Source organism: Veillonella sp. ICM51a (assembly GCF_000524355.1).
Classification (GTDB): Bacteria; Bacillota; Negativicutes; order Veillonellales; family Veillonellaceae; genus Veillonella; species Veillonella atypica.
Genome location: NZ_JAPX01000029.1, coordinates 1 through 115,343, shown reverse-complemented (window position 1 = coordinate 115,343; position 115,343 = coordinate 1). Strand labels below are relative to the sequence as shown.

Annotated in this window: 106 protein-coding genes and 2 tRNA genes (1 of these 108 running past the window's edge); 97 read left to right on the top strand and 11 right to left on the bottom strand. The window is 38.3% G+C overall.

The window, feature by feature from the left end:
• The 5 genes from mfd to HMPREF1504_RS04845 form a co-directional block, all read left to right on the top strand.
• Positions 1 to 1,465: the final stretch of a transcription-repair coupling factor gene (mfd, locus tag HMPREF1504_RS04865; protein WP_038123896.1), read on the top strand. The gene continues 1,826 nt to the left of window position 1, outside the view; 1,465 of the gene's 3,291 nt are visible here — the last part of the coding sequence; its start codon lies off the left edge, out of view; it ends in the stop codon at positions 1,463 to 1,465.
• The gene (locus HMPREF1504_RS04860; protein ID WP_038123891.1) at positions 1,462 to 3,066 is read left to right on the top strand and encodes a polysaccharide biosynthesis protein; all 1,605 of its coding nucleotides are present in this window, start codon (positions 1,462 to 1,464) and stop codon (positions 3,064 to 3,066) included. Before mfd ends, HMPREF1504_RS04860 begins: the two co-directional genes overlap by 4 nt.
• Entirely contained in the window at positions 3,050 to 3,829 is a 780-nt protein-coding gene (mazG, locus tag HMPREF1504_RS04855; RefSeq protein WP_005381939.1) for a nucleoside triphosphate pyrophosphohydrolase, read from the top strand. Before HMPREF1504_RS04860 ends, mazG begins: the two co-directional genes overlap by 17 nt.
• A gap of 52 nt (positions 3,830 to 3,881) precedes the next feature.
• Entirely contained in the window at positions 3,882 to 4,181 is a 300-nt protein-coding gene (locus HMPREF1504_RS04850; RefSeq protein ID WP_005381952.1) for an HU family DNA-binding protein, read from the top strand.
• Between the two features lie 97 nt (positions 4,182 to 4,278).
• Positions 4,279 to 5,433: a glycosyltransferase gene (locus HMPREF1504_RS04845; protein WP_038123890.1), complete on the top strand. Its 1,155-nt coding sequence runs from the start codon at positions 4,279 to 4,281 to the stop codon at positions 5,431 to 5,433.
• Positions 5,434 to 5,529: 96 nt separating this feature from the next.
• On the opposite strand, the gene HMPREF1504_RS04840 is transcribed toward HMPREF1504_RS04845, so the two are convergent.
• Positions 5,530 to 5,850: a hypothetical protein gene (locus HMPREF1504_RS04840; protein ID WP_038123889.1), complete on the bottom strand. Its 321-nt coding sequence runs from the start codon at positions 5,848 to 5,850 to the stop codon at positions 5,530 to 5,532.
• Between the two features lie 139 nt (positions 5,851 to 5,989).
• Here HMPREF1504_RS04840 and HMPREF1504_RS04835 point away from each other — a divergent pair, with 139 nt between their 5' ends.
• From HMPREF1504_RS04835 to HMPREF1504_RS04735, 22 genes are all read left to right on the top strand, one after another.
• The gene (locus HMPREF1504_RS04835) at positions 5,990 to 7,945 is read left to right on the top strand and encodes an ABC-F family ATP-binding cassette domain-containing protein (RefSeq protein ID WP_038123882.1); all 1,956 of its coding nucleotides are present in this window, start codon (positions 5,990 to 5,992) and stop codon (positions 7,943 to 7,945) included.
• A gap of 131 nt (positions 7,946 to 8,076) precedes the next feature.
• Positions 8,077 to 9,546 carry a [FeFe] hydrogenase, group A gene (locus HMPREF1504_RS04830; RefSeq protein ID WP_038123880.1) on the top strand — a complete coding sequence of 490 codons (1,470 nt, stop codon included), beginning with the start codon at positions 8,077 to 8,079 and terminating at the stop codon, positions 9,544 to 9,546.
• 100 nt (positions 9,547 to 9,646) lie between these two features.
• Positions 9,647 to 9,829 (top strand): hypothetical protein, encoded by a 183-nt coding sequence (locus tag HMPREF1504_RS10375; RefSeq protein ID WP_005382859.1) that lies wholly within the window; start codon positions 9,647 to 9,649, stop codon positions 9,827 to 9,829.
• 203 nt (positions 9,830 to 10,032) lie between these two features.
• A complete protein-coding gene (locus HMPREF1504_RS04825) occupies positions 10,033 to 10,488 on the top strand; it encodes a PTS sugar transporter subunit IIA (RefSeq protein ID WP_005381934.1) in 456 nt (151 codons plus the stop codon).
• Between the two features lie 15 nt (positions 10,489 to 10,503).
• The gene (locus HMPREF1504_RS04820; RefSeq protein ID WP_005381928.1) at positions 10,504 to 10,779 is read left to right on the top strand and encodes a PTS sugar transporter subunit IIB; all 276 of its coding nucleotides are present in this window, start codon (positions 10,504 to 10,506) and stop codon (positions 10,777 to 10,779) included.
• Positions 10,780 to 10,800: 21 nt separating this feature from the next.
• Positions 10,801 to 12,168 carry a PTS ascorbate transporter subunit IIC gene (locus HMPREF1504_RS04815; protein WP_005381862.1) on the top strand — a complete coding sequence of 456 codons (1,368 nt, stop codon included), beginning with the start codon at positions 10,801 to 10,803 and terminating at the stop codon, positions 12,166 to 12,168.
• Entirely contained in the window at positions 12,168 to 12,566 is a 399-nt protein-coding gene (locus HMPREF1504_RS04810) for a YbaN family protein (protein WP_009661400.1), read from the top strand. Before HMPREF1504_RS04815 ends, HMPREF1504_RS04810 begins: the two co-directional genes overlap by 1 nt.
• A gap of 206 nt (positions 12,567 to 12,772) precedes the next feature.
• The gene (locus HMPREF1504_RS04805; protein WP_038123879.1) at positions 12,773 to 13,663 is read left to right on the top strand and encodes an AraC family transcriptional regulator; all 891 of its coding nucleotides are present in this window, start codon (positions 12,773 to 12,775) and stop codon (positions 13,661 to 13,663) included.
• Positions 13,664 to 13,862: 199 nt separating this feature from the next.
• On the top strand, positions 13,863 to 18,884 hold the full coding sequence (locus HMPREF1504_RS04800) for a TonB-dependent siderophore receptor (protein ID WP_038123877.1): 5,022 nt from the start codon (positions 13,863 to 13,865) through the stop codon (positions 18,882 to 18,884).
• 207 nt (positions 18,885 to 19,091) lie between these two features.
• Positions 19,092 to 24,158: a TonB-dependent siderophore receptor gene (locus tag HMPREF1504_RS04795; protein WP_038123871.1), complete on the top strand. Its 5,067-nt coding sequence runs from the start codon at positions 19,092 to 19,094 to the stop codon at positions 24,156 to 24,158.
• A 36-nt stretch (positions 24,159 to 24,194) separates the two neighbouring features.
• Positions 24,195 to 24,812, top strand: coding sequence for a MotA/TolQ/ExbB proton channel family protein (locus HMPREF1504_RS04790; protein WP_005381898.1), 618 nt, complete (start codon positions 24,195 to 24,197; stop codon positions 24,810 to 24,812).
• 2 nt (positions 24,813 to 24,814) lie between these two features.
• Positions 24,815 to 25,222, top strand: a complete 408-nt coding sequence (locus tag HMPREF1504_RS04785; RefSeq protein ID WP_005381857.1) for a biopolymer transporter ExbD — start codon at positions 24,815 to 24,817, stop codon at positions 25,220 to 25,222.
• 2 nt (positions 25,223 to 25,224) lie between these two features.
• On the top strand, positions 25,225 to 26,022 hold the full coding sequence (locus HMPREF1504_RS04780; RefSeq protein ID WP_038123868.1) for an energy transducer TonB: 798 nt from the start codon (positions 25,225 to 25,227) through the stop codon (positions 26,020 to 26,022).
• A 25-nt stretch (positions 26,023 to 26,047) separates the two neighbouring features.
• Positions 26,048 to 26,566, top strand: a complete 519-nt coding sequence (locus tag HMPREF1504_RS04775; RefSeq protein ID WP_038123866.1) for a flavodoxin family protein — start codon at positions 26,048 to 26,050, stop codon at positions 26,564 to 26,566.
• A gap of 19 nt (positions 26,567 to 26,585) precedes the next feature.
• A complete protein-coding gene (gene hutW / locus HMPREF1504_RS04770) occupies positions 26,586 to 28,226 on the top strand; it encodes a heme anaerobic degradation radical SAM methyltransferase ChuW/HutW (protein ID WP_038123864.1) in 1,641 nt (546 codons plus the stop codon).
• A gap of 200 nt (positions 28,227 to 28,426) precedes the next feature.
• Complete coding sequence (locus HMPREF1504_RS04765) at positions 28,427 to 29,425, top strand: carbohydrate kinase family protein (RefSeq protein WP_038123860.1); 999 nt, start codon at positions 28,427 to 28,429, stop codon at positions 29,423 to 29,425.
• A 4-nt stretch (positions 29,426 to 29,429) separates the two neighbouring features.
• Positions 29,430 to 30,791, top strand: a complete 1,362-nt coding sequence (locus HMPREF1504_RS04760; RefSeq protein ID WP_038123859.1) for a TrkH family potassium uptake protein — start codon at positions 29,430 to 29,432, stop codon at positions 30,789 to 30,791.
• Between the two features lie 34 nt (positions 30,792 to 30,825).
• The gene (locus tag HMPREF1504_RS04755) at positions 30,826 to 31,476 is read left to right on the top strand and encodes a TrkA family potassium uptake protein (RefSeq protein WP_005381878.1); all 651 of its coding nucleotides are present in this window, start codon (positions 30,826 to 30,828) and stop codon (positions 31,474 to 31,476) included.
• 112 nt (positions 31,477 to 31,588) lie between these two features.
• A complete protein-coding gene (locus HMPREF1504_RS04750; protein WP_038123858.1) occupies positions 31,589 to 32,395 on the top strand; it encodes a hypothetical protein in 807 nt (268 codons plus the stop codon).
• Between the two features lie 16 nt (positions 32,396 to 32,411).
• Positions 32,412 to 33,503, top strand: a complete 1,092-nt coding sequence (locus HMPREF1504_RS04745; RefSeq protein WP_038123857.1) for an AAA family ATPase — start codon at positions 32,412 to 32,414, stop codon at positions 33,501 to 33,503.
• A gap of 30 nt (positions 33,504 to 33,533) precedes the next feature.
• Positions 33,534 to 35,171 (top strand): VWA-like domain-containing protein, encoded by a 1,638-nt coding sequence (locus HMPREF1504_RS04740; protein ID WP_038123856.1) that lies wholly within the window; start codon positions 33,534 to 33,536, stop codon positions 35,169 to 35,171.
• Positions 35,172 to 35,738: 567 nt separating this feature from the next.
• The gene (locus HMPREF1504_RS04735) at positions 35,739 to 39,113 is read left to right on the top strand and encodes an ESPR-type extended signal peptide-containing protein (RefSeq protein WP_038123854.1); all 3,375 of its coding nucleotides are present in this window, start codon (positions 35,739 to 35,741) and stop codon (positions 39,111 to 39,113) included.
• 412 nt (positions 39,114 to 39,525) lie between these two features.
• Here HMPREF1504_RS04735 and HMPREF1504_RS04730 read toward each other — a convergent pair whose 3' ends face one another.
• Positions 39,526 to 40,203 carry a metal-dependent hydrolase gene (locus HMPREF1504_RS04730; protein WP_038123853.1) on the bottom strand — a complete coding sequence of 226 codons (678 nt, stop codon included), beginning with the start codon at positions 40,201 to 40,203 and terminating at the stop codon, positions 39,526 to 39,528.
• Positions 40,204 to 40,308: 105 nt separating this feature from the next.
• Between HMPREF1504_RS04730 and moaC the strand changes: the two genes are divergently transcribed.
• The 8 genes from moaC to HMPREF1504_RS04690 all read left to right on the top strand — a co-directional run bounded on the left by moaC (position 40,309) and on the right by HMPREF1504_RS04690 (position 50,324).
• A complete protein-coding gene (moaC, locus tag HMPREF1504_RS04725) occupies positions 40,309 to 40,818 on the top strand; it encodes a cyclic pyranopterin monophosphate synthase MoaC (RefSeq protein WP_038123851.1) in 510 nt (169 codons plus the stop codon).
• Between the two features lie 112 nt (positions 40,819 to 40,930).
• A complete protein-coding gene (trmL, locus tag HMPREF1504_RS04720; RefSeq protein ID WP_005381877.1) occupies positions 40,931 to 41,416 on the top strand; it encodes a tRNA (uridine(34)/cytosine(34)/5-carboxymethylaminomethyluridine(34)-2'-O)-methyltransferase TrmL in 486 nt (161 codons plus the stop codon).
• A gap of 119 nt (positions 41,417 to 41,535) precedes the next feature.
• A complete protein-coding gene (locus tag HMPREF1504_RS04715; protein ID WP_005378601.1) occupies positions 41,536 to 41,904 on the top strand; it encodes a YlbF family regulator in 369 nt (122 codons plus the stop codon).
• Entirely contained in the window at positions 41,876 to 42,808 is a 933-nt protein-coding gene (murB, locus tag HMPREF1504_RS04710; protein ID WP_038123846.1) for a UDP-N-acetylmuramate dehydrogenase, read from the top strand. Before HMPREF1504_RS04715 ends, murB begins: the two co-directional genes overlap by 29 nt.
• Positions 42,809 to 43,026: 218 nt before the next feature.
• On the top strand, positions 43,027 to 44,838 hold the full coding sequence (gene typA / locus HMPREF1504_RS04705; protein ID WP_038123845.1) for a translational GTPase TypA: 1,812 nt from the start codon (positions 43,027 to 43,029) through the stop codon (positions 44,836 to 44,838).
• A 264-nt stretch (positions 44,839 to 45,102) separates the two neighbouring features.
• Positions 45,103 to 45,825 carry a DUF4198 domain-containing protein gene (locus tag HMPREF1504_RS04700; protein ID WP_038123843.1) on the top strand — a complete coding sequence of 241 codons (723 nt, stop codon included), beginning with the start codon at positions 45,103 to 45,105 and terminating at the stop codon, positions 45,823 to 45,825.
• 151 nt (positions 45,826 to 45,976) lie between these two features.
• Positions 45,977 to 48,223 carry an autotransporter outer membrane beta-barrel domain-containing protein gene (locus HMPREF1504_RS04695; RefSeq protein WP_038123841.1) on the top strand — a complete coding sequence of 749 codons (2,247 nt, stop codon included), beginning with the start codon at positions 45,977 to 45,979 and terminating at the stop codon, positions 48,221 to 48,223.
• Positions 48,224 to 48,548: 325 nt separating this feature from the next.
• The gene (locus tag HMPREF1504_RS04690; protein WP_038123838.1) at positions 48,549 to 50,324 is read left to right on the top strand and encodes a DUF4209 domain-containing protein; all 1,776 of its coding nucleotides are present in this window, start codon (positions 48,549 to 48,551) and stop codon (positions 50,322 to 50,324) included.
• Between the two features lie 182 nt (positions 50,325 to 50,506).
• Here HMPREF1504_RS04690 and HMPREF1504_RS04685 read toward each other — a convergent pair whose 3' ends face one another.
• Both HMPREF1504_RS04685 and HMPREF1504_RS04680 read right to left on the bottom strand, forming a co-directional pair.
• Entirely contained in the window at positions 50,507 to 50,809 is a 303-nt protein-coding gene (locus tag HMPREF1504_RS04685; protein ID WP_038123837.1) for a type II toxin-antitoxin system RelE/ParE family toxin, read from the bottom strand.
• Positions 50,796 to 51,065: a type II toxin-antitoxin system Phd/YefM family antitoxin gene (locus HMPREF1504_RS04680; RefSeq protein WP_038123836.1), complete on the bottom strand. Its 270-nt coding sequence runs from the start codon at positions 51,063 to 51,065 to the stop codon at positions 50,796 to 50,798. Before HMPREF1504_RS04680 ends, HMPREF1504_RS04685 begins: the two co-directional genes overlap by 14 nt.
• Before the next feature lie 161 nt (positions 51,066 to 51,226).
• Between HMPREF1504_RS04680 and HMPREF1504_RS04675 the strand changes: the two genes are divergently transcribed.
• From HMPREF1504_RS04675 to HMPREF1504_RS04665, 3 genes are all read left to right on the top strand, one after another.
• A complete protein-coding gene (locus HMPREF1504_RS04675) occupies positions 51,227 to 51,862 on the top strand; it encodes a flavodoxin family protein (RefSeq protein WP_005378651.1) in 636 nt (211 codons plus the stop codon).
• Positions 51,863 to 51,898: 36 nt separating this feature from the next.
• Positions 51,899 to 52,357, top strand: coding sequence for a low molecular weight protein-tyrosine-phosphatase (locus HMPREF1504_RS04670; protein WP_005378613.1), 459 nt, complete (start codon positions 51,899 to 51,901; stop codon positions 52,355 to 52,357).
• A 126-nt stretch (positions 52,358 to 52,483) separates the two neighbouring features.
• Positions 52,484 to 52,558 (top strand) — tRNA-Arg (locus HMPREF1504_RS04665).
• Between the two features lie 83 nt (positions 52,559 to 52,641).
• On the opposite strand, the gene HMPREF1504_RS04660 is transcribed toward HMPREF1504_RS04665, so the two are convergent.
• The gene (locus tag HMPREF1504_RS04660; RefSeq protein ID WP_038123835.1) at positions 52,642 to 53,058 is read right to left on the bottom strand and encodes a hypothetical protein; all 417 of its coding nucleotides are present in this window, start codon (positions 53,056 to 53,058) and stop codon (positions 52,642 to 52,644) included.
• 108 nt (positions 53,059 to 53,166) lie between these two features.
• Here HMPREF1504_RS04660 and HMPREF1504_RS04655 point away from each other — a divergent pair, with 108 nt between their 5' ends.
• From HMPREF1504_RS04655 to HMPREF1504_RS04635, 5 genes are all read left to right on the top strand, one after another.
• Positions 53,167 to 54,018 (top strand): hypothetical protein, encoded by an 852-nt coding sequence (locus tag HMPREF1504_RS04655; protein ID WP_038123828.1) that lies wholly within the window; start codon positions 53,167 to 53,169, stop codon positions 54,016 to 54,018.
• A gap of 135 nt (positions 54,019 to 54,153) precedes the next feature.
• Positions 54,154 to 54,873, top strand: a complete 720-nt coding sequence (locus HMPREF1504_RS04650; protein ID WP_038123827.1) for a LemA family protein — start codon at positions 54,154 to 54,156, stop codon at positions 54,871 to 54,873.
• 326 nt (positions 54,874 to 55,199) lie between these two features.
• The gene (locus HMPREF1504_RS04645; RefSeq protein WP_038123824.1) at positions 55,200 to 56,018 is read left to right on the top strand and encodes a class I SAM-dependent methyltransferase; all 819 of its coding nucleotides are present in this window, start codon (positions 55,200 to 55,202) and stop codon (positions 56,016 to 56,018) included.
• 8 nt (positions 56,019 to 56,026) lie between these two features.
• The gene (locus HMPREF1504_RS04640) at positions 56,027 to 56,374 is read left to right on the top strand and encodes a nitrous oxide-stimulated promoter family protein (protein ID WP_005378649.1); all 348 of its coding nucleotides are present in this window, start codon (positions 56,027 to 56,029) and stop codon (positions 56,372 to 56,374) included.
• Positions 56,364 to 56,864 carry a folate family ECF transporter S component gene (locus HMPREF1504_RS04635; RefSeq protein WP_005378600.1) on the top strand — a complete coding sequence of 167 codons (501 nt, stop codon included), beginning with the start codon at positions 56,364 to 56,366 and terminating at the stop codon, positions 56,862 to 56,864. The genes HMPREF1504_RS04640 and HMPREF1504_RS04635 overlap by 11 nt, the downstream gene beginning before the upstream one ends.
• Positions 56,865 to 56,946: 82 nt before the next feature.
• Here HMPREF1504_RS04635 and HMPREF1504_RS04630 read toward each other — a convergent pair whose 3' ends face one another.
• A complete protein-coding gene (locus HMPREF1504_RS04630) occupies positions 56,947 to 57,225 on the bottom strand; it encodes a glutaredoxin (protein ID WP_005378607.1) in 279 nt (92 codons plus the stop codon).
• Between the two features lie 172 nt (positions 57,226 to 57,397).
• Here HMPREF1504_RS04630 and ilvB point away from each other — a divergent pair, with 172 nt between their 5' ends.
• The 16 genes from ilvB (at position 57,398) to dcuC (ending at position 73,482) form a co-directional block, all read left to right on the top strand.
• Positions 57,398 to 59,125 carry a biosynthetic-type acetolactate synthase large subunit gene (gene ilvB / locus HMPREF1504_RS04625; protein WP_038123822.1) on the top strand — a complete coding sequence of 576 codons (1,728 nt, stop codon included), beginning with the start codon at positions 57,398 to 57,400 and terminating at the stop codon, positions 59,123 to 59,125.
• Between the two features lie 8 nt (positions 59,126 to 59,133).
• On the top strand, positions 59,134 to 59,646 hold the full coding sequence (gene ilvN, locus HMPREF1504_RS04620) for an acetolactate synthase small subunit (RefSeq protein WP_005382900.1): 513 nt from the start codon (positions 59,134 to 59,136) through the stop codon (positions 59,644 to 59,646).
• 301 nt (positions 59,647 to 59,947) lie between these two features.
• Positions 59,948 to 60,535, top strand: a complete 588-nt coding sequence (locus HMPREF1504_RS04615) for a carbonic anhydrase (protein WP_038123820.1) — start codon at positions 59,948 to 59,950, stop codon at positions 60,533 to 60,535.
• Positions 60,536 to 60,783: 248 nt separating this feature from the next.
• Positions 60,784 to 61,971: a M20 family metallopeptidase gene (locus HMPREF1504_RS04610; RefSeq protein WP_038123819.1), complete on the top strand. Its 1,188-nt coding sequence runs from the start codon at positions 60,784 to 60,786 to the stop codon at positions 61,969 to 61,971.
• Positions 61,972 to 62,032: 61 nt separating this feature from the next.
• Positions 62,033 to 63,043: an ornithine carbamoyltransferase gene (argF, locus tag HMPREF1504_RS04605; RefSeq protein WP_005381885.1), complete on the top strand. Its 1,011-nt coding sequence runs from the start codon at positions 62,033 to 62,035 to the stop codon at positions 63,041 to 63,043.
• 60 nt (positions 63,044 to 63,103) lie between these two features.
• Entirely contained in the window at positions 63,104 to 64,054 is a 951-nt protein-coding gene (gene argC, locus HMPREF1504_RS04600) for an N-acetyl-gamma-glutamyl-phosphate reductase (RefSeq protein ID WP_038123817.1), read from the top strand.
• Positions 64,051 to 64,908, top strand: a complete 858-nt coding sequence (argB, locus tag HMPREF1504_RS04595; protein ID WP_038123814.1) for an acetylglutamate kinase — start codon at positions 64,051 to 64,053, stop codon at positions 64,906 to 64,908. The genes argC and argB overlap by 4 nt, the downstream gene beginning before the upstream one ends.
• Before the next feature lie 89 nt (positions 64,909 to 64,997).
• On the top strand, positions 64,998 to 66,185 hold the full coding sequence (locus HMPREF1504_RS04590; protein WP_005382907.1) for an aspartate aminotransferase family protein: 1,188 nt from the start codon (positions 64,998 to 65,000) through the stop codon (positions 66,183 to 66,185).
• 131 nt (positions 66,186 to 66,316) lie between these two features.
• Complete coding sequence (locus HMPREF1504_RS04585) at positions 66,317 to 66,499, top strand: hypothetical protein (protein WP_005378597.1); 183 nt, start codon at positions 66,317 to 66,319, stop codon at positions 66,497 to 66,499.
• A 128-nt stretch (positions 66,500 to 66,627) separates the two neighbouring features.
• Positions 66,628 to 67,806: a M20 family metallopeptidase gene (locus HMPREF1504_RS04580; RefSeq protein WP_038123811.1), complete on the top strand. Its 1,179-nt coding sequence runs from the start codon at positions 66,628 to 66,630 to the stop codon at positions 67,804 to 67,806.
• A gap of 192 nt (positions 67,807 to 67,998) precedes the next feature.
• Positions 67,999 to 68,523 (top strand): hypothetical protein, encoded by a 525-nt coding sequence (locus HMPREF1504_RS04575; RefSeq protein WP_038123808.1) that lies wholly within the window; start codon positions 67,999 to 68,001, stop codon positions 68,521 to 68,523.
• Positions 68,524 to 68,535: 12 nt separating this feature from the next.
• Positions 68,536 to 69,072: a hypothetical protein gene (locus HMPREF1504_RS04570; protein WP_038123807.1), complete on the top strand. Its 537-nt coding sequence runs from the start codon at positions 68,536 to 68,538 to the stop codon at positions 69,070 to 69,072.
• 171 nt (positions 69,073 to 69,243) lie between these two features.
• Complete coding sequence (locus HMPREF1504_RS04565; protein ID WP_038123806.1) at positions 69,244 to 70,314, top strand: Dam family site-specific DNA-(adenine-N6)-methyltransferase; 1,071 nt, start codon at positions 69,244 to 69,246, stop codon at positions 70,312 to 70,314.
• A gap of 15 nt (positions 70,315 to 70,329) precedes the next feature.
• Positions 70,330 to 71,211, top strand: coding sequence for a type II restriction endonuclease (locus HMPREF1504_RS04560; protein ID WP_038123801.1), 882 nt, complete (start codon positions 70,330 to 70,332; stop codon positions 71,209 to 71,211).
• On the top strand, positions 71,211 to 71,966 hold the full coding sequence (locus tag HMPREF1504_RS04555; protein ID WP_038123800.1) for a TRM11 family methyltransferase: 756 nt from the start codon (positions 71,211 to 71,213) through the stop codon (positions 71,964 to 71,966). The genes HMPREF1504_RS04560 and HMPREF1504_RS04555 overlap by 1 nt, the downstream gene beginning before the upstream one ends.
• 160 nt (positions 71,967 to 72,126) lie before the next feature.
• A complete protein-coding gene (gene dcuC / locus HMPREF1504_RS04550; protein ID WP_038123798.1) occupies positions 72,127 to 73,482 on the top strand; it encodes a C4-dicarboxylate transporter DcuC in 1,356 nt (451 codons plus the stop codon).
• Between the two features lie 175 nt (positions 73,483 to 73,657).
• Here dcuC and HMPREF1504_RS04545 read toward each other — a convergent pair whose 3' ends face one another.
• From HMPREF1504_RS04545 to HMPREF1504_RS04535, 3 genes are read right to left on the bottom strand one after another with little or no spacing between them, the layout of a single operon-like run.
• Positions 73,658 to 74,221 (bottom strand): DUF4125 family protein, encoded by a 564-nt coding sequence (locus HMPREF1504_RS04545; RefSeq protein WP_038123796.1) that lies wholly within the window; start codon positions 74,219 to 74,221, stop codon positions 73,658 to 73,660.
• Positions 74,222 to 74,231: 10 nt separating this feature from the next.
• Positions 74,232 to 75,938: a DUF4037 domain-containing protein gene (locus HMPREF1504_RS04540; protein WP_038123793.1), complete on the bottom strand. Its 1,707-nt coding sequence runs from the start codon at positions 75,936 to 75,938 to the stop codon at positions 74,232 to 74,234.
• 8 nt (positions 75,939 to 75,946) lie between these two features.
• Entirely contained in the window at positions 75,947 to 76,483 is a 537-nt protein-coding gene (locus HMPREF1504_RS04535; RefSeq protein WP_038123789.1) for a hypothetical protein, read from the bottom strand.
• 345 nt (positions 76,484 to 76,828) lie between these two features.
• Here HMPREF1504_RS04535 and HMPREF1504_RS04530 point away from each other — a divergent pair, with 345 nt between their 5' ends.
• The 18 genes from HMPREF1504_RS04530 (at position 76,829) to HMPREF1504_RS10075 (ending at position 92,319) form a co-directional block, all read left to right on the top strand.
• Positions 76,829 to 79,378 carry a glycyl radical protein gene (locus tag HMPREF1504_RS04530; RefSeq protein ID WP_038123788.1) on the top strand — a complete coding sequence of 850 codons (2,550 nt, stop codon included), beginning with the start codon at positions 76,829 to 76,831 and terminating at the stop codon, positions 79,376 to 79,378.
• Positions 79,379 to 79,404: 26 nt separating this feature from the next.
• The gene (locus HMPREF1504_RS04525; protein ID WP_038123787.1) at positions 79,405 to 80,325 is read left to right on the top strand and encodes a glycyl-radical enzyme activating protein; all 921 of its coding nucleotides are present in this window, start codon (positions 79,405 to 79,407) and stop codon (positions 80,323 to 80,325) included.
• Between the two features lie 8 nt (positions 80,326 to 80,333).
• Positions 80,334 to 81,104 carry a propanediol utilization microcompartment protein PduB gene (gene pduB, locus HMPREF1504_RS04520; protein ID WP_038123786.1) on the top strand — a complete coding sequence of 257 codons (771 nt, stop codon included), beginning with the start codon at positions 80,334 to 80,336 and terminating at the stop codon, positions 81,102 to 81,104.
• 30 nt (positions 81,105 to 81,134) lie between these two features.
• Positions 81,135 to 81,416, top strand: coding sequence for a propanediol utilization microcompartment protein PduA (pduA, locus tag HMPREF1504_RS04515; protein ID WP_038123785.1), 282 nt, complete (start codon positions 81,135 to 81,137; stop codon positions 81,414 to 81,416).
• A gap of 57 nt (positions 81,417 to 81,473) precedes the next feature.
• A complete protein-coding gene (locus tag HMPREF1504_RS04510; RefSeq protein WP_038123772.1) occupies positions 81,474 to 82,007 on the top strand; it encodes a hypothetical protein in 534 nt (177 codons plus the stop codon).
• Between the two features lie 22 nt (positions 82,008 to 82,029).
• A complete protein-coding gene (locus HMPREF1504_RS04505) occupies positions 82,030 to 82,293 on the top strand; it encodes a EutN/CcmL family microcompartment protein (protein ID WP_038123770.1) in 264 nt (87 codons plus the stop codon).
• Between the two features lie 13 nt (positions 82,294 to 82,306).
• Positions 82,307 to 83,629, top strand: coding sequence for an aldehyde dehydrogenase (locus tag HMPREF1504_RS04500; protein ID WP_038123767.1), 1,323 nt, complete (start codon positions 82,307 to 82,309; stop codon positions 83,627 to 83,629).
• Between the two features lie 111 nt (positions 83,630 to 83,740).
• Positions 83,741 to 85,042 carry a PocR ligand-binding domain-containing protein gene (locus HMPREF1504_RS04495; RefSeq protein WP_051411675.1) on the top strand — a complete coding sequence of 434 codons (1,302 nt, stop codon included), beginning with the start codon at positions 83,741 to 83,743 and terminating at the stop codon, positions 85,040 to 85,042.
• Between the two features lie 15 nt (positions 85,043 to 85,057).
• A complete protein-coding gene (locus tag HMPREF1504_RS10085; RefSeq protein WP_051411674.1) occupies positions 85,058 to 86,071 on the top strand; it encodes an AraC family transcriptional regulator in 1,014 nt (337 codons plus the stop codon).
• A 10-nt stretch (positions 86,072 to 86,081) separates the two neighbouring features.
• On the top strand, positions 86,082 to 86,717 hold the full coding sequence (locus HMPREF1504_RS04485) for a phosphate propanoyltransferase (protein ID WP_038123762.1): 636 nt from the start codon (positions 86,082 to 86,084) through the stop codon (positions 86,715 to 86,717).
• Between the two features lie 11 nt (positions 86,718 to 86,728).
• Positions 86,729 to 88,132: an aldehyde dehydrogenase family protein gene (locus HMPREF1504_RS04480; RefSeq protein ID WP_038123760.1), complete on the top strand. Its 1,404-nt coding sequence runs from the start codon at positions 86,729 to 86,731 to the stop codon at positions 88,130 to 88,132.
• Positions 88,133 to 88,143: 11 nt separating this feature from the next.
• A complete protein-coding gene (locus HMPREF1504_RS10080; RefSeq protein WP_051411673.1) occupies positions 88,144 to 88,701 on the top strand; it encodes a BMC domain-containing protein in 558 nt (185 codons plus the stop codon).
• Positions 88,702 to 88,709: 8 nt separating this feature from the next.
• The gene (locus tag HMPREF1504_RS04470) at positions 88,710 to 88,982 is read left to right on the top strand and encodes a BMC domain-containing protein (RefSeq protein WP_278604892.1); all 273 of its coding nucleotides are present in this window, start codon (positions 88,710 to 88,712) and stop codon (positions 88,980 to 88,982) included.
• Positions 88,983 to 89,068: 86 nt separating this feature from the next.
• A complete protein-coding gene (locus HMPREF1504_RS04465; protein WP_084644744.1) occupies positions 89,069 to 89,542 on the top strand; it encodes a heme-binding protein in 474 nt (157 codons plus the stop codon).
• A 2-nt stretch (positions 89,543 to 89,544) separates the two neighbouring features.
• Positions 89,545 to 90,693: a 1-propanol dehydrogenase PduQ gene (locus HMPREF1504_RS04460; protein WP_038123757.1), complete on the top strand. Its 1,149-nt coding sequence runs from the start codon at positions 89,545 to 89,547 to the stop codon at positions 90,691 to 90,693.
• 10 nt (positions 90,694 to 90,703) lie between these two features.
• Positions 90,704 to 91,438 carry an MIP/aquaporin family protein gene (locus HMPREF1504_RS04455; protein ID WP_038123754.1) on the top strand — a complete coding sequence of 245 codons (735 nt, stop codon included), beginning with the start codon at positions 90,704 to 90,706 and terminating at the stop codon, positions 91,436 to 91,438.
• A gap of 21 nt (positions 91,439 to 91,459) precedes the next feature.
• The gene (gene eutS, locus HMPREF1504_RS04450) at positions 91,460 to 91,804 is read left to right on the top strand and encodes an ethanolamine utilization microcompartment protein EutS (protein WP_038123752.1); all 345 of its coding nucleotides are present in this window, start codon (positions 91,460 to 91,462) and stop codon (positions 91,802 to 91,804) included.
• 2 nt (positions 91,805 to 91,806) lie between these two features.
• A complete protein-coding gene (locus HMPREF1504_RS10075; protein ID WP_051411672.1) occupies positions 91,807 to 92,319 on the top strand; it encodes a EutP/PduV family microcompartment system protein in 513 nt (170 codons plus the stop codon).
• Positions 92,320 to 92,725: 406 nt separating this feature from the next.
• Here HMPREF1504_RS10075 and HMPREF1504_RS04440 read toward each other — a convergent pair whose 3' ends face one another.
• Positions 92,726 to 95,002 carry an autotransporter outer membrane beta-barrel domain-containing protein gene (locus tag HMPREF1504_RS04440; RefSeq protein WP_038123751.1) on the bottom strand — a complete coding sequence of 759 codons (2,277 nt, stop codon included), beginning with the start codon at positions 95,000 to 95,002 and terminating at the stop codon, positions 92,726 to 92,728.
• Positions 95,003 to 95,379: 377 nt separating this feature from the next.
• Between HMPREF1504_RS04440 and HMPREF1504_RS04435 the strand changes: the two genes are divergently transcribed.
• The 3 genes from HMPREF1504_RS04435 (at position 95,380) to HMPREF1504_RS04425 (ending at position 98,176) form a co-directional block, all read left to right on the top strand.
• Positions 95,380 to 95,976, top strand: a complete 597-nt coding sequence (locus HMPREF1504_RS04435; RefSeq protein WP_038123748.1) for a DNA-3-methyladenine glycosylase I — start codon at positions 95,380 to 95,382, stop codon at positions 95,974 to 95,976.
• Positions 95,977 to 96,103: 127 nt separating this feature from the next.
• Positions 96,104 to 96,820, top strand: a complete 717-nt coding sequence (locus tag HMPREF1504_RS04430; RefSeq protein ID WP_038123746.1) for a DUF554 domain-containing protein — start codon at positions 96,104 to 96,106, stop codon at positions 96,818 to 96,820.
• Between the two features lie 171 nt (positions 96,821 to 96,991).
• A complete protein-coding gene (locus HMPREF1504_RS04425; protein WP_038123744.1) occupies positions 96,992 to 98,176 on the top strand; it encodes an MFS transporter in 1,185 nt (394 codons plus the stop codon).
• 85 nt (positions 98,177 to 98,261) lie between these two features.
• Here HMPREF1504_RS04425 and HMPREF1504_RS04420 read toward each other — a convergent pair whose 3' ends face one another.
• Positions 98,262 to 99,248 carry a GMP reductase gene (locus tag HMPREF1504_RS04420; protein ID WP_005380589.1) on the bottom strand — a complete coding sequence of 329 codons (987 nt, stop codon included), beginning with the start codon at positions 99,246 to 99,248 and terminating at the stop codon, positions 98,262 to 98,264.
• A gap of 194 nt (positions 99,249 to 99,442) precedes the next feature.
• On the opposite strand from HMPREF1504_RS04420, the gene thiT reads away from it, so the two are divergent.
• The 17 genes from thiT to tnpA form a co-directional block, all read left to right on the top strand.
• Positions 99,443 to 99,973, top strand: coding sequence for an energy-coupled thiamine transporter ThiT (gene thiT, locus HMPREF1504_RS04415; protein ID WP_005380713.1), 531 nt, complete (start codon positions 99,443 to 99,445; stop codon positions 99,971 to 99,973).
• A complete protein-coding gene (locus tag HMPREF1504_RS04410; protein ID WP_038123741.1) occupies positions 99,966 to 101,090 on the top strand; it encodes a molybdopterin-guanine dinucleotide biosynthesis protein MobB in 1,125 nt (374 codons plus the stop codon). The genes thiT and HMPREF1504_RS04410 overlap by 8 nt, the downstream gene beginning before the upstream one ends.
• The gene (locus HMPREF1504_RS04405; RefSeq protein WP_038123737.1) at positions 101,071 to 102,306 is read left to right on the top strand and encodes a molybdopterin molybdotransferase MoeA; all 1,236 of its coding nucleotides are present in this window, start codon (positions 101,071 to 101,073) and stop codon (positions 102,304 to 102,306) included. Before HMPREF1504_RS04410 ends, HMPREF1504_RS04405 begins: the two co-directional genes overlap by 20 nt.
• Positions 102,307 to 102,699: 393 nt before the next feature.
• Positions 102,700 to 103,722, top strand: a complete 1,023-nt coding sequence (locus tag HMPREF1504_RS04400) for an AraC family transcriptional regulator (protein WP_038123736.1) — start codon at positions 102,700 to 102,702, stop codon at positions 103,720 to 103,722.
• Between the two features lie 341 nt (positions 103,723 to 104,063).
• The gene (locus tag HMPREF1504_RS04395) at positions 104,064 to 104,330 is read left to right on the top strand and encodes a membrane protein (protein WP_005377360.1); all 267 of its coding nucleotides are present in this window, start codon (positions 104,064 to 104,066) and stop codon (positions 104,328 to 104,330) included.
• A 168-nt stretch (positions 104,331 to 104,498) separates the two neighbouring features.
• Complete coding sequence (locus HMPREF1504_RS04390) at positions 104,499 to 105,521, top strand: AraC family transcriptional regulator (RefSeq protein WP_038123898.1); 1,023 nt, start codon at positions 104,499 to 104,501, stop codon at positions 105,519 to 105,521.
• 385 nt (positions 105,522 to 105,906) lie between these two features.
• Positions 105,907 to 106,809 carry a L(+)-tartrate dehydratase subunit alpha gene (ttdA, locus tag HMPREF1504_RS04385; protein ID WP_005377388.1) on the top strand — a complete coding sequence of 301 codons (903 nt, stop codon included), beginning with the start codon at positions 105,907 to 105,909 and terminating at the stop codon, positions 106,807 to 106,809.
• Positions 106,809 to 107,420, top strand: a complete 612-nt coding sequence (gene ttdB, locus HMPREF1504_RS04380) for a L(+)-tartrate dehydratase subunit beta (protein WP_005377424.1) — start codon at positions 106,809 to 106,811, stop codon at positions 107,418 to 107,420. Before ttdA ends, ttdB begins: the two co-directional genes overlap by 1 nt.
• A gap of 102 nt (positions 107,421 to 107,522) precedes the next feature.
• Positions 107,523 to 108,791: an SLC13 family permease gene (locus tag HMPREF1504_RS04375; RefSeq protein ID WP_038123735.1), complete on the top strand. Its 1,269-nt coding sequence runs from the start codon at positions 107,523 to 107,525 to the stop codon at positions 108,789 to 108,791.
• Positions 108,792 to 109,027: 236 nt separating this feature from the next.
• Positions 109,028 to 110,698, top strand: coding sequence for a formate--tetrahydrofolate ligase (locus HMPREF1504_RS04370; RefSeq protein ID WP_038123734.1), 1,671 nt, complete (start codon positions 109,028 to 109,030; stop codon positions 110,696 to 110,698).
• Positions 110,699 to 110,784: 86 nt separating this feature from the next.
• Positions 110,785 to 111,402, top strand: a complete 618-nt coding sequence (locus HMPREF1504_RS04365; protein ID WP_038123732.1) for a cyclodeaminase/cyclohydrolase family protein — start codon at positions 110,785 to 110,787, stop codon at positions 111,400 to 111,402.
• A 163-nt stretch (positions 111,403 to 111,565) separates the two neighbouring features.
• A complete protein-coding gene (locus HMPREF1504_RS04360) occupies positions 111,566 to 112,888 on the top strand; it encodes a nucleobase:cation symporter-2 family protein (RefSeq protein WP_038123730.1) in 1,323 nt (440 codons plus the stop codon).
• Between the two features lie 173 nt (positions 112,889 to 113,061).
• Positions 113,062 to 113,502: an MOSC domain-containing protein gene (locus tag HMPREF1504_RS04355; RefSeq protein WP_038123725.1), complete on the top strand. Its 441-nt coding sequence runs from the start codon at positions 113,062 to 113,064 to the stop codon at positions 113,500 to 113,502.
• A 20-nt stretch (positions 113,503 to 113,522) separates the two neighbouring features.
• The gene (gene moaA / locus HMPREF1504_RS04350) at positions 113,523 to 114,488 is read left to right on the top strand and encodes a GTP 3',8-cyclase MoaA (RefSeq protein ID WP_005380654.1); all 966 of its coding nucleotides are present in this window, start codon (positions 113,523 to 113,525) and stop codon (positions 114,486 to 114,488) included.
• 1 nt (position 114,489) lies between these two features.
• Positions 114,490 to 114,792 carry a hypothetical protein gene (locus tag HMPREF1504_RS04345; RefSeq protein WP_005377339.1) on the top strand — a complete coding sequence of 101 codons (303 nt, stop codon included), beginning with the start codon at positions 114,490 to 114,492 and terminating at the stop codon, positions 114,790 to 114,792.
• 107 nt (positions 114,793 to 114,899) lie between these two features.
• Positions 114,900 to 114,975: transfer RNA gene (locus HMPREF1504_RS04340), tRNA-Lys, on the top strand.
• 189 nt (positions 114,976 to 115,164) lie between these two features.
• On the top strand, positions 115,165 to 115,343 hold a 179-nt coding region (gene tnpA, locus HMPREF1504_RS04335; protein ID WP_038123723.1), incomplete at its 3' end, for an IS200/IS605 family transposase.

The following is a 115,343-nucleotide window of genomic DNA, read 5'->3' as shown; positions in this document are numbered from 1 at the left end:
AGCTCAGCAACATTACCAAACGTTTTTAAATCGATTTAATCCATTTGGTGTAAAGGTAGATGTACTCAATCGATTCCGTTCTACAGCGGAGAAGAAAGAGGTGCTAAAGGGCGTCGAAAATGGTTCTATCGATATCTTAATCGGCACGCATTCCTTGTTAAATAAAAAGGTAAAATTCAAAGATTTAGGATTCCTTGTCGTAGATGAAGAACAACGTTTTGGCGTAGCACAAAAGGAAAAATGGAAGGAATGGGCTAGTAATATTGACGTCCTTACCTTAAGTGCGACACCTATTCCACGGACACTTCATATGTCTCTTGTAGGTGTTCGTGAAATGTCGGTCATTAGTACACCTCCAGAGGATCGACTACCAGTACAGACCTATGTAGTAGAATACGATATGAATCTCATAGCTGATGCAATTAAACGAGAACTTGCTCGAGGGGGACAGGTTTACTTCGTGTATAATCGGGTAGCATCGATTAATCATATGGGTGAACTATTAGAACAGGCGTTGCCAGATTTGCGTTATGCTATTGCACATGGACAGATGACAGGCCGTCAAATCGAAGAAATTATGACCGATTTCTATGAAGGTCATTATGATGTATTGCTCAGTACAAGCATCATTGAAACAGGCCTTGATATACCAAATGCCAATACGATTATCATATACGATGCGGATCGTTTAGGCTTATCTCAACTCTATCAAATGCGTGGCCGTGTAGGTCGGTCTAGACGACGCGCCTATGCATATTTCATGTATCGACCTGATAAGATGCTTTCAGAAGCGGCAGAAAAACGTTTAAAAGCCATCGAAGAATTCACAGAATTAGGGGCAGGATTTAAACTGGCTATGCGCGATTTGGAAATTCGTGGGGCTGGTAATCTATTAGGTTCACAACAACATGGTAATATCGCATCGGTCGGCTTTGGCATGTATGTATCTATGTTAGAGGAAGCCATTGCGAAAGCACAAAATAAAGAGGTCGTTAAAGAGATAGTACCAGATCCTGCCATTGACCTTGAAATTGATGCTTTCATAGATGATGCCTATATCAAGGATAGTGCGCGCAAGATTTCTGTATATCAACGGATGTTACAAATCAAGAATAAAGCGCAGCTTGATGATTTGACGGATGAACTTATCGACCGTTTTGGTACACCAACGGATCCGGTAGATCGTTTACTACGAGTCGCTCAAATTAAGGAACAGGCTCGTTTGTTGGGGATTAAGAGCATCGTTCATCGCGAGGGTCAGCTCATCATCCATTGGCAAGATGATTCAAAAATGGCCGATTGGGATATGGGTGCTGTTCGCGAAGATTTATGGAAGAAAATGAAGTTCATGGATACAAAACCGGCGTCATTATATATTAGTTTGAATGGATTAAAGGGATCTATTTTAACGATTACAGAAGCGGTGATGAAGGAGTTGTCAAAGAAATCTAAGGGGGGCCTATGAACCGATTTTTAAAGGGAGCCATGATTTTAACAATAGCTGGTGTTATCGTTAAAATTATTGGTGCTTTCAGTAAGGTACTCGTCGCTCGTATTCTTGGAGGCGAGGGGATAGGTCTCTATATGATGGCCTATCCGATATACCAGATTATAGTTAGTATTTCGGCTGCAGGGATTCCTGTGGCAATCTCCATTATGATTGCTGAAAAATTGGCGAATAGAGATATGCGTGGGGTACAACAAGTTTTTAATGTATCCTTACGGGTGCTTACACTAGTAGGTATTATATTTAGTGTGGGACTTTATGCTAGTGCAGAATGGCTTATAAAATGGAACATTATAACGGATTCAAGGGCTTTAATACCGATTCAATTATTATCGCCGGCTATTATTGTTGTCACTATTTTAAGCTGTTTTAGAGGCTATTTCCAAGGTTTCCAATATATGGTTCCTACCGGGACAAGTCAGGTTTTTGAACAAATATTTCGCGTAGGGTCCATGGTGGGGCTTGCGTACTATTTTATCGACTCCGGATTACATCTGGCCGCAGGTGGCGCTACCTTTGCCACATTTCCGGGCGTATTAGCGGGTTTAATCGTACTTGTGTATTTTTATAGGTCTCAACGTAGTTTGCGTCAGCAGATGCTAAGTGAGCAAAATGAAGAGGCACCTATAGAACGTACCAGTGCTGTTATTAAACGTTTATTTGCCCTAGCCATTCCCGTTTCCATGGCCAATATTATGTTGCCTATGGTATCTTTAATTGATACTTTTATCGTTCCAAAACGATTGATGGATATTGGCTACTATTTACATGAGGCGACTACACAGTTTGGATATTTGACAGGGATGGCCACGTCATTAATTGGATTACCTATTATTTTAACGACGGCTCTCGCAGCGAGCCTTGTACCGGCTGTATCCGAAGCGCATGCAACGGAGAATAAGGGTCGTATAATCGAGCGTGCTAGCACAGCGATGAAGATTGCCAATTTATTTGCTATACCAGCTTGTATAGGCTTATGCGTATTGGCAACGCCTATTTCTCAGTTAATATATGCAACGCCCAATGCAGGTCCCGTTATTGCCGTGATCAGCCTTAGTATTATCTTTTTAGGATGGCAACAGATTACGGCTGGTATATTACAAGGATTAGGGCGCACCATTATTCCTATGCTGTCTATTTTTATAGGGCTTATGGTGAAAGCTATCTTAGACTATCAATTGACCGGGTCCATTGAACTCGGTATTAATGGTGCTGCATGGGCTACGAACTTAAACTTCGCCATCGCTGCCTTAATTAATCTAGTATTCGTAAAACGGTATGTAGGTAGTATTATTCAATGTATGAACCTATTGAAAATCATCATTTCCGCTATGGCTATGGGTGGTGCTACACAAGTTAGCTTTATGTTCCTTGTCGATATGGTTGGTAATGGTGCTGCCGTAGCTATATCCATCCTTATTGCTTTCATTGTATATATACTATCTCTTTGGATTACTAAGGCTATCGTAATGGATGATATGTATCATATGCCTGTTATTGGAAAACGATTGCGTAAACGCCAAGCAGAGGAGAATCAAATCTATGAAGACCAATATTGATATACAACCTCTTGTAGAGGTGGTACAAAAATTATGCTCTCCTAATGGATGCCCTTGGGATAAGGTGCAAACTCATGAATCATTGCGCCGTTATTTTATTGAAGAAACCTACGAAGTAGTGGATGCCATTGATAATAAAGATATGGATAATCTGCGTGAAGAGCTAGGTGATGTATTATTACAAATCGTGTTTCATAGTAGTCTTGCTGAAAAATCAGGAGCTTTTACATTACAAGATGTAATAAATGACGTAACTGAGAAGATGATTCATCGTCATCCTAATGTATTTCCAGAAGAAAATCCTGACAATAAAGGAAAAACATACACTTGGGATGAATTAAAAGCGCAAGAAAAGGGAAATATACGAAAAAGTGTATTAGATGGAGTATCCAAGGGTTTACCTGCATTGGTAGCTGCTCAAAAGCTACAAGATAAGGCCGGAAAGGTAGGTTTTGACTGGGATGAGCTGGAGCCAATTTGGGCAAAAGTAAGTGAAGAAATTGGTGAATTTAAGGAGGCTGTGGCCTTAAAAGATAGAGAAAATATGGAAAAAGAGGCTGGAGATGTGCTTTTTTCCTTGATTAATCTCTTTAGATGGTATAAAATAAGCGGTGAAAATGCACTGAATCGCACAAACACTAAGTTCCGACAGCGTTTTTCACATGTAGAAGCTTGTGTTAACCAAAGCGATCGCTCATGGGAAGACTTTTCATTAGCTGAGCTGGATGCTTTTTGGGAGGAGGCTAAAGTGCAGGAAAAGTAACCTAGAGGTATGTTAGTAATCTCGGGTATTGTATTTTTAAGGAGGTTCTGTCATGAATAAAACAGAATTAATCGCAAGTGTTGCACAAAAAACTGAATTGACTAAAAAAGACGCTGAAAAAGCGGTAAAAGCTGTATTCGACACAGTTGCTGAAGAATTAGCTGCTGGTGGTAAAGTTCAAGTTATCGGCTTCGGTACTTTCGAAGTTCGTGAACGCGCTGCTCGTGAAGGCCGCAACCCACAAAACGGTAAAACTATCACTATTAAAGCTTCCAAATCTCCTGCATTCAAAGCTGGTAAAGGTTTGAAAGAACAAGTTAACGCAGCTCCTGCAAAAAAACGCAAAAAATAATCTGAATAAGATGTAAAAGAGACCCGATAGGGTCTCTTTTTTCGTCTATGTTATTTTTTCTTGTTTATGTGGTATAATCACAAGGAAAGGATAGATTATGACTACAGAACAATCACGGAAGGTCCTCATTGTATCTGCCTCTATTGGGACAGGTCATATGCAGGCCGCAAGGGCGATAGAAGAATATTGGAAATTAAAAGAACCACAGGCAGAGATTAGCCATGTGGATTTTCTTGATACGGAAACTATGTCAGTAGAACATCTTATCAAGGGTACATACATTAAGATGATTGACGTATTTCCTATGTTATACGATATGATTTATCGTGTATCAAAGGGGGAGAAAAAAGGGACTATTTTACAAACCGTTTTGTCCTATATTCTTAAAAGTCGTATGTTGAAGCTTATTCAACAAGAGAAGCCTGATGTGATTGTATTCACGCACCCATTTCCGTGTGGAGCCGCCTGTATTTTGAAACGCCAAGGCCATATTGATGTCCCGTTAGTGGCCATCCTAACGGATTTCAGTAGTCACCAATTCTGGATTTACCCTCAAGTAGATACCTATTTTGTCGCTACAGAGGACATGGTAGGAGAAATGACGGCCGTCGGTATTGAGCAGAATAAAATCCATGTATCCGGTATTCCGGTGCGTAGATCATTCTTTAAGGATGCCATCGATCACTATGAAATGAAATCCCCTGTTAAGGTTCTCGTTATGGGGGGAGGATTAGGCTTAGGTTCATTAGAGATTGCACTTCAACATTTAGATGCGGTCAATGGTATTGATGAGATTACTGTCGTAGCGGGACAGAATACATCGCTCTATGAGTCTCTAGTAAATCTTAGTGTACGGATGAAAACGAAGACCACTGTATACGGTTATACATCTAATATTTCTGAGCTAATGCACTCAGCGACTATGCTCGTTACAAAGCCTGGTGCATTGACCTGTATGGAGGCTGTTACCATTGGGCTTCCTATGGTTTTCTTTAATGCTATTCCCGGTCAAGAAGAGGCTAATGCGGAGCTATTAGAAGAGCGAGGTTGTGCGCGTTGGGCTAGAGATATACATAATTTAGAGGACGTAGTGGCTGCATTGTTAATCAATCCGCCACGGTTACAACAAATGTCTGAACAAGCACGTGCTTGGCATGTAGATGGTGCTGCTAATATCGTAAACGAACTCATTCATATTCTAGATACAAAAACAGATGCAATTTCTACTAAGTGCGAGTTAGAAATACTATAAATAAAAAGGTTATCCCCGAAACTAATTTACCCACCATATGTATGGATTAGGTAACCATTAGCTTGGGGATGACCTTTTTATTATTCGCGTACGAAATTATTGATAGTTTTCAATATTTTCTGTACGTATCATTTGTAATGCGTTTAAGAAATCTTCTGTTGAAGTATGTTCCTCCAGTAGTGCTTGTAATTGATAAGAATCATTAAGGCTTACACTCCATTGGAATGAATCGGTATCGTCATATACATTGAATACGATTGGGGTATCGAGTGTATCTGGCATATGACCATCGTCGTCGGATACAGTTGCATAAGTACCATCGTCTAGTAGTTCAACAAAAAGTGTATCATAACCATCAAAGTCGATAATTTCAAAATCTAGAGCATCATAAAAATCTAATATTGTATCTGTTGCCATGAGAACCTCCTAATAGTATGTACTTATCATGTTGGATTACTGTCTAGTTATCTATCTGTATTCTACTGATGCGGTGTATGACTGTCAATGAAAATCTGTAGTATAATAAATAACATAATGATAATAGAGGAGTACGGGTATGAATGTAATTTGTTTACAGAATATAGAGAAATCGTATGGCACACGATTGTTATTTACCGATGTGTCCATAACATTTACAAATCAAAAACGATTGGGACTTGTGGGAATCAATGGAACTGGTAAATCAACCTTTTTAAAGATTTTAACAGGCCAGATGGAGTGTGATAAGGGTACTATTGAGCGCAATGGCAAGGCTACCATTCATTATTTAGCACAAACGCCAAGTTTTGATGAAGGTAATACCTTATTGGAAGCCATTTTAGATGGTGACCATCCGCGATTACAAATGGTAAAACGATTTGATAAGGCCAGTCGCGATTACCATTATATACAAGAACAGGGCGTATCTGATGAACGTATTGAGCGTCATTATATGCAGTGCTTAGAAGAAATGGATACCCAAGATGGATGGCAAGTAGAGCAAGAGGCGCGTATCATTTTGAGTAAATTGGGCTTTCACGATGTCAATATGTCAGTTAGCTTATTATCGGGTGGTCAAAAACGTCGATTGGCGTTAGGACAAGCCTTATTATACCCTTGTGATTTACTCCTCTTAGATGAACCTACTAATCATTTGGATGAAGATAGTATCGAGTGGCTCGAAACATATTTAAGCAATCGTCAAGGTGGTCTTTTAATCAGTACTCATGACCGATATTTTTTAGACTCCGTATGTAATGGTATTTTGGAATTATCTAATCGTCACATGTATGAGTACGAAGGGAATTATGAAAAATTTATTGAATTGAAAGCAGACCGTGAGGCACGCCAAGCTGCAACCCAGGAGAAACGCTGTCAATTTTTAAAGCGGGAAATCGAATGGGTACGCCGTGGTGCTCAAGCCCGTAGTACCAAACAAAAGGCCCGTTTGCAACGGTATGAAACGCTTAAAAATATGGAGAAAACTAGACGTCCTGATCAAATGGATCCGATTGCCTTAAAGACTCGATTGGGCAAGACTATTTTTGACATTGAACATTTATCCTTTGATTTTGATGGACGCCCTATGGTTGATGATTTTACATATCACGTGGTGCGTCATGACCGCATTGGTATCGTAGGTCCCAATGGGGTTGGTAAATCGACATTTATGAAAATCATCGATGGCACCTATGAGCCAGTATCAGGAACTATTGGCAAAGGCGAGACTGTTCGCATTGCACACTTTAAACAGGAATTGCCTAAATTTGATGAAAATATGCGTGTCCTTGATTATATAAAAGAGGATCATTCCTATATGTCGCTTGGTGATGGCACAACGTTAAGTGCAGGTCAAATTTTAGAACGCTTTTTATTCACCCCTGAATTACATGGTGTGCCTATTCGTAAATTATCTGGTGGTGAGCGTCGTAGATTGTACCTTTTAAAATTGCTTATGAGTGCGCCTAATGTACTTCTCTTGGATGAACCGACTAATGACTTAGATATCCCTACACTAGAGGTATTAGAGGATTTTCTTGATTCCTTCAGTGGCGTTATCATAACCGTGTGCCATGATCGCTATTTCCTAGACCGCGTGGTAGATAAATTATTTGTATTTACAGGCAATGGTCGTATCGATATCGTTCACGGATCTTATTCTGATTATAAGGCTGACATTGGTGAAAGTAACAATTCACCATTCTATGTACCTGAACAACAGAGTGCTAGTACTCATAGAACTGAGGCAGAATCTGATTCTATGGATACAATTGGTGCATCCTCTAGTACTGAATCTAGTCATACAGAAAGTCCTGTAAAGAAAGGCCTCAATAAGGCTGAAGAGGCAGAATATGCATCGATTATGGAGGAACTGCCAAAACTAGAACATCTTGTTAAAGGGTTGGATGTCATGATTGGCCAAGCCGGTACGGACTATGAAAAAATGCAAACCCTCATGGCTGAACGAGAAGAGACACAATCTCAAATCGATACATTGACTGAACGATGGATGGAATTAGAAGAACGTCTATAAATCTTTATTTTATGCGATTTTTTAATACCTGATATGCATAGGAATTACTTTCAGAATCATTGATAAAAATCACATTTTGTAGTATAATTTCATCGATTAACGATAACAACGTTACCTAAGTAGGAGGAAACATGAGTAAGTACCAATTTTTAGATCGTCGTGTGCCTATTGAAGAAGGCAATATTGCCATTGTGCAAGATTTATCTAAATGTAAAAACTGTTCTTTGTGCCGTAAAGCATGCGCTGTTGATATGGGCGTATTCGACTATTATGATTTGACAACTAATGGAGATCATCCAATTTGTATCCATTGCGGTCAATGTGCATCTATTTGTCCATTCGATTCCATTAATGAACGTTCTGAAATTGATGAAGTTAAGGCTGCTATTGCAGATCCTAACAAAATCGTCGTTTTCCAAACTGCACCTGCTGTACGTGTTGGCTTAGGTGAAGAGTTTGGCCTTGATGCAGGTACATTCGTAGAAGGTAAAATGGTAGCTGCTCTTCGTAAATTGGGTGGCGACTATATTTTAGATACAAACTTTGGTGCTGACATGACTATCATGGAGGAAGCATCTGAGTTGTTGGAACGCGTTATCAATAGTGATTCCGTATTGCCTCAATTCACATCTTGTTGCCCTGCTTGGGTTAAGTTTGCTGAAACATTCTACCCAGAATTCTTGCCAAACTTGTCTACTGCTAAGAGTCCAATTGCAATGCAAGCGCCTACACAAAAAACATATTTTGCTGAAAAAATGGGCCTTGATGCAAAACAAATCGTTGCTGTTGCAGTAACACCTTGTACAGCTAAGAAATTCGAAATTCGTCGTGACGAAATGAATTCCTCTGCTGAATACTGGGATGTACCAGAAATGCGCGATACAGACTACTGTATTACTACACGTGAACTTGCAAAATGGTTACGTGCAGAAGAAATCAACTTTGATGAATTAGAAGATTCTGCATTTGATCCATTGATGGGTGAAGCATCTGGTGGTGGTATCATCTTCGGTAATACTGGTGGCGTTATGGAAGCGGCTATGCGTGCGGCTTACAAACTAGCAACTGGTGAAGATGCACCTCAAACATTGATTCCATTCGAAGCAATTCGTGGTATGGACGGTGCTCGTGAAGCAGATGTTGTGATTGGTGATAAAACATTACATGTGGCGGCTGTTCATGGTACGGGCAACTTGCGTAAATTCATCGAACGCATGCGTGCAGAAAATATCCATTATGACTTCATTGAAGTAATGGCTTGTCGTGGTGGCTGTATCGGTGGTGGTGGTCAACCACGCGTTAAATTACCAATGGCTGATAAGGCTCGTGAAGCTCGTATTGCGTCCTTGTATACTCGTGATGCAGAGGTACAAGTGAAAGCAGCTTGTGATAATCCAGATATCCAAAAATTATATGCTGAGTTCTTCGATGGCAAACCTATGAGCCATAAAGCTCATCACATGTTACATACAACATTTGTAAATCGCTCTGAAGATTTAGGTCCTAATGGTGCATGTACACCTGCTACATGTCCAACGTCTGTACCTAATTTGAAAAAAGCAGCAGAAGCTGCAAAAGCGGCTGCAGAAGCAAATAATTAATTGTTTATAAATTTGAATAAAAATCTTGAAAAACCGCATAAAATAGCATATACTAATTATTGTGAGAGACAATAATATAATGGTCCTTAGAGAGAGGTATATGTTAATGACATGGGGCGGACAGAGAGAAGGTTCTGGTCGTAGACCTCGTATGTACAAACGCGAATGTCGCTCGTTCCGTTTGACAGACGAGGAATATCAAATCCTGAAACCATTAGTAGAGGCTATTAGAACGCGTACAGATGCATCTAATAAGCAACACTTAGAGTACTTGAATAACTAAATATTGACATGGCATATGTATATAAAATATCTTTTTTGTACTCTTCCAATAATAGCAACTCTTATACATGCCATGTGAATAATCGAAAGTTAGACCCTTTTGGGGTCTAACTTTTTTTGTAAATAAATACATAAGGTATAGGAATTTTAACTATACCTAGTTATAATATGAGTATACAAGTTGTGAGTATAGGAGGTGTTAGCTTGTTACAAGATTTATTATCAGAGGATAATGTATCGTTTCATTATCCTGCTGAGACATGGGAAGATGTAATTCGTCACGGTGGTCAGCTCATGGTCGATGCTGGTTTTACAGAACCTACATACACAGAGGCTATGATTGATGTAGTTCGTGACATGGGGCCGTACATCGTATTGGCACCGGGTCTTGCTATGCCTCATGCGCGTCCAGAGATGGGGGCTAAGCAAGTAGGTACGGCTCTGGTAACGTTAGAAAAGCCTATCGATTTTGGTAGCCCAGAAAATGATCCTGTATCAGTAGCGGTATTTTTATGTGCACCGAATAAGGAAGAACACATTCAATTGCTTACAGATATTGCGACGCTCTTTGAAGATGAAGAATTTCTTGATGCAGCGGTAAATTTTGAAAGTATTGAAGATGTACAAGCTTTTTTATCGGAACATCTTGATGAAGCGTAATTTTGGAGGTAAACTATGATTTCCATTTTAACTGTATGTGGTAATGGCATCGGTTCTAGTTTGATGCTAAAAATGAAAATTGAAGAAATTTGTGCTGAAAATAATATCGAAGCGCAAGTAGAATCAATCGATTTTAATGCGGCTCAAGGTCGCAAGGCCGATTTAATTGTTACTGTAAAGGAATTAGCAGAACAATTTGAAGACAAGGATGTAGCTATTGTACGTAGTTATATTAATAAAAAGAAAATTAAAGAAGATATTTTGGAACGATTACAACAAATCGCTAAGTAATTCATAGAGGGAGATAATTCTATGGAAATGATATTAGAATTCTTACGAGATGTATTGAGTCAGCCAGCGTTGTTGATTGGTATTATGTCCTGCGTTGGTTTAATCGCTTTGAAACGACCATTTCATAAGATTATGACTGGTACATTAAAACCAATTCTCGGCTATTTAATGCTTGCTGCTGGTGCAGGTGTTATCGTTAGCAATCTTGATCCACTTGGAAAAATGATTGAACACGGATTCCATATTACCGGTGTTGTGCCAAATAATGAAGCTATCGTAGCGGTAGCACAAAAGGTGCTTGGTGTTGAAACGATGTCTATCCTCGTTGTAGGCTTATTGATGAACTTATTAATTGCTCGTTTCACCAAATTTAAGTATGTATTCCTTACAGGTCACCACAGTTTATTTATGGCTTGCTTAATGTCTGCCGTGCTTGGTACTGCAGGTTTATCTGGTATTGAATTGATTCTTGTTGGTGGCTTCTTAATGGGCGCTTGGTCCGCTATTTCTCCAGCTATCGGTCAAAGCTATACTTCTAAAGTTACCGATGGCGATGAAATTGCATTGGGCCACTTTGGTAGTTTAGGTTACTATCTATCTGCATGGGTGGCAAAATACGTAGGTAAGGCAGAAGAAAGTACAGAAGATATTGAGATTCCTGAAAAATGGGGTTTCTTACGTGATTCTACGTTATCTACTGCCTTGACTATGATTGTCTTTTATTTGATTGCCGCTATTGCAGCGGGTTCTGAATTCGTAGCAACCTTATCCGGTTCTATGAGCCCATACCTATTTGCAGTTATGAGCGCTATGAACTTTGCTGTAGGTGTAGCTATCGTATATTCTGGCGTTCGTATGATCTTGGGGGACTTGATTCCAGCATTCCAAGGTATTGCTACAAAAATCATTCCTAATGCAATTCCAGCGGTAGACTGTGCCGTATTCTTTACCTATGCGCCAACAGCCGTTGTATTAGGCTTTATTAGCTCCTTTATCGGCGGTATCATTGGTATGCTTATTCTAGGTGCTGTAGGTGGCGTACTCATCATTCCTGGTCTTGTACCTCACTTCTTCTGCGGTGCAACAGCAGGTATCTATGGTAATGCTACCGGTGGTCGCCGTGGTGCAGCTGTAGGTGCATTCCTTAATGGTTTGGCTATCACATTCTTGCCAGCACTAGCATTGCCAGTTCTTGGCCAATTAGGTTTCCAAAACACGACATTTGGTGATGCAGACTTTGCTGTAATAGGCCTCGTATTAGGTAATGCCTTTGAATGGATTGGCATGGCTGGTATTTATGGCGTTGTTGTTATTGCAGCCCTTGTTCTTATTATTCCGAATTTCATTAAAACAAAAGGGAAAGTTATTAATTACGTAGAAGAGGAGTAATGAAAACAACTGAGCAACATAGTAATGTAGTAATTCGATATATATTCTTGACCATTGGTGCTATCAGTTTTTGCCTTGGTACAGCAGGTATCGTATTACCAATATTGCCAACAGTTCCTTTTTATATGCTTACCTTATTTTGTTTAGCGCGTGGATCTGAACGCTTTCACAGAATGTTTTTGGAGTCCCAATTATATAAAAAGACAGTTGGTGCGTATGAACGCGATAAAGCATTGACGTTGCGGACAAAGTTGTCCATTTTAGCTTCTGTAACTACAATCATGTTAATAGGTGCTTATTTTTCTAGGAATATTCCTGTTGCCCTTATTATTATGGCAATTGTATGGATTGCTCATGTTATAGCATTGTTATTTATTGTTAAAACAAAAAATAGTTAGCTATATACTAAATCCCTCGTATTAGAGAATACTTTAATACGAGGGATTTTTTTGTACTAGCAGATTCCATTATATAGAGTAAATGAATATTTTGTATGTATTTTAATAAAGATTACATGAATTATTACAAAATTGAATTTGACAATTAATCTCAAAGTGCTTACTATTAATGTATTGTTTATAATATTTATATATATGGTGATACTATGAATCCACATGCTCATATGAAATTACAATCGGGAGTATGCATGGCTAGACATACCGTATTTGACGGTATTGATTTGCTATTCCTTGATGTAAAGCGCGAAACGATTCAATTTTTCGCCAAATCTCATACAAAGACCTTCGCAATTAATCATTGTGAAGAGGGACGTATTGAATGCAAGTTTGCATCTGGAGAATACTTGTATATGGGACCAGGAGATATGTCGTTAGGATGGCATATCCGGGCCGACTATCAACATGAAAATTACTTCCCTACAAAATCGTTTAAGGGAATTGTTCTATTAGTAGATGTAGCACGAGCACAGCATGTATTAGATACCTTAGTAGCTGATACACCAATTGATTTGACTGCCATAGCCAATCGATTTTGTGAAAATACAGACTTTGGTATGATGATGGAGGAAACAGAGTCGGTTCGCCAAATTTTTTCCAGTTTATATAATGTGCCAGATTCCATTAGAGCTCATTATTTTAAACTAAAGATTGTAGAAATATTTTTATTATTATCTGTAATCTCTACAGAATCCCATGAAAAACGAGGTAGCTACCGAAAGCAACAGGTAGATATTGTAAAAGCAGTAGGTAAATATTTGTCTAAGAATTTCGTCAAACGTATAACCATTGATGATCTATCCCGTGATTTTGATGTTCCTGCATCAACCTTAAAACGTTGCTTTAAGGGCGTATATGGTGTGACAATTCATCAATTCATCAAAGAGTGCCGTCTTAATGAAGCAAAACGTTTACTACATGAAACGGATGAATCCATCTTACAAATTGCCAATGCCGTAGGTTATGAAAACGGTAGTAAATTTACAAGTACCTTTAAGGACTTTGTCGGTATGACACCGAGTGATTATCGTAGAGTATAATTACATATTGTTTAACTGTATCTAATAAAAGTATCAAAATCGTATAATTTTGGTCTTTTCGGAGTAGATATGCATAATACACTTTGCTAACATATTAAATGTAAATGATTTTCAATGTCATTGTTGTTAGTAAAGTGTATTTTTTATTACTAATTATAATGATGCATATAGTTGAGTGAGATTATAAGAGGAGGAAACAATGAATCGGTGGAGCCGTACAAAGCGCTATTTAGTGTTATCTAGCGCCGTCGCATTGTGGTTGAATGCGCCGTTCGTTGTTTGGGCTGATAATGCGGCAGTTACTACTGATGTAGTTCATGTAAAGGGGACATGGGCGGAAGAACAAGCTAAACTAGAATCCCAACAAACGACAATTATTACTAAAAAGGATATTGCTAAGAAGCAAGCAAAATCTGTCGAGGACATTGTGTTTTCTGAAACCGGTGTGTCTAGAACGGTAGATTCTATGGGACGTGTTGGTGTTTCTATTCGCGGTGCTGATCCACGGCACACATTAATTCTTGTAGATGGTCAACCTGTTATGGGGGATCTTGCAAAATACCAAGGTGCTGGTGATGAGTTACAACGTCTTGGTACGGAAAATGTAGAACGTATTGAAATTATCCAAGGGGCGGCAAGTGCTAAATATGGTTCCGATGCTATTGGCGGGGTTATTAATGTTATCACTAATAAACCGCGGAGCACACCGTCCGTGCAATTTAATGCAGAAGGTCGTAGAACCATGGGCGATGGAGATATTGTGCCGTACTCTAATTTCTTTATGCGCGCCGATTCTGGATCGTTAGGAAAGTTTAAAATGAATATTCATGGCAGTAAACGGGATATTATGCCTATTTATGCCAGCGAGGCCCGTCGTGCTAGTTCAATGATAAGTGATGATGACCATGGATTTTTAAAGAACTCCTTACGTTATTATGGTACCAATTCTAATATTGGTTTAGCTGCTACTTATGATATTAACGATAAGCAATCAGTGGCTTTGCGTGTGGAACGCTATAATGAGAACCTAGAGCGCTATGTAAAACGCAGTACTTCATATATGGAACCACAGGTTCACTATAAACGTGATTTAGATAGAAATAACCTAAATTTAAGCTACAATGGCCGCAATGATAAAAGTTCATGGAAGGCAGAGTTAAATTATACACGTACTAAAGAAGATGATGTAACCTTAACCAGTGATTATGGCAATAGTACGTATGAAGGTAAAAATACATTAAATTATGTCGATAATGTGGACCATCGCCAGTGGAATTTAACACTTGGCGGAGATACGCAAATTAACAAAAAACACTTTTTGTCATATGGTGTAGGTTTTGTTCGAGAAACAGGTGAAGGTAGTCGTCTTAAAAATGCGCCTACAACATATAAACGTCATATTGATCCATGGGATTATGATAAGAGTTTGGCCGTTAGAAATGGTGTGCCATCTTCAACTGTTTACGATCATTCTTTTAAAAAGAATGAAGCCGGTGTAGAGCAGTGGAACAAAGAAAAAGAATGGTATAATGGCGATAAAAATGATGCAAGCACACTGCCAGAGTTTACCTATGAAGATTACATTCGTTATTTGGATACAACCGGTAGTGATTCCTCAGCGGTTATGGGCTTAGTTGATGGTCCAACGACAGAAAATTCATTAAAGAATCGTAACCCAGAGGCCTATGAGAGGTATAAACGTTTTGCACAGCGCCTATTAGCTGAGAACCAAGCATTTATTGCGGACTATCATGCCAATAAGGAAGGTAGAACAGATGCTAATGGTAAGTACTATCCAGCACTGCATGATGCGTATTTGCCAAGTTTCTACTATGGCGCTGTATCCGATTTTGATTCTACGCAGTTGAAATTAAATGGTTCTTACTTTAAAGAAGAGTATTTAAAACGTGTTAATCAACAAACGGCAGGTCGTGCTGAAATTAAGAAACAAAATTTCTATATTCAAGATACTTGGCAAGTGAATAAAAACACTACATTATCGCCGATTGTCCGACTCGACCACAGCGATTTATTTGGATCTAACCTATCTTTCAATCTAGGTATGACGCACAATGTAAAAGGAAATCCACATCGTAGATTAAAGGCTAATGTAGGGACTAGTTATACTGAACCAGGTATGGGCGAATTATATTACAACTGGGAAATGTATGGCCCTAATATCACATTTGCTACCATTGGTGGTGGTGAAGCGCGACTCGGTTGGTATTGGGTAGGTAACCCTAACCTTAAGCCGGAAAAGGCGATGAACTTTGACCTTTCTTTAGAAGGGGAAAATAAAAATACCTATGGTAAGGTGACAGTATTCCACAACAATATTCGAAATTATATGTCTGTATATAACACAGGATATTTGATGGATTTCTATCCTCAATACGACGAGTCCACAAGCTATGGTGCTGCTAAATTCTCCCATGCACCTGATATGATTTATAGTTTCCGGAATATTGGTAAGGCACAAATTACAGGCCTTCAATTTGAGGTTAAGCAAAACTTAAATAAACACTGGAAGGCACGCCTTGGCTATACATATTTACGAGCTCTCAATAAGAGTGATAAGGACATGCCACGCGAACTATTAGATAAACCTCGTCATAAGGTTGATATCGGTGTAGATTTTGAAGATCAGGCTAGCGGATGGAGTGGTAGCCTATGGGGAGATTACTATATTCACATGCTGGATAGTAATTCCTTATCTGGCGGTGGCAATTATATGGTATCCTATGTGGATCCAGATAATTCGGATCGTTCCATTATTCGATATAACATGAATACGAAACGTTCTGCGGATATGTATGAACATAAAACATATGGCATTTGGAACTTTATGATTCAGAAAAAAATAGACAAGGACTCTCGCGTTTATTTTGGTATCGACAACATCTTCAATCATCGTGATGATGACCGTGCTATGTCTGCTCGGGTATACCGTATTGGTTTGAACATGAAATTTGGTTTAGGTTCTGGTGAAAGCAAATCTAAACTCACTAAAGAACAACTTATGGCTTTACCACCAGCTATTCTTGAAGGATTCTTATCACGTCCATTTGATGAATCCAAGAAGAAAGGGGTAGAACTTGTAGGCGATTATCGGGTACGTTCCGATAGCCATTTAGGCTCTAATCGCCCTGCCACAAAGATTACCCCTACAAGCTCTATCTCTGATGCGGCTGCTAAAAACTTAGGTGATCCGAAAGAACATGGCTTGGAACAACGAATCCGCATTGGTGTTGATGCACGTTTAAATGATTCGACCAATGTACGCGTCGTAGGTAGTGCATCTGGTCAAAGTGGGGTGGATAGCAGTCATGTTACAGAAGGATCTAATGGGCTCAATAAACAACGCCTTGAAGAATTAGATGTAACTCACCATAGTGCTAAATGGGATCACAGTGTGGGCCGTATTAGCGAATCTATGGGGGTTACTGGTTATTGGTTTAATAAAGAGTACGATGGCGTTCGCAGTGTGTGGACTAATAAGAATACACAAGTACGTGTTGGTGCAGGTAGTTTTAAACATAGTACGGGCATTACAGATAGTGCGTATACTCATGGCATTTATACAAACTTTAAACGAGTGCCAACTGTTGAGGAGTTCATTGGTATTGTTGGTGCTGCTGATGGTAGTAATCAAGAACTCGTTATTCCAAACGCACCAAATACGATTAATTTCTATCAACAATTGAAATCGTTACATGATCAAGAGGTAGCATTAGGATCCGATGTAACCACACTCAAACAAAATATTAGTGATTTGGAATCGGATATTTGGTCTAAAGAATTCCTTGATGGATGGACCGCAGATCAATTGGCACCATTAAAAGCTAATTTAGCTAATATGCAAGCGTCGTTATCAGATGTAGAAGCACGTGTAGCAAAGGCACAAGAACCAATACGGACTGCACAATTCGACGTGGTACGTCGGATGCAAGATATAGTGGTACAAGCATATGGTGCCGATGCGAATAAGCAAACTGTTCTAATTCAAATGCCTGAAATTCCAGTTAAAATAGTGTACAAGGATAAATACTATGATGAAGATACTGAACAATGGGTTCCTGACGAAGGTACAATGAATGTAAACATTGCACCAGGTAAGTTGGGCTTAACTAAAAATGATCCATTGTATGAAGTGAAATTAAGCGATACATCCGTATTGGCTGATAATGGCAAAACATTCCTTGCTAACTGGTATGATAAGAACAAAGATGCTATAAATGCATCCTATCGAGCTAGAGCTGAAGAACGTGCTAAGCTGATCTTTAGTAAAGATGCGACTTACTCTATTGAATTTGATGACTCTGCTTTAGATGGTTTGTCCGATAAGATTTATAAAGTGAATGCCGTTGATGTTAAAGATTCTGGTATGACAGATGTTATCAATGTAAATGGCAGTGCCCATTATCCAATGTTGATTGCATCCTATTTTAATAATATAACTCGTATGCTAGAAAAGGCAGATGGTAACAGTCGATTGCCAAGAGAAGCACTGGGCAAATATACGGGCGCTATTATACCTACAACTGGCGTTGTTCTTCAAAGCGATACAATTCCACCAATTGACAAAGCAGCCTATGTTCAAGTTAAACATATGGTAACGCCACGTCTTGGTGTAGCTGCATGGTATTTGCGCTCATTTGGAGGTAGTGACTATAGATTCTATACAGCAAATGGCAATCATACAGAGGCTCATGAATTTAGTAATGTAGCCAATGTCTTTGGTATTGGTGCTAAATATCAGTTGAATCGAAATGCTAGTATATCCTTTGATTATGGTCAAAATAGAAGTGACTTTGGTCGTTTTATGAATGGTAATACTCATTATGAGCATGAGGTTGGTACATCTCGCTTTGATATGAAGGGACGCGATGTAGGTGGAACACCTCACTTCTGGGCTCTACGTTTTGATATAGGCAAAGCAGATATGGAAAAAGCTGGTTCTTGGGAGGTCTTTGTAGATTATAAATATTTCTCCCATGGTTCCTTCTTTGGTGGCAATGGTACCGAAGCTGTACCTGATCGTTATTTGGATGGTATTAAGAGCTTTACCTTTGGCGGTGGTTATGTACCGGCGAAGAATTTACTCTTACAAGCATACTATACATTTGATGCAAAGGGCATTAACAAACGAGATACCTTATATGGGGCCGAAAACTTTAAACTTGGGAACTATACTCGTTTCCAAATGACATATAAATTCTAAAATTTATAGTCATTTTAGTCCAAAACGTATATTTTTGGTCTATTCGGAGTAGATATACAAGATACACTTTGTTAACATAAAAATGTAAATGATTTTCAATGTCATTACTGTGTTGGCAAAGTGTATTTTTATATCCCCGGAATATAGTAAACATGCTTTGTAAAATTAAATATATAGTGAGTAAATTAGGATTGTGAGGAGGCAACAGTGAATCGATGGGAACGTACAAAACGCTATTTAGTCCTATCTAGTGCAGTTGCATTATGGCTAAATGCGCCTCTAGTTGTTATGGCGGATAATGCAGCCGTTACGACAGATGTAGTTCATGTACAAGGCACATGGGCAGAGGAAGAAGCAAAATTAAATCCACAGCAAGTGCAAATCATTACCAAAAAAGAGATTGAGAAGAAGCAGGCGAAGTCCGTCGAAGATATTATATTTACCCAAACGGGTGTATCTAGAACCGTTGATGCCATGGGACGTGTAGGTGTATCTATTCGCGGTGCAGAGGCTCGTCATACATTGATTCTTGTGGATGGTCAACCAGTATTGGGGGATTTTGATAAGTATTCTGGCGCAGCGGACGAAGTACAACGGTTAGGTGCCGAAAATGTAGAACGTATCGAGGTTATTCAAGGTGCGGCTAGTGCTAAATATGGCTCTGATGCGGTGGGTGGTGTCGTTAACATCATCACTAAGAAGGCTCTTAAGAAACCAACATTGCAAGTAAATGCCGAAGGGATGCGTCGTAAGAGTGATGGCGATTTATTCCCATTCCAAAACTTTTATATTCGAGCTGATTCGGGGCAGATGGGGAAATTAAAGGTTGGCTTATCAGGTAGTAAACGGGATTTAATGCCTGTCCTTGCATCGGTTAAACGCCGTGCATCAGGTATGGGCTTTGATTATGCAAAACATAATTTTAAGCCTAATGTGCTTCGCTATTATGGTGATGCCTCTGATATTGGCTTTGTGGCAACGTATGAGGCTAATAAAAATAATAAATTTGAAATGCGTTTAAATCGATATACAGAAGATCTTGTACGCGATATTAAGCACTCTGATTCCGATTTAGAACCACAACAACATTTTAAACGTACTGCTAATCGTAATACGATTAATCTTTCATGGAATGCTAAAGCAGGAAAAAGCGATTGGACTGTAGAAACTAACTATTCCCGCATTAAAGAAGATGACGTAGCACTTATCAATTATACGGGACGATCATCTTATGAAGGTTCTAATGAGTTACGATATATCGATAATATCGATCATCGTCAACTAGATGTTCGGCTCAATGCAAATACGCAGCTTAATAATAAACATCGTCTTAGTTATGGTGTTAGCTATGCTCGTGAAGAAGGTTCTGGTAGCCGATTAAAGAGTTCCCCAAATACGAGTACCATGTACATCGATCCTTGGGCATATGATAAGAGCTTGCTTGTTGATAAGCTAGATCGTCTTGTGCGTAAAAAAGGGGATAACAGTGTTAAGGTTTATTCCCATATTCATGATTATAAATTTATAAACTCCAGTAGCGGTATGCCACAATGGGATATGGATTATGAATATTATGGTGCTGAAACGGATGCGCAAAAACCAGGCATTACATACGATGATTATGTAAATTATGGATTGTCTGAAGGGGCTATTAGCTCTTGGTCTAGTACATCCCCTAATAATCAACCGATATCCGATGACTTTAGAAACCGTTATAATGCATTAAAATCACGGTTAGAAGCTGAAAATCCAGACATGGCTAACACCCGTTCTAATATCGTAGGCGACTACTTTAAATATGGCGAGTCCAGTGATCCAGAAATGCGTAAAAAAGCGCCAAAACTGAATGGTAAGGCATTCTTAGAAGAGTATCGTAATCGCGACCAACGATTGACGACTGGTCAAGGTACGATTCGCAAGATGAATACTTATATCTCCGATACTTGGCAAGTGAATAAGAACCTTACCTTTGTTCCTATCATTCGACTAGATAATAGTAGTTTGTTTGGTTCCAATTTATCCGCTTCCATGGGGATGACATACAATGTGAAAGGCAATCCTCATCGTCGATTTAAGGCCAATGTTGGCACTGGTTATACAGAACCTGGTATGGGCGAATTATGGTATAACTGGGAAATGTATGCGTCTAATCCGGTAGGTATTGGCGTAGCAAAACTCGGTTGGTACTGGGCTGGTAATCCAAATTTAAAACCTGAAAAATCGCTCAATATTGATATGAGCTTAGAAGGTGAAAATAAAAACACCTATGCTCGTGTTGGTGTATTCCATAACCGCATCAAGAACTATATGTCGGTTTACTTTACAGGAGAATTCCAAGATTTTGCACCATATTTGAAAGGGGATGCAAAATACCAACGTGCCCCAGATATGATTTACAGCTTTAAAAACATCGGTATGGCTGAAATCACAGGCCTTCAAGCGGAAGTACAACAAAAATTTGGTAAATATTGGTCCGGTAAATTAGGATATACCTATTTGCATGCTATTAATAAGAGCGATCCAACTATGCCTCGGCAATTATTGGATAAACCAGTGCACAAGGTAGATATTGGAGTAACCTATGACAATCCAAAAACTGGTTGGAATGGATCTATTTGGGGTGATTACTACATCAATATGCTGGATAGTAACACATTGAACAATGGTGGTAACTACTGGCCAGATATTTTATCCGGTGATGCAGGTGTGTACAAAAAGCAAGTTTACCAAAAGAAAACATTTGGCATTTGGAATTTGATGGTCCAAAAACGATTTAACAAGAATGCCATGATGTACTTTGGTATTAATAATATCTTTAATCATCGCGATGATGACCGAGCAACGCAAGAACGTGTATATCGTATTGGCGTTAATCTTAAGTTTGGTGGCGGCGATGCTAAGACTACGCCAATCGGAAAAGATGGTAATAAAGCTATTGATGCAAATGGTAGCGTAACTAATGTAGCGGTCGGTAATGAAGCAGGCGTACAAAATATATCCGAAGTTGTTAAACTAACTGACTTTATTCGTCCTGATTTTGATACGACTAAGGAACGTGGCGTCACATTTATCGGAGATTATCGTGCACGCTGGATGTCTCACGACGGCACCAATCGTCCACAATCTCCATTCCGCTCTAATTCAGCCATCGGTTCTGCGAAAGCGAATATGTACGATTCTAATCGCCATAGTTTTGAACAACGCATTCGTCTTGGTCTTGATGCTCGCATCAACCCATTCACAAATCTCTCCGTTATCGGTAGCATGACCGGTATGAGCGGCGTTGATACAAGTTGGACTAAATCGGAGTCAAAAGGTTTCAATCATCAACGTCTTGATACGGTTGATCTTACAAGACATGTCAAGAAATGGGATGTTTCTGTGGGGCGTTTAAACGAACCTATGGGGGCTAGTGGATACTGGTTTGGTCAGTCTTATGATGGGGTTCGTGGCGTATGGACTGGTAATGATACGCAAGTTCGCATTGGGGTAGGTAGCTTTAAACATAGCACGGGTATTAGTGATTCAGCGTATACTCATGTGGTACATGAAGTGATTACTAGACCTCCAACAGCAGCAGAGTTAATTGGTATTAATCGTGATGAGTATCCTTATGATATTAATAATGCTACAAAAACTGGGTCTGATGGTGAAAGCAAATCCACTGAGGATGCACCAGCACCAGATAGCCCAACAGGTATTTATGAATCTACTTATAAAGGTAAGGTAGATACAATTTACTTCTATCAACAGCTAAAAGGATTACAAGATGAATATGATGCGTATAAAGCTACGTTGAATCTAAGTTGGAGCAATCCGAATCGCGATCAAGAGCTTGAAAAGGCTAATGCAAAGCTCGCAGAAACACAACAAAAACAAGCTCAAGTGATGAGCCGCTTACAAGATATTCTTACAAAGGCATACCCTACAGATATGGCTGAGAAGAAATTCTCCCTCGATATTCCATCTGGTGGTTATACAATGTATGAAATCACTAATAAGAATACAGGGGAAAAACTCTATAAGACCGGGGACATTATGTATAATGTGAACTCTTCTTTATACCCTGAATACTTAAAAGAAAAGGCTAAAGGTCTTATCGTATCTACTGATAATAAAGAGGCTTTAGTAAATCCTAAAGCCTATGTTGAAAAACATAGTGACGAAATCAATCAATCTGTAGCAGAAATTGCTAAATATAATGCTACAGATAACTGGCGCAACTATAACAATGGTGAGCTTGATGTGGTTTGGGTTAAACAGCCAGATGGCACGTTCAAACAATCTTATGATTACTATGGGCAACCAGCTAGTGATTATGAGTTCACTGGTTACTTAGGTGCTAAGACATATAAATACGATAGTGGTAGCTATGTATTTAGTGATTATGATGCTAAAGATGCCATTTACAAAAAGAACTTTACAATGTCCTCTAATGATTATGGTGAAGGTAGTTCTGACTATGGTTGGGGCATGCCAAATGCATTGTTCAACTATATGTATAATCTTGAAAAGGTTGTACATGATGCAGAGTCTGAAAACAAATTACCACGTGAAGCAATTGGTAAAATCATTGGTAACATCATTCAAACCGAAGGCATTGTTCTTGAAAAAGATACAATTCCACCTATTGAAACGGCAGCGTTTGTTCAAGTGAAGAAACAAATTGGCGACCGTCTTGGTTTACAAGCATGGTACTTACGATCCTTTAATGGTAGTAAACGTACATTCTTAAATGCCAATGGTAATGGTAATGATGAACAAAGCTTCTCCAATATAGCGAATGTATTTGGTATTGGCGCTAAATACCAAATCGGTGAAAGCGCAGTACTTACTATAGATTATGGTCAAAATAGATCGAAATTTGGACGTTATATGAACGGTAATACTGTATATGACCATGAACGTGGAACCGCAGACTTTACTGTGAAAGGTCACCAAATGGGCGGTACACCTCATTTCTGGATGGCTCGCCTCGACATTGGTCGTGCTGATATCGATATTCCTAAATCATGGAATGCGTTCATCGATTATAAATACTTCGCTCATGGCTCATTCCTCGGCGGTAATGGTACAGGTGCTGTACCGGATCGTTACCTCGATGGTATTCGCAGCTTTACATTCGGCGCTGGGTATGTACCGCGCAAGAATTTACTCCTAGAAGCATTCTATACATTCGATGCTAAGGGCACAAATAAACGAGATACTTTATATGGTAATGAAAGCTTTAAGTTAGGCGATTATGCAAGAATTCAAGGAACCTACCGGTTCTAATGTACAGTCTGTAAACAGACAGAAAGGTTTATTAGTATGGAAAATCTAAATTATGTCATTCACTTGTTTCATAGTGGCGGATATGTAATGTATCCATTATTATTCTTGTCTCTTATGGTCATTGCAATCGCTGTAGAACGCTCTTTCTATTATCGTAAATATGCAGGAAAAACCTATATGGTGACTCATGCGGTTAATGAGTATGCAAAATTGCAAAAATGGGATGAAATAGAAAATGTAATCAAAGAAAATCCATCCATTGCAAGTCGTATTGCTGAAGCTGGTTTGAAAAACGGCGCTACTGAAGAAGGTATGAAAACGGCATTCTCTGATCAAATGGGGGTTGATGCAGTAGGCTTTAGAAAATATATGGATTACTTAAGTGCAACCGTTACAATTTCCCCATTGTTGGGCCTACTTGGTACTGTAACAGGTATGATTGGTTCCTTTAGTATCCTCGATGCTGGTGCGGGTGCATCTGCTATTACTGGTGGTGTAGGGGAAGCCCTTATCGCAACGGCGTCTGGCTTATGTGTAGCCATCATGGCTTTTATTGTATATACCTTCTTTAGCCATCGTTTGGACTCTATTATCAACCAAATTGAAAATATGTGTGTTAACATCATTACTGCAAAACGAGAAGGGTGGAAATAACTATGAATTTACAAAGTTTTCGTATGAAATCCAAGCCTGAATTCATGATTATCCCTATGATTGATATCATATTCTTCCTATTGGTGTTCTTCATGATGAATAGCTTACAAACAATAGCCCAAAAGGCTTTGTCTGTACAGTTGCCACAGGCTACAACCGCATCTGCACCAGCTCAATTACCGGTGGTGCTTACATTAGATGCAGAAGGTCATATAACGATTGATAATGTCCCAATGAGCATTGATGCAGCAGAAGCGATGGTAAAAGAACGAATTGCACAAAATCCGAATGCTAGCGTTATATTGCAAGCGGATAAACGCTCTGCTCATGGACAAGTAGTAGCAATTATGGACATGCTTAAACAAGCTGGTGTTAAACGCTTAGCTATTGCAGCAGAACAGAAAGGATAACTATGGGATTAGGCATATCATGGAAAAAAGCAGCCATAATATCCGCCGTAGTTCATCTTATCATTCTCTTTATTGCCGTTATCTTTTTCGTAGTTGTTCCGGCCATTCAAGAGCAGGAAACCTATGAAGTCGATCTCACCCAAAGTGTGCTCGACGATGGCGGTAGTGGTCACGCTGGTGGTGGCGGCGGTGATAGGTCATCTCTATTCCCAAAACCATTGTCTGCAGATGAAGTGGCGGCAAGAACAAAGGCTGTAGTAGCGAATGTAGAACCATCTACAGCGACGGATATTCCTGATGCGGTAGATGTCCCAAGTAAGGGTAGTGAAAATACATCAAATGTATCTGGTGAAAGCGGTGGTGCCGGTAATGGTCCAGGATCTGGTGGCGGCGAAGGTGGCGGCCATGGTACTGGTACAGGAACGGGCGTTGGTGATGGACAGGGTGAAGGCGAAGGCTCTGGTACGGACAAGGGCTCTGGTGATGGTCATGGTCGAGCTCATGTCGCTTTTGATAAACAAGGCTTTTATAATGCTGTAAATAATCAGAAGGTGATTCCTCAACAATACATTCGTCAACATAAAGAAGTTCATGAAACAATTTATGTATTTGTACGTATTGATACAAATGGTAATGCCGTTGAACAATATGTGGAATCTGGCGATGATCCATTGTTGAGAGAAGAGGCTATGGCTGCGGTAAATCGTGCATTACCATATCAAAACCCAACAGATGACATTCAACCGGTAACTGTTCCGGTACGATTTGACCTATCCGAAGGTACAGATGACGATGATTAATCATACATAATGTAAGGAGATAAATATGGGTACTATTATTTTATATTCTTCCCTCACTGGGAATACAAAAAGCGTAGCGGAGGCGATGGCCTCTGTTATGCCTGAAGGTACATCTTGTGTACCGGTAAAAGAGGCACCTACTAATCTAGCGGATTACGATACTGTATTTGTAGGTTTCTGGGTAGATCGTGGCACAGCTAATAAAGAAGCGGCTAAGTTGATTGAAACCCTTACAAATAAACATGTAGTATTCTTTGCTACACTAGGTATGTATGCCGATTCTAATCATGCTCGTGAAAGTATTGAAAAGGCATCTGCCTTATTGCCTAATAAAGAAGCTCTTGTAGATGGTTTTGTATGCCAAGGTAAAATCGATCCTAAGGTTATTGAGATGATGTACAAAATGTTCCCACCAGGATCTGCTCATGGACAAAGCCCTGAACGTGATGCATTGCATAAGGCGGCAGAAACGCATCCTGATGAACAAGATTTTGCAAATGCGAAAGAATTTGCTAAATCTGTGCTTGCAAAGTTGCAAGGCTAATGAGTGAAAGGGGGAACGTATGAGTTTAGCGAGTTTTTTCGAATCGATTCCAGAAAAACAACGGAATCTGCAATTAGGATTGGCCTGTGATAATCCTATGAGTGGCGCCTTTCCTCATAAGCGCGTTGTTCACGCAGGCCTTAATGGGATTTTGATTTCACCTAAGGAATCACAAAATGTATGGGATACTGTTATGAAGGGGGCTCCTAAAAAAGGTCAAATGCAATGCGCTTATATTCACATTCCGTTTTGTAAAACGAAATGTACATACTGTGGGTTCTTTCAAAATGGTACGAGCCAAAGTATTGAAGATAACTATATTGATGGCCTTATTGGGGAACTTAAGCTAGCTAGTGAAAGCCCGCGCTTAAAGGATGGTCTTATCCACGCTGTATTCATTGGCGGTGGCACACCGACATCCTTATCTCCAACAAACTCTGAGCGCTTGTTAAAAGCGATTAAAGAATACTTACCACTAGCTAATGATTATGAGCTTACACTAGAAGGTCGCATTCATGATTTGATTCCTGAAAACCTTGAAGTATGGATGAATAATGGCATTAACCGTATGTCTATTGGCATCCAATCCTTTAATACTGAAGTGCGCCAAATGGTAGGTCGTTTGGATACAAAAGAAACCGTACTAGAACGGCTAGCGGCCCTAAAGGCCTATGGGCAATGCTCCGTTGTGATCGACTTGATTTACGGATTGCCTGGTCAAACAATGGAGGTTTGGGAACAAGACTTAGCCGATTTAGTAAGTTCTGGTGTAGATGGTGCCGACTTATATCAATTGAATGTATTCGATGGTAGTGACCTAAACCGCGATATTGCAAGTGGTAAGGTACCACCAGCAGCCACAACGTCTATGCAAGGGGATATGTTTGAATTTGGTCGTAAATACTTAGATGCCCGTGCATACCGTAGATTGAGTGCTGCTCACTGGAGTGCTAATAATCGTGAACGTAGCTTATACAATATTTTAGCTAAAGCAGGTGTACCAATGTTCCCATTCGGCAGCGGTGCCGGTGGTAATGTTGATGGCTATGGCATGATGCTACATCGCGCACTAAAACCGTATGAAGATATGGTAAGCCGTGGCGAAAAACCATTTATGGCACTTATGAAGCAAAGTGATTTACAACCATTTGTAAACCAAGTAGTAAGCCAATTGGAACAAGGCTATTTGGATATTAATACATTAGTGGCTATGGATTCTCGTTTAGATGAATTGAATTGGTTGTATAAACTATGGGAGAAACGAGGCCTAGTTTCGTATAATGGCTTATTGTATAAATTGACATCCGCTGGTGAATTCTGGACTGTAAATATTACGCAAAGTACATTAGAGGCTATGGAATATATTATAACGGGCAAAAACTCTTTTGCCTTAGAATCCGTAGCGGCCCAAGATACGAAAACTACATCTAAAGAAAATCCTAATCAAGAGATACGTGGTATTGGCCAAGGTAAGGCTAATATTTCGGTACCAACCGATGAACAGACAGAAGCGCAACGCAAAGAAGCACTCATGACAAAAGCGAAAGAAGAAATCGCTAAGAGTGGTGCCTCTGGTGAAGCAGCAAATCGCATGATTCAAGCTATGGCGAATTTGAGCGCTGATGAAATTGAATACATGATGGAACGTATGATGTCCTAATTATCACTAACAACCTCTCATATAAATAACTACAAACATTGACAGGTACGTTTTATCTTAGTATTAAAACCCTAGATTACGATCTATTCTTTAAACTGGACGATTCAGTTTAACGAGAATATATCGTGGCCTAGGGTTTACTTTTTATGTTTTGGAATGTATTCTGTACATATAGTTATACAAGGTATTAGGAGGTTAGTATGAATGCATTTCCTAACGAATTGATAGATATAGTTGGTATTGGGTCTAGTACCTTAGATCGATTCATCGTGGTTGATCATTTTCCAACGGGGCGTGAGGTGCAAGAGGCCATCTCGTCTACTACAGATGGCGGCGGGCCGGTAGCGACTGCACTAGCCACGGCTGGTAAATATGGATCTCGGACGGTAATGATTGACCGTATTGGGGATGATATGGTTGGACGCTATATTCTAGAGGACTTTCATAAATATAATGTCAATACAGAGGGCATCCAAGTTGATGCGGATGCTAAGAGTGGAACTGCAACGATTCTTGTGAAACAGAAGACAGGGGAACGGGCTGTATTTTTTGAACGATCTACAGCGTCTGATCCAGAGTTCTTAGACAATTATCAGGGATTAATAGAAAATGCATCCATCGTGCATATCAATGGGCGCCATCGCCATTTGATGCGTACCGCTATTGATATAGCGCGACAAAGTGGTACTATTATCTCTCTAGATGGGGGTGCTCAACGATACGATGATGATATGAGGCCAATTACCGAATCATCTCATGTCGTTATTGTGGCTCGCGACTATGCAGAAAAATATACAGGGGCTACTAATTTAGAAGAGGCATGTTGCATTATTCATGACCGTGGTGCGTTAATAGCTGGTGTTACCGATGGGGCCAATGGCAGTTATTTTGTTTGGCCTGATGGAACGGCGTATCGCTGTCAACCATTTCCTCAAGCCAGTGTAGTAGATACGACTGGCGCTGGAGATAGTTTTCACGGTGCATTCTTATCGAAACTTGCTGTGTCGATTCGTCAAGAAAATACATTGTATGGTGAGTTTATAAAGCCTATAGACATATTACAATCCCTAGACCATAAACAGTTAGAGTCTGCCGCTATTTTTGCGTCTGCTGTGTCTGCGCTCAATACACAGGGCATCGGTGGGCGTAGTGCGTTACCATCGTTAAAATCAGCATGCAACCTAGCTGGATTGGAGTAGACCTATGTGGCAAAAACATAAACCGCATCATATGCAACGATATATGCAACAGAATCCATATCGATTGCTAGCACTTAGCTTTTTAGCGGTCATGACGGTGGGAACTCTTCTTCTTATGTTGCCTATAGCCAGTACACAAGGACAAGGTACAGCCCTTATTGATGCAACTTTCACTGCTGTATCTTGTGTATCCGTAACGGGACTCACTACTGTGGATACTTATTATCACTGGTCCTTGTTTGGTAAGATTGTTATGGTCATCCTTATCCAATTAGGTGGACTTGGCATTGTATGCTTTACAACCATTATTGCCGTACTATTGGGAAAACGGGTAGGCCTTAAGAATCGATTATTACTTTCAGAAGACGTAGGTCAAGATGGGATGGCGGGTCTTCTCCATGTAACGAAAAAATTAACTATTTATACATTAGCCATTGAATGTATAGGCGGAATTTTGTATGCTATTCAACTACATCCATATATAGGTGATGATTCACTCTATATAGGATTTATGCAAGCCATTTCTACATTTTGTAATGCAGGATTTATATTTTTTGACAATAATCTGCCCTATAAAATGGTAGGTGATGTATTATTTAATATTAATACGATAGCCTTAATTATTATCGGTGGTTTTGGTTATTTAGCAGCTTTTGATATATGGTCCCATCGCAAGGTGAGACGCTTCGTAGATTTAAAACTGCATACCAAACTTATGCTTATCGGTACGACTCTATTGATTGTCCTAGGAGTTATTATAATCCTCGGTGTAGAATGGGCTAATCCAAAGACCTTTGGCCCGCTGCCTATGTGGGATAAGGTAATGGCTGCCATCTTTCAATCTGTAACACCACGTACAGCGGGGATAGCTACTGTCGATTATGGTCAACTGCATCCTATCACACTGTTTGTCAGTATTATCCTCATGTTTATTGGGGCTGGTCCAAACTCTACGGGCGGTGGCGTTAAAATCAGTACCGTTATGGTTGCCATCTTAGCATCGTGTACATTGTTCAACAACCGCTCAGACGTAGAGGTTTTCGGCCGACGCATATCTATGGTTACCGTTCTTAAGGCGAATGGGATTATATTCCTTTCCCTATTATTGGTATTGTTAGCTACGTGCTATTTAGCATGGGATGAGCCGTTCGATTTTATCCGATTGCTCTTTGAGGTTACGTCCGCATTTGGTACAGTGGGCCTTACGACGGGAATTACGCCTGATTTATCTGAAAGCAGTAAATGGGTTCTTATTTTGGTCATGTTTACAGGCCGTGTGGGTGTCATGACCGTCATTGGAACTTGGGCGTTAAGGACAAAGCCGAATAAGCCGATTTCTTATGCAGAAGAGAATGTAATGTTATAACGATAGATGACAATACATCTAAAAGAGGTACATAATGAAACAAAAAACAATAGCTGTTATAGGTCTTGGTAGCTTCGGTACGACCGTTGCCAAGATGTTGGCATCCATGAATCATGAGGTGCTAGGCGTAGATATCAATCCAGATGTTGTACAAAAAATATCTCCCTATCTTACACATGCCATCGTAGCGGACACTACTGATGAAGAGGCGATTAAAGCATTGGCATTAAGTCAATTTGATATGGTCATTGTAGCCATTGGTGGAAATATCCAAGCTAATTTGATGACATCTATGCTTCTCAAGGAAATGCATATCCCTAAGGTTGTGTGTAAGGCAGAAAATAGCCTGCAAGGTAAAATGCTTAAAAAAATCGGCGTAGATCAGGTTATTTATCCTGAGTATGATATGGCGTTGCGACTTGTTCAATCGTTGACGAGAGAACATGTGATGGACTATTTACAACTATCTAAAAATATTAGCCTCATTGAAATCAAAATGCCGTCGTTCATGGTCGGCCGTTGTTTAAAAGATTCTAAATTGCGTGAGCAATATAATCTTAATGCCGTAGGGGTTAGAAGAAGTACAGGCCTCGATGTGCCACCGGACCCAACAGCTATACTTTCAGAAAACGACAAATTACTCGTAATTGGGAATAATTCTGATTTAGATGAGTTAACTAAGTAGTTAGTATACGAAAGAAATATAATTACATCGAAAAAACATGATATAATAGAATTGAATTCAGTATAGGTCATACGTATTTGTATGGCCTTTTTAGATAGAAATGAAGGATAGTATGACAGAAGAACAATATATAACGGCTCTCAAAAACAATCCCCATGGCGTACGCAATATCCCTAATCCTACAGAGGAAATGCAGTTAGTCTGTGTGGAACAGAATGGGATGCTATTACAGTACATTAAAAATCCTACTGATCGAGTGATTGAAACTGCGTTAGCACAGTCGCCACGGGCCATTCAATATGTGGACAATCCAAGTGACGAATTATTGATTTCATTAGTCAAACAAGATTGGGCGGTACTTGAGTATATTCAACATCCATCAGATGATGTGGTTCGCATTGCCTTAGACCAATCGGGCTGGGCCATTCGATATATTACAAATCCATCAGAGGAATTACAGTTAAGGGCTGTAGAAACACAATATGATGCATTGCAATATATTGCCAATCCATCAGAGCGGGTTCAAATGGCGGCTGTAAAATCTAATTATTTATCATTGCGCTATATCCAGAATCCGACATTGGACATTTTGAAAGCCGCCGTGTTACAAGATCCGCAGGCTATGCGTCAAATTACGAACCTAGATTTAGATACAGTGGTAGAGCTATTGAAGGTTTCTACATTGATACTTGGGTATGTACCGAAACAAATAGGATTGACTGTCGATATGGTTCGACAAATTATAACTGAAATGATTGCAAATCCTGCTGTAGAAGATCGCTATGTGCGAGAAATCGTAAGCAATCCTGCCATTGGTGGACGCCAATCAACATGGCCCATCGATGTATTGTCATTAGTTGATGCATATGGATCTATAGAGGCAAAGAAAATTGCTATTGATCAGTATTTACTATATTAATTAAGAAGGAGTCATAATGAATTTTACAGATACAATGGCTAGTGTGGAATTGGTACTAGCCGCTAATCAAGTACCATTGCTCGTCGGTGAAACGGGGATTGGTAAAACATCGCTAGCAGCGCGCGTAGCAGAGTCTCATGATTGGGAACTCGTCACTATTGATGGTAATCTTTTAAAAGAAGGCGAAATAGGCGGTTTGCCTACGGTGGAAACTGTATCTCATAAAGATAGTAATGGGGCGGTTAAAGAAATAAAGACCACCGTGTATGCTGTTCATCATACATTGGAACATGTGTCACGAGCTGTTAATGCAGGTCGTCATGTATTGCTATTTATCGATGAAATTAATCGTGCAGAGCATGCGGTGCAACAAGAATTGATGAACTTAATTTTGAATCGAGAAATCAATGGATTTGCTTTGAGTGATGATGTGCGCATCATTGCGGCTATGAACCCAGAGGATTCCTTTGATTATCAAACGATTGATATGGATCCAGCCCAACAAAATCGTTTCGTATGGCTTTATATGGAAGCGGATTATATGCAGTGGATTGACTGGGCTATTTCTGCAGGCATTGAAGATAAGGTGGTGGAATTTATCTCCTCTTATCCAGATTATTTAAATCAACGTCATGAAGATGACATCGATGCTACACCGCGTTCCTTTGAACGGATATCTCATATTTATGGTATCTATAAGGAAGGTGGTTATAGCCGTGAAGTATTCCAAAATGTGATCCGTGGTAATGTGGGTAAACTCATTGCGGAGGCCTTTGTTAATTTCGTTGAAACTGAACAAGAGCCATTGATTTCCTTTGATGATGTGTTAGAGGCTGTGCATAAACCGGGTGCTATTATGTCCTTGCAAGAACGTGTTAATGGTGAAAGTCCTACTCGCCTCTATGTTTCTGCGAAAAATATGTTGTATCGTTTGAATCGTAATAGTAATGCCGAAGAAGTTCATTATTTTATTGAGTTCATCACATTGTATCCAGGTGATTTGCGCATTGCTGTTATGAAAGATTTACGCAACGCATATGCTCATGTGTATAGCTATGCTATTGAGGATGAGCTCTTTATTGAAACGTTTTTTGAAGCCAATCGCTAATTGTGAAAGTGCATATGACAGGTAGAAATTATGAATCGAAATTTAGATAAAGACGATATTCGGGATGCGTCTGACCTGCTCACTCATATAGACGGATGGGAGAAGACTGGACGCTACGATGAAGAGGCTATCAAGGAACTCGATCGCTGGCATAGAAAGCGAAATCAGATTGCTCGTGATGCGGATGCTTTGTATGAGCAAGTATATGCGCGTTATCAAGCGTATGTAGATGAACATCCAGTGCATAAACAACAGGCAGAAGATATTGCTGTAGATATGGTAAATCACAATATGTCGGATAGTCATATTGGCACGATAGGCAAGGGATTAACGGAACTGTATGAGGGCGAAGGCACAGATCTCGATGTTTTGACACAACACGTACTAGCCGATGGCTATGAACAACGGTTATGGCATATCTTGCATGATGTAAATAGTTTATTGCTTGACGAGGATCAATTCTTTGGCTATTTTTATCTACAAATGACGCATCGTGTACGCTTAGACATGACCAGCGCTTTTGGTGTTAACCTCAAACACGGTGGCTATGTGCTATACGTGAATCCTTTCATTATGTTACGACAACCGCCGGATGTTATGAAAGATGGTATTAAGCGAGAAATATTACATGTTATATCCGCTCATTTGATGCGGGTCAAAGAACTTAGTCAACGGTTTAATAAAAAAGCTGTTCACATGGCTATGGACATGGTTGTAAACGATTATTTAGAACATGTAGACCGCGATGCTATAACCGTTGCCAATGTAAATGCAAGATATGGACTTTTACTAAAGCGATTCCGCACATTGGAGTACTACGCAAAGGCCATTGATAAAGCAATGCAGGAAAAACCAGATCTTTTTATAGCTGTCGAGGATTCCAGTCAAATCATAGCAATGGAGTTTAATGCTGATTCAAGCCATGACATTTGGGATGAGTCCGATGCTATCGATACGGAGACGATGGATAAAATTACGGAACGCTATATCAACGAAGCATCAAAAGGGGATATGGAAGGCTATGTAAAAAGCCTTATCGATACATTCCAAAAGACACGCCGTTCCTTGCCATGGTATTTTTATCTTAAAAAGTTGATGGGTAAGGTGGCTAGTGGACATAAAAAAACGACGATGCGTCGCAATCGTCGTCAACCTGAGCGTTTGGAATTATCTGGCACATTACGTCAACATAAGGCAAATGTGTGGGTAGCCCTCGATATGAGCGGTAGCATTACAGATGCGGAATTTACCAATGCTTTAGAACAAGTATTACAAATCGTACATGCCTATAATCATCGTATTACTATTGTGGAATGTGATAACGAAGTACGTCGTACCTACACAATGGAAACTGTGAAAGACGTAAAACCACGACTCGATGTGCGTGGGTCAACAGCCTTTTCACCTGTATTTTCCTTAGCTAATCAACATCACGTAGATTTACTCGTATACTTTACGGATGGGAAAGGCGAAGACCGCCTTCGCGAAGTGCCAAAAGGCTACAAAGTACTTTGGGTCCTTACGGGCTCTGAACCTAAACTATCCTTGCATAATTCGCACGGCATAGTTCGTGAAATGGGCTATGTAGCCGTTGACGAAACACAAGACATTGACGAATTCGTGAGAATGAGCAGTCGGTCGGGGTTTTCCATGGCGAATCAAGAGTAATCATTGCTTAACAATCTTAACTAGACCATATTATTTATGGCAGAGGGAGGTGTGGGTGTCTAAAATCTTCCACCGGCTATTTCTTCGCCCCTTCGGGGCTCAGGCCAAAGTCAGATTTTAGACACCCACATCTCCCTTTTGAACGTAGATGATATTTGCTCCATTAAGATTGTTAAGCAGCTGATTACTTCGGGAATAATAAAGAAAGGGCCAAAGTCGGCTGATAGAGGCTATTGATTCCTTTCTCTCGTGTTATATAGGGAGAAGAAAAAGGACGCGATTGCGTCCTTTTTATGGATTGGGGCCAAAGTCAGATTTTAGACACCCACACCTCCCTTTTGAACGTAGATGATATTTGTTCCATTAAGATTGTTAAGCAGTTGATAAGTAAATCTTATCAAAATAATAATATAAAGCAATCTTAATATTTTACTCAAAAGTGCGATGAGTTTCCTTTATTTAATAGATGTTGTTCTTGATTTTGATATTTAGAATTGATAAGATTGATGCATGTATTAACTATAAGTGTTTATAATGGATTATTTTAAGTTTATTTAGGGGAATGTTATGAACAAAATTTTTAAAGTGGTTTGGAATGAAAAAAAAGGATGCAATGTAGTTACATCTGAGAAGGGGAAAAGTACATGTCGTTTTCGAGGGTCTGCTAGATTAGCGGCAATGGCTATATTAGGTTTAACTGTAATCACTAGTGGTATGAATACCGCTAGTGCAGAAGGGGCGACTACTACAGTTGGTACAATTGAAGTTAAGACCTCAAATAATCTTACATTTGGCGGAGGTATTTTACTGCCTGGTACAAGTTTAACAGCTATGGATTCTAGTACATATTCAATTTCTGGTACAATTGCAAACCCTACAAGTATGGCATTTAATGGGAGTACGAATACGACTGCTTATATATATGCAAATGGTCAGTTAATTCCAGAGCATTCCTTTGTAGCAAATGGTACAGAGCAAGCAACATCTACTCGTAATATTACTAAAATGTGGAATGATAGTGGCACTGTTGATGGTAATGGAAACTATATTCATGCTACAAGTCCAGTTAAAAAAGCTGCTCAAATTTCTCCAGTAGAAACTAAACAAACCGTAATTTCTTCTCCTGGTAATGCTAATAAAGGTACAATCAAGACAGAGGTTCTTGGAACCAAAACTACTACGACTACGGGTAAAACTGTAACTATTAGTAAACTGTCAGACAATTTAGCATTTGCAAATATTGGAGGCCTTGCTGAAGCTGGTGCAAGTACTATGGCATCTTATGATTTAATGCTTGATGATATCACGCAAGCTGCATTAAATGAACATGCAAAAGCCATCAACACTTTAACAGAGCTTGCGGTAGATGCTCAAAATGATAAGCAAACAGCTTTTGTAGATGCTAATGGTAATAAAGTTGTAAAAACAACGGACTCTACTGGTACAACAGAGGGGTATTATTTAGAAAGTGATATTGATCCTGCTACAGGTAAGGCAAGAGTTGGTGCCAGTACAGTTGCTCACTCCGATATTCATGTAAGTCTATTAGATGCATCTGGATCTACGACTACTCCTACAAAATTGAGTAACGTTGCTAATGGCACAGTTGCTGCTAATAGTAAAGAGGCAGTCAATGGTGGTCAATTATTTGATGTGAAAACAACAGCAGACGCTGCCAATACTGCAGTTACTACCAAAGGAATCAAATTCGATGGTGATACAGGTACAACTATCACTCGCAAACTAGACGAAACATTAAATATCAAAGGGAATACAGCAACTAGTGCTGTATTAACAGATGGTAACATTGGTGTAGTTTCTGATGGTACAGATACATTGTTAGTAAAATTAGCACAAAAGATTAATCTTGGTACCGCTGGTTCTGTTACAATGGGTAATACTGCCATTAGTAATGATGGTGTAACTTCAAAAGACGCTGCAGGCAATACAACAATTGTCAATGGTTCTGGTGTATCTTTCAAAGATAGTACTGATGCTGCAACGGGTCCTAGCATTACAAAAGACGGTATCAATGCGGGTAATAAAACAATTAGCAATGTAGCCACAGCCGTTAATGGTACAGAGGCCGTTAATAAAGCGCAATTAGACGCGGCGATTGCAGGAATCCCTACAACGGGAGGAGCGACTACACTTAAGACTGCAGCAGATAACAGTACCACAGGAACCGTAGCATTAGCAACCCAATCTCTTGCTGTTAATGGTACTGCTAATTATGTAACAACGACTGCAAATGGTAATGCCATTACCGTTGATTTAGCACAATCTATCAAAGATAAAATTAATACAGCTGCTACTGTAGCTGGCAATGGTAAAGATGGTCGAGATGGTTCTAATGGTACAGCAGGAGCCTCTATCACTGGACCAACAGGTAAAGATGGATTAAATGGTAAAGATTTAACGGATAAAACGAATGCTATTCGTAATGGCGAAGCTGGCGTTATCGTGTACACAAATGATGCTGGTGAGCGTTTAGTAAAAGCCAATGATGGGAAATACTACAAAGCGGCTGAGGTAAATGCAGACGGTACAACTGTAGCAGGTGCAACGGCTGTAACTAACCCAGTAGCCAGCCTTGTAAATCCAGATGGTACAACGACTGGTGCTACAACTAAACTAACTAACGTTGCTAATGGTACAGTTGCTGCTAATAGTAAAGAGGCAGTCAATGGTGGTCAATTGTTTGATGTAAAGCAAAATATTACTAATTTGACTAATACTGTTAATAGTGGATTGACTTTTAAAGGAGATACTGGCACACAATTCAACCGTGCATTAGGTACGACTGTTAATGTAGTTGGTGGCACAACGGGTAATGGTACAACTAATAATGTTGTAGTAAGTTCAAATGGTACAGATACATTAACTGTTAAATTAGCTGAAAATATTGATCTTGGTACTAATGGTTCTGTTACAACTGGTAATACTAAAATTAGCAATAGTGGTTTGACATCTAAAGATGCTGCTGGTAATACAACTGTAGTGAATGGTTCTGGTTTATCTTTTACCGATAGTACTGGTGCGGCTACAGGTCCTAGCCTTACAAAAGACGGTATCAATGCGGGTAATAAAACAATTAGTAATGTAGCAACAGCCGTTAATGGTACTGATGCAGTTAACTTGACTCAAGTACGAAATATGATTTCTGGTATCGGTGGCGGCGCACATAGTAAAGTTACCGAAGGTAATAATATTAAAGTTAAGGAAACACTAGACGATGCAACAAATGGTAAAGTATTTAATGTAGCACTTAAAGATTCTATCTCTGTTACAAATGTAACAACTACAGATGCAGCGGGTAACACAACTATAACTAATGGTAGTGGTGTAACTATCACTGGTGCTTCTAGTCCTACAAACCCTGGTACGACAGTATCCTTGACAAGTGATGGCTTGAATAATGGAGGTAACCAAATTCATAATGTAGCGCGTGGTACATCTGCTAATGATGCAGCAACTGTAGGTCAAGTACAAGAAGCTATGAGTGGTTTAAACAGTGCATTTAATGGTTTTGATAGTAAAATAAATACAACTGGTGCTAATGCGGCAGCATTGGCTGGTTTGAAACCAATTCAATACGATCCATTGGAACCAACTCAAATTATGGCTGCGTATGGTCATTACCATGATAAATCTGCTGTAGCAGTTGGTGTGGCTCACTTCACTAATGAAAGTACTATGCTCCACGTAGGTGTAACCCTTGATGACCAAAATAATATGTTCAATGTGGGGGTAACTAAAAAAATTGGTTCCTCAGCAGCAAAAAAAGCAATTCCTGAACGTTATAAAGGTGGTCCAATTAGCTCTATATACGTAATGAATGATGAAATTACTGCATTAAAAGAAGAAAATGCAAGAATTAAACAAGAAAATGAAGATACTAAAGCTAAATTAGCAATGGTTATGGCAAAATTAGGTTTATAATCTAAGGTGTATTCTATAATACATGGTATGCGGATCAGGAAGGTAAAACGTATACAATTTTAGTTGTTGGTAGTTAATCTGTTACCTATACAGGTCAAGAATTACAAAACAGTCCCTTAAAAAAAGCTATTAGTTGATTGAACCGACCCCTTAATGTTAGACCAAAAATCTTAACGTTAAGGAGTCACTACATGATCAACTAATAGCTTATTTTTTATGTCTCTAAGAAAAATAGGGTGAAGATTATAGAGGGGGAGCTTATGGTAAAACATGTGTATATGCTAGTATTAATCCAACAAAAAAAAGAGACACATACTTTCGAAATCTGACTTTGGCCTGAGCCCCAAAGGGACGAAGAAAAAGCCGGTGGAAGATTTCGGAAGTAGGTGTCTCCTCAGTCTTAAATGCTCGATTAGCTATTTAATTCAATAGATGCTCCTGGATCAATAATAACCGCAGTTTGGTTGTATTTGCCTTCTACAAGGCTTGCGAATACGCCTGGTTCGCGGTCGATAACAGGCCATGTTTTGTAGTGGATTGGGATGGAGATGCGGGCTTTTACATAGCTTGCTGCAAGGGCTGCATCTTCGACGCCCATTGTGTAGTTATCGCCGATAGGGATAAGTGCGTAGTCGATATCGCCAAAGCGGTTTAATAGTTTCATGTCGCTAAAGAGGGCTGTATCGCCTGCAAAGTATACGATATCGCCAAAGAAGTTGACGATGCAACCTGCTGCGTGACCACCTGGTACGCCAGCGCCATGGAATGCTGGAACAATACGAACGGAACCGAATTCAAAGTCGTATTTACCGCCAAGGTGCATCGCGTGTGTACGGCAACCTGCAGCAGCTGCTTTGCCAGCAACTTCAGCTGTAGAGATTACAAGTGCATCGTTAGCTTTGGCGATGAAATCGGTATCGCCGTAGTGATCATCGTGACCGTGGCTGACGAAGATGTATTGGCATTTAATATCTTCTTTTTTTGCTATGTTCCATGTATTGCCTGTTAAGAATGGGTCAAAAATCATGGATACATCACCGTTTGTTAGCATAAAGCACGCGTGGCCGAAATAAGTTAATTTTGTTTTCATAGGAACACTTCCTTCCTCATATATACTAATTTAATTATATTGTATAATAGAAATGAGAAAAGTAAAACTATTGATGTACATTTATACATAAAATAAGGAAATATTATGGAATTAACACATTTTGATGAACAAGGCAATGCGTGGATGGTGGATGTGTCCGATAAGGATTATACGCATCGCATTGCGGTAGCAGAAGGTTTTATAGCCATCAATGATGCTATATATGACCGCATTCAAGGTGGGACGATGAAAAAGGGGGATGTTTTGTCCGTTGCTCAATTGGCTGCCATTATGGGGGCTAAGCAAACGAGTAACCTCATCCCGTTGTGTCATCCTTTGATGCTTACGAAGGTGGAGGTCCATTGCCATCTTGTTGATGGTGAAAGTCTAGCTTTCACAACAGATACGCATAGTAAAGCGGTAAAGATTACGGCGACAGTTAAGACGACGGGGCAAACCGGTGTTGAAATGGAGGCACTTACGGCCGTACAAGTGGGGCTCCTCACTGTATATGATATGTGCAAGGCCATCGATAAGGGCATGATTATGGGGCCTACGTATCTCGTTGAAAAAGACGGTGGCAAGAGCGGACACTTTATTCGAAGTAATAAATAATCTTAGTGGTGTAGGGCTGTTTGTGTCCCACCTAGGAAAAATAGAATTCACTACTTGAATACGTACTGTAGATTAGGTAGAATAATATAGATATAAGAATAGAGGGAATGGTATGGAAATTGTATTATATGAACCGGAGATTCCTGGTAATACCGGTAATATTGCACGCCTTTGTGCGGCAAACCATATGACCTTGCATCTCATCAAACCATTGGGCTTTTCCATTGACGATAAGCACGTTAAACGGGCCGGCCTTGATTATTGGCATTTGGTAGATGTACAGGTACATGAAAATATAGAAGAACTATATGCGAAATATCCTGATCGTCGTTATTTTTATGCTACTACGAAGGCAAAACATGTGCATTCTGATGTGAAGTTTGAGATCGGTGATATGCTCGTATTTGGTCCTGAAACTAGAGGCTTACCTGAAAGTTTATTAGAAGGTAATGAAGAAACGTGCATTCGTATTCCTATGGTGGAAGAGGCGCGGTCTTTAAACCTTTCAAATTCTGTGGCTATTATTGCCTATGAAGCTATGCGTCAATTGGATTATCCAGATTTGAAAGAAGTAGGCAATTGGATTAGCCATAAGTAAAAGAATGTACGATGTTTGTGAGACTTGGCTTTTACAAAGAATAGTATATGCAATAAATGTATGATGTCCGTGAAAGTTAGCTTTCACAAAGAATAGTGTATGCAATAGGGGGAATGAATATGAATTACGATAAAGCCCATGATTTAGCACACGCAATGCGTGAATCTGAAGAGTATAAAGAGTTGATGCAAGCGCAAGAGGCTGTAAAAGCTGACGCAGAAGCAACTGCATTGGTGCGCACATTTATGGCGCAACAAATGCAATGGGAATATGCTAAGTTGTCCGGCGCGCCTGAAGCAGATGATTTGCAAAAGAAACAAGAGGAATTGATGCCTCAAATTCAAGCAAATACTGCAGCGGCTAATTATTTGCAAGCGCAAATGCGTTGGAGCCAAGTATCTAATGATATTTACAAAATCATTAGCGAACCAATCACTGAGGGGATGAAAGTTTTAGATCATGGGGAAAAACAACAACCACAACATTAAGGCCCTACAAACGGCTTTATTAGAAAAATTACCAAGTACACGTGTACGAGAAGAGGAATATTTACGTCATCATACGACATTTAAAATCGGTGGTCCTGCTGATTTGTTCGTTGAACCTACAACGATGGCTGAATTGAGCTTTGCTCTTCGTACTATTCACGAGTTTGATGTGCCTGTTACCATTATCGGTTGCGGTTCCAATATTCTCGTGAAGGACGGTGGCATTCGCGGTGCTGTTGTATCCGTTCGACATATGACACAAATCATGGACTGCAATGATAATGTATTGTGTATCGGATCTGGGTATATGTTGAAAGACGCTTCTGAGTTCGCATGGGAAAATGGCTTGACTGGCTTAGAATTTGCCATCGGTATTCCTGGCACATTAGGGGGTGCCGTATTTATGAATGCCGGCGCTTATGATGGGGAAATGAGCCATGTAGTCACTGCGGTGCGAGCTGTAGATTTTCAAGGCAATATCAAAGAATACGATGCATCGCATTTAGATTTTGGGTATCGTCATAGTGTATTCCATGATAATCATGAGGTTATTGGCGAAGTGATTATGACGCTTAAACCAGGCGATAAAAATGTTATTAAGGCTAGAATGGATGAGCTTACAGAAAAACGCGAGTCCAAACAGCCTTTAGAATTTGCTAGTGCTGGATCCACCTTTAAACGCCCACCAGGGTATTTTGCAGGGACCTTGATTGAACAAACAGGCCTTAAGGGCTTATCCGTAGGAGATGCGCAAGTATCCCATAAGCATGCGGGCTTTGTTATCAATACAGGCAGTGCTAGTGCGAAGGATGTACTTGATTTAATTGCTGAAGTACAACGTCGCGTATATGACCAACATGGTGTGCATCTTGAACCAGAAGTACGTATGATTGGCGAAGATTAATACAAACTAAATACTCATACAAGATTTCTTATGAACCGTTATCCTTTTTTAGGTATGATGAATTCATAAGAAATCTTTTTTTATAGTGTTTTCTTTGACATGATTGAATTAGTTACGTTATAATTAAGTGTTGCCAATTTTGGGAATATACCTATATAGCGACTTTCACAAGCGTTATATGATATAGAATATACTGAAGGAATTAAAGGGAGGATCTTATGATTCGCGAAAATCTTCGTAATGTAGCGATTATCGCCCACGTTGACCATGGTAAAACTACTTTGGTGGACGCATTATTAAAACAAAGCCATGTGTTCCGTGAAAATGAAAAGGTAGCAGAACGCGTAATGGACTCCAATGATTTGGAACGTGAACGTGGTATTACTATCTTGTCTAAAAACACTGCAGTTATGCATGATGGCATCAAAATCAACATCGTTGATACTCCAGGCCATGCTGACTTCGGCGGCGAAGTAGAACGTGTACTTAACATGGTTGATGGCGTATTGCTTCTCGTAGATGCTTACGAAGGTCCAATGCCTCAAACTAAATACGTTTTGCGTAAAGCATTAGAACAAAAATTGAAACCAATCGTAGTTATCAACAAAATCGACCGTCCTGACCAACGTGTTAAAGAGGTTGAAGATGAAGTTCTTGAATTGTTCATGGAACTTGAAGCTGATGATGACCAACTCGATTTCCCTGTAGTATACGCATCTGCTCGTGCTGGTGTGGCTAAAACTAACTGGGATGACGAAGCAGTAAATATGGAACCATTATTTGAAACCTTGATTAAAGAAATTCCTGCACCACAAGGTGATTTGGAAGGTCCTCTTCAATTCATGGTTACTACACTTGATTACGATAACTTCATCGGTAAAATCGCAGTAGGCCGTATCGTTCGCGGTAAAATGAAACCTAATCAACAAGTGGCTATCATGACTGGTGAAAGCACTCGTAAAGCGAAAATTGGCCGCGTATATACATACAATGGCTTGAACCGTGTTGAAACTGACGAAGCACAAATGGGTGATATCATTGCATTCGCTGGTATCGACGATATCAATATCGGCGAAACTGTAGCAGATGCTGAAAATCCTGAAGCATTGCCATCCATCTCCATCGACGAACCAACATTGTCCATGGTATTCTCCGTAAACAACTCTCCGTTCGCAGGTCGCGAAGGTGAATTCGTTACATCCCGTCACTTACGTGATCGTTTATTCCGCGAAGTAGAAACTAACGTTTCTATGAAGGTAGAAGAAACTGATTCTGCCGATGCTTTCAAAGTATCTGGCCGTGGCGAATTGCACTTGGCTGTATTGATCGAAACTATGCGTCGTGAAGGCTACGAATTACAAGTAGGTAAACCACGCGTAATCTTTAGAACTATTAACGACAAATTGTGCGAACCATTAGAAGCATTGACTATCGATGTACCTCAAGAATTCATGGGTACTGTAATGGAAAACCTTGGTCAACGTAAAGCTGAATTGACTAACATGGTTGAATTGGCTGGTTACCTTCGCATGGAATTCGTAATTCCTGCTCGTGGTTTGATCGGTTTCCGTGCACAATTCTTAACAGCTACAAAAGGTAATGGTATCATGAACCATGTATTCCATGGTTATGCACCATACAAAGGCGAAATTCCTTCCCGTACACGCGGTGCCTTGGTAGCATTCGAAAATGGCGAAACTACACCATATGGTTTGAACTCCGTTCAAGACCGTGGTACATTGTTCGTTGGTCCTAACCAAGACGTGTACGCAGGCCAAGTTATCGGTGAAAACACTCGTGAACTTGATATGGACGTTAACCCATGTAAGAAAAAACACGTTACTAACATGCGTTCTAGTTCCTCTGATGAAGCAGTTCGCTTGACTCCACCTCGTATCTTCTCCTTGGAACAAGCTCTTGAGTGGATCAACGATGACGAACTTGTTGAAGTAACACCTGAAAGCATTCGTATGCGTAAAACAATCCTTGATCGTGCTGCACGTGCGAAAGCTGCAAAAAATAAAAAATAATATCTATACAAGATATATGAAAACGACACCCCTGGTGAGTGTCGTTTTTGTATTTTTATAAGGTTTAGATATTCCTATTTATTATATACATATGAAAATTAGATGATAACCTTATCAATTATGATAGATAAGCATAGTAATGCCTGTATATACAGAGTATGCATAATAACTTGATTATACGGGTATAGGTATATACGAAACCTCTATAAATTTGTATAATAATAGCAAGTTTGTTGATACAAGTTATTGATTATGGAGGTTTTTATGAATAAGAAATTATTAGCATCCTTATTTGCTGTAGGTTTGGCTGCAGGCTGTGTATGCTCTTCCGTTGACGCTCATGGCGTATTCTTCGCTAACCGTACCGATGAAAAAGTCCTTGTTCTTGGTGAAGGCCCTGTAGATAATGCCTATACTGCAGATATGGTAAAAAATATTACTGGCTATGATGTTCAAGGTAAACAAATTCCAGTACAAGTTGTTAAACATGAAAAAAATGTAGCTATTGTTCCACCAGCAGATCTTGGTGTTACAGTAACTAATTTTGACTATGGCTACTGGACTAAAACTAAAGATGGCAAAATGATTCATAAACCAATTACAGAAGTACCAGATGCTGTTAAGAGTACACATGCTATCAAATACGATATTCACTATTGGAATGCACAAGCTAAACCTTTCGTAGATAAAAATGCTTTCATTCAAATCATTCCATCTGTTAACCCATTGACACTTAGAAAAGGCGACACTTATGAAATTCAAGTATTGAAAGATGGTAAACCTTATGCAAATGCACCTCTTATCAAAGACTTGGTAAATGATTTGACTGGTGAAGCTAAAGCTGATGAAAATGGTAAAGCAACAGTAGCAGTTACTGCTGATGGCTTAAATGTAGTGGGCGTAGAAGTAGCATTCCCTACACAAAATAAAGGGGAACAAAATAAATACTTTAGTGCATTGTCCTTCCTCATTTCTCCTGAAGAATAATCTGAAGCCTATTTCTACTATTCACTGAGTGTGTGAATGAATACAAGACCTCCTAAGTTGGACTCAGGGGGTCTTTCTATGTTTTGAGAGCATTTAATCCAGTCTGTTAAGAGTGTAGAGTGTGACTGGCTAAGAAAGAAGAGAGATTTATATGAAATTACATCGTCATGTATCGGCAGTAATGGCTGCTTTGGTATTAACAGGTTTATCTTATTCTGCTGGGGCTACTGATATTAATGTATCTAGTGATAAAGCAGAAGAATTGCTAGGCTTATCGATGGGATCCCCGACACAAACGCAACCTGAAGTTAAGCATATTGAAGATACATTAACAGTTAATGTACATGGTAAAAGCTTGACCGATGAAGGTAAATCTAAAAACGTAACAGGTATTTACAATGGTTTTGGGTCCCAGTTAACGGTGGATAAAGATCTTGTAGTACGTTTAAAGAATGATGCACCAGCATCTAAAAATGAATTGGGTCACTATTATATGAGTGCTGTTTACGCTGGTTACGGCGGTAAGGTGCCACGTCTTAGCAAGGACAATCCTGATCGAGATTTTGGGGATACCAATATTCACGTCAAAGGTAATGTAGATATTGATGCTATCGGCTCTGGTTTACAAGTCAATCAACGAGGTCATATCCTTGTTGATGGAGGTGGTAAGATTATCACTCATCCAGTAGAAACATCTGATACCTATTCTGTAGTAGCAGAAGAAGGGGATGTATATGTTAATGCAGGCGCTGATGGCAAACATCCAGGTACTAAGGACCTAGTTGCTGTTGGCAATGTGGGCCTTATCAACAAGGACTATGGCCGCGATCCAAATCATAATGTTGAACCAACTAATATAGCGCTAGCTTTCACAACACCTAACTCTAGCCTTACCGGTGCTGTTTTGAATGAATATGCTGAAAGTAAGAAAAATCCTCATAATTCTGGTGCCGATATTTATTTACAAAATGGCGGTACTTGGAATAATGAATGGATTGGTAAGGACCGTCCTACACCAAGAAAAGAACGTCCATCAGGGGATAATGCGGCGTACCTATATAAGGGAAGTAAGGTACGCAATCTCGTAGGCGGTGCAAATCCAACGGCAGCGGGTATCATTCATCCTATCGATGCACGTCCAATTACCATTCAAAACTATAGCGGCTTTGTGAATGCTGATTATAAGGCTGGTGTACCGGCTAGTGAAGAAGGTAAGGGGCAAATTATTATCCAACACGCCGCTGATAATAGCCATGTAACGGTGCAAGGGGATAGTGCAAAAAATCTAACTGATGATGCAAGTTACCGCGCTGAAATGCAATCGTTGGCGAATAAATTACAATACACTGGAAATGATAAAAAATTAGCTACTGCAGTCCAAATCAATGAAGGTGTAACACGCCCTGCAGCTGTTGCAGAACTTGGTACAGATGCATTTGATTCGCAAGGTAATCTCGTTGTGGGGAATACAGCGACTGTTAAACACGCTGGAGAATCCTCCTTAGTAAGTGGTACAAAATCTGCTCTTGCATCTACGGCTATGGCATGGCGTAATAATACAAATGATTTACAACGTCGTTTAGGTGACCTTCGTTTAGCTAATACGGATCAAGGCGTGTGGGCTAAATATATTGGTGGTAAATCAAAGATTACAGATGGTGCTGATGCTCGTATGACCTATAATGGCGTTCAAGTTGGTTATGACCATAAGGCATCGAATGGCTGGATCTTTGGTGGTGCCCTAGATTACAGTACATCTAGCAATTCCTACGCCGTTGGCAGTGGGGATGGTAAAATCGGTGGCATTGCGCTATATGGCACAAAACAACATGATGATGGTCGTTATCTAGATATCATCGCTCGTGGTAACCGCTTATCCAATAATTACAAACTCTACTCCGTAGGTGGACAACGTGTGAACGGTGATTACCACACATTTGGCACATCCTTGAGTGCTGAATACGGTAAGCGCATTAAGAAACAAAATGGCTTCTATATTGACCCAAGCGTAGAATTTATCGTAGGACGTTTGAATGGCGTATCCTATGATGCCAATATTGCCGGCGGTGGATCCATGCATGTGAAAGCTGACGGTGTTAACTCTGCTGTGGGCAGATTAGGTTTTGGTATTGGTAAAGAAACAGAAAAATCCAACATCTTTGCAAAACTCGCATTGGCTCATGAATTCTCCGGTAAGATGAATACAACCTATTCCGCACCAGGCAATCCAACAGTAAAAACAGAACTTGATTTGAAAGATACTTGGCTTGATGCTGAAATCGGTGGCTCCTGGAGCGTTCGTCCTAGTACATACCTATATGGCACATTTACGAAAAACTTTGGTGCTACTATAGACAATACATGGCGTATCGATGCGGGGGTACGGCATAATTTCTAATTGAATAAAGAACAACCTCTATAGTATATGTGATATGTACCCCCTTTATTGGACACTCAGTAAAGGGGGTACATATTAATGAAACTATAGAGGTTGTTTTATTTTTGATACAAGTTTAAGACGAGTAAAATAAATAGTTTGTAATATTGTTGTGCATAATTAACACTAATCTGCGGAGTTCTCAAAAGACATAAGTAAAATTATTGTTTTGCTATGGGGCTATTCTTAGTTGATTTAAGATGGTCTTTATTTTTTTAGAATTACATTCAAAAATCTTTGTTAAAATAAATATATATTCTTGTATTATATATTTTGAGGTAAATCTATGGATATATACAGTTTTTTAGAGCAACATAATAATGCTAGGGTGGGTTTCAATTTTGAATTATTTATTAATTATAATGAATCATATTTTACACAGGATTTGGATAAAGCTATATTTAAATTATTTTCTAAGATCTCAAAGATAGGATTTCGATTTAATGAAGGGAAAATAATTTATAATCCTCTTTTGGAATATAAAGATGGATCAAGAAGTTTTTCTGTAGATGATTTAACTGATGAGGATTTTGATCTCTTAAGACATCTTAATTTTAATCGTCTATCTAATAATGTAAAAGCATTTATAGCGGATTTATTATGGATTCAAAAGAAAGATTATAAATATAGTATTATAGCTATTAATGCTTATTATGGCTTGTTTAAAGAGTTGAAAAATAACATAAACTCTAACTTTGATGTAGAGATTATAAGACGTGCTTTATTTATTGCTACACAAATTAAAAATGATAGCTTCTTAAAAACTTGTTGTAAGCTAATTTATGACATTATAACTTCTGACACAAAGCTTCTTGAGAATACTTTTAAACGAATATACTTTATAGATATTCTTATACAATATGATAAAAGTATATTAGAAAATTTAATAATGATTTTAGACGAGGAAATTGAATTATCTAGAGAGAACTTATATAAGTCTGAGCATGCATATAAAAGTAAATTGAGATGTTTAAAAAAATTAAAACTATCTCAAGATATCAAATTAACGAATATTGCTTTAGCTAATTTCTATGTGAATTATGCAGACTGTTTAACTCGATCATCATTAGATGAAATTTTAATTGCTAAAAAATGCTATATAGATGCTATAAATTTATATAGAAATAATGGAAATGCACAAGATGCTGTTTATATACATGAAAAAGTAGAAAAAATAGAGCCATTAGTCGTTGAACAATTACAGCCTATAAAAGTTGAATTAAATGTTACATCAATAATAGAAGAAATTAAGAATGATATAAAAGATTTATCCTTTGAAGAATGTATAATTTGCTTTTTAAAAGTAGTTGATCTTCCTCGCAAAGATAGTTTAAGAAAAAGATTAAAAGATGAGCTTGAAAAATCTCCATTATCATCAATGATACCAGTATCTATAGTTAATAAAACTGGGAGTGTACTTTGTTTGTTAGAGCCCATTATTAGTCTTGATCTAGATGTAGATTCTGTCGAGTTGGATAGACATTTGGCTCATAAACTATTGATTGAGACACAAATTTATTCTTTGGGGATTGAATACTTAATAAATTATATTAAACAAAAATATGATATTAATCCTGATGCGTTAGATTTTTTAGTACAAGATAATCTTATAGTACCAGAGAATAGAAGAAGTATATTTAAATACGCTTTATATCTATTTCTTAACGATAAACGCTATGAAGCCATGCATATTTTAGCTCCTCAGGTGGAAAATTTATTTAGAGAATTAGCCCAAAATTGTGGTGGTTCGGTTACCACAATTGATAAAGATGGTACAGGTCAGGTAAAATTATTAAAAAGTATATTTGAAACAACTGAATTATTAGAATGCTATAACCCCGATATTTTGTTTTTGTTCAGAGCGCTATTAATTGAGCGTGCTTGTGGAAATATAAGAAATGATATAGCTCATGGACTTCTTGATGAAAATGATATAGAGGGAAGTGTATATAGCTATTTTTTTGGAGCTTTAATAAAACTAATCTTATATACATCAAAGGGTGCATTTGCTATCATAAAGCATTCAAATAAGTTAAAACATATATTGAAGGGGAATAATTAGAATAAGATATGCAAGAAACTATCTTAATAGATATAGTAGATTAATGTTATATGAAATGGATGTGTTCTTTAAAGTATAGGAAAAAATCCCAATATTTAAATTAGAAATAATATTTATTAAAAAATATATATTACTAATCGAGATTTTTTGTATAGATTTATATGGTAGTATTAGAATATTTATTAAAAATTGCTATGGCTATATTTTACGGCGATAATGTGTACTTCTTTTTTATTGTCTTTAACTGTATAAACAATAGTATAATTTTTGTAAAAGAGTTGTCGGAATCCCTGGTTGCGATATTGACCGACTTTTCGTAAACTACCACGTGTTGGATAGGTTTCAAGACTCAAAATCATTTGAAGTAAATTATTATATATTTCCAGTGCAGTATTTGGCGATACAAGCTTATCTAGGATGTATATAAATATATTATGGAGGTCGGATTCTGCAGAGGGGAAAATTGTGACTTTATAGGTGTCCAAGATACTCCTCCTTTAATTCTGAAAAGAGGGTTCGTGCATCTTTTCCTTGCACATGATTAGCTATATCTGATTCATATTGTGTTATCGCTTTGTCGATTTCGTTAGATCGTCTTAGTGATTCGTATGCTTCCATACTCATAACAACAAGCTCACCGTATCCATTTTTTGTAACGAAAATCGGATCATTAGATTCTTTGCACATATCCATTATTTCATTTGTATTACGTAAGTCTTTCATCGGTATTATTCTTGGCATAATGTCATCTCCTAATAACTGTATTAATTATGACTATATTGTGTCATAATTAATGCTATATAACAAGTGGATTTATTGATTTAACAAATTCATTTTCCTATGCTAAGATAAAATAACTAGTGTTTATACAACTTTTTAAGTAAGAATTAGGAGACTACAATATGAAAGTTTTAATTGTAAATGGTAGTAGTCATGTGAATGGCACAACTATGCAAGCAGTTCAAGAAGTGCAAAAGGTATTCCATGATGCTAATGTAGATACTGAGGTCATTCAACTTGGAAATAAACCTATTCGTGATTGTATCCAATGTGGCTATTGTTTTGAACATGGCGAATGTGTATTCAAGGATGATGATGTAAATGCATTTGTAGAAAAAGCGAAGGATGCGGATGGATTTATTTTTGCAACTCCTGTATACTATGCGCATCCAAGTGGACGAATTTTATCCTTTTTAGATCGTGTATTTTTCAGTGCAGAAAATATAACACCAAATCCATTTGCCTTTAAACCGGGTGCATCCATTGCGGTAGCTCGCCGCGGCGGTACAACGGCATCTTTTGATGTACTTAATAAATATTTTGGTATTTCTCAAATGCCGATTGCGGGTTCTACATATTGGAATATTAGCCACGGCCTAGTGGCTGAAGATGCTAAGCAAGATGAAGAAGGTATGCAAACCATGCGTAACTTGGCTCGTAATATGATCTGGATGATGCGTAGTTTTGCGGTAGCTAAGGAGCAAGGTGTGCCATATCCAGATACAGAGAAAAATGTATCTACGAACTTTGTACGTTAATAACTCGGCGCTTGGTGTGGTGTTAAAGGAGATATAATGGTTAATGTTTTATTTATCTGTCACGGCAATATTTGTCGTTCTACCATGGCAGAGTTTTATATGAAGCATATCGTTAACAAGGCAGGTCTGGCTAATTCTATTTATATAGAATCTGCGGCCACATCTCGTGAGGAGATAGGAAATGATACCCATTATGGAACTAAACAAAAATTAGATGAAATGGGGATTCCTTATGCTCCTCGTAAGGCCCGCCAAGTGACCATGGATGATTACCATAGATTTGATTACCTCATCATCATGGATGAAAATAATGCACGGAACTTGTATCGCATTATCGGTGATGATGTAGCGCATAAGGTGCATAAGGCTATGACCTTTGTTGGTGAAAGCCGAGATGTAAAGGATCCTTGGTATACGGGAAATTTTGACGAAACCTATGACGATGTAAGTCGTAGCTGCGATGCACTCTTGCAGGTCATTAAAAATAATATGTAAAATATACGCCTCTATTATTAGTTCTTCGATTAGCTAATGATAGTGGCGTATATTATATGTCCCTGTGCTAATATACTTTATACTATCGAAGCATGCTGTAATATGGTATAATTCTTTAGTACACATGCGCCTATAGCTCAGGGGATAGAGCGCCGGTCTCCGGAACCGGGTGCGCAGGTTCGAATCCTGCTAGGTGCACCAAATAAAAGGCTTCTCGAAATGTCGAGAAGCCTTTTTGTATATATCGTTAAAGGTAAATCCATCGTTTAGAGAGACATAATTTACTATCTATATTTATTACACTGAATTCCTCTGGATCTAAATTCCTTCATGAGTAATTCTATTGATTTATCAATGATTTCTTCACTTGTTATATATACCATCTTTTTGTAATAGACAGTACCATCAAATTCTATCCAACGGCTTGTTTTACCATTTATTTTGCAAATCTTCATTCTGCCCGACCAGCTTCCCATGCTGCGGAATTTCTTGCCTTTAGAAAAACGCACTTCGCGAATATCTTTTAATTTATAGGTTCTTCTTACTAATCCAATGCCTATAGAGATTTGATCATCTGTAAAATAAAGAAGTTTATAACGTTCTTCAGGAGGCATGGATCTAATGATGGATAAGTTATATGTAGCAAAGACTACAGCAATACCGACTAATACAAAGATTAGTATTATTATATATTTTTCCATATTTTCAACTCCTTCTTTTCTCTATTATAATAAATATAAGTAATGTGTGAAATAATTTTGATAGTTAATATGAAACGGCATTGGTATTTATTAATAGGAGAGAAATGAATGGACACACATGCACGAACCGCAAAATGGAGTAAAGGCATATCTGAGATGGATGTATTGTCCTTGGCGGAGAAGGAAATTGTTTGTAATAAGGTAGCAAAACAATTATTCGTTATCTGTGTTACTATAGCTACTTTAATACTGATTGCTATTATAGCTGGTATGTTTGAATATCCATGGCTTCTAGATTATATGACGGATACGGAGAATACAGTAAATCAAAATCAAAGTACTGCTCATTCCCAAGCAGGTCGGGCAGGTGGTACGATGGCTAGTTTACCTCGTATGCTACCAGTATTAGCGACCATGTTGATACCTACAATGGCAGTATTCTACATTATTAAAAAGCCTTTGCTCAAAAGGGAAACGAGAAAATTAGTAGAAAAGAAATTAGCGGCTACTCCAAGTACTGATGATATATTGACATCAGTGTATTGGGCTTTTTCTAATCAAGAGTATATGAGTAATGATGCTTTCACCAAGGATATTATGAATTACATTGAGGATAATAAAGCGAATTGGAATCCGAATGGGATTGCTGTTAATGCCCACAAGGTATGTATTGTTTATGAAGCTTTTATTACAGGTTCTGAACAGCTAAGAATCAATGAACATATTGTTGATATAACTGATTTAGATGAAGATAACCGAATTGATGGTGTATTTCAAACTGATATTAAATTCGAATTAAGCGCAGAGAATAGAAGATATTTTACTAATGTAGAATTATTGAGAAAAATTCATAATCAATTGGCCAATAAAATAGTAGATGGACTAGATTCTTTTGAAGGATTAGAATATGTAGAAACCGTAGATACCGTTCCAGTATATCGAGTTATGATTGGAGATTGATTGATTTGTATAACTTCATGAATGAAACTTCATATCAGTTATATATTTGATATGGTATAATGTTACCAAATTATTTATGTTGTTCATGTTAGTTTGGTTTACGTTATAGTGTTACAGAAATGGAGAGAGGATTATATGAGTTCATTAATATTTCTGCTGATATTAGCGCTTGTGATTTTCTTTATTAAGCAATATAATACATTGCAAAAATTAACTGTAGAAATTAAAGAAGCTCGCGCTAATATTATCGTAGCCTATGAGAAAAAGGTAGCTATTATCAATCAATATTCTGGTTTAGTTGATGAATATGGCGATTACGAGAAATCTATTCAATTAAAGGTGTCTGATAATTTCCTAGAAATGGCACGTGCAACGGCGAAAGCTGTCCAAAATATTACGGCCTTAGCAAATCAATTTCCAGAATTAAAAGCAGATTCTCAATATGGTAAATTCTTGGAAGCGATTAGTGCGAATGAAACTTTTATTTCTAATAAACGTGAAATTTATAATTTCCAAGTAAAAGAATACAACAGTGCTATTGCGCAAATTCCGATGGTGTTCGTAGCTGCTATGTTGGGCTTTAAACAAGCGCCGTTCTTTGATCCTAAGAATGAAGATGCTCTTGCAGCATTCAGTGGTGCAGATCCTGAAGCTATCAAAAACCTAGCTAAAGAAGGTACAGATAAACTTAGAGATACATTCGACAGAAAACCTGCTGAATTTAAACCTCAAGATAAACCTGAACAATCTGAACAACCAACTAGTGTAGAAGAATTAGAACAACAAGTTTTAAAACAAAATGAGCTTGGCAAACCTGTAGATACAGAAGAAACTAAGCAAGACGATAAAAAATAATTTATCTAACTATAAGGGGCTATACCTTATGCAATGTATTGCATGTGGGTATAGTCCTTTTGATGATTATTGGAAAATAATGAAATATATTGTTTTCTAATCATTGTGATAGCATAATGTGATTAGATTAGATTAGATTAGATTAGATTAGATTAGATTAGTAAATGTGACTATAGTAACACAAAAATTATTGAGAATAATATACAATACAATATAGTATCCATATACAAAATCTGAACCCGCCCATTTGGAACAATAGGGCTATATGGATATTGAGCTAACTATATTTACATTAGCATATACAGTATCAGAGTAGAGGATATAACATGAATAATACAATACAAGAGGTATCCGTTGATCTCCATGATTGGCGCGATGAACAAGAGGCTTGGAATAACCGGTCTAAATTTTTTGTAGAATTACATAGTCGAGCAGATCGTAAGGCACAGGTGACAGATTTTCTTGCATTTTTAAAGGACGAACATCTATTACCTTCAGCTGGTGGTACCGCTCTCGACATTGGTTGTGGTGTTGGTGATTATGCACTTGGATTAGCTAGAGAAGGTTACAAAACTACGGGAATTGATTTGTCCGATGGCATGATTCATGGTGCAAAACAACTGGCAGATAAAGAAGGCCTTGATGTGAGCCTATATATTGCACCATGGTCTGAAGAAACTAGGCAGAAATTAGGCTGGGATAAATCCTTTGATTTGGCGTATAGTATTTTTTGTCCTATCATGTTTGATGTAGAGAATATACGGGCCATGCATGATGCAAGCCATGATACATGTCTATGGATTGCGTTTAGTGAACGTATGGATGAAACGGTAGATATGTTGTCAGAACATTTCTTCGGACGAGATTCATTTCCGTGGGCTGGTAAGATGAAAGCATGTTTAGATGCCATTCATGAGATAGGTCATAATGTGAAAGTTACGTATAAAACTGTACCCGAAACAGAGGTTATGAGCCTTGATAAAGCGGTAGATTATTTCACGATGCGTCTCCACAATAATGAGTGGGGCACCATGGAAGATATGAAGCGAGAAATTAGACAACTCATTGAACCGCGTGCTATTGATGGTAAAATTCATAATAAGACAGTGGATACGGTTGCATGGGTATCTTGGTCGGTTAAATAGGAGGCATTATGACAGTAGAAGAAAAGCGTCAATTAGAACTCAAAACGATGCGTCAAATCATTGGCATCTATTGTCATGATAAACATCATACGCCAAAGGGTCAACTATGCGAAGATTGTGAAGAGGTATGGCAGTATGCACAGCATCGCATCGATGTATGCCCACACATGGAGCATAAGACGTTTTGTAGCGTATGTAAAACACATTGTTATGCGCCGACGTACCGAGGAAAAATCCGTGAAATCATGCGCTACGGTGGTCCGCGGATGTTACTACACTCTCCAATTCAGGTTGTTCGTCATATGTATTTAGAGTGGAAGGATAGAAAAAGGAGCCATATATCTCATGAAAACTGATATGATTGTAAGAACGGGAATATTTGTAGCGTTGACGGTTTTACTATCTTATATATTTGCTATTCACACTACCTTTATACATATCACTTTTGGATTTCTATCAACCGCTATATTTGCCATTCTTTATGGGCCGATGGCAGCTGGTATAATGGCTGCTATTGCCTGCTTTATAGGCATGGCTCTATTTGGACAAGGCGTATTCTTTCCCGGCTTTATCGTATCTGAATTTCTTGTAGGCTATGTGTATGGACATTTTTTACATGGTCGTAATGTTACATTTAAACGATTACTTTTACCAGAAGCGATTGTGACAGTATGCATACATTTGCTATTGAATACACTGTGGCTGACAATATTTTATAATAAAGCTGTATCCGCTATATTTGTTGGACGTCTTATTAAAAATATTATTTGTTTCCCCTTAGAGATTGCATTGATTTTAATTGTGTATAAGGCAATCAGTAAATTTATAGTACCCAAAAAGCTATAACCCTATAACCTTTTATTATACTAAAATGCACCCCTAACATTAGATGGTATGTTAGAGGTGCATTTTTATTGGTTATATAGTTTTATGCAAGCGCTTTATCGAATACAGCCTTGATGTATGCCTTAGTTTGGTCATAGCTTTCACCAGGTTGTGCTTCGTATTGTTTATCAGTACCGAACCAAAGGTTAGGGTAGTATTCATATGGATGCGTTTTGAATAATTCGTGAGCATCTTGATCCTCAACCCAGTCGATTTTGATATTTTTATATGCAGGATTTTCTGCTTGCAATTCTTCGATTGCACGGAATGCGTTATGGCAATAAGGGCAACCGTTTAAGTGGAAACCTAGAATTTCTTTCATAGTATTCAGTCCTTTCAGAAAATACGACTAAATTTAGTGATTTATTGAGTTATTTCATACTCACATCAACTAAGATGTGATATATTAAAAAGTATATCATAAATAATAACAATATTCAATTTTTTAGATATAATCTACTAGCATTTGTAGGTTGATATATAGGAGGATGGCTATGATTTCAGGTGCCGCATACGTGGTGAAAGCATTGCAAGAGGAGAATGTTGATATTTTATTCAACTATCCTGGCGCAGCAACCATCGATATAATGGATGAATTATATAAACAAGATCAGGTGAAAGTAATCTTACCTCGCCATGAGCAAGCATTAGCACATGCTGCTGATGGTTATGCACGCAGCACTGGCAAGGTTGGCGTTTGCATGGTTACGTCTGGTCCAGGTGCGACAAATCTTGTTACTGGTATTGCTACAGCCTACTCAGATAGTGTACCTATGGTGTGTATTACCGGCCAAGTAGATTTAGCATTGATGGGCAATGACGCATTCCAAGAAGTAGATACGGTCGGCATTGTTCGTAATGTAAGTAAGTATGCTGTTACGGTTCGTGACCGTAAAGATCTAGGTCGTATTTTGAAAGAAGCCTTTTACATTGCTCGTACAGGCCGCCCGGGTCCTGTTGTCGTAGATATTCCTAAGAATATCCAAAAAGCGATGGGGTCTGATGTATATCCTGATGAAGTTAACATTCGTGGTTATAAGCCAAACACGACAGTTCACATTGGTCAGGTAAAAAAAGCTTGCTCTGTTATTGCTAAGGCTAAACGTCCTTTATTCTTATTAGGTGGCGGTATTAGCATCAGTGGTGCTAATGAATTGATGACACAGCTGGTAGATAAAACGGGAATTCCTGTAGTCACTACCTTGATGGGGAAAGGGGCTATTAGTTCATGTCATCCATTGTACTTAGGCAATGTAGGCATTCACGGTGGCTATGCACCGAATGTGGCCATTACCGATTGTGATGTTATGATCTCCATTGGTACGCGCTTTAATGACCGCATTACTGGCAAATTGAGTACATTTGCACAAAACTGCAAAATTGTACATATTGACGTAGATGCTGCTTCTATCTCTAAAAATATTAAGGTAGATATTCCAATCGTGGCGGATGCAAAATTAGCTATTGAGGCTTTGTTAGAGTATATTGAACCTCACGATCTAGGCGATTGGCCAGCTCAATTGCAACAATTAAAAGAAGAGCGTCCTGTTACGCAAGCTGGTGAAGAAGGTCTTACGCCTCAAAATATTATCGACTACATTAATAATCATTATGACCGTCCAGTGGTGGCAACTGATGTAGGTCAAAACCAATTGTGGACTACACAATTCCTCGAAATCGAAGGCAATCATCAATTGTTGACATCCGGCGGCTTAGGTACGATGGGCTATGGATTCCCTGCGGCTATTGGTGCTCAATTTGGTAATCCTACAAAACGTGTATTCGCCATTTGTGGTGATGGGGGTGTGCAAATGAATATTCAAGAATTTGCAACAGCTATGCATTACCATTTGCCTGTGACCTTGGTTGTTATCAATAATGGCTATCTTGGTAATGTACGTCAGTGGCAACAATTATTCTACGATAAACGCTATGCATGTACTAATTTGTTGATGGATGAAAGTGCTATCGTCACTCGTGATATGATCGATGACGGTGAATTTGAATACGTACCAGACTTTGTGAAATTAGCAGAGGCCTATGGCGCACAAGGTATACGTGTTACAAAAGCTGAAGAATTAGAAGGAGCGTTTAAAAAGGCAGATGCTTTCAAAAAAGGACCAACACTCATTGAATGCATCATTCCAACTGAGTTAAATGTATTGCCAATGGTACCAGCCGGCAAATCGTTGAGCGACATGTTATTAAAGGATAAAAAATAGGAGGGGCTATGGAATTACATTTAGAAAAACGCTGCATTTCAGCATATGTAGAAAACCAAATCGGCGTATTGGCCAAAATTTCTGGCCTCTTCGCGGGTAAAAATTATAACCTTGATACGTTGACAGTAGGTGAAACAGAAGACCCTACCATGTCACGTATGACCATTGAACTCACTTGCGATGATTTGACATACGAACAAATTATCAAGCAACTTAACCGCAGTGTTGAGGTTATTAAGGTTATCGACTTTACAGATATGCCGATTACAAAAAAAGAATTATTATTCATCAAGGTTAATAACTGTAAAGAATCGGACAAACAAGAAATATTCCGCATTGCAGAAACCTTTGACCTTAAGGTCATTGACTACAATCGAAAATCTGTACTTGTACAATGCGTGAAAACAGTATCCAAGAACAATGATATGATTGCCTTGTTTAAGGATATGTTCGTTAATCGCATCGAAGTTGTTCGTGGTGGCAGTGTCGCAATTGAGGCATTGGCGACTCCGGATCGCTAGTGAGGTATAGACCTAGAGTATTCATGTTGAGTAGCCCGTACTTGCTCGCTCCACCGGCCGGGTCTGACTTCGCCCTTCGGGCTACGCAGGGCCAAAGTTTGGCGTTCAGCTCATACTTGCTCGTTCCAGCTACCTTAACGGTCTTCGGCCGAGGGCCTTGACCTAGTAAAGTCACTGCGCTAGTATGAGCTTCACTTGGACAATAATGTCTGTTTGTTTTATGGTATAATAAAATATCGAATGTATTAAATATAGAGACCTTGCTTTAATTTAGACAAGGTCTTTTTTACCTGGAGGAAATATGAGTTTACTTGATGATATTTTGAAGCATAATAAGGAATATGTAGAAGATCAAAATACAGGATATGTTGATGTAGATACAAAATGTAGTAAGATGCCTAGTCGTCAGATGGCGATTGTAACGTGCATGGATACGCGTCTTGTGAATTTCTTAGAGGATTCCATGGATATTGGTCGTGGTGAGGCCAAGATTGTTAAGACTGCAGGTAATTGTATTACAGGACCTTTTGATGGTGTCGTTCGTAGTTTGTTGGTTTGCATTTATGAGTTAGGTGTTAACGAAATCTTTATCATCGGTCATCATGAGTGTGGTATGGCTAAAACTACGGCTAAAGATTTAACAGAAAAAATGTTAGCTCGTGGTATTGCACCTGAGGCCATTCATATGGTGAAAAAGGAGATGGAACATTGGGCGGATGGATTCACACATCCTGCTGAAAATGTAGAGGAAACAGTAGATGAATTACGTATGAATCCGTTGATTCCTAAAGATGTGCCGATTCACGGTCTAATTTTCCATCCTAGAACTGGTGAAATTGAGGTCCTTGTCAACGGCTATACACAAATGAAACAATATTACGAAAAATAAATGGAGCTGTAGTAGTATGCGTTACATCAACGCATGCTATTACAGCTTTTTTTATACTTAGAAATTCATATAATTTATAGCTTATAGTTCTATGATTAAAATTAATGCATAGCATAACAAATAAAAATACAAAATATATGTATAAAACTTGAATAATATAAGTGATAGTATTATAATACGTACATAGGTTATAAAAATACACAATAAATGTATAAAATATACATGGTGTGTATAAAGGAGATAACGTCATGAATACATTACAAGATTTAATAAAAAAATATGCAGCACAATATAAAGAACAAGTTATAGCATGGCGTCGACATATTCATAGTCATCCAGAATTATCTGGTCAAGAAAAAGAAACATCTTTATTTATTCAAAAGACTCTTGGAGAACTAGGGATTCCATTTGTCAATGATGTTTCAGATTATGCAGTTATCGGTGAAATACAGGGCGCTCACACAGGCCCTGTTATTGCGTTACGGGCCGATATTGATGCGTTGCCAATCCATGAAGAAACAGGATTGCCATTTGCATCGCAAAATGAAGGTGTTATGCATGCTTGCGGACACGATGGACATATATCGATTTTGCTTGGTGCGGCGGCTGTGTTGCAATCTATAAAAGATGAATTGCACGGTACCGTTAAACTCGTATTCCAACCTTCTGAAGAAGAGGCGTTATTTCCTGGTGCACAAGGCATTGTGGACAGCGGTATCCTAGATGATGTAGATGAAATTTTTGGACTTCATGTATGGCCTCAATTACCGGTAGGGACGGTAGGCCTTAAGAAAGGTCATCTTATGGCGGCATCCGATCATTTTCTTGTTCATATTCACGGTAAATCTACGCATGGTGCAGAACCTCACAATGGTATCGATGCCATCGTGGCTGCGGCGAACTGGATTGTTAATGTAGAATCCATGGTGGCTCGTGAGACGAATCCAATGGAAAATCTCGTGTGCACCATCGGGGTAATCAATGGTGGCGACCGCTATAATGTAGGCTGCGGTGATGTATACCTTGAAGGAACATGTCGTACCTATGAACCAGCGAAACGTGACTATATTGAACGTCGTTTAGGTGAAAGTTTACAAGCTTTGGATATGATGTATAAAACAAAGAGTACCTTAGATTATAAACGTGGTCATGGAGCGACAACGAATGACCCAGATGCCATCGACTATGCTACATCCATCGTAGAAAAATACCTTGGCAAGGACGCCGTAGTACATCCAGACCATCCGTCTATGGCGGCAGAAGATTTTTCTGCATACTTACACAAAATCAAAGGCGCTTTTCTTTGGTTGGGAACTGGTTTTGAAGGCAATCCAGCACTTCATAATGCAGGGTTTACCATTGATGAAAAGATTTTAGAATCCGGTATTACCATGATGGCCGCACTAGCTGCAGAATATTTACAACCAAAAGAGTAGCTTTCACAAATAACAAAATTAAATTGTATAAATATATACCGAATAGATTGAAGGAGTTATCATGAAAAGTTTACATAATAAATCATTTAAGACAATGCTAGATTACACACCAGAAGAAATTAACTATTACTTAGATCTAGCTGCTAAATTAAAAGCAGATAAAAAAGCGGGCACAGAAATCAAAACGATGGAAGGCAAAAATTTCGTACTCATCTTTGAAAAGGATTCTACGAGAACACGGTGTGCCTTTGAAGTAGGTGCGGCAGACCAAGGGGCACATACGACCTACCTTGGTCCTACAGGATCTCAAATGAATAAAAAAGAATCCTTAAAGGATACGGCGCGTGTTCTTGGTTCCATGTATGATGCTATTGAATTCCGTGGCTTTGACCAAGAAGACGTGGATACATTGGAACAATATTCAGGCGTGCCTGTATGGAATGGCCTAACCGATATGGATCATCCTACACAAACATTGGCTAATTTCCTTACATTGCAAGAAAATATCGACAAGCCATTGAACGAAATTTCCTATGCCTATGTAGGCCATGGTCAATCCAATATGTGTAACGCTTTGATGAGCGGTGCCGTAAAAATGGGCATGGATTTCCGCCTCATCGGTCCTAAACAATTTTGGCCAGCTGGTCCGTTCTACGAAGAATGCTTGAAGGTAGCGAAGGAAACAGGCGCAACGATTACATGCACAGATAATGTGGCAGAAGGCGTTAAAGGTCTTGATGTGATTTACACAGGCGTATGGGTAACGATGGGCGATACTTACGATATGTGGGAAGAACGGATTAACCTCTTTAAACCATTCCAAATCAATGCGGATATGATGGCTTTAACAGGCAATCCAAATACGAAATTCTGTCACTGCTTGCCAGCATTCCACAATACGGAAACGCAAGTTGGTAAAGATATCTTTGAACGATTCGGCATGAATGGTATCGAAGTCACAGAGGACGTATTTGAAGGTCCAAACTCCTTGGCATTCCAAGAAGCAGAAAATCGTTTGCACACCATTAAGGCGGTTATGGTTGCTACATTTGGCGATTATCCAATGAAATAATAGGTAGAATACAGATGACGGGAGAGGTCATCTAGCACGTATAGTAAAGAAGGTTATCATATGAATCCATATAAGGTATTTATCGTAGGGCACGAAGGAACGACGGGCCTTAGAATTCACGAACGGCTATCCGGTCGGAAGGATATTACATTATTATCCATTTCTGATGAGGACCGTAAAAATATAGATGTCATTGCAAGCATTGCAAAGGACGCGGATATCGTGTTCTTGTGCTTGCCTGATGCGGCTTCCAAAGAGGTGGTCACTGCTATCGGTGACTATCCTTGCAAGATTATCGATACATCCACGGCGTTTAGAACGGCTGATGATTGGGCCTATGGCTTTCCTGAGCTTGGTGAAAGCTACAAAAACGATATTAAAACAAAACAACATATTGCAAATCCTGGCTGTCATGCGAGCGGCATGATTGCTTGTATTGCACCACTTGTGAAAGCAGGTATTGCCCCAGCAGATTATCCTTTCACCATTACATCCTTAACAGGCTATAGCGGTGGCGGTAAGAAGATGATCGGTCAATATGAATCGGAGCCGAAGGATTATTTCCTCTACGCACCACGTCAATATGGCCTTAGTCAACAACATAAACATTTGCCAGAAGTAACCCATGTATGTGGCCTTACAGAAGCGCCCATATTCATGCCCATCGTAGACGATTACTACAGTGGCATGGAGGTCAGTGTTGGCCTACATACACGACTACTAGCCAAACCGGTTACCGTAGAGGATGTACACGCTGCACTGGTAGATTTCTACAAGAACAGCACCATTGTCAAGGTAGCACCACTTAACTTAGAAGAAGACAATAAACAATTGCTAAATGCTAACAAACTAAGCAATACGGATGGCATGGTCATCTCTGTAACAGGTAACAATGATCGCATGGTCGTTCACGCCATTTTTGATAATTTAGGAAAGGGCGCTTCTGGTGCAGCCGTACAATGTATGAACATCGCACTTGGATTGCCAGAAGAAACGGGGCTTTCACTATGAACACTGTAACAAATGCAATGCGGGCGCACATCTTAACGGCGGCCGTTCCATATATCAAACAATATACAGATAAATACGTAGTCGTTAAATACGGCGGCAATGCTATGACGGATCCGGAACTTAAAAAATCCGTTATGAACGATTTGCTTCTATTGCAGCTCGTAGGGGTGAAAGTAGTCCTCGTTCACGGTGGCGGTCCAGATATTAATAGCACATTGGAAGCTATGAATATTGAATCGAAATTCAACAATGGTTTGCGCGTTACCGATAAAGAAACGATGAATGTAGTACAAATGGTGCTTGCCGGCAAGGTCAATAAAGGCCTCGTAGCAGACCTCATCGGCTTTGGTGGCCGTGCTATCGGCCTCTGTGGTGTGGACGGTGAACTTATCCAAGTACATAAGAAAAATGAAGAACTTGGCTATGTGGGCGAAGTAGATACAATCGATCCAAAGGTCATCGACGATGTCATTAGCAAGGGATACATTCCTGTCATTTCCTCCGTCGGATGTGATGCAGAAGGTAATGTATATAATGTCAATGCCGATACGGCAGCCGCTAAAATTGCTGGTGCCCTTAACGCGGAAACCATGGTGGCTATGACGAATATCGATGGCGTACTACGGGATGTAAACGATCCTAATTCCCTTATTTCAAAGATTACTCTTGCTGAAGCGGAACAGTTGAAAAAAGAGGGCGTCATCGCTGGTGGCATGATACCAAAGGTTGACTGTTGCTTAGAGGCTATCAATGCAGGGGCTCAAAAGGTTTTCATCATCAATGGTGAAATACCACATGCCATCCTCATCGAACTATTAACCGATGAAGGTCTTGGCACAATGTTTGTAAAGTAATATAGTAGATATAACGATGGTAACATCATTTGCCATCGTTACATTGCATATAGATTGACGGCGGCTAGGCCGTACGTTTGGAGGATATGATGAGTAAGACACAAGATTTTGAACAACAAGATAAAGAGTATATAGCCAATACGTATGGCCGGTTTAACGTTTGCTTTGAAAAAGGCAAAGGTTCTTTGTTATGGGATGTAGAAGGAAAAGAATACATCGATCTTGGTTCTGGCATTGGCGTTACAGCATTTGGTGTAGACGATGATGAATGGTCCAAGGCCGTGATTGCACAAACTCATGCATTAAACCATATTTCAAATTTATATTATTCCGTACCACAAATTAAATTGGCTGAAATGTTATGTAAACGGACAGGCATGAAAAAGGTGTTCTTCTGTAACTCTGGTGCCGAATCTAATGAATGTGCTATCAAGGCAGCTCGTAAGTATAGCCATGACAAATACGGCGATGGCCGTAATGTTATCGTTACACTCGTTAATAGTTTCCATGGCCGTACAGTAACAACCTTGTCCGCTACAGGTCAAGATGTGTTCCATCAACATTTCTTCCCATTCACAGAAGGGTTCGTTCATACCCCTGCTAATGATATTGATGCGGCTTTGAAAGTCCTAGCAAACCCAGCAGTTTGTGCTATCATGATGGAACCAATTCAAGGTGAAGGCGGCGTTATGCCTCTCGATAAGGAATTCGTTCAAGCGGTTACAAAATACGCGCATGAACACGATCAACTCGTGCTTATCGACGAAGTGCAAACTGGTAATGGTCGGACTGGTAGCTTGTATGCATATGAACAATTTGGTATCGAACCAGATATCGTATCTACGGCTAAGGGCTTAGCTGGTGGCTTGCCTATGGGCGCAACCTTATTCAATGAAAAAACGCAATTCGTATTAACTGCAGGTGCGCATGCTACTACATTTGGTGGTAACCCAATCTGTGCCGCTGCAGGCTGTACCATCATTGAACGGTTAACACCAGAATTTTTGGCTACTGTAAAAGCTAAAGGTGATTACGTAAAACACGCCTTAGAAGGTAAACCGGGCGTTGTTGGCGTTAGTGGTATGGGCCTCATGATTGGTATCGAAACAACTGTAGATCCTAAAGACGTCATTGCTAAATGTCTAGAAAAAGGCGTAGTATGCTTATCTGCTAAAAATAAGGTTCGTTTGTTGCCAGCTCTTAACATCCCTCAAGAACAACTAGAAAAAGCAATTACCATCTTGGCTGATGTAATTGGTGAATTGGCTAGCAAATAGTCATAGATTGATAGATTCATTCGATTTGTATGAATAATTGATAAATATATAGATAAAATCCGATGAATATGTAGACTTTATATTCTATTCGTGATAACCTAGAATAAATAGTCTATATTGGAGGCGTAAATATGAATACAGAATCCTTACGTAATGATGTATTGGTTCCTGCTGTTGCTAAAACATTAGACATTGCAGCAAAAGCAAAACCAACAAAAGATGAGCTCTGCACAACTGCAAAAATTACAGCAGCTGTAGCGGTAGCAACTGCTGTTGTATCCTTGGCGGTACAAGCAGTATTGCGCAATCGATAAGAGAAGCATAAAGAAAACGACATGGCGTTGCCTGTCGTTTTCTTTTACATTTACCCTGTTATTCCCATAAATATGGGGATTTCCAGTATATTTTGTTAATCTGTGCTGAAAGCTAAGGAGGCGATACCATGCATAGTCGCGATTTTATTGAACAATATAAAACCTATGTACAAGATTGGCGTAGGTATTTTCATAAACATCCAGAACTCAGTAATGAAGAGTTCGAAACCACAAAAACTCTAGCCAAAGAATTAGAGTCCATGGGCGTAGAGGTTCATGTAGATACAGAACGTGGAACAGGTCTCATCGGCATTATCCATGGCGCTAAATCTGGTAAAGCGATTGCCCTTCGTGCAGATATCGATGCCTTGCCTGTACAGGAACATAATACATTTGATTTTAAATCCGATGTAGATGGCAAAATGCATGCCTGTGGTCATGACGGCCATATGGCGATATTACTCGGTGCGGCTAAGATGCTTACCTCGATGAAAGACCGTATCGAAGGTGACGTATACCTTGCCTTCCAACCGGCCGAAGAAACCGGTGCAGGCGCTCCTGATTTCATGAAGTTTGATAATTGGTTTGAAAAAATCGATGCCATCTTTGGCGGTCATGTATGGATTGACTTACCGGCTGGTCTCATTTCCGTTGAAGAAGGGCCACGCATGGCGGCTAGCAGTAAAATTACAATCTGTGTAAAAGGTAAACAAGGTCATGGGGCACAACCGCATCAAGCTATTGATGCCGTTGTCGTAGCCAGTGCTATCGTTATGAACTTGCAAACTGTAGTATCTCGTAATGTGAGTGCCTTGGACTCTCTTGTACTTACCATCGGTAATATTCATTCTGGCTCAGAATGGAACGTTATCCCAGGCGAAGCACAAATGGGTGGTACCATCCGTTTCTTTGATCCTGCACAAGAGGACCATTATGTAGAATCTATACGCCGCGTTGTAGAACATACAGCATTAGCTTATGGTGCTACGGCTGAATTGATTTATGAAAAGAAAGTGCCTCCAACCATTAATGACGCAGCAGCCAGTGAACTGGCTGAACGCGTTGTTATCGATACACTAGGCAAAGAAAAACTGTCTAAAATGCGCAAGGTAATGCCAGGCGAAGACTTTGCTTGGTACCTACAAGAAAAACCAGGGTGCTTTGCTTTTATCGGTATTCAGAACCCAGAGGTAGGCGCCACCTTTGATCACCATAATAATCGATTCACAATGGACGATAGCGTACTATCTGCTGCATCGGCGGTGTATGCGGAATATGCCATTGCGTGGTTGAAAGAGCATAAGTAATATATATAGCCTTATTAGTATCTTCGGATATTAATAAGGCTTTTTCTGTATTTTTCGTTTTTATCAAGATAATGATAAATAGAAGTATTAATATATTCTGATTATTATGCATCTTTACCATTCTATTTGTTATAATTATGAATATAAATATATATTTATATATAAATTTATACACATATAAGGAGTGTTATTATGCCTAGAAATATTAATACTGTTGGCGGTGGATCACAGACTAATTCTAATGGTTTAAAGTTTGAGCAATCTACTTTATTAGATGATGTATTACGAGAGAAAGGTTATATCGTTAAAGATTGTTATGTGTATTCTGGAGAAAATAAACCTATAGGAATGTCTGTGCATAAGAAGAAATTATATAGTGAGTTTTTAGAAAAACATAATCTTGATTATCGTCAATTTAATTCAAAAGGTTGGGAACCAGATGATTGTTATATTAGTTTTAAAAATAAGACTGCTTATATTATTGAAAAGAAGTTTCAGAAAAGCCCTGGATCTGTAGATGAGAAATTGGCCACATGTCATTTTAAATTATTAGAGTATCAAAAATTATTTTCAGCTCTTGCATATAAAACTACATATATCTTTGTACTTAGTGATTGGTTTAAACGTCCTGAGTATAGAGATGTTTTGGCTTATATAAACTTGATGGGTTGTTTCTATTTTTTTAATGAGATTCCATTAGATTTTTTAGGACTATAAGGAGGTATTATTATGGAACGAATTGAAATTACAAAATCATTTTCTAATAGTGGTAGTAGAAATGATGTCAGGATGAGAGTTGTCAATGAATTTGCTAAAGAATTACCAGGATATGGAAATAAAGATAAGGCATCTAGATATATTTATTATGTTGAGACACTAGAGAATGGAGATAGAATATATCTTCAACGACCAGTAAATTTACATAATGGATTTGATTTTCTTGTTTGTGTAGAAAATATTAATTATGCTGAGGGCACAGGAAAACGAAGACGTAATTATCCCAAACATACGGATATTGAAATCGATTTGGTAAATAAGAAAAATGAGAATCTAGAATTATATCGTAAACTTTATGATTTGATAGACAATGTTTATAATTGTAAGGATATTTCATCAGACGAAATATCAAAGCTTACTTTTACTACGGGATATTCTGCTGAACATATTTTAAAAGTATTGAAATGGTTATTTATTGAACAGGATATTAGATACTGGAATTATTCTGGTAGAGCAAAGACTCGGGGGATTATTCCTACAAAAGACTAGAAAAGGTTGTGATACCTGAGAATGGTTAATTATAGGAAAATCTTTAAAGGAGAAAATAATACTTTTGTAGAATGTAATATAAAGGAATTACTATATAAATTTATTAAATTCAATTGCTATCCTTCTAGATCTAGAATAAAATATAAATATAGATTTGAAAGGAGCAATAATATGAGTGTTATATCGGCTAAAGATGCAGCAAAAAAATGGGGGATTTCTCAACGGAGAGTAGCTGCTTTATGTTCTGATGGACGCATCCCCAATGCACAGCGTGTTGGTAATATGTGGGTTATACCAAGTGAGGCAGAGAAGCCGATAGATGGTAGACATTTGCGTTACACAGCAGAAAAATTATTACCGATTAAACCATTTTTGAAATGGGCTGGTGGAAAGGGTCAATTACTTTCACAAATACAAGAATTATACCCATTTGGAGATACGAAAATTAAACGTTATGCAGAACCATTTATCGGTGGTGGCGCAGTATTATTTGATATTCTTAGCAAATATGAACTAGATGAGGTCTATATTAGTGATATTAATGCTGAGCTTATTAATACCTATAGAGCTATTCGTGATGATGTAGATGGGCTGATTAATTTTCTAAAGCCGATGGAAGAAAAGTTTATTCCTATAGAGATTGAAGAACGTAAAGAATATTTCTATAAACAACGGAATAGGTTTAATGAGTTAAAGAGCAAAGAGAATAATAATGTTGATTTTGAAAAAGCTGCATTAATGATTTTTCTTAACAAGACCTGTTTTAATGGATTGTACCGAGTGAACAAAAAGGGATTATTTAATGTTCCAATGGGCGGTTATAAAAAGCCTACAATTTGTGATGAAAAGAATCTTCGTGCTGTTTCTGAACGCCTACAAAATGTAAATATTGTTCATGGAGATTATAAACAGTCAGAGAGTTTTATTGATAGCAATACATTTGTTTATTTTGATCCCCCTTATCGACCAATAACTGAGTCAGCTAGTTTTACGGCATATACAGAATATGATTTTAATGATAAAGAACAGATTGAGTTAGCGGAGTTTGTTAATAAAATTAATGATAAAGGGGCAAAGATTGTTGTTAGTAATTCAGACCCGAAAAATACGGATGAAAATGATGATTTTTTTGATGAAATTTATTCATCTCACTCGATTAAACGTGTCGATGCATCACGTATGATTAATAGTAATGGGGCAAAGAGAGGTAAAATAAAGGAACTATTGATTTCTAATTTTTAATTGGGAGATTTCTATATGGTAAAACGAGATTTTATTGAATGGTTATCTGGTTTTAGACCTAGTATTGCTGATTATGGATTTTATATAAACTTCGATAAGGTTTATCGTAATGTTGATAATATAAAAGTTGAGTTAAATATATTAAATTCATTAATTGGTTCTCATAATATTGAAGAAGAGTTTAGATGTATACTATCAAAATATCCAGAAGTACTACAATGTATTCCAATACTATTAGCTGTGCGTGCTAGTGAAATATATTGTCAAGATGATCGTGGTGGTATTTTATTTAACTTCAATCATAAGAAGTTTTCTTTATCTACTGAAGATGATTTAGATAAGTATGTATATTTTATGAAAGAAACTGGTCTGTTTGATTTGCTTAGCGAACATATAATAAACAATTTGGTAGATTATGTAATGGGTGTTGAAACAGGACTTGACTCTAATGGCCGTAAAAATCGTGGTGGACATTTAATGGAAAACCTTGTTGAAAAATTTATTATTAAAGCAGGTTTTATTAAAGGGGTCAACTATTTTAAAGAAATGTATATACATGAGATTACAGAAAAATGGGGAATAGATTTATTTGCAATCTCAAATCAAGGTACAACTGAAAAACGTTTTGATTTCGTTGTAAAAACAGATAACATGATATATGTTATCGAAACTAATTTCTATAGCGGAGGGGGTAGTAAATTAAATGAAACTGCTCGTAGTTATAAGACCCTTGCATTAGAATCTAACACTATTGATGAAATTACATTTGTTTGGTTTACTGATGGTAAAGGCTGGAATAGTGCAAAAAATAATTTAAAAGAAACCTTTGATGTTATGGAACATATTTATAATATTAAGGATTTGGAGAATAATATTATTAGTGAGGTCTTTAAATAATGGCCAAGAATATCAAGAAAATAAAAAAATGGGAACCAGAAGATTTTGAATTAGAAATGACAACTCATTGGTCTTTCCCTAAACGTGGTGATTGGGCAACTCATGATGCCAAATGGCGCGGTAATTGGTCTCCTTATATTCCTAGAAATTTGTTGCTTCGTTATTCACAAGAAGGTGATTTAATACTCGATCAATTTGCTGGCGGTGGAACCACTTTAGTTGAAGCAAAATTACTTAACCGTGATATCATCGGTATTGATATAAATGAAGTTGCACTAGAACGATGTAAAGAAAAAATTGATTTTGATTATGAATCAGCTAAAGGACGAGTCGAACTACATAAAGGTGATGCTCGTAATTTAGATTTTATATCTGATGACAGCATTGATTTCGTTTGTACACATCCTCCCTATGCTAATATTATAAAATATAGTGAAGGTATAGAAGGTGATTTATCACAACTAAAAGTTCCTGAATTTCTTGAAGAAATGAAATTAGTCGCATCTGAATCGTACCGTGTTTTAAAAAAAGGTAGATTTTGTGCGATATTAATGGGCGATACACGCCAAAAAGGTCATATGGTTCCAATGTCGTTTGATGTTATGCGCATTTTTGAAGAGGCTGGATTTAAATTGAAAGAGCTTATTATTAAAGAACAGCATAACTGTAGAGCTACAGGGTATTGGAAAACTAATAGTATTAAGTATAATTTCTTGCTAATTGCGCATGAGTATTTATTTGTATTTAAGAAATGACCATAAAATAAAACTTCATTATTGAATACTAGATGAGTATTCTCTGGGACCAATCATTTTTGTGTTTGGTGCCATTCTTTTGAAGTAAAAAAATACTTACACGAAATTAATTAATGGGAAAATATCAGAATTTATTTGAATTTCAAAGTTAGAGGTATGTATGAATATACTTATATGTCTCATCATTATTGCTATTACCGGTATATTACTGATGAAGCGCTATCAACCGCAGCCTATTTTGATAGGCATGGGCATCCTCATGATGTATATTGCCTATGAAGGTAGCTGGATTAATGCCATATTAGATGAATCTCAGTCTACAGGCGTTCTGGTGTTTGATGCGATGGATATTGTGCGGATTACGACATCAGAGAATGTAGTGAGTTTAGGACTCATGATTATGACCTGTGCTGGTTATGCCAAATACATGGAACATATTGGGGCCGGGACGAGGCTGGCTCATACATTTATAAAACCCTTGTATCGTCTTAACAGGCCATATATAGTGCTAGCTCTTATGTTTCTACTCAATATGGGGTTATCCATATGTGTACCGAATCCATTGAGCCTTGCCTTACTTATGATGGTCACCATCTATCCTGTTCTGTTGCGTCTTGGGGTAAGTCCTGTCGGTGCTGCTGCAGTTATTGCTACAGGCCATTTAATGGATGTTGGGCCTGGTGCCGTTTCGACATTGCTTATAGCTAAGACCCTTAATATACCGGTCCCAAACTATTTCGTAGGTTATCAGTTACGCCTCTATTTCTTGGTGGCTGTTGTGACGGCAGTAGCACACTTTTTATGGCAACGATATCGCGATCGATTAGATGGTCCTATGGATGTAGGTGACTGTGAAAGCATTTCTGAGGCGCCAATTGGACCTAAGCCATACATGATATTCCCTTTGTTACCACTATGCTTCATCTTGGGCTTTAGCCAATATGGCTTGCCTGGCGTAAAGATGAATGTAACCCTTGCCATGATGCTTGCCTTTGGTATTGCCTTATTGGCAGAACTCATTCGTCATCGTAATTTAAGGACTGTCCTTAAAAGTACAACTGTATTTTTTGAAGGCATGGGAAATCAGTTTTCCTATGCGGTAACCCTCATTATAGGTGGACAAGTCTTTGCACAAGGCTTAGTGAGTTTAGGACTTATTGATTCGTTAGTTAGTGCACTTCAAACTTTATCTCTAAATTCAGAGGGACTTACCTCTGTTATGGGTGGAGGCATGCTAGGCCTTAGCATGGTAACTGGCAGTAATGTAGCACCTTTATTTACATTAGTGCCACTCGTGCCTAATATTGTATCTAATCTCGGACTAGATCCGATTACGACCATGCTAGGCATGCAAAATGGGGCTAGTCTAGGCTTGTTCTTGAGCCCTATCAGCCCTGTTATGGTCGGTGTAGCAGGGGTAGCGCATATTAAGTCGGTAGATTTACTTAAGCGCACCTCTGTGCCTGTGATTGTAGCGCTTATTACGAGCTGTTTGGGGATATGGATGCTCTATTAATATAGATGAATAATATAATAAGGAATCTTATTTTGTAGGAATAACTTGTTGAATTAAAAATTTAATCTACTTGAATTAAAATAAGAAAACAGGCTCAATCTTAGTATTTCTAAGATCGAGCCTGTTTTCTTCATATTTATGAGAGGGAAATGGGATGGAAGCTATGTAATGTCATTTAAGAGTGCAAGGCATTGAGATATCCTTTTACAGGGTTAATCCCATTTTTAGAACATTGTAAAAAGTGTGCTAAAATATTTTCCAATGTGACCTCTGAATAGGACTGGAGCTCTCCTGTCATATAAGTTTCTACAGAGGTGTGGGTTTGGCTATTATTGATTGCCTCTATTGGCCTATGGTTTGTATCGAATCCTGGAATTTCCCGTTGTATATCTAGTTCCCATTTCATATACAATGTCATAATCGCAGTGACTAATGACTGTTTTACTGTTGAAATAGGAGGTAGTTTATCTTTTATATTTAAGAATTCATCAGGATGTGTATAGGCCATCATATATCCATACTTAAAAGTGATAAGATTTTGATCTTTCATGTGAGCAACCTCTAAGTCATGCAAGTAGGATTGCAAGACTGGAGAGGAGTACATAGACCAATAAGCATGACGAGATATGATGAAATTAGCCATTTGATCTTGGCATGCAGAACGTTGTCCTGCATTTTGTGTATTCGTAAATAGTGGCCATTCTTTTTGGATTATAGATATGATTAAATCATCTTTCATAATATATCTCCTATTTGACCCACGAGTCCTCTAATCTAAGGTCATCATCTTGAATGTGTTGCATAACTTCTTTAGCTTGATACGTTAAAAAGTCGATAGGACTAGTACTTAATGATTGACGATGAAGTTCTTGGATAAGTGCATTACATAAAAGATCAATATGACGCTTGGTATCGGTTAGAGGAGCATTTAAAAGGTCTGGTATTCCATAGTTTACAGTGTTTCCAAGTATAGGTAGAGCACAAGTATGTCGATAGATCCATTTATAAAATGGAGCATATGACTTATTTAATAGATGAACTATCAACATATAGTGCTGCGTGAATTTAGTTCGAGCAAGATGAGCTGCTACCATATCATTACGTTCTACCATACGTTGTAAATTGTATTGCCCTGATTGAGCGAGTTGATTGAGTTCATAAGCGATTTTTCTAAGCCTAATATCCTCGGGATAATAAGTGAGTAATCGTTGACGTATAGTTGTAAACGTACCTAAATTATCTATAAATACTTCTCCATTAGTTGCTGTACACAATAGGTCTTGTGGTACACGACGATATTCACTTGGACTTTGTGGTCCTTCTGGATATAGTGTGTAGCGCTTATAAAAGTGTGAAATACTTTCTATTTGTACTTGCCCGTAGGCGTAGTTTGTAAAATAAGATAATAGATTGTCTTTGTTTGATTTATATATATCATCTGGTAAAAAGAGTTGGCACCGTTTAGTAAAATCATGATCTTCTGAAAGCACATCATCGTAGCCAAGACATTCCGATCCGGTTCCTACTAATGCTAAGCAGAGGAATGGACATATATTTGGCATGTTTAACTCTAAATCTTGTGCCACATAATGAGCTAATTCGCGACCTAATTGTAGACCTGTTTTACGAGATGGTTTGGATTTCTGTTGTAATGTTTCAATTAAATCCTTTACATAGTCTAAATTTTGTTGTACCGATTGATAGGCTTGACTATCTATACCATAGTTGTGTTTTACAATCGGTAAAGCTTCACGATATAACTGAAGTGCTTTGTCGTAGTGGTGTTGATTTATTTCATAATCTGCACGATTATTCAATACTGCTGCGTACATTGGATGACTAGTGCCTACTTCGCGTTGTAGTATATAAGCTGCTTTATCTAAATATATCTCTGGAGATAGTTCGCTATAGCCTTTGATATGTTTGCTAATTTCATATAAATTGTTATAACTAATCGCAAGAGGTACTTGGTATTCTGTAGATTCTAGTAGTTCTACCGCTTCTAATTGTAGTTTATGAGCAATGTCATAATTATTAGTGTTTTGGTATAGAAGTGCCAAGTTATTTAGTAATCCAATATATGCGTAAGATGTATCTTCTAGAGTTTGAAATATTTCTTTTGCTTTCAATAGATATGATTCTGCTTCGTAATATAATTTTTTTTCTCTATATGTATTACCAAGATTTATTAAAATTGTGGCATATGTTTGCGGGGAATAGGACTTATTTTTTTGGAGAATCTTTAGTGATTCCTCAATAGCAGTAATAGCTTCATCATATCGGCCAACATTACGTAGAGAACCACCATATTCATTTAAAATTTCAATGAGCTTTTTGTCATTCTTTTCTTGACGACACAAGTGAATTGCCTTTTCTAGATATTCAATCATACCTTGTTCGTTACCTTGTCGCCATAAAGCATGAGCTTGTTGCAATAAGAATTGTATAGACTCCATAGAACCTCCTATAAGAGTGAAAGCAATTCTGGGGCTGGATCTGAAATAGTTGCGTGACTCACAATATCTTTTGGATATAATTGCGACAATTGGTTTTCAATTGTCTTTAAATCAGTATAGGATGCCGCAATGGAAATAATACTTTTACCACATAGTCCGACACCGATTTGTATATGTAATAAATCTACTTGATGATGCCAAGCTAAATAATTTGCTAAATGAAAAGCGGATACAGATGTAGTACATTCATAAATTCCTAAGTGAGTTACCTTGGGAATTATTTTTTTGTGTTGAAATACTGAAAGTACATCAGGATGAATTCCGGTGACAACCCTATATTGAATACATTCCTTGTGTTTTAATATACATTCGATTTGTTTCACTATATCCGTATCTGCACCGAGTAAGAAAAATGCTTTACCAGGGCAAATACGATACTGTTTGACCAGAGTAATAGGATAATCTTTTAATAACTGATCTAATAGTGAATATCCTATAGCAATACGATTTGTTTCCCAAAGACAAAGGTCTGTTTGCGATGCCATGGTAATCACCTCCTACCTATAATCATTTTCAGTATAAATAGAAAAAATAAATAGAACAATAGAGAAAAGCTTGAAGGTTCGATTATTACCTAAAATAGGTTTGTATATTACCACTCTGAAATATTAATTTATAAACATTATATGTGTTAAATGGAAAATAGTACTCTAGGAAAAAAGAGGTCTGAAATTTACAACAAAGATGACAGGAAAGTCTTATAAGTATGCACGAATATTATGATAGGATTTTCTTAAGAAGCATGCTAAGTATTCTGAATTTGCATGAGGAGAAACGAAAAACAGATGAATAGCATGATGGAGTATTTTACGTTGTTAGGAGGTTAGAAAATGCTAGAACGAGGATTTAGTAAACCCACAGAACGAATTGAGAAATTAAGACAAGTAATTATTGATGCAGTACCACAGGTAGAATCAGAACGTGCCGTTTTAATTACACAATCCTATAAGGAAACGGAAGGTCAACCTACTATTATTCGTCGTGCAAAAGCAGTTGAGAAAATCTTTAATGAGTTACCAATTACAATTCGAGATAATGAATTAGTAGTTGGGTCCATTACAGTAAATCCAAGATCTACTGAAATATGCCCAGAATTCTCTTATGATTGGGTAGAAAAAGAATTCCATACCATGCATAACCGTATGGCGGACCCATTTGAAATTTCTGAAAAGGTGCAACATGAATTACATGATGCATTTTTATACTGGGATGGAAAAACAACGAGTGCTTTAGCTGATTCCTATATGGAACCAGATACAAAAGCTTGTATTTCTAATGGAGTATTTACGGTTGGCAACTATTTCTACGGCGGCGTAGGTCACGTAAATGTAGACTATGGTAAAATCCTGAAAAAAGGTTTCCGCGGTATATTGGAAGAAACAATAACAGCTTTAAATGCGTTGGATGAAGATGATCCAAGTAGTATTAAGAAAAAACAATTCTATAATGCCGTTATTATTTCTTATAATGCAGCTATCCGGTTTGCACATCGCTATGCAGACAAAGCACGTGAATTGGCTTTAAAAACTTCTTGCCCAACTCGCAAAGCAGAATTAGAACAAATCGCAGCCAATTGTGATCGAGTTCCTGAATTCGGTGCTCGTAATTTCTGGGAAGCATGTCAATCTTTTTGGTTTATTCAAATTATGGTACAAATTGAATCAAATGGTCATTCAATTTCACCAGGTCGCTTTGACCAATATATGTATCCATATTTGAAAGACGATCCAATTGATCGTGTTAAAGCGCAAGAATTGGTAGATTGTATTTGGGTTAAGTTAAATGATATTAATAAAACACGTGATGAAGTTTCTGCACAAGCATTTGCTGGCTATGCAGTATTCCAAAACCTTTGCGTAGGTGGCCAAGATGAAGAAGGTAAGGATGCTACAAATGAAGTATCCTACATGTGTATGGAAGCCGTAGCGCATGTACGTTTGCCTGCACCATCTTTCTCAGTTCGTGTACATCAAAATTCTCCAATGGAATTTTTATATCGAGCATGTGAAGTTTCCCGTTTAGGTTATGGTGTGCCAGCATTCTATAATGACGAAGTTATTATCCTAGCATTAGTATCTCGTGGTGTAGCCTTAAAGGATGCACGCGATTACAGCATTATCGGCTGCGTAGAACCGCAAGCGGGCCATCGTACCGAAGGTTGGCATGATGCAGCATTCTTCAATATTGCTAAGGTTCTTGAAATTACACTTAATAATGGTCGTTGTAAAGGAAAACAATTGGGACCAAAAACTGGTGAGCTAGAAGAGTTAGATAGCATGGAAAAAATTCTTGCGGCTTATCAAAAACAAATGGAATACTTTGTTCGCCATTTAGCTAAAGCTGATAATGCAGTTGACTATGCACATATGGAACGTGCTCCTTTACCATTTATGTCAGCTATGGTTGATGATTGTATCAAACGCGGTAAATCTTGCCAAGAAGGCGGTGCAATCTATAACTTTACAGGACCTCAAGCATTTGGTATTGCTGATGCGGGTGACTCTTTATATGCTATTCAAAAAAATGTATTTGAAGATAAACGTATTACATTAAAAGAATTACGTGATGCTTTGGAAGCTAACTTTGGGTATAGTGATGCAGCAGCACCTATTTGTACTCCATCTATTTCTGAAGCTACTTTAGATGAAGCTCAAATTTATGAAGCTGTCAAGAAAATCTTATCATCTACAGGATCCATTGATATTGCTACATTAGAGTCTCACTTAAAACAAGGGGCAGGCACAAGCTGTGGCTGTAAATCTCAATCTGATCCAAGTAAATATGCGACAATTCACAATATCTTAAAGAACACAGATTCCTTTGGTAATGATCTTGAAGAAGTTGATGAATTTGCATATCGTTGCGGTAAAATCTACTGTAATGAAGTTGATAAGTATATGAACCCACGTGGTGGTCAATTCCAAGCTGGTATTTATCCAGTATCTGCAAACGTTTTATTTGGTAAAGATGTAGCAGCCTTACCAGATGGTCGCTTAGCGACAGAACCATTGGCAGATGGTGTATCACCTCGACAAGGTAATGATGTTAATGGTCCAACAGCAGCATCTAACTCTGTTGCAAAATTAGACCATGCACAAGCTTCGAATGGTACATTATATAATCAAAAATTCACTCCTGCAGCAGTTAGTGGTGAACAAGGTTTGAAAAACTTCGTATCCATTATTAAGAGCTTCTTTGATAAAAAAGGTAGTCATGTTCAATTTAACGTAGTTGATAAACAAACATTAATTAATGCACAGGAACATCCTGAAGATAACCAAGATTTGATTGTTCGTGTAGCAGGTTATAGTGCTCACTTCGTTACATTGGCAAAAGAAGTACAAGATGACATCATTAATCGTACAGAACATGATATGTAGGTGCATATATTAAAGGATAAGTTTGTATGGAATCAGTAGATTATAGTGTACAAGGCACTGTATTTGATATTCAACGCTTTTCCATTCATGATGGACCGGGAATTAGGACAATCGTTTTTTTAAAAGGCTGTCCATTGCGGTGTAAATGGTGTTCTAATCCAGAATCTCAACAATATTATCCTGAGGTATTGTATCGAAAACAACTTTGTATTGGATGCAAAGCATGTCAAGCGGTATGTCCTAAACAGGCTATTGCTGATAGTAATCCTTATTGGGTCAATCGTACGCTCTGTGATAATTGTGCAGAGTGTACGATAGTCTGTCCAACAAGTGCACTTTCTATGAAAGGTAAGTTGATGACTGTAGAGGAAGTAGTGAAAGAGCTTCGTAAAGATGCGACACAATATTTTCGCTCTAATGGTGGCATCACCTTATCTGGTGGAGAGGCTTTAACACAACCTATATTTGCAAAAGAAATATTTAAAGCTTGTAAAGCACAAGGTTGGCATACAGCAATAGAAACAGAAGGATACTATGATACAAAGATTGTAGAAGAAATTATGCCGTATATTGATTTAGTTCTATTGGATATAAAAAGCGTCAATCCAGAACAACATAAAAAGTTTACTGGTGTTGATAATGCAAAAATAAGAGAATCGGCAAAAGTTATACAATCAATAGCAAATACAACAGTGCGTGTTCCTACTATACCTGGATTTAATGCAAGTGAAGAGGATATACGAGGTATTGCGGAGTTTGTAAAAGAGAGTATGCCAAACGTGCATGAAGTACATTTGTTGCCATATCATAATTATGGTCAAGGAAAGTATGAACTCTTAGGACGTGAATATGAATTAGAGAAAACACCAAAAATTCCAGAAGAAGAAATGGAAAAATATAAAAAAATTGTAGAATCAAAAGGTTTAACCTGTATTATTGGTGGCTAGGAGGTACTATGGATACAGCATTATTAGAAAAAGTGATGGGACAGGTATCGGAAGAGCTTGGCATTAAAAATCCTAAAGAAACAACAAAAACGTCTATAGGAGTAACTGAATTTGTCGGTACTGCAATAGGTGATACAATCGGTCTTGTAATAGCAAGTGTAGATCCATTATTAACAGAAACAATGGGACTAGGTGAATTTAAGTCTATCGGTATTATTGGTGGACGTATTGGTGCAGGCCCTCAAATTATGGCTGTAGACGATGCAATTAAAGCAACAAATACAGAAATCATTACAGTAGAGTTACCTAGAGATACTAAAGGTGGGGCTGGTCACGGTTCTCTTATCTATATTGGTGCGCATGATGTATCTGATGCACGTCGGGCAGTGGAAATTGCTTTAGAATCGTTGCCAAAATATTTCGGTGATGTATATAGCAATGATGCAGGTCACCTCGAGTTCCAATATACAGCACGTGCTAGTTATTGTTTAGAATCTGTATTTAATACACCATTAGGAAAGTCTTTTGGCATGGTATGTGCAGGGCCTGCTGCTATTGGTACGGTTCTCGCCGATACAGCAGTTAAATCTGCAAATGTAGAGGTAGTATCATATTCATCTCCTAAAGCAGGAACAAGTTACTCAAATGAAGTTATTCTAACCTTCTCAGGTGATTCTGGAGCTGTAAGACAAGCTGTTAGAGCAGCTCGTGAGGTGGGAATAAAATTACTTGGTACATTAGGTGATGAACCTAAATCAAGTACTACTCCATATATTTAATAAACAGTTAGTAGAACATAGGAGGATATTATGATTTCAGATGCATTAGGAATGGTAGAAACAAAAGGTTTAGTTGGTGCCATTGAAGCAGCAGATGCTATGGTAAAAGCAGCAAATGTAAATTTAGTTGGTTATGAAAAAATTGGTTCTGGATTGGTAACTGTTATGGTTCGTGGTGACGTTGGTGCAGTTAAAGCGGCAGTAGATGCTGGTGCAGTAGCAGCACGTGCAGTAGGAGAAGTTGTTTCCTTACATGTTATTCCACGTCCTCATACTGATACAGAACGTATTCTCCCAACTCTTAAGGCATAAATATAGTGTGGCATATGAGGCTATATCCTTATATGCCACTACTTTAGAGGAGGCACTATGGAAGATAAAGACCTAACTAGGATCTTAGAAGACATGGTGGCACGTATTTTAGCAGAACAGAATGCAACAAAAAAGTTGCGTAAACTATATGTTGCTTTTGATGATATATGGCATCATGAAAACTATTCGTTAGCTAGCCAATTAATATCATATAAAGAACGACCTGTTTACGCACTTGTTGCAAAGCCTTGTGATTCTGAAATGGAGCGTAGAGTTAAGGAAGTATATCCTTTCCTTATGCTACATTCTTATGATGCAGAGCCGAATTTTACAGAGAATGATTGTGTGGTATTACCGTATATCCCACGAAATGATGTCATTCATATTGCATTGGGGTATAGTCAATCATATTTGTCAGAAGTTGTTAAAAGGGCTTTTGCTCAAGGTGCAAGCGTATATGTTCTGCCTACGTCGATAGAGCCTTTATCAGGAAAAGAGCCAATTCCCTATCAAGAGATGGTACGTTCCTACTATAAACGTATATTCGAGTTAGGGATACAATACATAGACCATATTCGTTATATAAATTGAGTTTTATGAGATAGGAGTCAGCATGTATTTAGCAAAAGTTATTGGTAATGTAGTCGCTACTAAAAAGAGTGATACCCTTCTAGGATATAAATTAATGATTATACAACCGGTAGATGCATCGCTTTCACCAGCTCATAGAGAACAAGTGGCAGCCGATTTTGTAGGTGCTGGTGTAGGCGAATATGTACTAGTCGGTACAGGGTCTTCAGTACGGGTAGAAGAGAATCGAAAAGGTGCAACTATTGACTTGGCAATTATAGGTATTGTAGATTCTGTTGATATTTAACAAGGAGGTAAATATGGAAACCCAATGGGGGGTATTTTCCTCGGTTACACAAGTTGTTAGTGCCGCTAAAGAAGCATTTCATATGTATAGAAAAGTGAGTTTACGAGAAAGAAAACAGCTGATTCAAGCTATTCGAGAAGGCTTACGTGACTATACCCATGAGTTTGCAACTCTTGCATGTACAGAAACAGGCATGGGAAAAGTAGAAGATAAGATTATTAAAATTAAACTTGCACTAGAGGAAACCCCAGGGCCTGAAGATTTACAAACTAATACGACACAAGGTGAGGGTGGTATGGTTTTTACAGAGCCGTTTCCTTATGGTGTTGTATGTGCCATTCATCCTAGTACAAATCCATGTGAAACGCTTATTAATAACACGATAAGTATTTTATCGGCGGGTAATGTGGCAATACACTGTCCTCATCCTAGAGCGATGAGTGTATCAAAATATATAACTAAAATTATCAATCAAATTATAATGGATAAATTTGGTATATGTAATCTTGTTACAACAGTGGATTCTTGCTCATTAGCTTATATTAAAGAAATAATGAATCATCCTGATGTTGAATTAATACTTTCAACAGGTGGTTCTGATGCAGCAAGAAGTGCATTATCATGTGGTAAAAAAATAATTTCTGCAGGCCCAGCAAACCCAACATTTATTGTAGATGAAACTGCTGATATTGAAAAAGCCGCATATTGTATACATAAAGGTGCATCTTTTGATCATAATATAACTTGTATATCAGAAAAAAATGTAGTTGTTGTTCAAGATATATTACCTAAATTTAAAGAGGCCTTAGAGCGTCTTAATGTGTACTATGTGGATTCTATTGGTGAAATGTTAAAGCTATCAAAGATTTTGCTAAATGAAGATTTGGAAGTCAATCGATTATATGGTGGGAAATCTGCAGATACTATTTTAAAGGACGCAGGGATTTTAACTGATCGTTCTTATGATTTAATTGCTGTTGAAACGGTACGCATTCATCCATTTGTTACAAAGGAACTACTTGCTCCATTGATTGCCATTGTGAAAGCTAGAGATTTTGAATGTGCATTACAAATTGCTATTGAGGCTGAGCAAGGTTGCCATCATACAGCAGGTATACATTCTAGTAATTCTGAACGTTTAAGACGTGCAGCTAAGGAGTTTGAAACGGCCATTTTTGTGAAGAATGGTTGTTCTCTAGATGGCATCGGTATTTGTGGTGTAGGGTCGACGTCTTTTACAATTGCAAATATCACAGGTGAAGGCGCTGTGACGGCAAAAGATTTGGTTCGTAAACGAAGATGCGTATGCGTTGAAATATTAAGATCATATGCATAAGCTTATGAAAGTTGGTTATGATAAATAATATTCGCATGATTTTTATGATTATCGTCGAATACTATATGTAGAGATATTTTGCATATTGTATGAGAAAGGTAGTAAAAAGCAATGCCACGAAATCAATTCGAAGAACGTCAACATGAGCAGTCCCGTTTAGATATCATGACAGTAATTGGACATGATCTACTTGAAGAGATACAGCAATCGGTTGCAGATGTAACTGGAATTGCTTTTGTTACAGTAGATTATAAAGGTGATGTATTAACTAAGACTACACATTTTTGTAAGTATTGTAAGAAAGTACGGAATAATCCTACATCATTGTTATTGTGTAAATTGTCAGATGCATCTGGAGCTATTATTGCTGCTACTAATAAGGAGGTAAGCATATATATTTGTCCCTGTGGTCTTCTAGAAATTGCCATTCCTATTATTGTAGATGGTCAGTATTTAGGAGGCTTTATTGGAGGTCAAATTTTATGTGATGATGCGCCAGATACAATTGTTCGGTTAAGTAAAAATATGGTCCCTGGAGGACAAGATTTAATTGAACATGATGTATTGAAATCTACCTCTGAAGAGTTGGACGATATCAAACGATATAGTTACAGTGAGGTTCTTTCCATTGCAAAGTTAGTAGAGTTTATCATCAATCAACTAACAAATCATGAAATCGTATCAAATCGTAATAAGCAAAAAAATTTAAAACGTATTGATACATTGGAGTTAAAATTACAAGAAACAGAGGATAAGCTATATAGTTTACAAACTGAGTTAATGCAATGTAAGCGGTATATTGATATTGTACGTAATTGTAAATTATTGGACATAATAGATAGTTTATCGATTTTAGAAAATGCTCCTACAACTGAAGCTGCTATTTTGGATTATATACATACATTAGCTCTTCAGAATGATAGTTGGACTGAAGCTACTATCAAAGAGGAGTGTTCGCGAATAGAAACTATGATAAATTTGCTCAATTATCGTGAAGATTGTCACGTGTCCTGGAAGATTAATGTAGATGAGTCAATGTGGCATTGTATGGTACCCGCCTATAGTATATGGCAATATGTGCAACATATTATAGAGGAGGTTCAACAAGATGGGCAGAGTGAAATTTCTATTATGTTACATACCATGGTTCAAGAAAATCGAGCCTCTATCATTTTAGACGATGATAAGATTGAACTTGAATCGAGTGATTTAAACTTACTACAAGATTTGATTCAGGAAAAGAATTCTGTATCTTATGAAGCTATGGTGGAGCAAAACATATCTTCCGCAGTTAAATCTATTATTGAGTTACAGAGAATGTTTATAACACAATATGGCACATCTGTAAGCATAGATTGTCATTATAAATCTTGTGGAGGCATGCAAGTAATACTTTCATATCCGTTAGAGTAAATAAGGAGCTAGGTTATGGTCAAGATTCTTTTGGTGGATACTGATCAATTGCATATGAAAGCCCTACGAAAAAGAATTGCTATGCATATGGATGCAGATGTGGTTTGTATAAGTACATATAAAGAAATATTGGAGTTAGGCAAACATACTGAGTTTACGGTTGCTTACGTTGCAATAGATATATGTAACCAAAAAGCAAGTGATATCATTCGATATTTATATTATACATACCCCGAATGTCGTGTAGTGGTAATGATTAATAAAAAAATTGAATCAATTATTGCCATGACGATGAAGTATGAGGGGATTGGATACCTTTATAAACCTTTTTCTTGGAAGGATTTTATTAAATGGATTCCGAAGGATACAGGTAGTATAAAACAGAATATATGTGAAGATGGTTCCGTATATTTGGACGAAGTGTATAATGCATTGCATCAAGGTGATTTCCTTTTAACCTTAGAAAAGATGCATCAGCTATGTGAACATATATGTAAAAGCTGTGATAAAAATACACTTATTGATATGTTGTATTCTATTGTTGATGAAATTCAAACGAGTTTAGTAGATTATTCAAGCTCTGTTAAAACCGTATTTAATCGTCAACTGCCTCATGCATATCTTACTACTAGATATCCAGAAGGTTTAAATGTATGGATATTTAAAACTGTCGATTTTCTATTTATGGAAATGTATAAAGGAAAACAAGATATTTTATATACAATTCTTTGCTATATACATAATCATATTCAAGAGGATATATCTTTAAAAGATATAGTGATTGCTTGTAATGTTAGCCAAGGGTATGTTAGTCGTATATTTAAAAATAAATTGAACATGACTATTATGCAATATATACATAAAAAGAAAATAAATTTGGCTAAAGAATATCTATTAGGTACAGAAAAAAGTGGAACTAATATAGCTAATATTCTAGGATATAGTGATATCAGTTATTTTTGTAAAATTTTTAAAAAATATGAACATAGAACTATCTCTCAATATAGAGAGCAGTTAGTTAATGGATAAATGAATACTTATGAAACAGTCTGAATATATACATCGAGTGACTGAACGAGTGATGACGAGATTAACAGAAATCAATCGCTGTAGTGTTCCGATTGGCGTCTCAAATCGTCATGTTCATGTGTCTAAAGAAGCATATCAAGTGTTATTTGGCCAGGATAATTTGACTAAAAAAGTAGATTTGAAACAACCTGGTCAATATGCTGCTAATGAAACAGTAACATTGATAGGACCAAAAGGAAGTATTGAAAAAGTACGTATTTTAGGACCTTTTAGAGAAGAAACACAAGTGGAAATTTCTCTTACAGATTCATTTGTGTTGGGGGTGCCCGGAGTTATTCGTGAATCAGGAGATTTAAAAGGAACACCGGGTATTACCTTGATGGGTCCAAAAGGTGTGGTCACAATTTCTCAAGGCGTCATTGTTGCTCATAGACATATTCATATGCACCCAAGTGATGCGAGTCGAATGGGTGTATTTGATAAGGAACGAGTATCAGTAACTATCTATGGAGAACGAGAATTGACATTTTCTAATGTAATTGTTCGTGTGTCCCCTAAGTTTGCTTTGGAAATGCATATAGATGTAGATGAAGCGAATGCAGGATATATTAAGAACAATGATATAGGAATTGTATCGAAAACATAGAGGAGATACACATGAAAGTAGACATGATTGAAAATATAGTAAAACAAGTTGTAAAGGATTTACAACAAGAAGGCATTACCTTAGATATATCTGCTTATGAGTATGGTATTTTTGATACCATGGAAGCAGCTATCAATGCTAGTGAAATTGCACAAAGGAAATTATTATCATATTCTTTACAAGAGCGTAATACTTTTGTAGATGCGATTCGAGATACAGTTTTACAAAAAGATCATTTAGAAATGATTTCGCTAATGGCTGTTGAAGAGACCGGCATTGGTAGATATAGTGATAAATTGATTAAGAATCGAGTGGCTGCAGTGAAAACACCAGGTAAGGAAGTGTTAGAAACAAGAGCCATGACGGGTCATGATGGATTAACGCTTGAAGAGTTTTGTCCATTTGGTGTTATAGGTGCTATTACACCTACTACTAATCCTACAGAAACGATTATTAATAACTCTATATCTATGCTTGTTGGAGGTAATACAGTAGTATTTAGTCCTCATCCAAGAGCTAAAAAAGTATCTACAATTTTGGTGCAAATGATAAACAAGGCTTTAGAAGCTGTAGGGGCACCAAACAATTTAGTGACTATGGTTAGAGAGCCATCCATCGAAAATACACAAATTATGATGGAACATCCTAAAGTTCGATTGCTTGTGGCGACTGGTGGGCCAGGTATTGTAAAACAAGTGCTTTCATCTGGTAAAAAAGCAATTGGCGCAGGTGCTGGTAATCCTCCTGTTGTTGTAGATGAAACAGCACATATAGAACAGGCGGCAAAGGATATTATAAATGGTGCAAGTTTTGATAATAATGTGCCATGTATTGCAGAAAAAGAAGTGTTTGTTGTAGAAGAAGTAGCAGATCAACTAGTGTACCATATGAAGAAAAATGGTGCTTATGAAATAACTGATATGTCTACTCTTGATAGTTTAGTAAAAAAAGTGACCAAAGAGGATGGCAAACCAAATCCAGATTATGTAGGTAAATCTGCAAAAGATTTACTTGCATTAGTGGGCATTGTTGTAGATGACAGTATTCGTTTAATTATTGCGAGGACATCAGAACATCATCACTTGGTAACAGAGGAAATGATGATGCCAATTTTACCGATTGTATCTGTTCCCAATGTAGATATTGCTATTGAATGTGCATATCGGGCAGAATTAGGTAATCGTCATACGGCAATCATGCATTCGCAAAACCTTGAAAAATTATCAAAAATGGCGCGTTTATTAGAAACTACAATTTTTGTTAAGAATGCACCTTCTTATGCCGGTATTGGTGTAGGCGGTGAAGGACATACAACATTCACAATTGCAGGACCAACAGGTGAAGGAATTACCTGTGCACGCTCATTCTGTCGAATTAGACGCTGCGTATTAAGTGAAGCGTTTAGCTTAAGATAAGAGAGGTTTATATGAATGAATCGTTAGGACTATTAGAAGTAAAAGGCTTATTAGGAGCTATTACAATGGCAGATGTGATGGTAAAAGCATCAAATGTACATGTAGTTAATATTGATAGAGCTAATGGTTTTGGTTGGTTTACTGTAAAAATAGTAGGCGATGTAGGTGCAGTGCAATCAGCTATACAAGCTGGCAGTTCAATAGCTAAAGAGATGAATTGTTTTGTTGGCTGTAAAGTAATACCACGGGTATCACAAAGTGTAGTTGATGTATTCTTGAAAGATAATCAAGTTAAAGAAACTATTGAGTCGAATCAAAAGGATAGTACTCTGGGAAATGAATCTATTGAAGTGGAAGATTCTACTTCTATTTTGGTTGAATCAATCATTGACAACTCAAGTGAATCGCCTGAGTTAGTCAATACTTTACAAAAAGAAGATATTGCGATTGATGAATCAAAAGATGATACTTCATTAGTTGAAATTATTGAAAATGTAACGGAAGTACAACAACCTAGAAAATCAACTAAATCAGGAAAATCTAAAAAGAAAAGTAATTCTAAAAAATAAGGAGGTTTATTATGAATAATGCATTAGGAATGGTAGAAACAAAAGGTTTGGTAGCCGCAATAGAAGCTGCAGATTCAATGGTAAAAGCATCGAATGTAGAATTAACTGGCTATGAAAAAATTGGATCTGGATTGGTGACTGTTATGGTTCGTGGTGATGTAGGTGCTGTTAAAGCTGCTGTTGAAGCTGGTGCTGTAGCAGCTGGTAATGTAGGTCATGTTGTATCAACACATGTAATTCCACGTCCACACAATGATATAGAATCATTATTAGCAAAATAAACTAGCCCGTAACAAGGAGGCTAGACATGGATATTTATGATTCTGTCCAAAAAATTATAGAGACTATGGAGAGAACTTCTTCAACTATGAAAAGGGAAAATCGATTCTTTGGAAATCCAGAAACATCACAAAATCATAAACCTATTACTATTGAATCAGTTGTGGATCAAATTGTAAAAGCGTGTGAAACTGAAGCAAATCGTATAGGTGTACCTGTAGTAGTGGCTATTGTAGATGCTAGTGGCAGTTTAGTTTATCAAAGACGAATGGAACAATCTCTTGGCGTTAGTATAGACTTGGCACCCAATAAGGCTTATACGTCCATTGCATTTAGATGTAGTACGGCGAAACTTGGTGAGAGTATACAGCCAGGGAGTTCTCTTTATGGTATAGAAACTATGGTACAAAGACCAATAGTTTTATTTGGTGGCGGTGAACCATTAATGTGCGGTGATTACTTAATAGGTGGTTTAGGCATTAGTGGTGGTACCGTAGATGAAGATATGCTCATAGTGAAAGCAGGACTACGAGCTTTTCAAGAATGTATAAAAGGAGCGTAATAATGGAATCATGGACCTTTAAAACGCAAATTTTTACAGAAAGTGTTAATCATTCTACAACAGATTCAAAATTAGATGCATTAGACAGGCTTCGTCTATTAAGTGGAGAGCGAATTTTTATTGTTTGTGACCCTTTTTTAGTAGGAACTCCAGCATTACAAACCGTGATTGATTTAATAAGTACTGATAATACTTATATTGTATATTCCGATGTAGTTCCTGATCCGCCTATTGACTCTATTGTAAAAGGGGTATCGGTATTAAAAAAAGCGGAATCTACAATACTTATTGTAATTGGTGGTGGATCTGCTATAGATATGGCAAAGGGTATTAATTACTTCTGTAAAACCTTATACCATGTAGGGGTTAGAAGATTTATTGCTATACCAACTACTAGTGGTACTGGATCTGAAGTGACCTCATTTGCTGTTATAACAGATACTAAAACTGGTATTAAATATCCTTTAGTAGATGATAGTTTACTGCCAGATGAAGCAATATTAACAACATTTTTTGTAAAATCTGCACCCGAAAAGGTGACTGCCTACAGTGGAATGGACGTATTAGTTCATGCACTCGAGGCTTTGGTAGCTAAGGATGCTAATAATTTCACTGATGCGCTAGCTGAAAAAGCAATAGAATTAGTAGTCAACAATCTACCAATTTGTGTGACTGATGGAAAAAATGAGAGAGCACGAGCTGCGATGCATGAAGCTTCTTGTATGGCTGGCCTTGCATTTAATCAAGCAGGATTAGGTATTACACATGCATTGTCTCATCAGCTAGGAGGACAATTTCATGTGCCACATGGGTTAGCTAATGCGATGTTATTACCTTATGTAATTATGTATAATGCAGTAAATTCAAAAATTGCTAAATCAAAATACATTTTAATTGCTCAGAAATTATCTTTAACAGATGCAAATGATGATGAAAGTTCGCAATTATCGGCATTAGTAAAATGTGCACAATCATTAGCGCGTCAAGTGGGGTGTGCCATGACAATGAAAGAATTTGGTATTAATGAAATAGACTATAAAAACGCATTTCCTGTATTAGTTCAACAAGCAATGTCAGATCGTACTTATGCAGGTAATCCGTACGAAGCAACAAAAGAAGATTTAACACGTATATTGACATGTATTATATGAGGTAACACATATGGATGCTACACAAGTGTATGTTAGTGAATTCATTGGAACGGCTGTCTTAATGGCATTTGGTAGTAGTTGTAATGCAGGGCTACTATTGAAAAATACGCTTACCAGTGCACTTAAGTCAAATTGGATTGGATTGATGTTTGGTTGGGGCTTTGCAGTCACGTTTGCTGTATATACTGCTGTTGGTTTAGGTGGTGTTGGTCATTTGAATCCAGCTATTACCATAGCGTTTGCAGCTGGCGGATTATTTCCTCCTGAATTAGTAGTGGGAACCGTTATAGCACAACTTTTGGGTGGCTTTTTAGGTGCGGTTATTACTATGTTACAGTATTATCCACATTTTAAAATAACAAGTCCAGAAGAGGGAAATAGTGTGTGTATTTTTGCCACTGGCCCAGCTATTGATCATCGTGGATGGAATTTACTATCAGAGATTATTGCAACGTTCTTATTTATCTTCTGTGTACTTTTGTTAGGACCTATGGCAAATGGCTTAGCACCATTAATTATAGGGTTCTTAGTAGCAAGTATTGGTTTCTCTTTCGGAGGAACTACTGGATTTGCATTGAATCCTGCACGTGATTTTCCATCAAGGATGGCTTACGCTATTTTACCAGTTCCAAATAAAGGATCTGCAAATTTAGGCTATGCGTGGGTTCCAATAGTAGGACCTATCATTGGTGGGTTCTTAGCTGTAGGTGCATTTTTATGGATTAGAGTATTTGCAAATCTGTGATTTGAAGGGAGGCTATATACCGTGATAGACAAGCAACGAATCATACAAGAGTCAGTACCAGGAAAGCAGGTTACATTGGCTCATGTATTAGCTAATCCTAAAAGGGATTTATATAGCAAATTAGGCTTGGATAGTGAGGGGCGCAGTGCAATAGGTATTTTAACTATTACGCCAGGAGAAGCCGCTATTATTGCAGCGGATATGGCCTCTAAAGCTGCTAATGTTCATATTGAATTTATTGATAGATTTTCAGGAGCAGTATTAATTTCAGGTGATGTTTCAAGTGTAGAGGTATCTTTAACAAATGTATTACAAGGCTTTTCTGAACTCTTACAATTTAGTGTAGTATCACTTACAAGGAGTTAACAGTGAAAAACCTAAGAAGCACACTTTGGGTTGGAAGTACCTATTGCCACATTGAAAAAGTGGTAAAAAACATGTTGGATTTACCGTATTCCCTGCCACGCCCCATGGCAATTTATCGTAAAGAGAATTGTCTTTTAACTCCAGGCGAGTATATTGAAAATCCATGGTATTTTTCTGCTCTATTAGTTTCATCATATGATGTCGAAATTGTTGTATTTGTATATCGATTAGGCGAACCTTTTAATCCATATCCACCGGCTACAGCCGGTGCATTTAATCGTGATGTAATAGGTGTTTTAATCATTCAAAACTCTGTATCAGATAATCTATGGCACCAAATTGAGGAGGCCCAGCATATTCTAGAGTTAGCAGGAGCTATGAATATTTGTATTGTTGTAGATGAAATTGGTGATAGCATATGTGAAGAATTATCTATCACATGTGATAAGAGTGGCTTCATATATGGTTATAATGCGCTAAGAGATATGTTAATAACAAAATATGATAATATATAAAATAGATGATTATATTAAAAATACTAGAAAAGTATACCCAATAAATGTTGGAGTGCTAGCATTATGATGTCACTCCAACATTATTATTTTACAAATATGTAAGCGTTATTATAATCTTTACAATAACAAAATGCCCCCTTCACAGCAACCATCTAAGGCTGCTCATGAAGAGGGCGTTTTGCATTGTAGTAAGAAAGTTTGTAAACATTTAGACGGAATCTAAATGTATGTATATAAGGCCATACAGCTTACGATAAGAGGGGGAAGTAGCATCCTATTGGAGTAGTATTGCATAAAAAGGGGAAATATATTAGGATGCGTCTCTCATAGATATGCAAGGGATATACAGGGGAGATATCTATGGTTGTACAACTATATGGCCGTATATAACGGTATGTAATATAAATTAGAATTTATGAGTAAATCCAGCGTTTACGCCCCAGTCAGCTTGGTAATCACCAGATAGACCGGTAGTAACGTCCGCATATACGCTGTTGTTAGTATTGAAACCATAACGGCCACCGAATGCGAGTTCAGTCCAAGTGCCTTTGAGGTCTTGTTCTGTCAATTTTACGGCATTACCGCTAGCATAGGTAGTTTTTACATTGCCTGTGAAAGCATGACCTGCAGCAAAGCGTGTATATAGGTTACCATTGCCAAATTGTTTGCCTACTTCGAGGCCTAGTTTGCCAGATGTGCTGTTCACACCAGCTTGGTTAACGGAAACATTGCCTGCTGTAAAGTCACGACCACCGAAGTGTGTATAGTTTAATTGTGCTTGTGGTTCTACATAGAAACCATTGTCAGATTTTATAGTTTTGCCGTAGCGAACGCCGATGCTATACGCATTGGATTTTACATCGCCAGATTTAGCTTGGCCGATTTCATTACGCGCTGTAAATTCATTAGAGATACGACCTACTTGAGATTCTACATGTACGTATTGATTCTTACCAAGGTCTTTCAATCCATAAGCGCCAACAGCATAGGATTTTACCTTGCCAGAACCATTGAATACATAATCTTCAGAACCGCGTAAGTAAGAAACTTGACCGCCTACGGTCCAGTCACGGCTAGTTTTAGTATCATAACCACCTTGGATGCTTGTGTAATCAGTAGCTGTATTGATACCGTCATTAGCATAATTATATCGACCGCCACCAATACGAGCCCAAATACCTGTTGGAGAACCTTGTTGTAATTGGCTCGTACGATTCATATCGCTCGTCATTGTACGCCATGCGTTGATATTACCAACTACAGCAGAACGAATGCCGCGCATTTGTGGTGTATCATAAGAGCCAGTCGTTACTACAGGACTTGGTGTTATAGGAGTAGGTGCTGGAGTAACAGGCATAACCGGAGTTACAGGCGTAGGAGCCGGAGTTACAGGCGTAGGAGCCGGAGTAACAGGTGTAGGCGCAGGTGTCACCGGAGTTACAGGGGTAGGTGCCGGAGTAACAGGAGTTTCAGGTGTAGGAGCCGGAGTAACAGGCGTTACTGGTGTTGGAGCTGGCGTAGGCGTTGGAGTAGGAGCCGAATAGGAACCTTGACCATTACCGTTTTGCCATGTAATAGCACCTTCTTTTTGGTCTGTTGTTAATGCTTTTTGGAAGCTTGACACGATGCCATTAGAAGCGATGGATACAGTACCCGAAAGGTTTCTTTCACCATTCATATAATTTTCGTAGTAGAATTTATGCGCCAAGTTATCTAGAATCTTGTTTACATTGCTTTCAGAGGACGTATCGAGATGATCGCCTGTTACATAGCCATGTACGCCAGATCCTGTTGTAGCAGATTTTACGATGAAGTTACCGCCTTCAATGTCAGATGCATCAAGGCCTGTTTTTTGAGCAGCTGGTTTAGCGAAGTTCAAACCAGTACCAGCGCTCATGTCGTAAATGACATTGATGTGGCCGTCCAAATTATTAACGTGGATGTCGCTGCGAGAATCTTGAGAAATACGGCTGAATCCTTCACGTGTACGAGTGCCTTTGAGTGTATTGATACTGCTGCGCGCTTCGTTGCCTTTAATTTGGAATGCCTCCAAGCCACCCATGTTATCGTGGCTCCACATGCCACCATCAAAGGTCATGTTGATTTCGCCACCCTTATCCTCTAATGTGTTCACAGCCTTGCCGGTAAATTGGTTAGGGCTATTGTGCGCACGGCCGAGGCCAATATTAATCACGGATGGTTGCTGTTGTTGGTATGGAGGCATCGTTTTATCAGATACAAGTATATTACCTTGCATATTAAATACTTTATATTTTACAGTACCTGCATCATCGATACCAAGATTAATTTTACTGTTATAGGCAAATGCTAATGGATAGGGTGCGTCCCATGGGGCCGTATTCACGTTCATAACCCCGCCATCCACTTGAATGGAACTATTATCTAGCATGCCTGTAATGAAAGCTGGTTGGCGGTGACGCTTAGGCAATTGGTTTTGATTAGGCGTATCCAAGGATGCAATAGTCACTTGACCACCGTTTGATGCAATGACACCTGTTGCCGTCGTATTGCCAGTGCTTTCAAATTTACTTTCAGAACCTACTGCAAACACATTGCCATTAGAACCAAGGCCTGCTGCCGCCCACGTGCTAGGGAGGGCCACTGTAGATGATAACATAGTCATCATTACAGCGGACAATAACATCTTATTTCTTGCTCTCATTCTCTTACACCTCAACTATATTACTTAATTTGTAATTTATTTTTATATTGTGAAAGACTCTTCATAAATGAATATATATCTATCGGTTGATTTAATACTCTCTTATATAATGAAAGATAGATATATACTCGCTTTATAAAGACTTTGTGTCAGACACATTTAAAATATATTTAAAATAATATAATATTTTTCGTGAATTGTAAATGAATTTTCGCAATTTTATTTTAAAAATATTTAAATTATTAATAGATGAGTTACATATTAGGAGCCGTGAATACGATGTATGGTATTCTTTACAAATCTAGTGAGCATGGGTATTATTGTATGTATAGCGCGATTTCTAGTAACAGCTGGTTGTAGTATAGAAAGGAGCCTTCATGAAAGTTACTTGTTCCTGGCCCACAACGCCACTGTATCAGGCGTATCATGATTATGAATGGGGGCGTCCTATTCATGATGACCAACATCAATTTGAACATTTATGTTTGGAGAGTCTACAATGCGGTCTGAGTTGGCTTACGATTTTAAATAAACGAGAAATTATACGCCAGTGCTTTGAATATTTTGATGTTGATGCGGTGGCTAAATATACGGAAACAGATATAGAGCGTATTATGAGTACAGAGGGAATGTTAAAATCTCGCAAGAAGATTGAGGCCATCATCAATAATGCACAGGCGTTCCAACGCATTCAAGCCGAGTTTGGATCCTTTTGCGAATATATATGGGCTTTCACTAATCATAAGACTCTTATTTATGAAGGTCATTCTGAGGGAAGGGTGCCTGCTAAAAATGAATTATCTACGCGCATTAGCAAAGACCTTAAGAAACGAGGGTTCAAATTTGTAGGACCTGTGACCATCTATTCCCATCTACAAGCTAGTGGTCTCATCAACGATCACGGTAAGGATTGCCCTTGTTTTAATGAAATCAATGAGGCCAATCCTGTGGTTTATATGACAATAGATGATTAATATAAATAGAACCGTATCTACTGAAACATAGATACGGTTTTTTGTGATATTTTATATTGATTGTTATCGATATAGTTGATATACTACTTTCATAATAACTTTCATACGTAAGGGAAAGGATAAGAAGATGATTGGTTTAGGTACGGTTATCAACATGGGGCTCATTATCGGTGGTAGTATTATTGGGCTCACGTGCGGCCGATTTATGAAGGACAATTTAAAACAAACCCTTATGGTAGTATGTGGTATCATCGTGCTGTTACTAGGGATGAGCGGGGCCATGCAATTTATGCTGGTTATCGTTAATGGTTCCTTGCAAACTACTGGACCTTTGTTGATGATTATCAGCATGGTAGTTGGTGCTGTGATTGGTGAAATCATTGATTTAGACCGATGGATTACGGTCTTTGGTGACTGGGTGAAAGATAAAACCGGTAATACCGGGGACCCTAAGTTTACGCAAGCGTTTATCACTGCATCACTTACGTTTACGGTTGGTGCGATGGGCGTGCTCGGTTCCATTCAAGATGGATTGACAGGAGATTACCAAACCTTGCTACTCAAAGGAATTCTTGATGGTGTTATTGTTATGGTTATGACCTCATCCATGGGGAAGGGCGCATTGTTTTCCTTCATTCCTGTAGGTATCACGCAGTGGTTGATCACGGCCTTAGCGCATGTTGCGGCGCCACTTATGACACAGCAGGCTATCGACAATTTATCTTATGTAGGATCCATCTTAATTTTCTGTGTAGGCATTAATATGATTTGGCCTAATAAGATTCGTTTAGCTAATTTATTACCTGCTATTTTTATCGCTATGGGCCTTACGTTTTTAATTTAAATTTAAATTTTAAGAACCCTCTTTACATTTTGTGTAAAGAGGGTTAGTATATTCTCAATATAATTTTCTTGTAGTTAAAATGGTTTCCCCTAGAGACGCATGTTATCGCGGCCTAGCGGATACAAAAGGGCCTTTCTTCGTCGAACGGTTCTAGAAACCAGAAAGGACATGATGAGCGAACAAGTTTCTGTTTCAAAATCTAATATTCGTGGTGCATTTGGTGCATTTTTTATTCCTGGTATGTACACTGCCTTATGGGCTGGGTTTGTACCATATTTAAAAGCGAAACTTAGCATCGGTGAGGATGTATTAGGTTCCATGATTTTGTTGCTCGGTGTAGGTTCTTGTTTATCCATGGCTATAGCTGGTAAACTTGTAGAAAGCTTTGGCTGTAAGCGAGTAGTTTTATTGGCTAGTTTTATCGGCATGTTGTCTCTGGCTATTGTTACTATGTGTTCTACAATTGTGACAACCACAATAGCATTATTTTTCTTTGGCATTGGCGTAGGCCTTAGTGGTGCTTCTGCCAATTTACAAGCTATTTTAACGGAAAAGGTAAGTAAAAAGCATTTAATGGGTGCTTATCACGGTGGGTGGAGCTTAGGTGGCTTTGCAGGTGCCGGTGTATTGCTTGTTCTCTTAAAAATCTTATCTTTACCTGTTAATGAAAGTATTTGGGGCCTTCTCATCATACTCTTTATTGCGATGATTGCGATTAGTCAATTTATGTTAACCTTTGGTCGTGATCCAAATGCAAAGGTTATGAAGAAGTCTAAAAGTCCGTTATCATTCCATCCAATTGCTATTATCTTTGGTCTCTTATCCTTTGTATCCTATTTGGTAGAAGGTGCGGTAGGGGACTGGAGTGCACTTTACTTATTTGAAGATAAAGGTATAGTTATTCAAGAAGCTGTCATGGGCGTTATGCTGTTTAATGGGACTATGTGTATTGGTCGCCTTCTTGGTAATACAATTGGTAAACATGTAACATCTAAACAAGTTGTTGTAGGTGGTTATCTACTAGGTGCTATTGCAATGGCACTCATCGTATTCCTACCTGGCCATGCGTCTATGTATACGTACTTATTATTAGGTATCTCATTAGCCATGGTTGTGCCAAATCTATTCTCTGCGATGGGGGAACAAAATGTAATTCCTATGACACAAGCAGTGGCTACATCTACCATGCTCGGTTATATGGGGATTTTGATGGGACCTGCATTGATTGGATTCATTGCTCATGGTACGAGTCTTACCATTGCATTCATCGTCTTGACTGTATTGCTTGTTATCAGTGCCGGCATTGGTAAATATGCATATTATTTAATGAATAAAAATTGTGGCATAGAAGAATAGTTTCTTCGTTTAAATGCTGCAAATAAAAAGAAGAGGGGCTACGATTCGTATGAATCGTAGCCCCTCTTAGTATGTTAGTAACCGATTAGCGGTCGCCGTTAAAGATGGAGTTTTTAACAAGAACGTAGTCTACTTTGCGGATAGCTTGTAGTGTTGTGCCACCAGCGTAGGAGATAGCGGATTGTAAATCTTGTTCCATTTCGATTAATGTATCGAAGATAGAGCCTTTGGAAGGAATGAAGATTTTTTTGCCTTCTACGTTTTTACGTTCCCCTTTTTGGAACTCAGAAGCGGAACCGAAGTATTCTTTTACAGCTTGGCCGTCAACAATTTTTTCTTCCCCTGGAGATTCTTGGTGACCAGCAAATAGGGAACCAATCATAACCATAGTAGCGCCAAAGCGAATGGATTTAGCGATGTCGCCGTGATCGCGAATGCCGCCGTCAGCGATGATAGGTTTTGTAGCTGCTTTTGCACACCAACGTACAGCTGCCAATTGCCAACCGCCAGTACCAAAGCCAGTTTTTAATTTTGTGATACAAACCTTACCAGGACCGATACCTACTTTTGTAGCATCAGCACCAGCATTTTCAAGTTCACGAACTGCTTCAGGAGTACCTACGTTACCAGCAATAACAAATGTTGTTGGTAAATTCTTTTTAATGTATTGAATCATGTCGATAACAGCATTAGAGTGACCATGTGCGATATCGATTGTGATATAATCAGGAATAAGATTAGCTTTTGCTAATTCATCAACTAATGCAAATTCTTCTTCCTTTACACCGATGGAAATAGAAGAATATAAGTTTTTTTCTTGCATGCGTTTTACAAAGTCAAGACGGCGTTCAGGTTGGAAACGATGCATGATATAGAAATAGCCTTTTTCTGCTAGTTTTTCAGCTAACTCTTCATCAATGATAGTTTGCATGTTTGCAGGAACTACAGGCAATTTAAATGTACGATTACCTAGTTTAACATGAGTATCACATTCGCTGCGGCTGTTTACGATACATTTATTAGGAATCAGTTGTACGTCTTCATAATCGAAGATGTTAGTTGTATTAATCATAGTTTCTATATCTCCTTTGAGGTATAATAAATTGAACCTGTACCATTATACTGAATTTGTTTTCAATTTTCAATACATTCCGAATATTAAAAACACTCATATAGTTATTATACAATTTTATAGGTAGCTTGTCTGTACATTTTCTCTATGTTCAGCCCATTATATACACATTATATTAATAGGAGGTTATTTTAATGGAGCATTCCAAGACACGCATGATAGCAGAAGCTGGTGTAGCTATTGCTATTGCACAAGTATTATCTTTTATTACACTTTTTCATATGCCACAAGGCGGTTCCATTAAGGCCGCATCCATGGTACCTCTCATGATTTTTGCATATCGCTGGGGTGGTGCACGCGGTATTTTGGCTGGCGTTGTATATGGCATACTTCATTTCTTGCTCGGTTTTAAATCATCTATCCATTATCTAAGCATCATCCTAGACTATCTTGTTGCTTACGGTGTTATTGGTGTGTGCGGGTATTTCAAGGACAATATGACAGGTCTTGTTAGCGGATCTATTGTTGCTATTGCGCTTCGTTGGTTTGCGTCCGTAACAAGTGGTGCCGTTGTATTTGCTAGTTATGCACCGCAAGGTCAAAATCCATGGATCTACTCTATGATTTATAATGCATCTTATATGGTGCCAGATGGAATTCTTAATATTGTTGTGTTGTTGTTTATTTACCAAGGGGTAAAAAGAGGGTTGAAACGCGGTGCTTAATTTAGGCGTAATTATTTTGGCGGGTGGCCTAAGTTCACGCATGGGATATCCTAAGGCTTTATTGCCTTGGACGAATGGTGAAAGCCTCATTTCTCATGCGTTGCGCAATGCATTAGAACATGATGCTAATGACATTCTCATTTCTATCGGTGACGATGAAAGTCTAGGTCAAGCCATCCAAGCTAACATTATCGACACATTGTCGAATAAAGAGAAAGAAAAAGTTTCTATCGTTCGGGATTCTGTCCCTCGAAGTGGTCCATTAGGCGGATTATATAGCACATTGGCCGTAGGCAAGAGTCATGCTTATGCGGTGTTAGCTGTAGATATGCCGTTTATGGATTTTAATTTATATTATGATTGGCTCTACCAAGTAGAGGGTGATGACTGGCGTGTTATTGTGCCTGTTGGTGAAAGTGGACGCTATGAGCCTATGGCGGGGATATATAAGCCATCCATTGCTCCATTATTGCAAACCACTTTAGCAGGAGAGGATGTATCTTTGCAGCATGCATTAAATATTGTAGGACCTGTGGTAACCATTGATGCAGGTGATTACGGTCATCATTTACGCAATGTGAATCATATAGAGGATTATAAGTGGGCCCGAGCAGAGGCCGTTAATGCTGATCGTCATGTTCCACTTATCAGCGTAGTTGCTGAAAAACGTAAGACTGGTAAAACTACGGTGGTAACGCGACTAATTAAGGAATTAGAACAAATTGGTTTCTCTGTAGGCGTTGTAAAAAGCGATAAACATGGCTTTCACATGGATTATGAAGGAACTGATACGGATCTTGCTATGAAAGCAGGCGCCACGGCTGTAGCCATTGCAGGTCCTACGGAAACGGCCATACGCATACGCACTGAAAAACAATCTAATCTGTATGATTTGGTACAGCAATTACCTGTAGATATTGTTATACTAGAAACGAGATCTCAAGGTATATTTCCGATTGTAGAGGTAACCAGAGAGGGGTATACAGAATCACTGATATCCAGTGATATAGAACGCGTAGAGACCATAGAGGTTACTAAATTAGATCAATGCATACCAACTTTGGTATGTCGAATACAAAGTATGATGAGGAATTTAGATGATAGCCGTTACTGTTGATGAAGCGCTTCATTTGTGGAATGAGGCTTTACGAGAACAACATCATAGCATCGAATCCATTGCCGTTGGCGACGCAAAAGGATGTGTGTTAGCCGAAGATGTTTTGGCACCTACCGATGTGCCCGCATTTCATAAATCCGCAATGGATGGGTATGCCTTAGCATATGATCCTAATTGTGATACCTATATCGTCGATGGTATCATCGGCGCTGGTGTTGTATGGGATAAGCCTGTAACGACTGGCCATGCTGTACGTATCATGACAGGTGCTCCTGTACCCAGTACTTGTGATACAGTTATCATGCAAGAACAGGTGAAAGGTACTGGTGAAGTAGGGGCTACAATTACTTTACAAGGTACGCAACAAAAGGGTAGCCATATTATCCCTCGTGGTGAAGAATGTTCCGCAGGGACCGTTGTCATACCAAAGGGGACAGAAATAACCTCTACGGTGCAGACAATTTTGATCGGCCTTGGTTGCATCGATGTGTCTGTGTATGCGATGCCACATATACTGGTTCTTACATCAGGCCATGAAGTTATTGAGCCAGGCGAACCATTAGCCGCTGGAAAAATCTACAATTCTAACCGCATGATGATTTGTAGCTTACTTGATGATTTAGGTTTTCGGCGCGTTACCCATTATCATGTGAGCGATGCACCGGATAGACTAGACGCAGAAATTGAACGCGTCCTTGAACTCAGTGAACAAGCAGATATCATCATCAGCTCAGGCGGAGTATCTGTAGGTATGTTTGATACAATGCCTCTTATATATGAAAAGTTAGGAGCTAAAACCTTATACGGTCGTATTCAAATGCGTCCGGGGGCGGCCTCCTATGGGGCCGTTACGCCTAAAGGACAACTTATCTTTGGTTTATCAGGTAATCCCGGTGCAGCCTTTAATGGTTGGCATCTATTAGTTGTTCCTACCTTGCGTAGATATAAAGGTATTAAAAATTGGTCCACCCCAGTACTTAATTGTGTAATGGATTGCGATCTATCTAAACGTAATGCCTTTGATCGCTACGTGCAAGGCAAGGTCATATTTGGTGATGGACAACCTCGTTTTGTGGCAAATCGTCACTTTAACAGTAGCAGCATGCTTGGATTATATACCGTTAATGCCTTAGCCTGCATTCCTCAAGGCGTACATGAGGTACATGAAGGAGATATATTTAAGGTATATTTGCTAGGCCTCTTACCAACAATATAATAAATTGCAAGGGACTCATGTATGAGTCCCTTTTTAAATTAGTACAGGCCTGTACTAATTTGTGGAACCATATGTATAGGCTTGTTACAAATAGAACAGGCGTGTACTAATTCTAGGACTGCATGTATAGGCTCATCGCAAATAGAACAGGCCTGTACTAATTCTAGGACTGCATGTATAGGCTCATCGCGAATAGAACAGGCCTGTACTAATTCTGAAACTATATGTATGGGCATGCTGCGAATACTACAGGCCTGTACTAATTTGTGGAACAGTATGTATCGGAATAGATATTAAAAGATATTATTGACCACAGTTAAATAAATATATGATAATGAAAACATCTCATAAGTTAGAAGAGATGCTTTTTGCATATGGAGCGGTTAAGATGCTATGGATTATTTCGATTATACCTATAAGCACAATTATATAGAGTTTAGCAGTAGTATATATAAGGTTGGTACTTATACTTACAATTGGCACGGGGGAACAGAGATTTTTATTCTCTTAAAGGGTCGTGTTGAGATGAGTTGTAATGATAAGGTTTTTACGATGGAACCTCTTGATGTTGTTATTATTTCTCCTCAAGTGGGTCATTCAACACTCGCTCTTGAAGAGGATGTGGTTGCCTTTGTTATTCAAGTAGGTAATGAATTTTATCAACAGTATGATTCGGATTTTGGCATGTATGAGTTTGTTATTCGTTCGGATGCGAGCACACGTCGTAATGAATTTTTTACGACATTACGCCATCATGCGGCCATGACGATGTTGTTAATGAATAAAGGTGAAAACCCAATTCATCGTATGTGGATAGAGCATCATTACTTGTCTTTAGCGGGGGATGTATTTAGAGAATTTGATCCAGTCAAAAAAATTCATGAAAATGCAAGACCTGGTGATATTAAACCGGCTACCTTTGATAAAATGATTGAGTATATTGACGAACATTACCAACAAAAGTTAGAACTAGAAGATATTGCGAGAATAGGTGGCTATAATGTGGCCTATACATCACAATTCTTTAAACGGCAAATGGGCATTTCTTTTGTGGACTATGTGTTGCGGTTGAGACTGCGAGATGCTACGACACAATTAACTAGTACGGATGAGGCTGTTGCAAGGATTGCAAGTAGTTGTGGATTTGCAGATATCAAGGCCTTTAATGTAGCTTTCAAAAAACATTTTCATATGACGCCAACAGAATATCGTAAGCAAGTGAAAGAAATTGGACGTAAAACAATGGTACAAAATTCGAAGGAAATTATTTCGGTTGAAAATCAAGATGTACTAGACCTATTACAATCCTTCTTGTCTTATGAAGATGATGCTAGAGCAAAGGCGGAGTTAGAGTACATGAGCCACAAGCTAGAATCATTGAAAGCGAAGCTTGCCGATGTTGTTAGCGAATTATAATTGCTATCTATAGTATGGTGTGGCAATGATGGAACTTTTGTTGTTCATGCAAAATATTTTTTGTAGCATATAGAAAAATTAGACCTGGGTGATTTTCTATATATTTAAAAATCATATATTTCTTAGAAGAGCATTACTATTGATAAGTAGTGCTCTTTTTATAGGAAAATCTATAGATTTTAGATTGTTCAAAATGAGAAAATAGTGATGATTCCATATGTTTTTTATGATTTTGCCTAAAAAATTACCTTTTAATATGGATAGTTATATCGACCAAAACGAGTAGAATATGATTCATCAGATAACAAACACGTATTGAGTTACTAATTTTGGGGGATATAATGACTCGTATTAAATTCATGGAAAATGTAGGTAAAGTTGCAACAGTTACAGCAGTAGCAATGTATGTATCTTATTTCCCACAAATTATGAACAACCTAGCTCATCCAGGCACAGGCGATTGGATCCAACCATTAGTAGCAGCTATCAACTGCACATTATGGGTAGCATATGGCTTGTTTAAAGAACATAGAGATATTCCAGTTGCATTGGCCAATGCACCAGGCATCTTCTTCGGTTTAGCAGCAGCTATTACAGCTCTTATGTAATTATCTACATAAGCGTTTCACATCGAGTTCTCTTTCGTGGGACTTGATGTGACTTAATCAATAAATAATCTTAAGATGCTGTTGACCATTTTTAATTATATATATCATAATAAATGCATCCCTTGGATTTATTAGGGATGCATTTTTATGTTAGAAGATGAGGTAATTATGGATTACTTTTACTATACATATAAACATAATCATATAGATTTCAGTAGCCATATATACAAGGTTAGTACCTATCATTACAATTGGCATGGAGAAACGGAAATTCTTATTTTGCTAAAGGGCCGTATCGAGATGAGTTGTAATAGTGAGGTTTTCACAATGGAACCTCTCGACTCTATCATTATTTCTCCTCAAGTGGGGCACGCTACGTTGGCATTAGAGCAGGATACGACGGCATTGGTTATTCATGTAGGTAAGGATTTCTTTCAACAATTTGATCCGAACTTTGGAATGTATCAATTTGTGATACGCTCTGATAAGTCTAATCGGCATAATCCGTTCTTTACCTCTTTACGACATCACGCAGCCATGATGATGTTGATTAAGTCTAATGGTGAAAGCCCCATTAATCAGATGTGGTTAGAACATCACCATTTAGCATTAGCCAGTGAGGTATATGATGAAATTGATGCGGTTAAGTCGATTCATGGTAAGCCTGTTGATATGACCGTAGCCACCTTTGATAAGATGATTGCCTATATAGATAAAAATTATCAGCAAAAGATTGAATTAGAAGATATTGCCCAAATTGGTGGCTATAATGTAAACTATACATCTCAGTTCTTTAAACGCCAATTAGGCGTTTCCTTTTTAGAGTATCTCTTGCGGATGAGGCTACGGGAGGCTACAGTTCGTTTAGCTAATTCTGATGATGGGGTTGCTCATATTGCAAGTAGTTGTGGCTTTGCAGATATTAAAGCCTTTAATGTTGCCTTTAAAAAGCACTTTCATACGACACCATCAGAATATCGTAAGCAAGCAAAAGAGTTAGGGCGTAAGACCAAATTACATGATTGGAAAGAGATTATATCTACACAAGAGGAAGATATTGTAGAACTACTACAATCTTGTTTGCCTTATGAACATGATTCTAGTTATAAGTTAAAGCTAGAGGAAGCGAATCAAAAATTACAAGTTGTTAGAGAACAGCTTGAATCTGTTGTTAAAAAATTACAATCCTAACCTTAATTAGTACAGCCATTGTAAATTGTTATAATTTTATGGTTTTGCGTTTTAAATTTAGGGAGATATACAATCATTAGGTATAGGTAATTTTGTATATACTAAAAATCCCAGTTCCTAAATATAAAAAGAGCACTGCTTTTCAATAAGTAGTGCTCTTTTTCGTGTTTATAGGTAGGTAAAATTATATATTTTATTACGTTAAAATTTACTTATATAGGTGATTCATTATGATTTTATAGGGACTTCACTCTCAAAAATCAACTTGTATATTGGATAGTTATATCCTGAAAAAAGAGTACAATGAAATCATCGAAAGGAGCTAAGGTTCCGATACAAAATAAATGCTAAGTTTTAAATAATGAAGTCCTGTTGGAGGTTTACGATGAGTACGAAAGAACAACAAGTACAAGAGATGACAAATGTCATTGCTAAGTTCATTGCTTATATGGCAAAGAAATTACCTGATGATGTGGAAGCTAAAATTAAAGAATTGGCAGCCGATGAAAAGAATCCATTAGCTAAAACAATTTATGAAACGATGCATAAAAATATGGACCTTGCGTATGAATTGAATCGTCCTTCTTGCCAAGATACAGGAGTATTGCAATTCTGGGTGAAGGTTGGTTCTAATTATCCATTAATTGGTGAACTTGAAGAAATCTTGCGCAATGCCACATATCAAGCTACGCAAGATGCGCCACTTCGTCATAACTGTGTAGAAACATTTGATGAATTCAATACTGGTAAAAATATTGGTCGCACTGCACCTTACATTACATGGGATATCGTACCTGATCGTGATGATGTAGAAATTTTCCCATATATGGCTGGTGGCGGTTGCTCCTTGCCAGGATCTGGTAAAACATTGATGCCAGGCGAAGGTTATGAAGGGGTAGCTAAATTCGTATTGGACTTGATGACAAGTTATGGTTTGAATGCATGTCCTCCATTATTGGTTGGTGTAGGTATTGCTACATCCATCGATACAGCAGCAACTATGTCTAAAAAAGCGTTGATGCGCCCTGTATCCTCCAAAGCAGATAATGAAAAAGCAGCGTACATGGAACAATTACTTGAAGACGGTATTAACGCATTGCACCTTGGACCTCAAGGTATGGGTGGTGACAAATCCGTAATGGGCGTAAATATCGAACATGGTTCTCGTCATCCATCTGTAATTTCCGTAGCTGTAAACGTTGGTTGTTGGAACCATCGTCGCGGTCATGTAGTATTTGATAAAGACGGTAAGTACGAAATTTTATCTCACAAAGGAGTGACATTCTAATGGCTAAACATATTTTGACTACACCAATTCAAGCATCTGATCTTAAAGGAATTAAAGCAGGGGATATTATTTACTTAAATGGTCATATCACAACATGCCGTGATGTTGCTCATCGTCGTCTCGTCGAATATGGACGGGAGTTACCAGTAGATGTTCGCAACGGTGCTATCCTACATGCAGGTCCAATCGTACGCGATCATGGTGATGATAAATTTGAAATGATTTCCGTAGGTCCTACTACATCTATGCGTATGGAAAAATTCGAGTACGAATTTGTAAAACAAACTGGTGTACGCCTTATCGTTGGTAAAGGTGGCATGGGTCCTGAAACAACTCGTGCATGTAAAGATTTTGGTGCTCTTCACTGTGTATTCCCAGCAGGTAATGCCGTACTTGCTGCTACAGAAGTAGAAGAAATCGAATCTGCGAACTGGCGTGAACTCGGTATGCCTGAAACCTTGTGGACTTGCCGTGTAAAAGAATTTGGTCCGCTCATCGTATCCATCGATGCGGAAGGGAATAACTACTTTGAAAATAAAAAAGTAGAATACAATGCGAAAAAAGATGAAGTGTTAGAAGAGATTTATAAACACGTAAGCTTCATTAAATAATCTCATTGTGAGTTTTAACTACATAAGAGGATTATACGGTTTTGGTACAATCCTCTTTTTTGTACCCTTTTTTAGGGATATTACACGTATTGGGAGGTATGTATGGATACGAGTGTAATGATAACTCTTGGCTTCTTGGTATTTGCCATCGTCATGTTTGCATGGGAGAAAATTCCATTATCTATTACTGCTATGGTTGTAGCAGTAGGTTTGCACTTAAGTGGAGTCTTATCCGCTAAAGAAGCATTCGCCGGTTTTGTAGATCCAAATGTCTTACTATTTATGGGCATGTTTGTTATTGGTGAAGCCTTCTTTGCAACTGGTGTAGCAGTGGGGGTAGGTAATGTAGTTCATAAGTTTGCCAAAACCGAAACGTCTTTGCTCGTTGCAATTATGATGATTACAGGTATATTATCTGGCTTCTTATCTAATACTGGTACAGCTGCTGTACTGATTCCTGTAATTATTGGTATTTGTAAAAAAAGTGGTTTTAAACAAACTAAATTATTGATGCCTCTTGTATTTGCCGCAGCTATGGGTGGTAATATTTCACTTATCGGCGCTCCTGGCAATATGATTGCACAAGCGGGCTTACAACAAGCGGGCCTAGGCTCTTTTGGTTTCTTTGATTATGGTCTAGTAGGTTTGCCAATTCTTATTGTTGGTACTATTTTCTATGCTACAATTGGTAAACGTTTCTTACCGGATGCTCCAAGTCATCAACCAGATGGTGCCTTTGAAAACAATGAAGATTATAGCCATGTACCGTCTTGGAAAAAATGGACTTCAGCACTTGTATTGATTTTGACCGTTGGTGCTATGATCTTTGAAAAACAATTAGGTGTAAAACTTTATGTGAGTGCCTGGGTAGGTGCTCTTGTATTAGTAGCTACAAATGTTATTAGTGAAACAGCAGCTGTAAAATCTATCGATATGAAAACAATCATGCTCTTCGCTGGCTCTATGGCCCTTGGGGACGCAATGGTTAAAACAGGTACTGGTTCTGTAATTGCAGATATTATCGTAAATAGCCTTGGTGCTAGTCCATCTCCAATTGTTGTTCTAGTAGTAATCTTTGTGCTTGGTGTGTTCATGACGAACTTCATGTCTAATACTGCTACCTGTGCATTATTGGTACCAATCGGTCTTAGCTTAGCATCTCAATTGGGATTCGATCCAAAAGCGGTGCTTGCAGCTATCGTAATCGCTAGCTCCTTAGCGTATGCTACCCCAATTGGTATGCCTGCGAATACTATGGTATATAATATAGCTGGTTATAGCTTCATGGACTATGTGAAAGCTGGTTTACCACTCATTGTCGTGTCTAGTATTGTAGCATTAGTATTATTGCCAATCCTATTCCCGTTCTAATATGTACAAAGTAATTTTATATAGTAAGTGATATTAAACCGTCACCGTTGGTGGCGGTTTTATTTTGTTGAACTCCTTAGACTATGTGTGCCTTAGCCTATTGATTAGAAAAAGCAATATACATATAAGTAAGAAATGATTAGACATAATCCATACTTTCACATATAATAGAAAAAGTAACGAGTGTACAAATATACATTCACAGTAGACAAAACAGGTGGATATGAGGAGGAATTATGCTTACCGATATTGAAATAGCTCAACAAAATAAGATGGAAAAAATTCAGGTTATTGCTGATAAATGTGGTCTTACACCTGATGATATAGAGCAATATGGTCATTATAAGGCAAAAATTTCCTTTGATGCCATTAAGCGTTTAGAAAATAAAAAAGACGGGAAATTAGTTCTCGTTACGGCTATTACACCAACGCCAGCAGGAGAAGGTAAATCTACGACCTCTATTGGTTTGGTGCAAGCATTAAATAAAATTGGTAAGAAGGCTATCGCCGCACTTCGCGAGCCATCCTTGGGACCTGTGTTCGGTATCAAGGGCGGCGCTGCTGGTGGCGGTTATGCCCAAGTAGTACCGATGGATGATATTAACCTACATTTTACGGGCGATATGCACGCCATTACAGCGGCAAATAATTTGTTGTCCGCTATGATTGATAACCACATCCACCAAGGTAATGAACTAGAAATCGATTTGCGTCAAATTTCTTGGACTCGTGTTCTCGATATGAATGATCGTGCATTGCGCAATGTAACTGTCGCATTGGGGGGCAAGGTATGTGGTTTCCCTCGGGAAGATCATTTTATGATTACCGTTGCCTCTGAAATCATGGCCATTTTATGTTTGGCTACCGATTTAGAAGATTTGAAAGCGCGTTTTGGTCGCATCGTCATCGGCCCAAATCTTAAAGGTGAACCGGTATATGTACATCAACTCGGATGTGAAGGTGCGATGGCACTTCTTATGAAAGATGCTATTAAACCAAATCTTGTACAAACATTGGAACATACGCCTGCCATTGTTCATGGCGGTCCATTTGCCAATATTGCACATGGTTGTAACTCCGTGGTGGCTACAAAACTCGGCATGAAACTAGGTGATATCGTGGTGACAGAAGCTGGATTCGGCGCTGATCTAGGGGCAGAAAAGTTCCTCGACATTAAATGCCGTTATGGCAATATCTTCCCAAATGCTGTTGTTATCGTCGCTACATTGCGCGCTCTTAAAATGCATGGCGGCGTGTCAAAACAAGAATTAAATACAGAAAACGTAGAGGCTGTAACAAAGGGCTTTAGCAATTTGCGTAAAGCTATTGAAAATATGCGCTTCTTTGGTGTACCTGTTATGGTTGCCATCAATAAATTCGTTACCGATACGGATGCAGAAATTGCGGAGTTAACTCGTTTGTGCAATGACTATGGCGTGCCTGTAGAGCTCAATGAATGTTGGGAAAAAGGTGGCGAAGGCGGTATCGATATGGCTAAACGCGTTGTGGAACTCGTGGAAGGCAGCGAACCAACACCTAAATTCGTATATGAATTAACAGATAGTATTGAAGATAAAATTAGTAAAATCGTTCGCACTATTTACGGCGGTGATGGCGTTACATTTGGGGCAAAGGCGAAAAAACAAATCGCTCAATTAAAAGACTGGGGCCTTGATAATCTACCTGTTTGTATGGCAAAAACGCAATATTCCTTGTCCGATAACCCAGCTCTATTAGGAGCACCAACAGGCTTTACAATCAATGTAACGGATATTCGCGTTGCTAATGGTGCAGGATTCCTCGTATGCCGCACAGGTGATGTTATGGTTATGCCAGGTTTACCTAAACGTCCTGCTGCACTTAACATGGATATTGATGCGGACGGCACTATTAAAGGCTTATTCTAATAATATAGTATTGTAATCGACATAGTATTTTTATTGACATAGTATACAGAGGGGGCGATGGCCCCTTTTGTTATTGAGGAGTATATATGGATTTATTGACGAGTACTGTAAAAGATTTTGTAGAGGCAACCGCTTCAAAGGAGCCAACTCCAGGTGGCGGTGCTATTGCAGCATTGACGGCCGCCACAGGGGCAGCGTTAGCTGAAATGGTAGCGAATTTAACCTTTGATAAAAAAGGGTACGAAGATGTGCAAGAGGAGATGCATCTTTTACAACAAAAAGCAGAGTTTATTCGAGAGAAAGCGCTTTCACTAGCACAAGCAGATGCTAATGTATTTAATTTGTTTATGGATGCCTTGGCATTGCCAAAAAATACGGATGAAGAAAAATTAGCGCGTACTGCTGCGATTCAACAGGCTTATAAGGATGCGGCTAATGTACCTTTAGAAATAGGCATGATTAGTTATGAAATATTTGATCTTGCCTATGTTGCGGCTACGAAGGGCAACCAAAATCTCATTACCGATGGTATTATTGCAGCTATTAATGCAAGAGCTGCGGTAAAGGCAGCCTTTTTAAATGTGCGTATCAATATAGCTGGCATTAAGGATGAAAGCTATGTAGCTGATTTGAAAGCGCAAATGAATCAAATAGAATCTGAACTAGACGAAAAGGAAGCATCCGTTTTAGCCTTGTACAAATAAATGGACGATAACATACTTTTACACTAAGAATGTTCGGGAAAAAATAAAATAGAAAGCCTTAGAAAATAAAATTTCTAAGGTTTTTCTTTTTCTATTGTTAAAATCCGAATAATAACGTAAAATATAAGTGTAATGTTTGTAGTTTAGAAAACAGGAGACCATTATGTCAGAACAAAACAATACTGTTGACTCTATGTTGCCAATACCTAAGCTGTTTGCCTACGGTTTACAACACGTATTAGCAATGTATGCCGGTGCTGTAGCGGTACCAATCATTATTGCGCAAGCTATGCATTTGCCTGTAGAGGATTTAATCCGACTTATTACAGCGGACTTATTTACTTGCGGTATTGCCACACTTATTCAAACAATAGGGTTTGGTAATATTGGTGGTCGAATCCCGATGATTCAAGGCGTAACCTTTGCCTCTGTTGGTCCGATGGCCATGATCGGTGCTCAACATGGCATGACCGCTATTTACGGTGCCATCATCATAGCCGGTATTTTTACATTCTTAGTGGCACCGTTTTTTAGTCGTTTGATTCGTTTGTTCCCACCGGTTGTAACAGGTACCATTATTACAATCATTGGTATTAACCTTATGCCAGTTGCCGTCAACTGGATGGGTGGCGGTGTAGGTAATCCGCAGTTTGGTAGTCTTACTAACATAGGACTCGGGTTCCTTACATTCTTAATCGTTATTTTTACTTATAAATTTGCCAAAGGTTTTCTTGGTAATCTTTCCGTTTTAATTGGTCTTATTGGTGGTACGGCTATTGCCTTTGCCATGGGGGTAGCTAATTTTGCTGAGGTAGGCAAAGCTCATTGGGTGGCTATGATTGAACCTTTCTACTTTGGTATGCCTACATTTGATTGGGCATCCGTATTTTCCATGGTAGTCGTTATGCTCGTTGTTATGGTTGAAACAACTGGCGATAGTATTGCTATCGGTGAGATTGTAGATAAAAAAATCGATCGTAAGGAATTGGCATCCATTATCCGTGCCGATGGTCTTTCCACTGTTATTGGTGGTATTCTTAATAGTTTCCCATATACAGCATTTGCTCAAAACGTTGGTCTTATCGCTGTAACACGCGTTAAAAGTCGTTTTGTAGTAGCTGCATCTGGTATAATCTTAATTCTATTAGGTTTATTCCCTAAATTGGCGGCTGTTGTAGCAAGCATTCCAAATGCAGTGCTCGGCGGTGCTGGTATTGCTATGTTTGGTATGATTATTGCTAGCGGTATCCGTTCGCTTGGTAAAGTTAATTTTGAGGGTAATCAAAACTTGATGCTCGTTGCTATTAGTATTGGCGTATCCATGATTCCTATTGCGGCACCAACATTCTATGCACATTTCCCTGCATGGGCTCAAATTATTTTGAAATCTGGTATTACCTTTGGTAGTATCATGGCCATCCTCCTTAACTTATTGCTCAATGGCGTGAATAAGGGCGATGAATTTAAAGAAATGGGCCGTCGTTAATCGGCTTTCACCATTATTAATATTAAGAACTCTACTCATCATGGGTAGGGTTCTTTTTTTGAAAGTAATAATCTTGAAATAGTGACTAAACTCACAGGGGGTACACCTATATACTATGGTATAATAAATTGATAAATTTAGATGATTTATTCCCATAAGAAGGGAAGGAGTTTATGGCTGAAGGTAAGATTATTGCCATCTCGATTAGCGAGAAAAAAGGGCAAAAGAAACATAATATTGAATCTGCTAATCTCATCGTAGATTACGGCATGGAAGGCGATGCACACGCAGGTAATTGGCATCGTCAAATTAGTTTGCTCGGCATTAAAAGTATTGAGCATATGCGCGATAAAGGGGCTGATGTAAAGCCTGGAGATTTTGCTGAGAATATCACCGTTGAAGGCATTGTATTGTATGAGTTGCCGGTAGGAACTAAACTGCAATTAGGCCATGAGGTATTGCTTGAGGTAACACAAATCGGTAAAGAGTGCCATCACGGCTGTGAAATTATGAAACAAGTTGGATCATGTATTATGCCTACGCAAGGAATTTTTGGTAAAGTTCTAAAAAATGGTACAATTAATATAGGTGATGAAGTATCGATTATTAAATAATGTTGTAAATGAGGTGTACTATGAAGGATGCATGGGGCCGAACAATTGAATATGTACGTCTGTCGTTGACGGACGCGTGCAATTTTTGCTGCCCTTATTGCCGACCAGCAGAGATTACACCACAAAGCCAACATCAACTACTATCTGTGGATGAATGGATGACTATTTTAGGAGCATTTCATCAAGTGGGGGTGAAAGCTGTACGCCTTACTGGTGGTGAGCCGTTATTATATCCTCATATTGAAGAGTTATTAGCACGTATCAAGCAGACCGGATGGTTTGAAGATATATCCATGACTACTAATGGTAGTTTATTGGCACCTAGAGCTACTAAATTAAAAGAACTTGGCTTAAATCGTGTAAATATTAGCCTTGATTCCCTTGATAGCGATGCCTTTGCTCTATGTGTGGGCAAAGCTAACCAGCTAGATTCCGTTCTAAATGGTATTCAAAGTGCTATTGATGCTGGTTTTACTTCTGTTAAAATCAATACTGTCCTTTCACGTCACTGGACTGATGATGAAGTTCATGATTTGCTAACGTATGTAGAAACTTGGCCGGTGATTTGGCGTTTTATCGAGTATATGCCATTTCAAGGCGATGCGTTTCATGGGCCGACTTTTGATGAATGGAAGGCTCAATTAGAACGCGTCAGTGGTGGTATCCTCACTGAAAATCACGATGTATACGGCTTTGGACCTGCCACGTATTATAATTTACCGAGTGGTAAGGAGATTGGTTTTATCTTCTCCATGTCTCATAGTTATTGTGATACATGTAATCGCGTTCGCCTTACCTCAGATGGTCAAATGCGACTCTGCCTTCTACGTGATGATGAGGCCGATTTAGTGTCTCTTGTACGTCGAGGTTTAAGTGAAACTGAACTCGCTAGTCATATTGAATGGGCACTACAACGTAAACAAGAACGTCATGATGGTGTTACTATGGATCAACCAGAACGCCCTATGTGGCGCATTGGAGGATAGTATGGGATTCTTTGATTTTCTGAAACCGAGAAATAAAGAGTTTGTCGAATCCTGTTGGCCTGGTGGTAAAATGTTACAAGTCCACATGGAATACGATACACAAAAACTTATATTTACCTATATAGGCCGTTATGGATTACAATTTAGCGTGCCTAAGACTGATGTAACAGACATTATTGTGAAAGAAGTGAGTCGTACCCATAGCGTCATTCAAATTTACCGCGGCGATGTATGTGTGGGTACCACGGATATCATCCCTACAGAGGCTTGTGAAACGATAAAGAATTGGATGCTAGAATTCTAATATCCTATGCATATAGATATGGTATAAATCAAATTGATATATTTTATGGGAATGTAATAAATATTCTTTACATTCCTATAAAATAAGCATATAATAATTCATGTCATGGACCACTAGCTCAGCTGGCAGAGCACCTGACTCTTAATCAGGGTGTCCAGGGTTCGAACCCCTGGTGGTCCACCAAAATAAACCCGCACTGTTGTGCGGGTTTTTCTTATTTTATTGTCTTTAGACTGGTTCGCGACGTAGTCGCGAATCATAAAACCACCCGCTATGCGGGTGCGGCAACGAAAGTTATACAAAAAAATCACCTTGCTTAAGTATAATGTAGGTGTTCAAGCCGCATTATATACAAAAGAAAGGTGATTTTATATGGCAACAAAGACACAGAGCCTTGCGCACACAAAATGGTTATGCAAATACCACATAGTATTTACACCTAAGTATAGACGTAAAGTTATATATAATCAATACAGAAATAGTTTACGTGAAATACTGAGACGTTTATGTGAATATAAGGGCGTCAAGATTATAGAGGGGGAGCTTATGGC

Bases quoted from the DNA above. Each gene is read 5' to 3' on its own strand.
- HMPREF1504_RS04860 (WP_038123891.1), top strand. From the start codon at position 1,462: ATGAACCGATTTTTAAAGGGAGCCATGATTTTAACAATAGCTGGTGTT.
- mazG (WP_005381939.1), top strand. From the start codon at position 3,050: ATGAAGACCAATATTGATATACAACCTCTTGTAGAGGTGGTACAAAAA.
- HMPREF1504_RS04850 (WP_005381952.1), top strand. From the start codon at position 3,882: ATGAATAAAACAGAATTAATCGCAAGTGTTGCACAAAAAACTGAATTG.
- HMPREF1504_RS04845 (WP_038123890.1), top strand. From the start codon at position 4,279: ATGACTACAGAACAATCACGGAAGGTCCTCATTGTATCTGCCTCTATT.
- HMPREF1504_RS04840 (WP_038123889.1), bottom strand. From the start codon at position 5,850: ATGGCAACAGATACAATATTAGATTTTTATGATGCTCTAGATTTTGAA.
- HMPREF1504_RS04835 (WP_038123882.1), top strand. From the start codon at position 5,990: ATGAATGTAATTTGTTTACAGAATATAGAGAAATCGTATGGCACACGA.
- HMPREF1504_RS04830 (WP_038123880.1), top strand. From the start codon at position 8,077: ATGAGTAAGTACCAATTTTTAGATCGTCGTGTGCCTATTGAAGAAGGC.
- HMPREF1504_RS10375 (WP_005382859.1), top strand. From the start codon at position 9,647: ATGTTAATGACATGGGGCGGACAGAGAGAAGGTTCTGGTCGTAGACCT.
- HMPREF1504_RS04820 (WP_005381928.1), top strand. From the start codon at position 10,504: ATGATTTCCATTTTAACTGTATGTGGTAATGGCATCGGTTCTAGTTTG.
- HMPREF1504_RS04815 (WP_005381862.1), top strand. From the start codon at position 10,801: ATGGAAATGATATTAGAATTCTTACGAGATGTATTGAGTCAGCCAGCG.
- HMPREF1504_RS04810 (WP_009661400.1), top strand. From the start codon at position 12,168: ATGAAAACAACTGAGCAACATAGTAATGTAGTAATTCGATATATATTC.
- HMPREF1504_RS04805 (WP_038123879.1), top strand. From the start codon at position 12,773: ATGAATCCACATGCTCATATGAAATTACAATCGGGAGTATGCATGGCT.
- HMPREF1504_RS04800 (WP_038123877.1), top strand. From the start codon at position 13,863: ATGAATCGGTGGAGCCGTACAAAGCGCTATTTAGTGTTATCTAGCGCC.
- HMPREF1504_RS04790 (WP_005381898.1), top strand. From the start codon at position 24,195: ATGGAAAATCTAAATTATGTCATTCACTTGTTTCATAGTGGCGGATAT.
- HMPREF1504_RS04785 (WP_005381857.1), top strand. From the start codon at position 24,815: ATGAATTTACAAAGTTTTCGTATGAAATCCAAGCCTGAATTCATGATT.
- HMPREF1504_RS04780 (WP_038123868.1), top strand. From the start codon at position 25,225: ATGGGATTAGGCATATCATGGAAAAAAGCAGCCATAATATCCGCCGTA.
- HMPREF1504_RS04775 (WP_038123866.1), top strand. From the start codon at position 26,048: ATGGGTACTATTATTTTATATTCTTCCCTCACTGGGAATACAAAAAGC.
- hutW (WP_038123864.1), top strand. From the start codon at position 26,586: ATGAGTTTAGCGAGTTTTTTCGAATCGATTCCAGAAAAACAACGGAAT.
- HMPREF1504_RS04765 (WP_038123860.1), top strand. From the start codon at position 28,427: ATGAATGCATTTCCTAACGAATTGATAGATATAGTTGGTATTGGGTCT.
- HMPREF1504_RS04760 (WP_038123859.1), top strand. From the start codon at position 29,430: ATGTGGCAAAAACATAAACCGCATCATATGCAACGATATATGCAACAG.
- HMPREF1504_RS04755 (WP_005381878.1), top strand. From the start codon at position 30,826: ATGAAACAAAAAACAATAGCTGTTATAGGTCTTGGTAGCTTCGGTACG.
- HMPREF1504_RS04750 (WP_038123858.1), top strand. From the start codon at position 31,589: ATGACAGAAGAACAATATATAACGGCTCTCAAAAACAATCCCCATGGC.
- HMPREF1504_RS04745 (WP_038123857.1), top strand. From the start codon at position 32,412: ATGAATTTTACAGATACAATGGCTAGTGTGGAATTGGTACTAGCCGCT.
- HMPREF1504_RS04740 (WP_038123856.1), top strand. From the start codon at position 33,534: ATGAATCGAAATTTAGATAAAGACGATATTCGGGATGCGTCTGACCTG.
- HMPREF1504_RS04735 (WP_038123854.1), top strand. From the start codon at position 35,739: ATGAACAAAATTTTTAAAGTGGTTTGGAATGAAAAAAAAGGATGCAAT.
- HMPREF1504_RS04730 (WP_038123853.1), bottom strand. From the start codon at position 40,203: ATGAAAACAAAATTAACTTATTTCGGCCACGCGTGCTTTATGCTAACA.
- moaC (WP_038123851.1), top strand. From the start codon at position 40,309: ATGGAATTAACACATTTTGATGAACAAGGCAATGCGTGGATGGTGGAT.
- trmL (WP_005381877.1), top strand. From the start codon at position 40,931: ATGGAAATTGTATTATATGAACCGGAGATTCCTGGTAATACCGGTAAT.
- HMPREF1504_RS04715 (WP_005378601.1), top strand. From the start codon at position 41,536: ATGAATTACGATAAAGCCCATGATTTAGCACACGCAATGCGTGAATCT.
- murB (WP_038123846.1), top strand. From the start codon at position 41,876: ATGGGGAAAAACAACAACCACAACATTAAGGCCCTACAAACGGCTTTA.
- typA (WP_038123845.1), top strand. From the start codon at position 43,027: ATGATTCGCGAAAATCTTCGTAATGTAGCGATTATCGCCCACGTTGAC.
- HMPREF1504_RS04700 (WP_038123843.1), top strand. From the start codon at position 45,103: ATGAATAAGAAATTATTAGCATCCTTATTTGCTGTAGGTTTGGCTGCA.
- HMPREF1504_RS04695 (WP_038123841.1), top strand. From the start codon at position 45,977: ATGAAATTACATCGTCATGTATCGGCAGTAATGGCTGCTTTGGTATTA.
- HMPREF1504_RS04690 (WP_038123838.1), top strand. From the start codon at position 48,549: ATGGATATATACAGTTTTTTAGAGCAACATAATAATGCTAGGGTGGGT.
- HMPREF1504_RS04680 (WP_038123836.1), bottom strand. From the start codon at position 51,065: ATGCCAAGAATAATACCGATGAAAGACTTACGTAATACAAATGAAATA.
- HMPREF1504_RS04675 (WP_005378651.1), top strand. From the start codon at position 51,227: ATGAAAGTTTTAATTGTAAATGGTAGTAGTCATGTGAATGGCACAACT.
- HMPREF1504_RS04670 (WP_005378613.1), top strand. From the start codon at position 51,899: ATGGTTAATGTTTTATTTATCTGTCACGGCAATATTTGTCGTTCTACC.
- HMPREF1504_RS04660 (WP_038123835.1), bottom strand. From the start codon at position 53,058: ATGGAAAAATATATAATAATACTAATCTTTGTATTAGTCGGTATTGCT.
- HMPREF1504_RS04655 (WP_038123828.1), top strand. From the start codon at position 53,167: ATGGACACACATGCACGAACCGCAAAATGGAGTAAAGGCATATCTGAG.
- HMPREF1504_RS04650 (WP_038123827.1), top strand. From the start codon at position 54,154: ATGAGTTCATTAATATTTCTGCTGATATTAGCGCTTGTGATTTTCTTT.
- HMPREF1504_RS04645 (WP_038123824.1), top strand. From the start codon at position 55,200: ATGAATAATACAATACAAGAGGTATCCGTTGATCTCCATGATTGGCGC.
- HMPREF1504_RS04640 (WP_005378649.1), top strand. From the start codon at position 56,027: ATGACAGTAGAAGAAAAGCGTCAATTAGAACTCAAAACGATGCGTCAA.
- HMPREF1504_RS04635 (WP_005378600.1), top strand. From the start codon at position 56,364: ATGAAAACTGATATGATTGTAAGAACGGGAATATTTGTAGCGTTGACG.
- HMPREF1504_RS04630 (WP_005378607.1), bottom strand. From the start codon at position 57,225: ATGAAAGAAATTCTAGGTTTCCACTTAAACGGTTGCCCTTATTGCCAT.
- ilvB (WP_038123822.1), top strand. From the start codon at position 57,398: ATGATTTCAGGTGCCGCATACGTGGTGAAAGCATTGCAAGAGGAGAAT.
- ilvN (WP_005382900.1), top strand. From the start codon at position 59,134: ATGGAATTACATTTAGAAAAACGCTGCATTTCAGCATATGTAGAAAAC.
- HMPREF1504_RS04615 (WP_038123820.1), top strand. From the start codon at position 59,948: ATGAGTTTACTTGATGATATTTTGAAGCATAATAAGGAATATGTAGAA.
- HMPREF1504_RS04610 (WP_038123819.1), top strand. From the start codon at position 60,784: ATGAATACATTACAAGATTTAATAAAAAAATATGCAGCACAATATAAA.
- argF (WP_005381885.1), top strand. From the start codon at position 62,033: ATGAAAAGTTTACATAATAAATCATTTAAGACAATGCTAGATTACACA.
- argC (WP_038123817.1), top strand. From the start codon at position 63,104: ATGAATCCATATAAGGTATTTATCGTAGGGCACGAAGGAACGACGGGC.
- argB (WP_038123814.1), top strand. From the start codon at position 64,051: ATGAACACTGTAACAAATGCAATGCGGGCGCACATCTTAACGGCGGCC.
- HMPREF1504_RS04590 (WP_005382907.1), top strand. From the start codon at position 64,998: ATGAGTAAGACACAAGATTTTGAACAACAAGATAAAGAGTATATAGCC.
- HMPREF1504_RS04585 (WP_005378597.1), top strand. From the start codon at position 66,317: ATGAATACAGAATCCTTACGTAATGATGTATTGGTTCCTGCTGTTGCT.
- HMPREF1504_RS04580 (WP_038123811.1), top strand. From the start codon at position 66,628: ATGCATAGTCGCGATTTTATTGAACAATATAAAACCTATGTACAAGAT.
- HMPREF1504_RS04575 (WP_038123808.1), top strand. From the start codon at position 67,999: ATGCCTAGAAATATTAATACTGTTGGCGGTGGATCACAGACTAATTCT.
- HMPREF1504_RS04570 (WP_038123807.1), top strand. From the start codon at position 68,536: ATGGAACGAATTGAAATTACAAAATCATTTTCTAATAGTGGTAGTAGA.
- HMPREF1504_RS04565 (WP_038123806.1), top strand. From the start codon at position 69,244: ATGAGTGTTATATCGGCTAAAGATGCAGCAAAAAAATGGGGGATTTCT.
- HMPREF1504_RS04560 (WP_038123801.1), top strand. From the start codon at position 70,330: ATGGTAAAACGAGATTTTATTGAATGGTTATCTGGTTTTAGACCTAGT.
- HMPREF1504_RS04555 (WP_038123800.1), top strand. From the start codon at position 71,211: ATGGCCAAGAATATCAAGAAAATAAAAAAATGGGAACCAGAAGATTTT.
- dcuC (WP_038123798.1), top strand. From the start codon at position 72,127: ATGAATATACTTATATGTCTCATCATTATTGCTATTACCGGTATATTA.
- HMPREF1504_RS04545 (WP_038123796.1), bottom strand. From the start codon at position 74,221: ATGAAAGATGATTTAATCATATCTATAATCCAAAAAGAATGGCCACTA.
- HMPREF1504_RS04540 (WP_038123793.1), bottom strand. From the start codon at position 75,938: ATGGAGTCTATACAATTCTTATTGCAACAAGCTCATGCTTTATGGCGA.
- HMPREF1504_RS04535 (WP_038123789.1), bottom strand. From the start codon at position 76,483: ATGGCATCGCAAACAGACCTTTGTCTTTGGGAAACAAATCGTATTGCT.
- HMPREF1504_RS04530 (WP_038123788.1), top strand. From the start codon at position 76,829: ATGCTAGAACGAGGATTTAGTAAACCCACAGAACGAATTGAGAAATTA.
- HMPREF1504_RS04525 (WP_038123787.1), top strand. From the start codon at position 79,405: ATGGAATCAGTAGATTATAGTGTACAAGGCACTGTATTTGATATTCAA.
- pduB (WP_038123786.1), top strand. From the start codon at position 80,334: ATGGATACAGCATTATTAGAAAAAGTGATGGGACAGGTATCGGAAGAG.
- pduA (WP_038123785.1), top strand. From the start codon at position 81,135: ATGATTTCAGATGCATTAGGAATGGTAGAAACAAAAGGTTTAGTTGGT.
- HMPREF1504_RS04510 (WP_038123772.1), top strand. From the start codon at position 81,474: ATGGAAGATAAAGACCTAACTAGGATCTTAGAAGACATGGTGGCACGT.
- HMPREF1504_RS04505 (WP_038123770.1), top strand. From the start codon at position 82,030: ATGTATTTAGCAAAAGTTATTGGTAATGTAGTCGCTACTAAAAAGAGT.
- HMPREF1504_RS04500 (WP_038123767.1), top strand. From the start codon at position 82,307: ATGGAAACCCAATGGGGGGTATTTTCCTCGGTTACACAAGTTGTTAGT.
- HMPREF1504_RS04495 (WP_051411675.1), top strand. From the start codon at position 83,741: ATGCCACGAAATCAATTCGAAGAACGTCAACATGAGCAGTCCCGTTTA.
- HMPREF1504_RS10085 (WP_051411674.1), top strand. From the start codon at position 85,058: ATGGTCAAGATTCTTTTGGTGGATACTGATCAATTGCATATGAAAGCC.
- HMPREF1504_RS04485 (WP_038123762.1), top strand. From the start codon at position 86,082: ATGAAACAGTCTGAATATATACATCGAGTGACTGAACGAGTGATGACG.
- HMPREF1504_RS04480 (WP_038123760.1), top strand. From the start codon at position 86,729: ATGAAAGTAGACATGATTGAAAATATAGTAAAACAAGTTGTAAAGGAT.
- HMPREF1504_RS10080 (WP_051411673.1), top strand. From the start codon at position 88,144: ATGAATGAATCGTTAGGACTATTAGAAGTAAAAGGCTTATTAGGAGCT.
- HMPREF1504_RS04465 (WP_084644744.1), top strand. From the start codon at position 89,069: ATGAAAAGGGAAAATCGATTCTTTGGAAATCCAGAAACATCACAAAAT.
- HMPREF1504_RS04460 (WP_038123757.1), top strand. From the start codon at position 89,545: ATGGAATCATGGACCTTTAAAACGCAAATTTTTACAGAAAGTGTTAAT.
- HMPREF1504_RS04455 (WP_038123754.1), top strand. From the start codon at position 90,704: ATGGATGCTACACAAGTGTATGTTAGTGAATTCATTGGAACGGCTGTC.
- HMPREF1504_RS04440 (WP_038123751.1), bottom strand. From the start codon at position 95,002: ATGAGAGCAAGAAATAAGATGTTATTGTCCGCTGTAATGATGACTATG.
- HMPREF1504_RS04435 (WP_038123748.1), top strand. From the start codon at position 95,380: ATGAAAGTTACTTGTTCCTGGCCCACAACGCCACTGTATCAGGCGTAT.
- HMPREF1504_RS04430 (WP_038123746.1), top strand. From the start codon at position 96,104: ATGATTGGTTTAGGTACGGTTATCAACATGGGGCTCATTATCGGTGGT.
- HMPREF1504_RS04425 (WP_038123744.1), top strand. From the start codon at position 96,992: ATGAGCGAACAAGTTTCTGTTTCAAAATCTAATATTCGTGGTGCATTT.
- HMPREF1504_RS04420 (WP_005380589.1), bottom strand. From the start codon at position 99,248: ATGATTAATACAACTAACATCTTCGATTATGAAGACGTACAACTGATT.
- thiT (WP_005380713.1), top strand. From the start codon at position 99,443: ATGGAGCATTCCAAGACACGCATGATAGCAGAAGCTGGTGTAGCTATT.
- HMPREF1504_RS04405 (WP_038123737.1), top strand. From the start codon at position 101,071: ATGATAGCCGTTACTGTTGATGAAGCGCTTCATTTGTGGAATGAGGCT.
- HMPREF1504_RS04400 (WP_038123736.1), top strand. From the start codon at position 102,700: ATGGATTATTTCGATTATACCTATAAGCACAATTATATAGAGTTTAGC.
- HMPREF1504_RS04395 (WP_005377360.1), top strand. From the start codon at position 104,064: ATGACTCGTATTAAATTCATGGAAAATGTAGGTAAAGTTGCAACAGTT.
- HMPREF1504_RS04390 (WP_038123898.1), top strand. From the start codon at position 104,499: ATGGATTACTTTTACTATACATATAAACATAATCATATAGATTTCAGT.
- ttdA (WP_005377388.1), top strand. From the start codon at position 105,907: ATGAGTACGAAAGAACAACAAGTACAAGAGATGACAAATGTCATTGCT.
- ttdB (WP_005377424.1), top strand. From the start codon at position 106,809: ATGGCTAAACATATTTTGACTACACCAATTCAAGCATCTGATCTTAAA.
- HMPREF1504_RS04375 (WP_038123735.1), top strand. From the start codon at position 107,523: ATGGATACGAGTGTAATGATAACTCTTGGCTTCTTGGTATTTGCCATC.
- HMPREF1504_RS04370 (WP_038123734.1), top strand. From the start codon at position 109,028: ATGCTTACCGATATTGAAATAGCTCAACAAAATAAGATGGAAAAAATT.
- HMPREF1504_RS04365 (WP_038123732.1), top strand. From the start codon at position 110,785: ATGGATTTATTGACGAGTACTGTAAAAGATTTTGTAGAGGCAACCGCT.
- HMPREF1504_RS04360 (WP_038123730.1), top strand. From the start codon at position 111,566: ATGTCAGAACAAAACAATACTGTTGACTCTATGTTGCCAATACCTAAG.
- HMPREF1504_RS04355 (WP_038123725.1), top strand. From the start codon at position 113,062: ATGGCTGAAGGTAAGATTATTGCCATCTCGATTAGCGAGAAAAAAGGG.
- moaA (WP_005380654.1), top strand. From the start codon at position 113,523: ATGAAGGATGCATGGGGCCGAACAATTGAATATGTACGTCTGTCGTTG.
- HMPREF1504_RS04345 (WP_005377339.1), top strand. From the start codon at position 114,490: ATGGGATTCTTTGATTTTCTGAAACCGAGAAATAAAGAGTTTGTCGAA.